The organism is Paenalcaligenes niemegkensis (assembly GCF_022230885.1).
In the GTDB taxonomy this organism is placed as follows: domain Bacteria; phylum Pseudomonadota; class Gammaproteobacteria; order Burkholderiales; family Burkholderiaceae_B; genus Paenalcaligenes; species Paenalcaligenes niemegkensis.
Genome location: NZ_JAKGCT010000002.1, coordinates 229,027 through 344,369, shown reverse-complemented (window position 1 = coordinate 344,369; position 115,343 = coordinate 229,027). Strand labels below are relative to the sequence as shown.

General features: G+C 51.5%; 83 protein-coding genes, 2 tRNA genes, 1 other RNA gene and 26 pseudogenes (1 of these 112 running past the window's edge). 55 read left to right on the top strand and 57 right to left on the bottom strand.

What is annotated here, in order from left to right; all coding sequences use genetic code 11:
* Positions 1-80: 80 nt before the first annotated feature.
* Genes L1889_RS03400 through L1889_RS03380 form a run of 5 tightly spaced genes read right to left on the bottom strand, consistent with a single transcriptional unit; the run spans position 81 to position 4,725 of the window.
* Complete coding sequence (locus tag L1889_RS03400) at positions 81-797, bottom strand: BMP family ABC transporter substrate-binding protein (protein ID WP_238663892.1); 717 nt, start codon at positions 795-797, stop codon at positions 81-83.
* A gap of 41 nt (positions 798-838) precedes the next feature.
* The gene (locus L1889_RS03395) at positions 839-1,165 is read right to left on the bottom strand and encodes a type 1 periplasmic-binding domain-containing protein (protein ID WP_238663868.1); all 327 of its coding nucleotides are present in this window, start codon (positions 1,163-1,165) and stop codon (positions 839-841) included.
* 50 nt (positions 1,166-1,215) lie between these two features.
* Positions 1,216-2,136 carry an ABC transporter permease gene (locus L1889_RS03390; RefSeq protein ID WP_238663867.1) on the bottom strand — a complete coding sequence of 307 codons (921 nt, stop codon included), beginning with the start codon at positions 2,134-2,136 and terminating at the stop codon, positions 1,216-1,218.
* Positions 2,136-3,239: an ABC transporter permease gene (locus tag L1889_RS03385; RefSeq protein WP_238663866.1), complete on the bottom strand. Its 1,104-nt coding sequence runs from the start codon at positions 3,237-3,239 to the stop codon at positions 2,136-2,138. Before L1889_RS03385 ends, L1889_RS03390 begins: the two co-directional genes overlap by 1 nt.
* Entirely contained in the window at positions 3,193-4,725 is a 1,533-nt protein-coding gene (locus L1889_RS03380) for an ABC transporter ATP-binding protein (RefSeq protein ID WP_238663865.1), read from the bottom strand. The genes L1889_RS03385 and L1889_RS03380 overlap by 47 nt, the downstream gene beginning before the upstream one ends.
* 360 nt (positions 4,726-5,085) lie before the next feature.
* Between L1889_RS03380 and L1889_RS03375 the strand changes: the two genes are divergently transcribed.
* Genes L1889_RS03375 through L1889_RS03365 form a run of 4 tightly spaced genes read left to right on the top strand, consistent with a single transcriptional unit; the run spans position 5,086 to position 8,371 of the window.
* A complete protein-coding gene (locus L1889_RS03375) occupies positions 5,086-5,982 on the top strand; it encodes an aromatic ring-hydroxylating oxygenase subunit alpha (protein WP_238663864.1) in 897 nt (298 codons plus the stop codon).
* A gap of 9 nt (positions 5,983-5,991) precedes the next feature.
* A complete protein-coding gene (locus L1889_RS19055; RefSeq protein ID WP_372871097.1) occupies positions 5,992-6,396 on the top strand; it encodes a Rieske 2Fe-2S domain-containing protein in 405 nt (134 codons plus the stop codon).
* Positions 6,345-7,781, top strand: coding sequence for a PDR/VanB family oxidoreductase (locus tag L1889_RS18690; RefSeq protein ID WP_238663863.1), 1,437 nt, complete (start codon positions 6,345-6,347; stop codon positions 7,779-7,781). Before L1889_RS19055 ends, L1889_RS18690 begins: the two co-directional genes overlap by 52 nt.
* An 8-nt stretch (positions 7,782-7,789) precedes the next feature.
* Positions 7,790-8,371 (top strand): glutathione S-transferase family protein, encoded by a 582-nt coding sequence (locus L1889_RS03365; RefSeq protein ID WP_308217587.1) that lies wholly within the window; start codon positions 7,790-7,792, stop codon positions 8,369-8,371.
* Positions 8,372-8,566: 195 nt separating this feature from the next.
* Here the strand turns inward: L1889_RS03365 and L1889_RS03360 are convergent, their stop codons facing one another.
* The 4 genes and pseudogenes from L1889_RS03360 to L1889_RS03345 all read right to left on the bottom strand — a co-directional run bounded on the left by L1889_RS03360 (position 8,567) and on the right by L1889_RS03345 (position 11,098).
* A complete protein-coding gene (locus L1889_RS03360) occupies positions 8,567-8,836 on the bottom strand; it encodes a hypothetical protein (RefSeq protein ID WP_238663862.1) in 270 nt (89 codons plus the stop codon).
* Entirely contained in the window at positions 8,815-9,264 is a 450-nt protein-coding gene (locus L1889_RS03355) for a PilN family protein (protein WP_238663861.1), read from the bottom strand. The genes L1889_RS03360 and L1889_RS03355 overlap by 22 nt, the downstream gene beginning before the upstream one ends.
* Before the next feature lie 86 nt (positions 9,265-9,350).
* Positions 9,351-10,051 (bottom strand): annotated as a pseudogene (murU, locus tag L1889_RS03350) (N-acetylmuramate alpha-1-phosphate uridylyltransferase MurU).
* Positions 10,052-11,098, bottom strand: coding sequence for an aminoglycoside phosphotransferase family protein (locus L1889_RS03345; RefSeq protein ID WP_238663891.1), 1,047 nt, complete (start codon positions 11,096-11,098; stop codon positions 10,052-10,054). It abuts the pseudogene before it with no gap.
* Positions 11,099-11,209: 111 nt separating this feature from the next.
* Here L1889_RS03345 and L1889_RS18685 point away from each other — a divergent pair, with 111 nt between their 5' ends.
* The 4 genes and pseudogenes from L1889_RS18685 (at position 11,210) to rsmA (ending at position 15,988) form a co-directional block, all read left to right on the top strand.
* Entirely contained in the window at positions 11,210-12,568 is a 1,359-nt protein-coding gene (locus L1889_RS18685) for an LPS-assembly protein LptD (RefSeq protein ID WP_308217585.1), read from the top strand.
* On the top strand, positions 12,454-13,635 hold the full coding sequence (locus L1889_RS18680) for an LPS-assembly protein LptD (protein WP_308217584.1): 1,182 nt from the start codon (positions 12,454-12,456) through the stop codon (positions 13,633-13,635). The genes L1889_RS18685 and L1889_RS18680 overlap by 115 nt, the downstream gene beginning before the upstream one ends.
* Positions 13,628-15,084: pseudogene (locus tag L1889_RS03335) on the top strand (peptidylprolyl isomerase). The gene L1889_RS18680 and the pseudogene L1889_RS03335 overlap by 8 nt, the downstream one beginning before the upstream one ends.
* A 109-nt stretch (positions 15,085-15,193) precedes the next feature.
* The gene (gene rsmA, locus L1889_RS03330; RefSeq protein WP_238663860.1) at positions 15,194-15,988 is read left to right on the top strand and encodes a 16S rRNA (adenine(1518)-N(6)/adenine(1519)-N(6))-dimethyltransferase RsmA; all 795 of its coding nucleotides are present in this window, start codon (positions 15,194-15,196) and stop codon (positions 15,986-15,988) included.
* Positions 15,989-16,016: 28 nt separating this feature from the next.
* On the opposite strand, the pseudogene L1889_RS03325 reads toward rsmA, so the two are convergent.
* A pseudogene (locus tag L1889_RS03325) lies at positions 16,017-17,245 on the bottom strand (spore maturation protein).
* A 106-nt stretch (positions 17,246-17,351) separates the two neighbouring features.
* Between L1889_RS03325 and L1889_RS03320 the strand changes: the two are divergent.
* Positions 17,352-19,591 (top strand): annotated as a pseudogene (locus L1889_RS03320) (acyl-CoA dehydrogenase).
* A gap of 115 nt (positions 19,592-19,706) precedes the next feature.
* On the opposite strand, the gene gloA reads toward L1889_RS03320, so the two are convergent.
* From gloA to glyQ, 6 genes and pseudogenes are all read right to left on the bottom strand, one after another.
* Complete coding sequence (gloA, locus tag L1889_RS03315; protein WP_238663859.1) at positions 19,707-20,102, bottom strand: lactoylglutathione lyase; 396 nt, start codon at positions 20,100-20,102, stop codon at positions 19,707-19,709.
* Positions 20,103-20,120: 18 nt separating this feature from the next.
* The gene (locus L1889_RS03310; protein WP_238663858.1) at positions 20,121-20,984 is read right to left on the bottom strand and encodes a M48 family metallopeptidase; all 864 of its coding nucleotides are present in this window, start codon (positions 20,982-20,984) and stop codon (positions 20,121-20,123) included.
* Positions 20,959-21,701, bottom strand: a pseudogene (locus L1889_RS03305) (lysophospholipid acyltransferase family protein). The gene L1889_RS03310 and the pseudogene L1889_RS03305 overlap by 26 nt, the downstream one beginning before the upstream one ends.
* Positions 21,695-22,240 carry a D-glycero-beta-D-manno-heptose 1,7-bisphosphate 7-phosphatase gene (gene gmhB / locus L1889_RS03300; RefSeq protein ID WP_238663890.1) on the bottom strand — a complete coding sequence of 182 codons (546 nt, stop codon included), beginning with the start codon at positions 22,238-22,240 and terminating at the stop codon, positions 21,695-21,697. Before gmhB ends, L1889_RS03305 begins: the two are co-directional and overlap by 7 nt.
* Positions 22,237-24,383: pseudogene (gene glyS / locus L1889_RS03295) on the bottom strand (glycine--tRNA ligase subunit beta). Before glyS ends, gmhB begins: the two are co-directional and overlap by 4 nt.
* Positions 24,384-25,292 carry a glycine--tRNA ligase subunit alpha gene (glyQ, locus tag L1889_RS03290; protein ID WP_238663857.1) on the bottom strand — a complete coding sequence of 303 codons (909 nt, stop codon included), beginning with the start codon at positions 25,290-25,292 and terminating at the stop codon, positions 24,384-24,386. It lies immediately after the preceding pseudogene.
* A 231-nt stretch (positions 25,293-25,523) separates the two neighbouring features.
* Here glyQ and L1889_RS03285 point away from each other — a divergent pair, with 231 nt between their 5' ends.
* Entirely contained in the window at positions 25,524-26,291 is a 768-nt protein-coding gene (locus L1889_RS03285; RefSeq protein ID WP_238663856.1) for a crotonase/enoyl-CoA hydratase family protein, read from the top strand.
* Positions 26,292-26,345: 54 nt separating this feature from the next.
* On the top strand, positions 26,346-27,869 hold the full coding sequence (locus tag L1889_RS03280; protein ID WP_238663855.1) for a fumarate hydratase: 1,524 nt from the start codon (positions 26,346-26,348) through the stop codon (positions 27,867-27,869).
* Between the two features lie 119 nt (positions 27,870-27,988).
* Here L1889_RS03280 and folK read toward each other — a convergent pair.
* From folK to hda, 4 genes and pseudogenes are all read right to left on the bottom strand, one after another.
* A pseudogene (folK, locus tag L1889_RS03275) lies at positions 27,989-28,473 on the bottom strand (2-amino-4-hydroxy-6-hydroxymethyldihydropteridine diphosphokinase).
* A pseudogene (pcnB, locus tag L1889_RS03270) lies at positions 28,470-29,832 on the bottom strand (polynucleotide adenylyltransferase PcnB). The pseudogenes folK and pcnB overlap by 4 nt, the downstream one beginning before the upstream one ends.
* Positions 29,833-29,841: 9 nt before the next feature.
* Complete coding sequence (locus tag L1889_RS03265; protein WP_238663854.1) at positions 29,842-30,546, bottom strand: HAD family hydrolase; 705 nt, start codon at positions 30,544-30,546, stop codon at positions 29,842-29,844.
* Positions 30,547-30,552: 6 nt separating this feature from the next.
* A pseudogene (hda, locus tag L1889_RS03260) lies at positions 30,553-31,244 on the bottom strand (DnaA regulatory inactivator Hda).
* Between the two features lie 54 nt (positions 31,245-31,298).
* On the opposite strand from hda, the gene purM reads away from it, so the two are divergent.
* Positions 31,299-32,348 (top strand): phosphoribosylformylglycinamidine cyclo-ligase, encoded by a 1,050-nt coding sequence (gene purM / locus L1889_RS03255; protein ID WP_238663853.1) that lies wholly within the window; start codon positions 31,299-31,301, stop codon positions 32,346-32,348.
* A 53-nt stretch (positions 32,349-32,401) separates the two neighbouring features.
* Here the strand turns inward: purM and miaA are convergent, their stop codons facing one another.
* The 6 genes and pseudogenes from miaA to L1889_RS03225 all read right to left on the bottom strand — a co-directional run bounded on the left by miaA (position 32,402) and on the right by L1889_RS03225 (position 38,310).
* Positions 32,402-33,343: a tRNA (adenosine(37)-N6)-dimethylallyltransferase MiaA gene (gene miaA / locus L1889_RS03250; RefSeq protein WP_238663852.1), complete on the bottom strand. Its 942-nt coding sequence runs from the start codon at positions 33,341-33,343 to the stop codon at positions 32,402-32,404.
* Positions 33,344-35,223 (bottom strand): annotated as a pseudogene (gene mutL, locus L1889_RS03245) (DNA mismatch repair endonuclease MutL).
* A 322-nt stretch (positions 35,224-35,545) separates the two neighbouring features.
* Positions 35,546-36,904 (bottom strand): N-acetylmuramoyl-L-alanine amidase, encoded by a 1,359-nt coding sequence (locus L1889_RS03240; protein ID WP_238663851.1) that lies wholly within the window; start codon positions 36,902-36,904, stop codon positions 35,546-35,548.
* Positions 36,853-37,398: a tRNA (adenosine(37)-N6)-threonylcarbamoyltransferase complex ATPase subunit type 1 TsaE gene (gene tsaE / locus L1889_RS03235; protein ID WP_238663850.1), complete on the bottom strand. Its 546-nt coding sequence runs from the start codon at positions 37,396-37,398 to the stop codon at positions 36,853-36,855. The genes L1889_RS03240 and tsaE overlap by 52 nt, the downstream gene beginning before the upstream one ends.
* A 13-nt stretch (positions 37,399-37,411) precedes the next feature.
* Positions 37,412-37,756: an AEC family transporter gene (locus tag L1889_RS03230; protein ID WP_238663849.1), complete on the bottom strand. Its 345-nt coding sequence runs from the start codon at positions 37,754-37,756 to the stop codon at positions 37,412-37,414.
* A 2-nt stretch (positions 37,757-37,758) separates the two neighbouring features.
* On the bottom strand, positions 37,759-38,310 hold the full coding sequence (locus L1889_RS03225) for an AEC family transporter (RefSeq protein WP_238663848.1): 552 nt from the start codon (positions 38,308-38,310) through the stop codon (positions 37,759-37,761).
* 113 nt (positions 38,311-38,423) lie between these two features.
* Here L1889_RS03225 and L1889_RS03220 point away from each other — a divergent pair, with 113 nt between their 5' ends.
* The 3 genes from L1889_RS03220 (at position 38,424) to L1889_RS03210 (ending at position 43,579) form a co-directional block, all read left to right on the top strand.
* On the top strand, positions 38,424-38,894 hold the full coding sequence (locus L1889_RS03220; protein WP_238663847.1) for a MarR family winged helix-turn-helix transcriptional regulator: 471 nt from the start codon (positions 38,424-38,426) through the stop codon (positions 38,892-38,894).
* Entirely contained in the window at positions 38,891-40,807 is a 1,917-nt protein-coding gene (locus L1889_RS03215) for an FUSC family protein (RefSeq protein ID WP_238663846.1), read from the top strand. The genes L1889_RS03220 and L1889_RS03215 overlap by 4 nt, the downstream gene beginning before the upstream one ends.
* Before the next feature lie 753 nt (positions 40,808-41,560).
* Positions 41,561-43,579: a sigma-54-dependent Fis family transcriptional regulator gene (locus tag L1889_RS03210; RefSeq protein WP_238663845.1), complete on the top strand. Its 2,019-nt coding sequence runs from the start codon at positions 41,561-41,563 to the stop codon at positions 43,577-43,579.
* A 55-nt stretch (positions 43,580-43,634) separates the two neighbouring features.
* On the opposite strand, the gene L1889_RS03205 is transcribed toward L1889_RS03210, so the two are convergent.
* The gene (locus L1889_RS03205; RefSeq protein ID WP_238663844.1) at positions 43,635-44,606 is read right to left on the bottom strand and encodes an alpha/beta fold hydrolase; all 972 of its coding nucleotides are present in this window, start codon (positions 44,604-44,606) and stop codon (positions 43,635-43,637) included.
* 203 nt (positions 44,607-44,809) lie between these two features.
* Between L1889_RS03205 and pqqA the strand changes: the two genes are divergently transcribed.
* The 5 genes and pseudogenes from pqqA (at position 44,810) to pqqE (ending at position 48,034) form a co-directional block, all read left to right on the top strand.
* On the top strand, positions 44,810-44,884 hold the full coding sequence (gene pqqA, locus L1889_RS19050; RefSeq protein WP_372871111.1) for a pyrroloquinoline quinone precursor peptide PqqA: 75 nt from the start codon (positions 44,810-44,812) through the stop codon (positions 44,882-44,884).
* Positions 44,885-44,936: 52 nt separating this feature from the next.
* Positions 44,937-45,865: pseudogene (gene pqqB, locus L1889_RS03200) on the top strand (pyrroloquinoline quinone biosynthesis protein PqqB).
* Complete coding sequence (gene pqqC / locus L1889_RS03195; protein ID WP_238663843.1) at positions 45,865-46,566, top strand: pyrroloquinoline-quinone synthase PqqC; 702 nt, start codon at positions 45,865-45,867, stop codon at positions 46,564-46,566. The pseudogene pqqB and the gene pqqC overlap by 1 nt, the downstream one beginning before the upstream one ends.
* Positions 46,563-46,835, top strand: coding sequence for a pyrroloquinoline quinone biosynthesis peptide chaperone PqqD (pqqD, locus tag L1889_RS03190; RefSeq protein ID WP_238663842.1), 273 nt, complete (start codon positions 46,563-46,565; stop codon positions 46,833-46,835). Before pqqC ends, pqqD begins: the two co-directional genes overlap by 4 nt.
* Positions 46,836-46,850: 15 nt before the next feature.
* Positions 46,851-48,034, top strand: a pseudogene (gene pqqE, locus L1889_RS03185) (pyrroloquinoline quinone biosynthesis protein PqqE).
* On the opposite strand, the gene L1889_RS03180 reads toward pqqE, so the two are convergent.
* From L1889_RS03180 to L1889_RS03125, 12 genes and pseudogenes are all read right to left on the bottom strand, one after another.
* Positions 48,031-48,999 (bottom strand): VWA domain-containing protein, encoded by a 969-nt coding sequence (locus L1889_RS03180; RefSeq protein ID WP_238663841.1) that lies wholly within the window; start codon positions 48,997-48,999, stop codon positions 48,031-48,033. The pseudogene pqqE and the gene L1889_RS03180 sit on opposite strands and share 4 nt — an antisense overlap.
* Positions 48,996-49,604: a hypothetical protein gene (locus tag L1889_RS03175; RefSeq protein WP_238663840.1), complete on the bottom strand. Its 609-nt coding sequence runs from the start codon at positions 49,602-49,604 to the stop codon at positions 48,996-48,998. Before L1889_RS03175 ends, L1889_RS03180 begins: the two co-directional genes overlap by 4 nt.
* 8 nt (positions 49,605-49,612) lie before the next feature.
* Positions 49,613-50,632, bottom strand: a complete 1,020-nt coding sequence (locus L1889_RS03170) for a vWA domain-containing protein (RefSeq protein WP_238663839.1) — start codon at positions 50,630-50,632, stop codon at positions 49,613-49,615.
* Positions 50,629-51,558 (bottom strand): hypothetical protein, encoded by a 930-nt coding sequence (locus tag L1889_RS03165; RefSeq protein ID WP_238663838.1) that lies wholly within the window; start codon positions 51,556-51,558, stop codon positions 50,629-50,631. The genes L1889_RS03170 and L1889_RS03165 overlap by 4 nt, the downstream gene beginning before the upstream one ends.
* 2 nt (positions 51,559-51,560) lie before the next feature.
* Positions 51,561-51,983, bottom strand: coding sequence for a DUF58 domain-containing protein (locus L1889_RS03160; protein ID WP_444329656.1), 423 nt, complete (start codon positions 51,981-51,983; stop codon positions 51,561-51,563).
* Positions 51,881-52,264, bottom strand: coding sequence for a DUF58 domain-containing protein (locus tag L1889_RS03155; protein WP_238663889.1), 384 nt, complete (start codon positions 52,262-52,264; stop codon positions 51,881-51,883). The genes L1889_RS03160 and L1889_RS03155 overlap by 103 nt, the downstream gene beginning before the upstream one ends.
* Positions 52,265-52,421: 157 nt before the next feature.
* Positions 52,422-53,454 (bottom strand): annotated as a pseudogene (locus L1889_RS03150) (AAA family ATPase).
* 92 nt (positions 53,455-53,546) lie between these two features.
* Complete coding sequence (locus tag L1889_RS03145; protein WP_238663836.1) at positions 53,547-53,855, bottom strand: methanol dehydrogenase [cytochrome c] subunit; 309 nt, start codon at positions 53,853-53,855, stop codon at positions 53,547-53,549.
* A gap of 81 nt (positions 53,856-53,936) precedes the next feature.
* Complete coding sequence (gene moxG / locus L1889_RS03140; protein ID WP_238663835.1) at positions 53,937-54,464, bottom strand: cytochrome c(L), periplasmic; 528 nt, start codon at positions 54,462-54,464, stop codon at positions 53,937-53,939.
* A gap of 36 nt (positions 54,465-54,500) precedes the next feature.
* Positions 54,501-55,370 (bottom strand): methanol oxidation system protein MoxJ, encoded by an 870-nt coding sequence (moxJ, locus tag L1889_RS03135; protein WP_238663834.1) that lies wholly within the window; start codon positions 55,368-55,370, stop codon positions 54,501-54,503.
* 76 nt (positions 55,371-55,446) lie between these two features.
* Positions 55,447-56,316, bottom strand: coding sequence for a PQQ-binding-like beta-propeller repeat protein (locus tag L1889_RS03130; protein WP_238663833.1), 870 nt, complete (start codon positions 56,314-56,316; stop codon positions 55,447-55,449).
* On the bottom strand, positions 56,313-57,299 hold the full coding sequence (locus tag L1889_RS03125) for an outer membrane protein assembly factor BamB family protein (RefSeq protein ID WP_238663832.1): 987 nt from the start codon (positions 57,297-57,299) through the stop codon (positions 56,313-56,315). Before L1889_RS03125 ends, L1889_RS03130 begins: the two co-directional genes overlap by 4 nt.
* 508 nt (positions 57,300-57,807) lie before the next feature.
* Here L1889_RS03125 and L1889_RS03120 point away from each other — a divergent pair.
* Positions 57,808-58,917 carry an S-(hydroxymethyl)glutathione dehydrogenase/class III alcohol dehydrogenase gene (locus tag L1889_RS03120; protein WP_238663831.1) on the top strand — a complete coding sequence of 370 codons (1,110 nt, stop codon included), beginning with the start codon at positions 57,808-57,810 and terminating at the stop codon, positions 58,915-58,917.
* A 77-nt stretch (positions 58,918-58,994) separates the two neighbouring features.
* On the opposite strand, the gene L1889_RS03115 is transcribed toward L1889_RS03120, so the two are convergent.
* Both L1889_RS03115 and xerD read right to left on the bottom strand, forming a co-directional pair.
* Positions 58,995-59,486: an aminoacyl-tRNA deacylase gene (locus L1889_RS03115; RefSeq protein WP_238663830.1), complete on the bottom strand. Its 492-nt coding sequence runs from the start codon at positions 59,484-59,486 to the stop codon at positions 58,995-58,997.
* Between the two features lie 14 nt (positions 59,487-59,500).
* A pseudogene (xerD, locus tag L1889_RS03110) lies at positions 59,501-60,417 on the bottom strand (site-specific tyrosine recombinase XerD).
* Between the two features lie 193 nt (positions 60,418-60,610).
* Between xerD and modA the strand changes: the two are divergent.
* The 3 genes and pseudogenes from modA to L1889_RS03095 all read left to right on the top strand — a co-directional run bounded on the left by modA (position 60,611) and on the right by L1889_RS03095 (position 62,869).
* Positions 60,611-61,384, top strand: coding sequence for a molybdate ABC transporter substrate-binding protein (modA, locus tag L1889_RS03105; protein ID WP_238663829.1), 774 nt, complete (start codon positions 60,611-60,613; stop codon positions 61,382-61,384).
* Between the two features lie 21 nt (positions 61,385-61,405).
* A pseudogene (modB, locus tag L1889_RS03100) lies at positions 61,406-62,082 on the top strand (molybdate ABC transporter permease subunit).
* Positions 62,082-62,869 (top strand): annotated as a pseudogene (locus L1889_RS03095) (sulfate/molybdate ABC transporter ATP-binding protein). The pseudogenes modB and L1889_RS03095 overlap by 1 nt, the downstream one beginning before the upstream one ends.
* Here L1889_RS03095 and L1889_RS03090 read toward each other — a convergent pair.
* Positions 62,821-63,636, bottom strand: a complete 816-nt coding sequence (locus tag L1889_RS03090; protein WP_238663828.1) for a TOBE domain-containing protein — start codon at positions 63,634-63,636, stop codon at positions 62,821-62,823. The pseudogene L1889_RS03095 and the gene L1889_RS03090 overlap by 49 nt on opposite strands.
* 117 nt (positions 63,637-63,753) lie before the next feature.
* On the opposite strand from L1889_RS03090, the gene L1889_RS03085 reads away from it, so the two are divergent.
* The 10 genes and pseudogenes from L1889_RS03085 (at position 63,754) to L1889_RS03045 (ending at position 76,135) form a co-directional block, all read left to right on the top strand.
* Complete coding sequence (locus L1889_RS03085; RefSeq protein ID WP_238663827.1) at positions 63,754-66,408, top strand: PD-(D/E)XK nuclease family protein; 2,655 nt, start codon at positions 63,754-63,756, stop codon at positions 66,406-66,408.
* Positions 66,405-69,787: pseudogene (locus L1889_RS03080) on the top strand (UvrD-helicase domain-containing protein). Before L1889_RS03085 ends, L1889_RS03080 begins: the two are co-directional and overlap by 4 nt.
* 44 nt (positions 69,788-69,831) lie before the next feature.
* Positions 69,832-69,929: signal recognition particle sRNA small type (gene ffs, locus L1889_RS03075), an RNA gene on the top strand.
* Between the two features lie 150 nt (positions 69,930-70,079).
* Complete coding sequence (locus L1889_RS03070; protein ID WP_238663826.1) at positions 70,080-72,398, top strand: DNA polymerase III subunit gamma/tau; 2,319 nt, start codon at positions 70,080-70,082, stop codon at positions 72,396-72,398.
* Positions 72,399-72,443: 45 nt separating this feature from the next.
* A complete protein-coding gene (locus L1889_RS03065) occupies positions 72,444-72,770 on the top strand; it encodes a YbaB/EbfC family nucleoid-associated protein (RefSeq protein WP_238663825.1) in 327 nt (108 codons plus the stop codon).
* Entirely contained in the window at positions 72,770-73,381 is a 612-nt protein-coding gene (recR, locus tag L1889_RS03060) for a recombination mediator RecR (RefSeq protein WP_238663824.1), read from the top strand. The genes L1889_RS03065 and recR overlap by 1 nt, the downstream gene beginning before the upstream one ends.
* 112 nt (positions 73,382-73,493) lie before the next feature.
* Positions 73,494-74,535 (top strand): annotated as a pseudogene (locus L1889_RS03055) (ABC transporter substrate-binding protein).
* Positions 74,426-74,964: pseudogene (locus L1889_RS19045) on the top strand (ATP-binding cassette domain-containing protein); the annotation flags it as partial. The pseudogenes L1889_RS03055 and L1889_RS19045, both read left to right, overlap by 110 nt.
* Positions 74,965-74,967: 3 nt before the next feature.
* Positions 74,968-75,333, top strand: a complete 366-nt coding sequence (locus tag L1889_RS19040; protein ID WP_372871114.1) for a hypothetical protein — start codon at positions 74,968-74,970, stop codon at positions 75,331-75,333.
* Between the two features lies 1 nt (position 75,334).
* Positions 75,335-76,135, top strand: coding sequence for an ABC transporter permease (locus tag L1889_RS03045; RefSeq protein WP_238663823.1), 801 nt, complete (start codon positions 75,335-75,337; stop codon positions 76,133-76,135).
* 90 nt (positions 76,136-76,225) lie between these two features.
* Here L1889_RS03045 and tal read toward each other — a convergent pair.
* Positions 76,226-77,199 (bottom strand): annotated as a pseudogene (tal, locus tag L1889_RS03040) (transaldolase).
* A gap of 165 nt (positions 77,200-77,364) precedes the next feature.
* Between tal and carA the strand changes: the two are divergent.
* Complete coding sequence (gene carA / locus L1889_RS03035) at positions 77,365-78,522, top strand: glutamine-hydrolyzing carbamoyl-phosphate synthase small subunit (protein ID WP_238663822.1); 1,158 nt, start codon at positions 77,365-77,367, stop codon at positions 78,520-78,522.
* A 26-nt stretch (positions 78,523-78,548) separates the two neighbouring features.
* The gene (carB, locus tag L1889_RS03030; protein WP_238663821.1) at positions 78,549-81,782 is read left to right on the top strand and encodes a carbamoyl-phosphate synthase large subunit; all 3,234 of its coding nucleotides are present in this window, start codon (positions 78,549-78,551) and stop codon (positions 81,780-81,782) included.
* A 722-nt stretch (positions 81,783-82,504) separates the two neighbouring features.
* Here carB and L1889_RS03025 read toward each other — a convergent pair.
* The 5 genes and pseudogenes from L1889_RS03025 to L1889_RS03005 all read right to left on the bottom strand — a co-directional run bounded on the left by L1889_RS03025 (position 82,505) and on the right by L1889_RS03005 (position 88,299).
* Positions 82,505-83,158 (bottom strand): histidine phosphatase family protein, encoded by a 654-nt coding sequence (locus L1889_RS03025; protein WP_238663820.1) that lies wholly within the window; start codon positions 83,156-83,158, stop codon positions 82,505-82,507.
* Positions 83,155-84,063, bottom strand: coding sequence for a LysR family transcriptional regulator (locus L1889_RS03020; protein WP_238663819.1), 909 nt, complete (start codon positions 84,061-84,063; stop codon positions 83,155-83,157). The genes L1889_RS03025 and L1889_RS03020 overlap by 4 nt, the downstream gene beginning before the upstream one ends.
* Positions 84,064-84,071: 8 nt before the next feature.
* Positions 84,072-85,165, bottom strand: a pseudogene (locus L1889_RS03015) (ABC transporter ATP-binding protein).
* A gap of 2 nt (positions 85,166-85,167) precedes the next feature.
* Complete coding sequence (locus tag L1889_RS03010; protein ID WP_238663818.1) at positions 85,168-86,874, bottom strand: ABC transporter permease; 1,707 nt, start codon at positions 86,872-86,874, stop codon at positions 85,168-85,170.
* Positions 86,875-86,979: 105 nt separating this feature from the next.
* Positions 86,980-88,299, bottom strand: a complete 1,320-nt coding sequence (locus L1889_RS03005) for an ABC transporter substrate-binding protein (protein ID WP_238663817.1) — start codon at positions 88,297-88,299, stop codon at positions 86,980-86,982.
* A 320-nt stretch (positions 88,300-88,619) separates the two neighbouring features.
* On the opposite strand from L1889_RS03005, the gene L1889_RS03000 reads away from it, so the two are divergent.
* Both L1889_RS03000 and greA read left to right on the top strand, forming a co-directional pair.
* On the top strand, positions 88,620-89,948 hold the full coding sequence (locus L1889_RS03000) for a solute carrier family 23 protein (protein WP_238663816.1): 1,329 nt from the start codon (positions 88,620-88,622) through the stop codon (positions 89,946-89,948).
* Between the two features lie 368 nt (positions 89,949-90,316).
* Positions 90,317-90,793: a transcription elongation factor GreA gene (gene greA / locus L1889_RS02995; RefSeq protein WP_238663815.1), complete on the top strand. Its 477-nt coding sequence runs from the start codon at positions 90,317-90,319 to the stop codon at positions 90,791-90,793.
* A 103-nt stretch (positions 90,794-90,896) separates the two neighbouring features.
* Here the strand turns inward: greA and L1889_RS02990 are convergent, their stop codons facing one another.
* Positions 90,897-91,451 carry a YhbY family RNA-binding protein gene (locus tag L1889_RS02990; RefSeq protein WP_238663814.1) on the bottom strand — a complete coding sequence of 185 codons (555 nt, stop codon included), beginning with the start codon at positions 91,449-91,451 and terminating at the stop codon, positions 90,897-90,899.
* Here L1889_RS02990 and L1889_RS02985 point away from each other — a divergent pair.
* From L1889_RS02985 to L1889_RS02965, 5 genes and pseudogenes are all read left to right on the top strand, one after another.
* Positions 91,435-92,103, top strand: coding sequence for an RlmE family RNA methyltransferase (locus L1889_RS02985; RefSeq protein ID WP_238663813.1), 669 nt, complete (start codon positions 91,435-91,437; stop codon positions 92,101-92,103). The genes L1889_RS02990 and L1889_RS02985 overlap by 17 nt on opposite strands.
* Before the next feature lie 104 nt (positions 92,104-92,207).
* The gene (gene ftsH, locus L1889_RS02980; RefSeq protein WP_308217583.1) at positions 92,208-94,115 is read left to right on the top strand and encodes an ATP-dependent zinc metalloprotease FtsH; all 1,908 of its coding nucleotides are present in this window, start codon (positions 92,208-92,210) and stop codon (positions 94,113-94,115) included.
* A gap of 20 nt (positions 94,116-94,135) precedes the next feature.
* A pseudogene (gene folP / locus L1889_RS02975) lies at positions 94,136-94,974 on the top strand (dihydropteroate synthase).
* Positions 94,971-96,313 (top strand): annotated as a pseudogene (glmM, locus tag L1889_RS02970) (phosphoglucosamine mutase). The pseudogenes folP and glmM overlap by 4 nt, the downstream one beginning before the upstream one ends.
* A 66-nt stretch (positions 96,314-96,379) precedes the next feature.
* A complete protein-coding gene (locus L1889_RS02965; RefSeq protein ID WP_238663812.1) occupies positions 96,380-97,162 on the top strand; it encodes a GNAT family N-acetyltransferase in 783 nt (260 codons plus the stop codon).
* 90 nt (positions 97,163-97,252) lie between these two features.
* Here the strand turns inward: L1889_RS02965 and L1889_RS02960 are convergent, their stop codons facing one another.
* A complete protein-coding gene (locus L1889_RS02960; RefSeq protein ID WP_238663811.1) occupies positions 97,253-98,776 on the bottom strand; it encodes a Ppx/GppA phosphatase family protein in 1,524 nt (507 codons plus the stop codon).
* A 199-nt stretch (positions 98,777-98,975) separates the two neighbouring features.
* Between L1889_RS02960 and ppk1 the strand changes: the two genes are divergently transcribed.
* The 5 genes from ppk1 to pstB all read left to right on the top strand — a co-directional run bounded on the left by ppk1 (position 98,976) and on the right by pstB (position 105,019).
* Positions 98,976-101,051, top strand: a complete 2,076-nt coding sequence (ppk1, locus tag L1889_RS02955) for a polyphosphate kinase 1 (RefSeq protein ID WP_238663810.1) — start codon at positions 98,976-98,978, stop codon at positions 101,049-101,051.
* Positions 101,052-101,159: 108 nt separating this feature from the next.
* The gene (gene pstS / locus L1889_RS02950; protein WP_238663809.1) at positions 101,160-102,203 is read left to right on the top strand and encodes a phosphate ABC transporter substrate-binding protein PstS; all 1,044 of its coding nucleotides are present in this window, start codon (positions 101,160-101,162) and stop codon (positions 102,201-102,203) included.
* Positions 102,204-102,388: 185 nt separating this feature from the next.
* Positions 102,389-103,327: a phosphate ABC transporter permease subunit PstC gene (gene pstC, locus L1889_RS02945; RefSeq protein ID WP_238663808.1), complete on the top strand. Its 939-nt coding sequence runs from the start codon at positions 102,389-102,391 to the stop codon at positions 103,325-103,327.
* Between the two features lie 14 nt (positions 103,328-103,341).
* A complete protein-coding gene (gene pstA / locus L1889_RS02940; protein ID WP_238663807.1) occupies positions 103,342-104,208 on the top strand; it encodes a phosphate ABC transporter permease PstA in 867 nt (288 codons plus the stop codon).
* A gap of 34 nt (positions 104,209-104,242) precedes the next feature.
* Positions 104,243-105,019 (top strand): phosphate ABC transporter ATP-binding protein PstB, encoded by a 777-nt coding sequence (pstB, locus tag L1889_RS02935; protein ID WP_238663887.1) that lies wholly within the window; start codon positions 104,243-104,245, stop codon positions 105,017-105,019.
* A gap of 134 nt (positions 105,020-105,153) precedes the next feature.
* Here pstB and L1889_RS02930 read toward each other — a convergent pair.
* Positions 105,154-105,563 (bottom strand): annotated as a pseudogene (locus tag L1889_RS02930) (DoxX family protein).
* A 151-nt stretch (positions 105,564-105,714) separates the two neighbouring features.
* On the opposite strand from L1889_RS02930, the gene L1889_RS02925 reads away from it, so the two are divergent.
* The 5 genes from L1889_RS02925 (at position 105,715) to L1889_RS02905 (ending at position 109,279) form a co-directional block, all read left to right on the top strand.
* Positions 105,715-106,440 (top strand): ABC transporter substrate-binding protein, encoded by a 726-nt coding sequence (locus tag L1889_RS02925; protein WP_238663806.1) that lies wholly within the window; start codon positions 105,715-105,717, stop codon positions 106,438-106,440.
* Between the two features lie 488 nt (positions 106,441-106,928).
* Positions 106,929-108,332 carry a flavin monoamine oxidase family protein gene (locus L1889_RS02920; protein WP_308217591.1) on the top strand — a complete coding sequence of 468 codons (1,404 nt, stop codon included), beginning with the start codon at positions 106,929-106,931 and terminating at the stop codon, positions 108,330-108,332.
* A 15-nt stretch (positions 108,333-108,347) separates the two neighbouring features.
* Positions 108,348-108,767 carry a c-type cytochrome gene (locus L1889_RS02915; RefSeq protein ID WP_238663805.1) on the top strand — a complete coding sequence of 140 codons (420 nt, stop codon included), beginning with the start codon at positions 108,348-108,350 and terminating at the stop codon, positions 108,765-108,767.
* Between the two features lie 33 nt (positions 108,768-108,800).
* Positions 108,801-109,112 carry a DUF421 domain-containing protein gene (locus tag L1889_RS02910; RefSeq protein ID WP_238663804.1) on the top strand — a complete coding sequence of 104 codons (312 nt, stop codon included), beginning with the start codon at positions 108,801-108,803 and terminating at the stop codon, positions 109,110-109,112.
* Complete coding sequence (locus L1889_RS02905) at positions 109,073-109,279, top strand: YetF domain-containing protein (protein WP_372871078.1); 207 nt, start codon at positions 109,073-109,075, stop codon at positions 109,277-109,279. Before L1889_RS02910 ends, L1889_RS02905 begins: the two co-directional genes overlap by 40 nt.
* Positions 109,280-109,370: 91 nt before the next feature.
* On the opposite strand, the gene L1889_RS02900 is transcribed toward L1889_RS02905, so the two are convergent.
* Together L1889_RS02900 and L1889_RS02895 are read right to left on the bottom strand one after the other, a co-directional pair.
* A tRNA-Pro gene (locus L1889_RS02900) sits at positions 109,371-109,447 on the bottom strand.
* A 54-nt stretch (positions 109,448-109,501) separates the two neighbouring features.
* Positions 109,502-110,803, bottom strand: coding sequence for a phospholipase A (locus L1889_RS02895; protein ID WP_238663802.1), 1,302 nt, complete (start codon positions 110,801-110,803; stop codon positions 109,502-109,504).
* Positions 110,804-111,003: 200 nt separating this feature from the next.
* Between L1889_RS02895 and L1889_RS02890 the strand changes: the two genes are divergently transcribed.
* Both L1889_RS02890 and L1889_RS02885 read left to right on the top strand, forming a co-directional pair.
* Positions 111,004-111,738 carry a polysaccharide deacetylase family protein gene (locus tag L1889_RS02890; RefSeq protein WP_238663801.1) on the top strand — a complete coding sequence of 245 codons (735 nt, stop codon included), beginning with the start codon at positions 111,004-111,006 and terminating at the stop codon, positions 111,736-111,738.
* Between the two features lie 139 nt (positions 111,739-111,877).
* Positions 111,878-111,954 (top strand) — tRNA-Arg (locus L1889_RS02885).
* An 80-nt stretch (positions 111,955-112,034) separates the two neighbouring features.
* Here L1889_RS02885 and paaX read toward each other — a convergent pair.
* From paaX to L1889_RS02865, 4 genes and pseudogenes are all read right to left on the bottom strand, one after another.
* Positions 112,035-112,946, bottom strand: a pseudogene (gene paaX, locus L1889_RS02880) (phenylacetic acid degradation operon negative regulatory protein PaaX); the annotation flags it as partial.
* Positions 112,947-113,144: 198 nt separating this feature from the next.
* Positions 113,145-114,610, bottom strand: a pseudogene (locus L1889_RS02875) (phospholipase D-like domain-containing protein).
* Between the two features lie 6 nt (positions 114,611-114,616).
* Positions 114,617-114,856 (bottom strand): hypothetical protein, encoded by a 240-nt coding sequence (locus L1889_RS02870; protein ID WP_238663800.1) that lies wholly within the window; start codon positions 114,854-114,856, stop codon positions 114,617-114,619.
* 72 nt (positions 114,857-114,928) lie between these two features.
* A protein-coding gene (locus L1889_RS02865; RefSeq protein ID WP_238663799.1) for a sigma 54-interacting transcriptional regulator crosses the window boundary here: on the bottom strand, positions 114,929-115,343 show its 3' portion. Its footprint extends 266 nt past the window's final position; the window shows 415 of its 681 coding nt (coding positions 267-681); its start codon lies off the right edge, out of view; the stop codon is at positions 114,929-114,931.

The window sequence follows — 115,343 nt, the reverse complement described above, 5'->3', positions numbered from 1 at the left end:
TACTTTTGCGAGGCTTTGCAACAGGTAATTCAGGCCGGTGCGGGGCACCCCATACCGGCCTGGTCTATACTGTGGTGGCATTAACTAAGCCGGCCGTTCATGCCTTTAACAAACCAGTTGATCTTTTTAATCTCGTCGTCGTTTAAGCGTTCATCAGCCTGGACCCTTACTTTTCCTGTCTGATCCTGCAGCTCACCATCAAATGGAGACAGCGTGCCTGAAACAATGTCTTGTTCAATCTGTTGAAGTTTTTGTACATTGTCGCTAGATAGCTCCGAATTGAAGGTGGCCATTTTGACTGTGCCTTCGCTTAACCCTTCCCAGCGCGTGGCCGATTCCCAGGTGTTGTCCAGCACATCCTGGACCGCCTGGATATATCGTTTTGACCAGTCAAGGGTATAGGCAGTTAACTGCTTGTCGCGACCGAATTGGCTCATGTCGCTGGCATAACCAACTGACCACACATCACGCTCGCCTGCGACTTGTACGGTTGTCACGGTGTCTGTCATACAGCATAGTACGTCGCAGCCTTGCGAAATCAGACTGCTGGCGGCTTCTTTTTCTTTGCTGGGGTCAAACCACGAGTTCAGGAAGATGGTGGTGCAGCTGATATCCGGATCGATGGATTGGGCACCCAGTAAGAAGCCATTGGCAGCGCTTAGGTTGTCAGGCACAGGGAAAGACGCTACAAAGCCCAGTTTTTTTGTTTTGCTGGCCATGGCGGCTGCCGCGCCTGCAACATAGGTGCCTTCGTGGTATTTTGCTTCGAAAACGCTGAGATTGTTTTGTTGAACAATGCCTGAGCAGTGCTCAAAAGCTACCTTGGGAAATGAACGGGCTACTCGCTGCAGGGGGCGCCGTGAGAAAAGCTGCTAGCAAAAATCAATTGATGCCCTGTGGCGGCAAACTCGCGGAATACGCGTTCAGCATCTTGTGGGATAAAAATGCTGTCCACCACGGATACTTGGATACGATCGCCAAATTTGGCTTTCAGAGCCTCAATGGCCAGAGTGTGTTGATGTACCCAGCCAATGTCTGTTTGTGGAGAGGGGTGTACAACCCCGATTTTTAGTTTCTCCTGCCCAATGGCTATTCTTGGTACAGCCAGGCTTAAGGCTCCGAGAGCAGTGACGCCAACAAAGTCACGGCGAGTAATGTGTTTCATATCAGCTCCGTCTTTTACGCTTTATAGAAATTAGGGCCTTCCCAAACCATTTACTGATTGGGCATATAAGGTTTAGCGAGCGATGCAGGGAAATGAGCCGCAAGCAAGGCACGGTTTCTGGAAATAATGACCAGAACCACAATAGTGGAGATATAGGGAATGGCGGACAAGAGTTCGCTGGGTACGGTCAGACCTAAGGCCTGGCCCTGAAACTGCAGGATCGTCATCCCGCCAAATAGCCACGCCCCTACTACTACCCGCATGGGGCGCCACGTGGAAAACACCACTAAAGCGACTGCGATCCACCCTTTGCCCGCCGTGATGTTCTCAATCCACACCGGGGTGTAGGCCACTGACAGATAGGCCCCGCCCAGACCCGCTAATAAGCCACCAAATAAAATGGCAAAAAATCGAATTTTAATTACTGGATAGCCTATGGCGTGTGCTGTAGCAGGGGACTCCCCGATAACCCGAAGCGTTAAGCCCCAGCGAGTACGATATAAGAACCAGGCGACTACTAGGCTAAGCGCCAAAGCAAAGTACACCAGGATGTCGAACTTAAAAAGTAAAGGGCCAACGACAGGCAGATCGGAAAGCACAGGAAAGTGTAAAGACTTGAGGGTCTCGATTGGCGAGCTGCCAAAGCCCCGCCCGATAAATGCGGAAACGCCTGCACCGAAAATGGCGAGAGCTAGTCCCACCGCATACTGGTTTGCTAAAAAGAACAGGGCGAGTACCGCAAACAGAAATGAAGAGGCGGCGCCTGCCAGTGAAGCCAGCACAATGGCCACAGGCATAGGAAGGCCAGCGTAAATACAATAGAAGGCTACCGAAGCGCCAACCAGCATCATGCCTTCAATGCCAAGATTGATGACTCCCGATTTCTCTACAATTAGCTCGCCCAACGCGGCAAATATCAAAGGGGTGGCGGCAATCAGAGTGCCAGTGAAAATAGCGATAAATAAATTCATTATGCAGCTCCCCGTACGCGCCGTATTCTATACATGGCAAAAAAGTCAGCTGCTAACAAAAAGAAAAGCAGAATACCCTGAAAGATTCGTGTGATAGACGAGGGAATACCCATACTCATCTGTATGCTTTCACCGCCTAGTAACAGCAAGGACATGAGCAAGCCGCCGAGCACGATGCCCCAGGCATTCAGGCGTCCGATAAAGGCAACAATGATGGCAGCAAAACCATAGCCTGGAGATATTTGTGGCGATAACTGACCTAATGGACCTGCGAGTTCCATCATTCCTGCCGCACCCGCTGCGGCGCCGCTAACCAATAAGCCTATCCAGATCGCCGAGGACTGTTTGAAGCCTGCGTAACGCGCTGCCAATGGTGCTGCTCCGCTGACTTTCATTTTGTAGCCCATGTGGCTTTTGTCGATGAATAACCAGGTGGCGACCACCATCAGCATCGTAATAAAGATAGAGGGGGTGAGGCGATACATCATATTGAAAGGTTCGAATAGACCCGCTTCCGGCAACATCGCTGTTTGGGGATAGTTAAAACCCATCGGGTCTCGCCAGGGGCCGTGTACCAGCCATGATAAAAACAGCGCGGCAACGTAGCTAAGCATCAGTGTTACGAGAATTTCACTGGTGTTCATGCGTGCCTTTAAAAAAGCAGCAATGGCAGCCCAGGACATTCCTGCCAGTGCGCCAGCAATCAACATCATGACAATTAGAAAGGGGCTTTCGGGGTTGGGGTAAAACAAACCTACGGCGCCTGCGGCTACAGCACCCATGACAAGCTGGCCTTCAGCGCCAATATTCCATACGTTCGCCCTGAAACCGACAGCTAAGCCACAGGCAATAAGAATTAAGGGTGACGCCTTGAGCAGCCACTCCGACAAGCCATTGATCGTGCTCAGGGGGACAATAAAATAAAGCCTCAATGCATCGATCGGATTATGGGCCAATGACGAGAAAAGCAGGACACCGACCAGTAAGGTGCAAAGAGTAGCAATAAGTGGGGCAGCCAGGCGCAGCTTAAGCGATACTTCGGGACGACGTTCAACCTTAAACAACACGCTCTGCCTCCTTGGTGGAGCTTGAATGACGGCCATTTGTCATTAATAAGCCTATTTCTTCACGGTCAGTTGATGCTTTATTGAGAGGGCCGTGAATTTTTCCCTGACTGATAACCAGCAGGCTGTCGCAGATTTCAAACAACTCATCCAGCTCTTCTGATATGACAAGAATGGCCGTACCCTGACGGCTAAGGTCTATGAGCGTTTGACGTATAAAGGTGGCGGCTCCGATATCCACCCCCCATGTGGGTTGTGCAACCAGAAAGAAAGAAGGACTCAATGCGGTTTCCCGGCCAATGATGAATTTTTGAAGATTCCCGCCGGATAAGCTTTCGGCGGTGGCTTCGGGACCCGTGGCCTTGACTTTAAATTTCGAAATAATTGAATTTGCCAATTCGAAGCTTTTGCTGCGGCTAATGAAGCCATTTTTTACTAAACCTAGTTTGCTCGCCGTTAAAATGCTGTTTTCCCATAAAGAGTGACCGGGAACAGAACCACGGGCAAGGCGTTCTTCAGGTACAAAGGCAAGGCCGTGCTCACGCCGCTCGTGTGCACGTAAATTTCCGACGGCCTTGCCATGAATTCTGATGGCATCTGGAGGGCTGCAGATCGTCTCACCGCTTAGCATGGCGATGAGTTCTGCCTGCCCGTTTCCTGACACACCGGCAATCCCCACGATTTCGCCGCCATGTACATCGAATTTGATGTTTTTCAGGTGTACGCCATGAGGGGTGGGCGAGGGGGCATTTAAATTGTTAACGCTGAAGACGGGAGCAGGGCTGCGGGATGTGGCCGGAATTTCAATTTTTGGCACTTCGGCGCCAACCATCAGTCGCGCTAGTTCTGAGGTGCTACAGGATTTAGGGTTGGCCGTACCCACGACTTTTCCTGAGCGCAGGATGGTGGCGGTATCGCATAGAGCTTGTACCTCGTCCAGTTTATGACTGATGTATAAGATGCTGCAGCCTTCTGCGGCTAATAGCTTCAGCGTTTCAAATAGACTAAGTACAGCTTGGGGTGTCAGAACTGAAGTGGGCTCATCAAGAATGAGCAGTTTGGGCTGCTGCAGTAAACACCGTACTAGTTCAACGCGTTGCCGCTCGCCGACTGACAACTCGTGCACATAGCGGTAGGGATCAATGGGCATCCCGTAACGCTGGGATAGCTCCTGGATTTTCGTGGCCAGCTCTTTGAGGTCAAAACCACGATCAGTCGATAACAAGATGTTTTCGACGACGGTGACGGACTCAAAAAGTGCGAAATGCTGGTAGACCATTTCGATGCCAATTTTTCGTGCGCCTGAAGGCGTGTGCTCGCCAATCAGCTTGCCATCACATTGAATCTGGCCGCTATCGGGACGGGCAGCCCCATAAATGATCTTCATCAAGGTGGATTTACCGGCGCCGTTCTCCCCGAGCACGGCATGAATTTCGCCGGGCATAATCGTCATCGAAACGTCATCGTTGGCGACCACCCCCGGATAACGTTTTGTTATTTGGCTTAACTGCAAACGCGGGATCATAGGACTTCCTTAGCTCGTTAGTAGCGGGTTGAAACTGGCGAGAGAGAGCGAGGAAATCTTTTATTCTGACTGTTTGTGCATACTGTTGTCTCCGAGCTTATAATTTTATTTTGTATATGCATTTTTTGTGTTTCAAGCATTCATTCATGTAATTTACGGATTAATTGGAAAATTCACATTGTACATCCGTGATAAGCGTTATCAGCAGTTTGTTATAATATGAGGTTTTTTTGTGCGCTAATGGAATTCAAACGTGCATAAATTCCCTATGATCACAAACATCTGTACTCAGCGTAAACCGCAGTGACAGCGATTAAAACACAAAGGTTTTGTGCCAATAGAACATTGGAGGATGGCAAAATGAGCCGTACAAACTGTGCAGATCCGCACATTAAAAACTTGTGGCATCCCATCGGAGCCATTGCAGAGGCGGGCAGCAATGTCGTTAAAAGCACCGTTCTTTTGGCTGAAAAACTGTCATTCAAGGTTTTCCCTGATGAGACAGTAAAAGTCTGGTATTCCGACGTATCAAAGACGGCGCCGCAAGAGGAAAGCGATCTGGTAAAGAGCCAGTGCGCTTATGGCTACATCTGGGTCTGTTTGGGAGACGATCCTATTGAGCTCTTTTTGGTCCCCGAATATCAGGAGCCTGATCGCCGTAACCTCAATGCTGCCACAATGGGTGTTCATGTATCGGCTCCGCGAGCCGTTGAGAACTTCCTCGATATGGGGCATTTTCCCTTTGTCCACACTGACATCCTGGGCGTAGAACCGCATACTGAAGTCAAAGACTACGACGTCGAGATCACTGCTGACACCGACGAGATTATCGCGACCAAATGCCGTTTTTATCAGCCCATGGCTGCAGCGACGGCAACGAGCGGAGCTGATGTCGAGTACATCTATCGCGTGCCCCACCCGTACTGTTCTGTGTTGTATAAGTCTAGCCCTGGCTACGATGACCGCCTGGACGTGATTGCGTTGTTTTTGCAGCCCGTAGACGAGGAGCGTGTCCGTGCCCATATGATGCTGAGCCTGTTGGACAATACCAATGAAGACAAGATGATTCGTCTTTTCCAGCAGACTATTTTCGGCCAGGATAAACCTATTCTTGAAAATCAGAATCCTAAGCGCTTACCGCTGGATCCTCGCGCCGAAGTACCTATTCGTGCTGACAAGACGGCAATTGCTTATCGGCGTTGGCTGCGGGAAAAAGGCATCACTTACGGTGTAATCGTCGCTGAAGAGTTAGTGTAAAGTTAAGGAATGCTGATGCAATCACAAATGATGGCGGGAGCGCAAGACTCCTGTTGGTACCCCATCGCCTCTTCTAATGACTTGCCTCTGCGCCATGTTTATCATGCGCAGTTGCTTGGTCACGAATATGCGTTGTGGCGCGCCGATGATGGGCATGTAAATCTGTGGGAAAATCGCTGTCTGCACCGAGGAGTGAGACTTAGTATTGGTATTAACGATGGCCGTGAACTTAAGTGCCAGTATCACGGCTGGCGTTATTCTAACCGCACGGGGGATGTACCTATATTCCTGCACATCCTGCCGATGCGCCCGCGCGTACCGTCAATATCAAGACTTATCATTCGATTGAACGTTATGGACTGGTGTGGGCGGCTCCTGCAGATATTCAGGATGATGTACACATCTCAGGCCTGAACGAAGGCGATTTGTTGACGCTGCGCCCCATTCCGGTCAATGCACCAGCCGATGTAGTGCTGGAGCGCCTTAAAAGCTATCGTTTTGCACCGGTTTTCGAAGCGAATGTCGCCCAGAGCGAGGTCAGACTGATAGAGGCCGACCAGCGTAGTCTGCGCTTTTTATCCAGCTATGAAAATGATAGCGCCGAAGTGCTTTTATTTGTGCAGCCAGTTTCCGAGGGGCGGTGCGTAGTGCGCGGCATTGTCAGCAGCGTCAAGTGCCAGCAAGAGCGCATGGCTATTTTGCGCCAGCATAACTGGTTGCTAAGCGAGGCAAGGAACAGTATTGAAGCTGAGCTTGGTTCGCCACTGACTCCGCCGGTAGAGGTCGCACCCAAAATAGTTCAGTTTCACGCGCGGCCTGATTCCGTTGCACGTACGGAAAGCTCGGGGGCGGTTACGGCATTGCGCGTCAGCGTCAAACGAAAATGGTCAGAATGCGACGATGTAATGGCTTTTGAGCTGGTTCCTCTGGAAGGGGCATTGCCAACAGCCCAGCCCGGCTCCCATATTGATGTGCGTCTGCCCAATGGCTTGACCCGCCAGTACTCTATTGTTAACGGACCAGGTGAAGGCAGCAGTTACCAGATTGGTGTTAAACGCGAACTGGATTCCCGTGGTGGCTCCGAATGCTTGCACGAGGTTGTACGCGAGGGTGATTTGCTGGCTATTTCTGCGCCGCGCAATAACTTTCCATTGCGCCGTGATGCGGAAAAAACAATACTGATTGCCGGAGGCATTGGTGTAACGCCGATTTGCGCTATGGCGCAGGCATTGCATCATCAGGGCTTGGCTTACGAGCTGCACCATTTTGCGCGGACAGCTAGCCACATAGCTTTTGCAAGGCGTCTGTCTCAGGCAGGCGTAAACCATAGGCAGCATCTTGGCCTTGATGCTGCGGCAACAGCAAAAATGCTGCATGACGTGCTGGCTAAGTATGAGCCCAGTCAACAGGTGTATGTATGTGGGCCGGGTCCCATGTTGACAGCGGCACGGCAGATCGCTCAGGAAAACGGATGGCCGGAGTCGGCGGTGCATTTCGAATATTTTGCCAACGATACCCTCATCGACGATAGTTCAAGCTTTGAAGTGTCTCTGGCCAGATCGAACCTTAGCTTAACAGTAGGGGCGGGCGAAACGATCCTCGAGGTGTTACGTCGAAATGGCGTGGATATGCCTTCCTCTTGTGAACAGGGAGCCTGTGGGACCTGTATGGTTTCTGTACTTGAAGGCGAGCCTTTTCATCAGGATGTGTATCTCAATAATGATGAAAAGAAACAGGGCAAAAAAATCATGACGTGTGTCTCACGTGCGCTGGGTAAACGCTTGGTACTGGATATATAGGTGGCAAAATGATTACGTTATATAACTATGAGCTATCGGGAAACTGTTACAAGATCAGATTGTTTCTGACTATGTTGAACGTTCCTTTCCATACCGCTGCAGTAGCTTTCTACCCTGAAGCTGAGCATAAACAGCCAGCATTTTTACGTATCAACCCCTTAGGTCAGTTGCCCGTCATTGAAGACGACGGCTTTTACCTTCGTGACGCTCAGGCGATTCTGGTTTACCTGGCCAGTCAGTATGATGCTAGCGGCTTATGGTATCCGCGGGATAATCCTAAACGGTTAGGTGAAATCTCCCAGTGGCTGGCTTTCGCTGATGCGATTACAGCTACGGCGTCTGCCGCTCGTTTGCATGATGGTTTGCTTTACGATCTGGATATTCAGGCAGCACGCGACGGAGCTCATCGCCTTTTCAGGGTGCTGGATGAGCACCTTTGGATGGCCGAGCAAGAGGGCAGGTCGTGGATTTGTTCTGAAGAGCATCCGACAATCGCCGATATTGCCTGTTTTCCATATATTATGCTGGCAGAAGAGGGGGCGTTTACCGGCAGGACTACCCAGCTATCCGGCGGTGGACTGATCGTGTAAAACGAATTCCTGGCTTTACGGTGATGTCGGGAATCTTCCCCGCAGGCCCTGAGGAGCCAAGCCTTGCCTGTCAAGACTCAGTTGAGGACTGTACGGCAGTGAGCTGAGTTCTGTTTAGATGATACGGGGTATTCGGCCTTTAGCAGTGGTGCCAGCAATAGGCTCACTCTCACTGCTAAAGGCTTTTTAACGAGTTTAGCGTGGCACGTTGATGATGCGCGTGGCTCGCTGCTTTTGAGTGCCGTCGTCGAAGATCTGAATGGTAACCTGACGCGGACTGAAACCGTCAGGCATAGAGGATTCTCCTGAGACGTGGTTGTAGCGTTCCAGTTCTATATCTGAAGGATCAACTTCAATGTGCCCGGTGCGGCCGTTGGTATAGCGCCCCATGACGGAAAGCTTCATCTGGCCTTTGAAGGCACTTTCGTGATCAGGGTTTTGCATCACGAGAATATTGTGATGCAACGTTCCATCCTGAAAGCTAAAGCTGGCTGCCCGTATTCCGGGGAGGTGCCACGGGGATCCGCCGGCATGGCGTCGGCAAACAGTTTGATATCACGCTCAAGTGCTGTTACCACGCTGTCGTGATTTTCAACTTTAGAACGTTGGCTTTCAAGTGCGATCTGGGTGTCGTCGAGCTCGCGGGTGACCTGTCCCAACTGTGATTGCAGACGCTGGTTTTCAGAGTTTGCGCTATTGAGATCAAAGTGCAGTTGCTCGGATTGTTCTACTGTGAGGCGGGTGGGCCCATAGCTGGTTTGGATAAACAGCAAGCCACCTACGCCGATAACGACACCAGTAAGCATAAGAACGAGCCATCGGGGTATGCGGCGCTTTCTGCGTGAGTGGCCATAAGCGGTGGGTTTAAAGGCGGGGCGTTTGGAACCAAGCATTAGACAGATTGTTCCTGTGGTTGAGGGTTAACGGCAGCCCTGCGCACAGAGGCATGCAAAAACAGTAAAGATAAATCATAACGTGGCTAGCTACTGCCGCCAAGCTGTAGCTTAAGTTGATGTAGGCGTTCAGGGGTCCCTACGTCTGTCCAGGTAGCTAACATTAATTCTGCGCTAACCAGCCCTTTGCGAATGTGCTGACGTAGCAAGGGGCCTAGGGGCACTGCTGCATTTTCTGGAACCTCATCGAAAAAACGCGGATGGTAATAGCCAATGCCACTATAGGTATAGGATGTAGAGCCTGGGTCCGGTGCGTGCTCTATGAGCTTCGCACTATGTTCATCAAGATAAAAATCACCCTTCGCATTGTGGCCGGGATTGGTTACGAGTAGCAGGTGGGCCAGCGCTGACGATGGAGAAAGTTCCTTTGTTTCCAGTGAGGGAGTGGGTGTCCAGCTGGTATGAACATCGCCATTAAGCACTAGAAAAGGTTCGGAGCCGAGCAGGGGAAGCGCTTTTTGATGCCGCCGGCTGTTTCCAGGGCTGTATGTTCGGCACTGTACTGAATCGACACGCCATAGCGAGCGCCATCGCCCAGATAGTCTTGTATTTGCTCACCAAGCCAGGCGTGGTTAATGACGACGTCAACGACGCCTGCGGCAGCCAGCTTCAACAGGTGCCATTCAATCAGTGCTTTGCCGCCAACGCGTAAAAGTGGTTTGGGCGTATGGTCGGTAAGTGGCCGCATGCGCTCGCCGCGGCCTGCAGCTAGGATAATGGCTTTCATTTATAGGGTGACGCCAAGAACGGTCTGCCGACCTTCAAGACGGTCCAAAAGCTTACGGATAGGACTGAGCTCTTCGTAGCGGCTGACGATAAGGCGAAGGTAGGCGCAAACCCGAGGGATATGTGCAAGATACTGGTCTTTGTTGTCGCGGATGGAAAGTCGGGAAAACACACCTAGTATGCGCAGGTTGCGCTGCACGCTCATCCATTCATAGGCTCGATGGAACTCGGCAAAGTCGGTGCTGACGGGTAACTTCGCATGAATCGCAGCCTGCCAGTAACGAATGGCCCAGTCCAGCTGCTGTTCTTCTGACCACGTGTGGCGGGCGTCCATGACCATTGAGGCAAGGTCATAGGTGATAGGGCCAGCAACGGCGTCTTGGTAATCAATGATGCCGGGTTTCAAGCTGCTATCGATAGGCATCATCAAGTTAGGCGAGTGGAAGTCGCGGTGTACCAATACTTGGGCCACGCTTACGTTGTCGGCAACAAGGACTGCGAAGCATTGTGCAAGCGAGCTGCGTTCTTGTTCGCTGAGCGTGGTGTTGCAATGCTGATTGACATACCAAAGCTCAAATAATGATAGTTCATCTAGCATGCGTTCTGCGTCGTAGACTTCAAGGCCTTGGTGGTCGGCTCCTTGCAGCGTGACCAGGCTATCGATGGCATTTCTATATAATGCCTGCAGTTCGGCATCTTCCAGGCCGGCCTGGATGGCGTTGTAGTAGTTGGTTTTGCCTAAATCGCTTAGCAGCATGAATCCAAGTTCAAGGTTCGACGCTACAATAACAGGCACATTAAGCTTTACTGCGGCCAAGCGTGCGGTAATATCTGCAAAAGCTGCATTGTTTTCTTTGCTTGGCGGTGCATCCATTACGATAAGCGTGTCATCCCCTTTTCTAAGACGGTAATAGTGCCTGAAACTGGCGTCACTTGATGCCGGTGTAATGGTACTAAACTGAAGATCGTCAGCTATAGCTAGGCTTTTCAACCATTCGAGCATTAATGTGTAGCGGCTATTCTCAGCCGTAGTAGGGGTGGCATCCATGGGTAAAAACTGTGTCCGTAAGAAAATGAAGCGATTACGCTGCCGCATTAGTGCTAGCTTCTCTATAATAACGGCTCGCGGCCACAATCGTTGGCCAGGCGTGTAAATTTAATGCGTATTTTTCCAGAGGGCGCAAATCCGGTGCGAGCTGTTTGGTGTTCATATTTTTTACTAGTCGCTTGTGTACCAGTGGCGGTCTTGCCGACTCGTGCTGTTGCTAACGAGGTGGCTACACCCTCTTTGCAAACGGCGCCTCATTTACGTCTGCACCAAGTCAATGAAGACGATATGGCAGTGTACTTGGCCGGTGACAAAATGGAAGTCAACGACGAAGGCGAGCTAGTAATCACGGGCGATGCCCAGGTTCGGCGCATCGACTCGGTAAGCAAGGGCGATCAAATCCGCTATAGAAAAGAAACCGGTGATGTTAAGGTGCGCGGAAACGGCATGTTGATGCGTGACGGCAGTATCGTACGTAGCCCCGTCATTGATTACAATCTCGACTCGGAAACGGGCGAGATGTCGGAGCCCCAGTTCTGGATGAACTCGGGAGGCTCAGGAACAGCGGAGCATGGTACGGCGCTTAGCCGCCAGCATCTGCGCTTGAAAACGGTCAATTACAGCGCGTGTCCTTGTCCCGCACCGTCGTGGTTCATCAAGGCGCCTACTGTTGATCTGCATTTCGATGACAACGAAGGTATTGCCAGGCACGGTGTGCTGTATTTCAAAGACGTGCCTATTCTGTATTCGCCCTACTTTAGCTTTCCTTTACGCGAAGAGCGCAAGTCGGGTTTCCTGACACCTACCTATGGTTACTCTAGTAATAGCGGCTTCGAGTTCGGCTTGCCCTATTATTTTAATTTGGCACCCAATTACGATGCGACGCTTACCCCTCGTTATTATTCCAAGCGGGGCACGCAGCTAGAGGGCGAGTTCCGGTATTTGGGGCGTAGCTACGAGGGCCAGTTGGCCGGTACCTATCTAGGCAACGACAAGCAGGTTGACGATAAGCGCTGGCTGTTCGCCGCCGAGCACCGCGAGTCGCTGGGTAATGGTTTTGGCGCTTCGTATCGCTATAACCGCGTCTCTGATGATAATTACTTTCGTGACTTCTCTACTTTCGATATCAACAATTCTACTGTTACCGAACTGGCCAGTACGGGTGCCTTGACCTGGTCAGGCGCAAAATACTTTAATAGTGCATTGTCGGTTACGCGTTATCAGACCTTGCAGGACGAAACCACCGGATATAGACGCCCGGAATACAACCGTATGCCGGAGCTCAGTGTGCGGGGGCGCGATACAACTGGAATGGTTTTGATCTGGTGTCAGAAAACTCGGCTACGCGTTTCGAAATGCCGTTTTATTCGGGTTCTATTTCTAAGTTTTATGGCGGCGGTGGCTTACCAGACTATAGAAGAACGCGGCTGGCTCCGGATGGCGCCCGTTATTCATCCTACACCACGTTAAGCTATCCTATGGTCAAGGCCGCAGGATACGTGACTCCCCAGGTGGGTTTGCATCTGAGCCAATATAATACCGAGTGGGATCGCATGCCCAATGACACTCGTAACCGGCCCAGAAGTGAAAGCCGGGTAGTGCCAATATACTCCATTGACTCGGGCTTAACTTTCGAGCGCGACGCTACGCTGTTTGGAAACGCGGCGCTGCAGACACTTGAGCCGCGTTTGTATTATTTATATGTGCCATATCGTGATCAAAGCACGTTGCCGATCTTCGATACGTCGATCACCAGCTTTAATTTTGCCCAGGCATTTAGTGAAAACATCTACAGTGGCGGATGGGACCGCATCGCCAATGCCAACCAATTAACCTTCGGTCTGACATCCCGCTGGCTGGACGCTGATACAGGCTTCGAGCGCCTTATGCTGCAAGCAGCACAGCGCCTCTACTTTGATGATCAAAAGGTGTTTCTGGGAAATAACCCCAGTAACGAGTATCCTGAAAGCCGCCGTCGCTCTGATTATCTGGTTGGGGCCTACGCTGCGCTGACCAATACGCTGGGCGTGCGTTTTGATGCACAACTCAATCCCGATACCCGTGATCGTAATCGTATGAGCGCAGGTTTCAGGTGGCAGCCTAAACGGCTGGCAACGCTTTCAGCATCGTATCGTTACGAACGAGACCCCAGAGCTTTCGATAATCCAGGTTTATTCCGTGATAATAGAGAGGCAGACAATTCTAAAGAGCGTGTCTCTGTGACTACGCAGTGGCCACTTAGCAATCGGTTTTATGCCTTGGGCCGCGTTGATTACTCTTTACAAGAGAAGCGTAGTACACAGACAATACTCGGTCTGGAGTACAAAGGTGATTGTTGCTGGACCGGGCGCTTTGTGATGCAACGTTATGCAGTATCTGCCAGAGAAAGTAACTCGGCAGTGTTTTTCCAGCTTGAACTCTCGGGATTAGGCTCATTAGGTACTGACCCCATGAACCTGCTTCGAGAACGTATTGTCGGCTACGAGTCAGTTACCCCGCCAATACCAGAGACCACCACCTTCGAGAGGTATGAATAACATGCAGGTACGTCGTTCGAAACAAGCGGTAGCGAGTGGTATCGTCGCCGTCTCAGCCTTATTTTCGTCAGGGCTGGCTTGGGCACAAACACAAGAGGCCCCGGCGGAGCAAGCATCTGAGCGATCAGGGCAGTTTGTTGACGGTATTGCTGCTGTGGTGGAAACCCAGGTTATCACCCTCAGGCAGGTAGATGTAGAAGCCCAGCGCGTGGGCAAGCAATTAAAAGCGCAGAATATTCCTGCTCCGGATCAGCAAGTATTGCGCCTGCAGGTATTGCAGCGCTTAATTGATGAAACCTTACAAGAGCAGGAGGGCGATCGGCTCGGAATCACGATCAGTGATGCTGAAATCAGCGATGCGGTTGAGCTTATTGCCGGGCGGAATCAGTTGACGTCTGAACAGCTGCAACTCGAGATACAGAAAACGGGTATCGAGTGGAGCGATTACCTGAAAAGCCTACGGCACGATTTACTGCTGGATCAGCTACGTCAGCGTATGGTTGATGGACGCATCAATATCAGTGATTCGGAAATCGACTCCTTCTTGAGAAGCCAGGGTATAGATCCTGATCAGCCGGAGTCTGTTAGCCCCGTGACGGATGGCCCGGTATATTTTGAGCTTGCCCAAATCTTGGTGCGCGTGCCTGAAAATGCCGATACAGCTACTGAAGCCGGCTTACGTACCAAGGCTGAAGGTCTATTGGCTCAAGTGCGCAGCGGAGCCGATTTCGCTGGCATAGCGGCAGCCTCTTCCGATGGCTCCGAAGCACTAGAGGGCGGGGCACTGGGTACTCGGCCTGCCGAAGGGTGGCCTGACTTGTTTTTACAAGCAATACAAAGTTTGCAAGCAGGCCAGGTTACTGACCTCGTGCGCAGCGGTGTGGGTTATCACATCTTGAAAGTGGTAAATCGCGGTACGCCCGACGAGGCTCAAGACTTGTCACCCCGGGCAGGCGGGGCAGCCGCTGCTCTTGATAGTGGTGAGATGCTCGTGACCCAAACGCATGCGCGCCATATACTGGTCAAGCTTTCTCAAATTCGTAGTGATGAGCAGGCACTGGAACGAATCACCCAGCTGCAGGGCCGCCTCAGCCACGGTGAGTCTTTTGAAGAAATCGCTCGCAACTATTCCGAAGACTCTTCCGCTCCGCAAGGGGAGATCTGGGCTGGTTAACACCAGGCGAGACCGTCCCTGCGTTCGAGCAGGCAATGGATGCATTAACAGTAGGACAAGTCAGTGCCCCTGTACGCTCTCAGTTTGGATGGCATTTGATTCGTGTCGAAGAGCGACGTACTAAAAATATGGAAAGCGAGTTCCGCCGCATGCAGGCCAGACAGTACTTGTTTCAGCAGCGTGTTGAGCCCGCTTTCGACGACTGGTTAAGTCAACTTCGCACGAGTGCTTATGTTGATAACCGGCTGGAAAAAGCATTGTCTGCTGAAGAGTAGGCGTTAAGAGCTGGTACGTTGTTGATGCCTTAAGGTGGTTTCATCGTCACTTTAAGGCATTGTTATTTATTGCAGTGCGCGCAGTTTTAGCGTAATTATTGAGTGAAGTATGGCGCAACATCAGGCACGTAAGCGTTTTGGACAGAACTTTTTGCATGACGAGTCGGTCATCGAGGAAATTATTCGTGGTATTGATCCACGTCCTGACGACAATCTCGTTGAAATCGGTCCGGGTCTGGCTGCCTTAACCCGCCCTCTAAGCAAATGCCTTAATCGTTTGACCGTGATCGAGCTGGATCGCGACTTGGTGACGCGGCTTCAAAACAGCTTTAGCACCAAGACGCTCAATGTGATTGAAGCCGATGCGCTGAAAGTTGATTTCTCTACGCTGGGGCCTAATTTGCGCGTCGTCGGAAATTTGCCCTACAACATTTCCAGTCCTATGCTGTTTCATTTAATGCAGTTTGCTGACGGCATTCTGGATCAGCACTTTATGCTTCAGCGCGAAGTCATTGAGCGCATGGTCGCGAAACCGGGCGATTCCGATTACAGCCGCCTATCGGTGATGCTGCAGGCGCGTTACCGAATGTTCAAGCTTTTCGATGTGGCCCCTGAGGCCTTCGATCCTGCTCCCAAGGTGGTCTCGGCCATTGTGCGGATGCGACCTCTGCCAGCTGACCGTCCACAAGCTAAAAATACGCGCGCTTTCGAAAAGGTAGTAGCTCAAGCTTTTACACAGCGTAGGAAAATGCTGCGCGGCAGCTTAAGTCAGTGGACCAAAGCACTTAACTGGGATGCACTGGCCATTGATCCCACCAGTCGCCCCGGTGATTTAAGTGTGGAGCAGTTTATTGCACTCGCCGATGCCATATATGAATCGGGTGTGATGGGCGATATAAGCTAAACAGAACCTACCAGCTGTCTATTTGCGGCTAGCCGAAAAACCAGTAGCAAATGGCGATGGCAGCGAGCACACCAGCCAGGTCCGACAATAAAGCACAACCTACAGCATGTCGGGCGCGGGTGATGCCCACCGATCCAAAATATACAGCCAATACATAAAAGGTGGTCTCGGTGCTGCCTTGTATCGTGGCCGCCAATAACGCCGGAAAGCTGTCGACGCCGTGGTGGCTCATGGTTTCAATAAGCATTGCACGAGCCGCTCCCCCGAGAAGGGTTTGACGATGGCAGTGGGTAAGGCATCGACAAAGCGAGTGTCCCATGCCATGGCTGCACTTGCCCAACGGATACCATCCAGCACGAAATCCAGAGCACCAGAGGCTCGTAACACCCCTATCGCACACAGCATGGCTACTAGATAGGGAAGCAGGTCTCGGGCTACTTCGAATCCGCCCTTGGCACCTTCAACAAAACAGTCATAGAGGGCGATTTTCTTTCGTGCGCCGACAATTAAAAAAAGCAAAATTATACCGAGCAGGCTTAAATTGCCCATTAGCGACGACACGGCATTGAGTGCGGCAGCGCTTAAGGTAGCCAGTGTTGCCATAAACAAAGCCAAGCCGCCGACCAGACCGCCCAGCCATACCAAGACAACGGGATCATGGAGCTTTAAACGCTGCATGAATGCAACGCTTAGCAAACCAAACAATGACGATACCGTGGTTGCCAGCAAAATGGGTAAAAAAATCAGAGTGGGATCTGCAGCGCCTTGTTGAGCCCTATACATGAAGATGCTCACAGGAAGTATGGTCAGCGAGGATGCATTCAATACTAAAAACAGAATCTGCGCATTAGTGGCGGTTTGCGGGTTGGGGTTAAGGGACTGCAGCTCACGCATGGCTCGCAAGCCTATAGGGGTGGCGGCGTTATCAAGTCCCAGGCCATTAGCTGCGAAGTTCAGGGTAATGAGCCCCAAAGCGGGGTGGCCGCTAGGCACTTCAGGCATCAGCCGTTTAAAGAGCGGAGCCAGGAGCCTTCCCAAACCATCTATTAACCCAGCTTTTTCGGCAATTTTCAGAAAGCCCAGCCATAGTGTCAGGGTTCCAAACAGCAGCAACATTAACTGTACCGACAGTGCGGCCATTTCGAACAGGCTTTGCACCATCCGGGCAAATACTTCTGCATCGCCTAACCACAACCACTGAAAGGCGCTGGAAACCGCAGCAACGATAAAAAAAGCGAGCCAAAGAATATTAAGCATGAAGCCAAATCAAAAAGTCTGTCGGTAGTAAGCGGTCTATTGTCGCAGACTCTGAAAATTAAGTGGATAATGAAACGGACTCTTAACATTGCTTAAGGAGAATATGATGGATTGGCTGTCCTGGCGAAGAAAATGGCTAACTGCGCCGATCTTCAATCTGGCTCGTAAAGCACTTCCTGCGATGTCTGCCACCGAACAAGAAGCGATTGATGCTGGCGATGTCTGGTGGGAGGCCGAACTGTTCTCTGGGTCTCCAGACTGGAATCAGTTGCTGGATATTCCAGCTGTTTCTTTAAGTGCTGAAGAGCAGGCATTTATAGATGGCCCTTTGCATGAGCTAAATCTCATGCTTGATGAGTGGGAGATCACGCAAGAGCGCGGAGACTTATCACCAGAGGTCTGGAACCACTTAAAGCGCGAAGGCTTCTTCGGAATGATTATTCCCAAAGAATACGGAGGTTTAGGCTTTTCTGCCTATGCCCATTCGCAGGTGGTCAAATTGCTCTCATTGCGTTCAATCACGGCAGCAGTGACGGTCATGGTTCCGAACTCATTGGGGCCGGGTGAGTTATTAATGCAGTTCGGCACTCCAGAGCAGCGCCAGCACTGGCTACCACTTTTAGCCTCAGGGGCGGAAGTACCGTGTTTTGGCTTAACCAGTCCTGAAGCCGGCTCAGATGCTGCCGCCATGACTGATACGGGTATCGTGTGTACTCGTATCATTGATGGCGAAAGTGTTCTGGGTATACGTCTTAACTTTAACAAACGCTACATCACCTTAAGCCCTGTTGCTACCGTGCTGGGTCTGGCCTTTAAGCTTTACGACCCAGACCACTTGCTTGGCGATGTCAGCGAGATTGGTATCACGGTGGCTCTGGTGCCTGCAAACACCGCAGGCGTCACAACCGGAAGGCGCCACCTGCCCGCCATGCAGGTTTTCCAAAACGGGCCAATGCAAGGTGAAGACGTTTTTGTTCCCATTGATGCCATCATTGGCGGGGCCCCGATGGCAGGCCGGGGCTGGCAGATGTTAATGAGTGCATTGTCGGCTGGACGCGGTATTTCTTTGCCTTCCTTGTCTGCGGCTGCTTGTGCATTTTCGGCTCACACAGCTGGGGCTTATGCACGGGTGCGAACTCAGTTCGGCATTCCAGTGGGCAATTTTGAGGGGGTGCAAGAGAAGCTCGCGCACCTCGCCTCTAATGCTTATGTGGTAGAGGCGGCCCGACGTTTCACATGCGACGGCCTGGCACTGGGCATTAAGCCTTCTGTTGTGTCAGCCATCATGAAATTGCATGCTACTGAAAAAATGCGTGAATCGGTTAACGACGCGATGGATATCCATGCAGGCAAAGGCGTCATTGATGGCCCCAATAATTATCTTAGTAATTTGTACCGGGCGGTGCCCGTCGCGATTACCGTAGAAGGGGCCAACATCCTCACCCGAAGTTTAATTGTTTTTGGCCAGGGGGCTATTCGCTCTCATCCCTGGCTAATGGATGAAATGGCCGCTCTGAGTAATACGGACCCTAAGGCAGGGAGGGATGAGTTCGATGCGGTGGTGTGGCGGCATGCGGGCCAAAGCATAGGAAATCTCTTTCGTGCTGCCGTTTTTTCCTGGACAAACGCGGCTTTTGTATCTGCCCCCGCCGTGCCGGAGCCAGCGCAACCTATTTTAAGCGTTTAACCCGGTGCTCTGCTGTGTTTGCTGTTGTCGCCGAGGCGTGCCTGTTCAGTATGGGCGGCCAGCTTAAACGCAAAGAAATGCTCTCGGCACGGCTGGGCGATATGCTGTCTGAGTTGTTTTTAATGTCTGCAGTGTTAAAGCGCTGGCATGATGAAGACAAGCAGCCATCTGATTTGCCTGTAGTGCATGTGGCAATGCAGCTGGGTTTTTATCGATTTGATGAACGCCTGAAAGAAGTGCTGGATAACATGCCCTCTCGCCCATTAGCGTGGTTGCTAAGGCCGCTGCTGCGTCCTTTAGGTATGTCGGCGCGCAAGCCTGACGACATGGCATTGGTCGAGGCCGCCGAGCTGCTGTTAAGCCCGTCACCTGCCCATGACAGGTTGACAGGAACGCCATGGGATACGCATGAGCACACTGGCCTGGAAGATCTGGAAAAAGCCTTCGCTCTGGTCGTTCCTGCCCAGGCGCTGTTGCATCGCCTTCGCAAAGAGGGCAATAAAGACTGGCGGGTGCTGGTCGAACAAGGTGAGCTCAGTGAAGCTGAGCAAAAGTTGCTGCATGACTATCACGCTTTAGAACAAAAGGTGATTGCTGTGGATGATTTTGCGTTTGAGGCATTTGCCAAGCGGGCAGGTCAATCAAACGTTGAGCTCTAGCGTCCAGAGCTGCAATTCACAAGTGAAAGCACCGCCATTTCAATGAAAAGTGCCGACTATACAATATAGTCGGCACTTAGCCTTCGGAAAAAGCACTGTCGCGCTTAACGCAAGGTTAGTCTTCCCGGCCTGCTTTCTGTATCAACTCAATTTTATAGCCATCAGGATCTTCAACAAAAGCGATGACTGTTGTACCGTGCATCATGGGGCCGGCCTTACGAACGACTTTCCCACCTTTTTCTTTGATGCTGGCACAGGTGGCGTAGGCATCGTCGACTTCAAGTGCAATGTGACCGTAACCGTCACCCAGATCGTAGCGCTCGGTGTCCCAGTTGTGTGTCAGCTCCAATACTGCGCCTTCGCTTTCATCGTGGTAGCCCACAAAAGCCAAGGTGAACTTGCCGTCCGGATAGTCTTTTTGACGCAAGAGTTTCATGCCTAATACCTGAGTGTAGAAATCGAGTGACTGTTTAAGATTTCCGACACGTAGCATAGTGTGCAAAATTCGCATTGTTTTCTCCAGTTTGAGTTAGAGCAGCGGTAAGCTGCCCGGATCATGATTCTTAAGTTGCTGTCGTGCAGCAGCGAAGTCGGGCATCAGGCGCTCAACCTCCTGCCAGAAGGCACGGCTATGATTCATTTCTTTCAGATGGGCCACTTCGTGGGCGATCACATAGTCGATGATAGGCTTGGGAAAGTGAATAAGCCGCCAATTCAACATGATTGTGCCGTCGCTGGTGCACGAACCCCAGCGTTTCGCCGGCCCGGCTAACCGCCAGCGTTTCAGTGGTTTGGGACTGCTGAGAACGAAGTGTCCGAGTCTTTCTTCAAAATACCACGTGGCTTGCTGTTGTAGCCAGGCGTGAGTGTGATCCTGAACGCGATCGCTGTCGGCCTCGGGCGTTAAAGGTAGCGTCAGGACAGCGTTGGAGACCGGTGCTTTAAGATCTCCTCCAAAAGTGCTTTGACGTTCCTGGGGATTAAGGTTAAGCGTAATTTGAATACCCAGGTAGGGGATGCGTCCGCCCTGGCACCATTGTGACTGACCAATTGCCAGCTGGGATTTACGCGTTTCCCACTCGGTGAGCTTTTTCAAGATCCAGTTGGCTTTACTATCGATGGCCTTATCAATTTGTGCCAGACTTACCCATGGCGGAGCAGTAATACGCAGGCCGTTTTCGCTAACTGACAGACCCACTGACTTTCTACGTGATCTCATCAATACATACCCAATATTGATACCGGAGACCTCGCAGTGGCGCCACTGCGCGCCACAGGGTAAATTAGCCGGTCGCGGGGTATTTACCGTACTGAGTTTTGCTGGGCGCCGTGCTGATTTTGCTGGCGCTTCGGCATGTGGTGCTGAATTATGAAATAGAGGAAGTTGAGGCATTGTATCGTTCTGGGTTAAGGACTCGCATCTCGCCTTCAATCCAGTCTTGAACCAATTGATTTAACTCTTCGGCTGTGCGCCCTTCGGAGCTGATGGGGGGCCAATCGAGACGGTAATCATGCCAGGTGTTTTAATAAAAGCCTTTCGGGGCCAGCGTTCGCCCGCGTTGTGCGCAATGGGCACGACTACCGACTTGGTCCTGACAGCCAATGAAGCGCCGCCTATTTTATAGCGACCTGCCTTGCCCGCCGCGATACGCGTGCCTTCAGGAAAGAGTATGGGCCATCGGCCTTCATCCAGGCGTTGTTGCCCCATGCTTACCACCTGGGCAAAGGCATCCTTGCCCTTGGCGCGATCAATGGGAATCATGCGCAGCAAGGCTAAGCCCCATCCGAAAAATGGTACGCGATGCAGTTCGCGCTTGTAGACAAAACAGACCTCGCGCGGCATATAGGCCGGGAAAAACATGGTTTCCCAGGCTGACTGGTGTTTGGATAGCAAAATGGCGGGGCCATCAGGCAGGTTCTCCCAGCCTTTTACTTGCCATTTGATGCCCAGAAAGTGTTTGGCACCCCAGACGGCTAAACGTGGCCATCCTGCTGTGAGTCTATAGCGCCAATGCAAGGGTAAGGGCGACCATAAAATACAGGCAAAAGCGTATGGAATAACAGTGACAAGCAAAAAAATCTGATAGAAAACTGCTCGAATTACTAACATGCTGAAAATCCTAGCCAGTCGTCAACGACTGCCGCTAAATTGGGGCGCACGTGACATCCCTTTGGGAGAGCTCCGGAGTCCAGAGTGCGTTGACCATTTCCTGTTAATACCAGCCAGGTTTTGCAACCCATTGAATAGGCTGCCTGTATGTCACGTAGCGAGTCACCTACTGCCACCACACCCTTTAAACTGATGTCGTAGCGTTTGGCGATATCCTGAAAAAGTCCAGGCAACGGTTTACGGCACAGACAGCTATCGTCTGGCCCATGTGGACAGATAAAGATTGCATCGATATGTCCGCCCAGGGCAGCAAGCTCTTTTCTCATTTTTGCGTGAATGGCATTCAGCGTTTGCATGGTAAATAGCCCACGGGCCAGCCCCGACTGATTGGTTGCAACGACAACCTTCCAGCCGGCTTGGCTGAGTTTGGCTATGGCCTCTAAGCTGCCGGGAAGGGCACGCCACTCGTCGGGGTGCTTGATGAACGCGTCCGAGTCGTAGTTGATGACCCCATCCCTGTCTAAAATGGCCAGCATCAGGCTACCAGCCGCGATAAATCGGCTACTTGATTCATGGTCTGATGAAGTTTTCCAAGCAGTGCAAGGCGATTGGCCCGTATCGCAGGGTCGTCGGCCATCACCATGACTTCGTTAAAGAACCTGTCCACAGCTTCTTTGGCACGAGCCAGGGTTGCCAGGCTTGCACTGAACTCTCCCCTGGCAAACTGGGCGCTAGCCTCAGGGCTTAACTCGCGAATAACTCGATCAAGTTCAAGTTCAGCCGGCTCGGTCAACAGTGCACTGTTGAGTTCACCTGATTGTGTGTCAGCACGTCGTAGCAGGTTGCTGATGCGTTTGTTGGCGCTTGCCAGGCTTTCGGCCTCAGGCAGCGAGGCAAACGATGCGCAGGCTTCGATGCGTGCTTGTACTTGCTGTAGCGGAGGCTGCAGAGCCAACACGGCCTCGACGACGTTCCGCTCATGGCCGGAGACGAGTTGATTGCGATAGCGCTCGTAAATAAAGATACGTACGGCATTGAGAGTGTCGTCGTTGACAACGCCAGCCTCGAAGGTTTGAGCAGCAATGGAAAGCAGTTCTGAAAGCTGAAGTTTGCTTTCACCGGCATCGCCCAGATAGTTGCCTGCGCCTAGCTGTTCAAAGGCACTGATCACCCCTAATGCCGCTCGACGCAGCGCATAGGGGTCGCGTTCGCCCGTAGGAGCCAGGCCAATAGCCCAAATGCCAACCAGGGTTTCGGCGCGCTCTGCTAAAAACAGTAAAGCCGTGACCAGGGTATCGCTGTTAACAGGGGTTTGCAGACGGTGTTGGTATTGTTCGCGTAACGCTCGTGCTACAGAAGGATCTTCACCATCTGCCTGCGCATAGTAAGCGCCCATCACACCTTGCAGTTCGGGGAATTCACCCACCATATTGGTGTTCAGATCGGCTTTGGCTAAAAGAGCCGCGCGATCAGCCAGTTCTATGTTGGCACCTAGTCTTTCGGCCAGCGCCCTGATGATCTTGCGTATGCGCTCTACGCGTTCTCGTTGTGAGCCCAGCTTGTTGTGATAGACACTGCTTTCGAGGCTAGCCACGCGGTCTTCCAGCGTGGTTTTGCGATCGGTATCGAAGAAAAAACGGGCATCAGCCAGACGTGGCAAGATGACGCGCTGATTACCTTCAATAATATCGCTGGGATCGTCAACCTGCATATTGCTGACAATCAGGAATTTATTGCTGAGGCTGTACGTTTCTGGATTAAACAGCGGGAAATAACGCTGGTTTAAGCGCATGGTCAGGATCAGGCACTCGGAAGGAATCTGGAGGAAATCGCTATCGAATTCGCCCACGTATACGGTAGGGTGTTCAACTAGGGCGGTGACCTCATCAAGCAACTCAGGGACTTCAGGATCATTGCCCAGGCCGGCGTTCAAGGCCTGGCATTGTGCAGCAAGCTGCTTTGAAATGAGTTCCCGGCGTTTGTCGAACGAGGCAATAACCTTACCCTCAGTTTCCAGCTGCTCTACGTAGCTGTCTGCAGAGCGAATGCTTAGCGGGGCATCACACATAAAACGGTGACCGGTGCTTTGTCTGCCTGATGTTAAGCCCAGGGCTTGCAGAGCAATAACATCACGACCCCATAAGGCAGTAAGGCCATGGGCAGGGCGTACAAACCGTACGCTGGTTTGACCATCCGCTAACTGGTAGCGCATTAGCTTTGGTATGGGCAGATGCGTTAGTGCGTAGTCAAGGGCTTCTTGTAGCGCTGCAGGCAATAAAGCGCCAGTGGCCATACCTTTGGCATACAGGTAATCTTGCTTGCCGTCGGACTCAACGTGCAGCTCATTCGCAGTCAAGTGGGCCAGGCCCTTGCTCTCAAGGCGTTTTGCCAGGGCTGGGCTAATGTTTCCGTTAGCGTCAAAACCGATTTTTGCAGGCATCAGCTTATCGCTGAAAGCCTGGTCTTCAGCCTGTGCCTTTACGTCATCAATGTATACGGCTAAGCGGCGGGGTGTGGCATAGGCCACCGGAGAGCTTTGGCCGTTTACCAGGTGTTGTTCGCTAAGGATCTTGAAAATACCCTCTGCAAAGGCCTGCCCCATTTTTTCCAGGGCTTTTGGGGGAGCTCTTCGGTTTGAAGCTCAACCAGTAAAGGGCGGGTATCTTGAGTAAGTGTTGTCATTTATTTGGTCTCCGTCGCGTCGGAGCTTTGCAGCATGGGGAAGCCGAGACGTTCGCGAGACTCGTAATAAGCTTGTGCCACTGCGCGGGATAGATTGCGAATACGACCAATGTAGGCTGCACGTTCAGTAACGCTAATGGCACCTCGTGCGTCAAGCAGGTTGAACGTGTGAGCTGCTTTTAAGGTCTGCTCGTAGGCCGGAAGCGCTACAGAAGCTTCGACCAGGCGCTTGGCTTCGCTTTCATAATCAATAAAGTGCTGGAACAGGATATCGGCATTCGACAGTTCGAAGTTATAGGTAGACTGTTCGACTTCATTTTGATGATAGATGTCGCGGTAATACACAGAGCGGCCTTTGCCGTCGGTAGTCCAAACCAGATCATAGACACTTTCTACACCTTGTATGTACATCGCCAGGCGTTCAAGGCCATATGTGATCTCGCCGGTGGCTGGCACGCAATCCAGGCCGCCGACTTGCTGGAAATAGGTAAATTGCGTAACTTCCATGCCATTTAACCAGACTTCCCAGCCCAATCCCCAGGCGCCCAGCGTGGGGTTCTCCCAATCGTCTTCTACGAAGCGGATATCATGCTGCTTGGGGTTGATGCCCAGGGCTTTTAGGGAGCCGATATACAGATCAACAATATTCTCTGGCGCAGGTTTCAGAACAACCTGGTATTGATAATAGTGCTGCAAACGGTTCGGATTATCGCCATAACGGCCATCGCCAGGCCGGCGCGACGGCTGCACGTAAGCTGCACGCCAAGGCTCTGGCCCGATAGCGCGTAAAAATGTAGCTGTGTGCGAGGTGCCGGCTCCGACTTCTAAGTCGATGGGTTGGAGCAAAGCGCAGCCTTGTTCGTCCCAATAGTGCTGGAGTGTGAGTATTAACTGCTGAAAAGTGAGCATGGTCAAAGGGCCAGTAAATCGAGGTGCCGCAAAATTTTTCTATTTTAGCTGTTTCTGCCGATTAGCTTATGTTGCAGCGTAAAAAATCAAAGGCTGCGCTGCGGACAAACGTCGCAGGGGCAGCAGAAATGGCACAAATTAGTCGTATGATAGAAATCTAAAGATGTCTTATTGTATAGAACCTGAGTCGTTACAGACCAGGATTAACACGCTTTCTTAGGAACTCGCAAAATGTCAGAGTTAGTGCTAAGTGAAATCATTGATCATATTATGATTATTACCCTCAATCGTCCTGAAGCGCGAAACGCTGTTAACTACGAAACAGCGGTGCAATTAGCCAAGGCGCTGGATGAGCTGGATGCCAGCCCTGACATTCGAGTGGGTATTCTAACCGGTGCGGCCCAGACTTTTAGTGCAGGGATGGATTTAAAAGCCTTTGCCAAAGATGGGCAACGCCCCTATATAGAGAACCGCGGTTTTGGTGGTATGTGCGAGCGGCCTCCGCGCAAGCCTGTTATCGCTGCCGTCGAAGGCTACGCATTAGCCGGCGGGTTCGAGCTCGCCTTAGCCTGCGATTTGATTGTGGCGTCCGAAGAAGCCAAATTTGGCTTGCCTGAGGTTAAGCGGGGCATTGTTCCAGGGGCAGGGGGCATGTTGCGGTTGCCTGTGCGAATTCCCTACCATTTGGCGATGGAAATCGTGCTTACAGGAGACATGTTTGATGCCAGGCGGGCCCATGGGCTAGGTTTGGTTAACGAGTTGACCCCGAAGGGCCAGGCTCTTGAGCAGGCGCTTGCCTTGGCACGACGTATTATCAACAACGGACCACTGGCCGTTCAGGTCGCCAAACAGGTTATCAGCCAGTCTCGAGACTGGCCTCAAGACCAGATGTTCGATTTGCAGCGTCCCATCACGGCGCCGGTTTTTGCATCCGCCGATGCAAAGGAAGGCGCTACTGCCTTTGCCGAGAAGCGCCCACCTGTATGGCAAGGCAAGTAAACTCCTCCTTACTGTTATGTTTCGTTAAATTTCTACTTTATAAAAGCACACATCATGACCACGATCATCAATGAGCAGGACTTTATTCAGTCTATAGCTGATGCCGTCCAGTTTATTAGTTATTACCACCCCGCTGATTACATTCAACACTTGGCTCGCGCTTATGAGCGTGAGGAAAATCCGGCTGCTAAAGATGCTATTGCACAAATCCTGACGAATTCACGCATGTGCGCCGAGGGACATCGTCCCATCTGCCAAGACACTGGTGTAGTCAATGTGTTTTTAAAAGTAGGAATGAATGTACGTTTTGAGACCACACTCAGCCTGCAAGAGCTCTGCGACGAAGGGGTGCGCCAAGGCTACCTGAACCCGGATAACCCGCTGCGCGCATCCATTCTGACTGATCCGCTGTTTAGCCGAAAAAACACGCGCGACAATACGCCCTGTATTGTCAGTGTCGAGCTGGTACCAGGCGACACTGTAGACATTCAAATTGCAGCAAAAGGCGGTGGTTCCGAGAACAAGGCCAAGTTTGCCATGCTGAACCCTGGCGATTCGCTGGTCGATTGGGTCATGCGTACCGTGCCCGAAATGGGGGCTGGCTGGTGTCCTCCCGGGATGCTTGGTATTGGCGTTGGTGGCACAGCCGAAAAAGCCATGCTAATGGCCAAGGAGTCGCTGATGGGCGACATCGATATGTACGAGCTTTTGCAGCGTGGGCCACAGAACAAGATAGAAGAACTGCGTATCGAGCTTTATGAAAAAGTGAACTCGTTGGGCATCGGAGCTCAAGGCCTCGGCGGCTTAACCACTGTTCTCGATGTGAAAATAAACACCTTCCCGACGCATGCTGCTTCTAAACCTGTTGCCATGATCCCTAACTGTGCGGCGACACGTCACGCACACTTCGTGCTGGACGGTAGCGGTCCGGCTCATCTGTCCCCTCCCAGCCTCGACTTATGGCCCGATGTGCATTGGGCTCCCGATTACAACAAGTCTCGTCAAGTTGATTTGAATTCGCTTAGCAAGGAAGACGTGGCAAGCTGGCAGCCAGGCGAAACCCTATTGCTTTCGGGCAAAATGTTTACCGGTCGGGATGCGGCTCATAAGCGCATTCAAGAGTTGCTGAGCAAAGGCGAGCCTTTACCCGTAGACTTAACTAATCGCGTTATTTATTACGTAGGGCCGGTTGATCCGGTGCGCGACGAGGCTGTTGGTCCTGCAGGGCCCACCACCGCTACGCGTATGGACGGATTCACTGAAATGATGCTGTCGCAAACCGGTTTGATTTCCATGATCGGGAAAGCCGAGCGCGGTCCAGTAGCCATCGAGGCCATTCGCAAACATGGTTCAGCTTATTTAATGGCTGTTGGCGGTTCGGCCTATTTGGTCTCTAAAGCGATACAAGCCTCAAAGGTAGTGGCTTTCGAAGATTTGGGCATGGAGGCGATCTATGAGTTTGAAGTCAAGGATATGCCGGTAACGGTTGCTGTCGATTCCACCGGAACATCCGTCCATACCACTGGACCTGCTACGTGGCGCAAGCGTATTGCCGAAATTCCGCTAGTCGCCATCTAGAAGACGGGTGCGTGGCGCTTGTAGCTAAAGCGCTATCGCCTGGGCCAATAAAAAACCCTCTGCTTTCTCTATGCTGTAAAAAAACAGAGAAGCCAGAGGGCTTTTATTGATAAGGTCTTTTACTCGTCATCAAGAGCATGAATCTCTTGGTCTGCAACCGTGCTTAGCAATTGGCTTATAGGGCCTTGGGCAAGTTGCAATGAAGGTGCAAGCTCAGCCAGGGGTGTAGTACAAAGGCGCGCAGATGCATGCGTGGGTGGGGAACCGTTAGCATCTCTGCGTTGATGCTTTCGTCTCCAAATAACAGCAGATCAAGGTCAAGAGTACGGGGCGCATTGCGCTCGGATCGCTCTCGCCCATGGTCCAGTTCGATACGCTGCAGGTGACTGAATAAGTCAACGGCGCTTAACGTCGTTTGCAGGGACACCACAGCATTGATGTAGTCGGGGCCGTCCGCATCAACGGGCTTTGTGCGGTAGAAGCCGGAACTCTGTAATTGTGAAACCTGGGGAAGCTCCCGGAGATCGTCGATGGCTTCAAGTAAAGTGCCGATGGGGTCACCCAGGTTCGCACCCAGTGCAATGTATACGATAGTAGGTTTCATTCTGGAGCTGATGCCTTGTGCGTGGCGGTTTTAGCAGCGGGGCGTTTGGTACGGACGCGCCGGCGCCGGGTGGTTTTTTCACTGCGTGGGGTCGTACGTTCAGTGATCATGGTAGAACGAGTTTCGTCGCTGCCTGCATCAGCCAGGTCCATCCACCACTGGGCCAGTACGCTGTCAACTTCTTTGGCTTCGGCGCGTAATTGCATGAAGTCGACGGCTGCCCTGAAGCGGGGCTGCTCGATCATGCGCCAGATGGCTCGGTTGTTGACGCGTTCAAAACGGGTTTGCATAAACCAGATTTCGCGCATATCTGTTTGGAAGCGGCGCTGAATGGCCAGCGTTTTAGCCTGATGATTGATGACGATGTCACTGGCATCAACCAAAGACTGTACAGGAGGATTTCCTGCTGCAATAAGTTTTTCCCACTCGCCCAGTACCGGTTTCCACAATAGGGTAGCGAATAAAAAGCTGGGGCTGACGCTGCGCCCAGCTCGTACTCGGCTATCCGTGCGGGCCAGAGCCATTTCCAGAAAGTCCAGTTCTTCGGAGCTGTCGAGGCTGTTTTCCAGAAAGGGCAGCATATGCTGATGCAGGTTTTCGGCCCGCAGCTGTCGCAGGCAATCCATGGCATGGCCGCAACTGAGCAGCTTCAACAGTTCGTCGAATAAGCGTGATTCGGGTACGTTAGCGATTAACGGCGAAAGCGTCTGTAGAGGCGCGTGGGTATTGGGTTCTATTGTGCCACCCAGCTTCGCGGCGAAACGTACGGCTCGCAGCATGCGAACCGGATCTTCACGGTAGCGAACTGCGGGATCGCCAATAATGCGTACAACACGATTTTTCAAATCGGTGACGCCCTGATGGTAATCAATGACTTCTTCGGTGCTGGGGTCGTAGTAAAGTGCATTCAGCGTAAAATCGCGCCGGTTGGCGTCGTCGATAAGCTCGCCGTACTGATTATCGTGCAAGATGCGGCCATGGGCATCGGTTTGCTGAGCTTCGGTGTCGACTGCCCTGAAGGTAGAGGTTTCGATGATTTCTCGACCGAACACCACATGGACCAGCTTGAAGCGACGGCCAATAATGCGGGCACGTCTGAATAAGGGCCGTATTTGCTCTGGGGTGGCATTGGTTGCCACATCAAAGTCTTTGGGCTCAAGGCCTGCAATTAAATCGCGTACTGCCCCCCACAATGTAGGCCTGGTAGCCGTGCTGTTGCAGGACTTCGCAAACTTTAATGGCATGGCGGGAGACCAGACGACGGTCAATGCCATGTTGGCCAGGACCGAAATGTTCCGGTCCTTTGGTAGGCGCAGTGAACAAGCGCGCCACAAAGGTTTTTATTGTGCGTTTCAACATGGGGTTATTTTATGACTTTGCATCCATCATGTCTGCGAAGATATCAAGTATCACCCAATTTCGTTCTGTAGCGGTGCGGCGCAGGCTGTCACTGGGGTTTGTGGCGATGGGATCCGATACTTGTTCCATTAGCGGTAAGTCATTGGGCGAGTCGCTGTAGAACCATACACGTTCAAACTGTTCGCGACGCAGGCCCAAATCGTGCAGCCATTGGTCGACACGCGTGATTTTTCCTTCCTTGAAGCTGGGCACACCGTGTATTTTTCCGGTGTAGAGTCCATCAATTTCTTCGGGAATAGTCGCGATTAAGTGTTCGATGCCAAAGGCTTTCGCCACAGGAGTGGTCACGAACTCGTTAGTGGCAGTGACAATGGCGCAAAGATCACCTTGCTGTTGATGCTTCTTGATTAAATCCAGAGCACAAGGATGAATGGCCGGATTAATAATTTCTTTCATGAATTCGGCATGCCACTCAGCCAGTTCCTGGCGACTGCTGGCTTTGCGTAATAATCCCAGCATGAACTGGGCAGATTCCTCTGCAGTCAGCTTGCCTTCGTTGTAGCGGTTCATGAGTTCTTCATTCAGACGTCGTGCCTCGATGGGGTCGCCAGTACGGCCAGTGCGAGCAAGAAAATCAGCCCATTGGTAATCACTGTCGAGTGGGAGCAACGTATGGTCCAGATCAAAAAGGGCTAAATTGGTGGGGATATTCATGGGTACTCAGGTAGGGAGGTGGCCTTCGGCCAGTAAATCTCTAAGCAAGGGCAGGGTAATATGCCGCTTGCGCGTAAGTGAATAATGATCCAGGGCGTCGATTAATGCGATTAGACGGCTCATGTCGCGCTCGTAGTGAGTCAGCACCCAGTTCATGACTTCAGGACTTAAGTGCAGACCACGATCGCTGGCCCTGGATCGTATGGCTTCGGCACGCTCTTCATCGGACAGCAGGCGTAGCCGGAAAACCAGATCCCAGCCCAAACGCGTGCGCAAGTCTTCACGAACCTGGGTGCCCAGTGGAGCTCGTTCGCCAGAAAGCAACAAAACAAAAGCATTTTTTGTGGAAGCGACTTCGCGCCATCGATTGTATAAAGCGAACACAGCAGCTTGTCCAGCCTGCTTGAGCTTATCAACATCGTCGATCGCAATGAGCGGTAAATTAATGATATCGGCAGCAGCGACGCTTTTAAGCTGTGCAATTGGGCTGCAAGCATTAAAATAGCGGCCATGCCATTGCTCTGCCATCGCCTGAAGCAGATGGGTACGGCCAACACCCGGGGGCCATATAGGTAAATGGCGCGACCGGGTTTACACTGGACCAGTGCATTTAGCACTTCCTGATTAGAGCCGATAACAAAGTTATCGAGCGATGGTGGCGGTGCTGGAGAAATATCCAGAATCAGTTGTTGGTTCATGTGTCGTACAATTCCATCCAACTTGAAATTCTTACATATCCCACGGCTTTTCTCATGACAAACAATCAATCCGTATCGCTAACCTATCGTGACGCAGGGGTCGATATAGAGGCAGGCGATGCGCTCGTCGATCGCATCAAACCTTTAGCCGCTAAAACCATGCGTCCAGGCGTTATGGCAGGCATCGGTGGTTTTGGAGCGCTCTTTGAGCTACCCAAGAACCTTAACGAGCCTGTCCTCGTGTCAGGTACTGACGGCGTAGGCACCAAACTTCGTTTAGCCTTTGAGTGGCAACGTCATAATACCGTTGGTATAGACTTAGTTGCCATGAGCGTCAATGATATTCTGGTTCAAGGCGCAGAGCCATTGTATTTCCTAGATTACTTTGCGTGTGGAACTTTATCAGTCGATACCGCCGCAGAAGTGGTTGAAGGTATCGCCAAGGGATGTGAGCTATCCGGCTGCGCCCTGATTGGTGGAGAAACGGCTGAAATGCCCGGAATGTATCCCGATGGCGAATACGATCTGGCAGGTTTTGCTGTAGGTGTGGTCGAAAAAGCCAAAATCATCTCCGGGCAAACGATCGCAGCGGGCGACGTGATACTGGGTCTGGCCTCCAGCGGCGCGCATTCAAACGGGTATTCGCTAATCCGTAGCATTCTTAAACATGCCAATGCGCGGCCCAACGACGAGCTCGACGGACGCCCTCTGGCAGACGTTGTAATGGAGCCTACCCGCATTTACGTAAAATCGGTGTTGGCGGCGTTGCAGGCACACGGAGACGATATCAAAGGCCTAGTTCATATTACAGGCGGTGGTTTAACTGAAAACATACCTCGTGTGCTGCCTAAAAACGTAGCGGCAAAAATCAAGCGCGATGCATGGGCACTTCCGGCGCTGTTTCAGTGGCTGCAAGAAAATGGCGGAGTCGCCGATGAGGAAATGTGGCGTGTTTTCAACTGCGGCATCGGCATGATCGTGGTGGTACCCCAAGAGCAGGCCGAGGCTATTTCCGCTACCCTGACTGAACAGGGCGAGACGGTATATCGCCTGGGTGATATCGTAGACCGTCAGGGTGATGAGACCTCTGTGCAAATGATCTAACTGAACTAAAACATCCTGCATTCATAAATAAAGGTAGCCGCGGCTACCTTTATTTACGTTAGCGGCCAGTGCTGTGAAACGCTCTGAACCACTTTGGCTGCTCGATGTTCATCCAGGCAATCAATAACCTCACGCTGAGCATCGCTGCGTAACCACGTAAGCTGTCGTTTTGCTAACTGGCGGGTGGCAATAATCGCTTTTTCTATAGCCTCGTCCAGCGAGCACGAGCCTTCCAGGTAGTCCCAGATTTGCCTGTACCCTACACACCGTATAGAAGGCATGGTGATCCCGAGGTCGCCCCGTTCATACAGCGCGTCAACTTCGCCGAGCAGACCCTGCTCAATCATCGTTTGATAGCGAGCGGCAATGCGCGCATGCAGCACCTGACGTTGAGAAGGCTCCAGACTGACGGTGTGATAGTGGAGGCTGGCTCCCTTGGGGGCAGGTTTAGCGTCGAGAATCCAGGACGATAGCGGTCGGCCGCTGATTCGATAAACCTCAAGCGCACGCTGAATGCGTTGACTATCATTAGGAGCCAGACGAGCAGCAGTGACCGGATCCACGTGTGCTAATTGCGCGTGCATGGCTGGCCAGCCTTGAAGCAAGGCTTCGTGATCCAGTTGCGCTCTGATATCTGGCCGGGATTCCGGCAGATCGCTAAGGCCTTCACGCAAGGCTTTGTAGTAAAGCAGGGTCCCACCACATAACAGCGGGTAATTGCCGCGCTTGAAAATGGCATCTATCAGAGTCTGCGCATCGCTTACGAAGGCGGCGGCAGAGTAACTTTCTGCGGGGTCTCGTATGTCGAGCAGATGGTGTGGAATCGAGGCTTGTTCTTCAGCGCTGGGCTTGGCCGTACCAATATCCATCTGGCGGTAAATCGTGGCCGAATCCATGACAATGATTTCTACAGGCCATTCAGCCGCGATGGCATGGGTAGCGGCACTTTTACCGGCGGCGGTAGGACCGGTTAGACAGATAACGGTTTTTTGCATTTATTGACCGCGTAAAAACAGCTTGTCGAGTTCTTGTATTGACCAATATACCCACGTAGGACGTCCATGGTTACACAAATCGGCGCGGTCAGTCTGTTCCATTTTTCGCAACAGAGCGTTCATTTCGTCGAGGGTGAGTCGACGGTTGGCACGAATGGCGCCATGGCAGGCCATTGTTGACAGTAGCTCGTTCCGCTGGCGTGCCAAATGCTCAGAGCCGCCAATGGCCTGCAGGTCGGCCAGGACGCTGCGTGCCAAAGACTCGATATCACCGCGAGCCAGCAGGGCCGGGACCGCCCGGACAGCCAGCGAAGCAGGCCCAGCGGCGCTTAGCGTCAGGCCTAGCTCTTGTAGGGTGTCATGGTGCTCATCAACCAGGGCAACTTCAGTTTCAGTGACTTGAAACACGACAGGCACAAGGAGTTCCTGACATGGCAGGTCGCGCTTGTCCATGGCCTGTTTAAGCTGCTCATACATAACGCGTTCGTGGGCCGCATGCATGTCGATCAAAATTAAGCCTTGTCGTGTTTGCGAGAGGATATAAATGCCGTGCAGTTGGGCAATGGCCATTCCCATAGGTAGATCATTCAGCCCATCGTGAGCCCCTGTGGGCTGCTGGGCGGGTGTGATAGGGCTGGGCTCACTCAGAGCAGGTGTGTCAGTGAGGGAGCGTACAGCTTTTGCCAGTTCGCTTCGTGCTGTGCCACCGATTGAGGGCTTGTGCCAAAGCTTTGCTGACGCCCATAGCCTGACCCAAAACTAGAACTAAACGTGCCACGATTTAGGGTAGGCTCTGCGAGGGAGCCAGAGGCCGTGCCCGTGTGGCCGGGTATCACCTGTTGTTCAGCGGTGCCGGCAGTGATGATGCTTTCGTCTGCAGAGACTGCGCCAGCCTGGCTTTCGGCCAAGGCAGCCGTCAGGGTGCGAACTACAAACTGATAGACGGCTCCCGAGTCGCGAAAACGAACTTCATGTTTAGCGGGATGCACGTTTACGTCAACGGTGGTTGGGTCAATATTCAAGTACAGCACATAGGCTGGCTGCCTATCACCATGCAGCACGTCAGAGTACGCCTGACGAATAGCGTGTGAGACTGTGCGATCACGAATAAAACGGCCATTAACAAATAGAAATTGAAGATCACTGCGTCCACGGGCAAAGGCAGGCCGGATAACCAGACCGTGCAAGGAAATAAGCCCTTGCTCTTGTTCCACACTGATACTGTGGCTGACGAACTCTTCGCCCAGCACATCGAGAATGCGTTGTCCGATGCTTCCTGCTCGCCAGTGGCGTGTGGCTTTGTCGTTGTGAAACAGCCTGAAGGCGATGTCGGGTTTGGACAGGGCAATGCGTTCCAGTGCGGTCACGCAATGCCCGTACTCGGTGTTTTCAGTACGTAGAAACTTTCGTCGCGCAGGGATGCTGTCAAATAACTGACGCACGTCGACGGTGGTGCCCTGGGTACCGCTGGCAGCCTCAGGTGCAAGGCCAAGGCCTTCGATCTGCCAGGCATGGGCTTCGTCGGCAGTGCGAGAGCGTAACGTAGTACGCGCCACGGATGCGATAGACGCGAGGGCTTCGCCACGAAACCCCATTGAAGCGACTGACTCCAACTCTGATAATGAATGAATTTTGCTGGTGGCGTGTCGTGTGAAAGCCAACGCTAACTCATCATGGGCAATGCCGTGTCCGTCGTCGCTGACGGCAATCCGACGTATACCGCCGCCATCCAGGCGGATTTCAATGCTGCTGGCTCCGGCGTCAATGGCATTTTCGAGCAGCTCCTTCAGCACAGAGGCGGGCCGCTCGATGACTTCCCCGGCGGCGATCTGGCTAACCAGCAGGTCGGGTAAGGCGGCGATGGAACGACGTGGGGTCATATTTAATAAATCTCGTTTTGACAAGACAAGTCAGGGTAGAAGCTGTGATGTGTCTTTATTTGGCAGCGCACTAATTTTTAAATCTATCTATGATTTTACATATCGATCAGACTCTGGGGCTATGGCTTGAGCAATATGGTGTGTTTTGGAAAATTGTTAAAGGGTGTGCTGCCACAAGCGCCGGTAAATAAGTGTGCTGGCAGGTAAAAACAAAAAAAGCCTGCCGTTCTGAGTCCCCAAAAAACACCAGATTACTACTTGGTTTTTTGGACGGAATCAGCCATGCAGGCTTCGATCTATATAATCAGTGCTGAAAGACGCACTAGCTGCGATTTGCCAGGGCAACACCTGAACTGAAATAGTTGTTGATGCCCGACAGCAGGGCACGAGCGATCTTGTCTTGGTGGGCGGGGCTTTTTAGCAGCCGCTCTTCGGTCGGGTTGCTGATGAAGGCTGTTTCAACCAAAATAGACGGGATGTCGGGTGCTTTAAGCACAGCAAAGCCCGCGCGCTCTACCTGGCGTTTGTGTAGCCGGTTGATTTTGCCAATTTCCGACAGCACGCCCGAACCAACTCGTACCGAGTCATTAATCTGAGCCGCTGTAGAGAGATCCAGCAGAACTTGAGCAACTTGCTTGTTGTGCGTAGCAATATTGACCCCGCCCACCAAATCAGCTTGGTTTTCTTTGTTGGCGAGCCATCGTGCTGCGGTACTCGTAGCCCCATTTTGCGATAGCGCATAGACGGAGGACCCACGCGCAGTGGGTTTAATCCAGGCATCGGCGTGGATAGAAATAAACAAATCGGCTTTGACACGCCGGGCCTTTTGCACCCGAACCTGAAGAGGGACAAAAAAATCGTTATCGCGAGTCAGGTAGGTGCGCATATTGGGCTGCGCATCGATCAGTTTGCGAAGGCGTCGGGCAATTTGCAAAACCACATCTTTTTCCCGGGTGCCGCCAGGGCCAATGGCCCCGGAATCTTCACCACCGTGACCCGGGTCTAGCGCTACCAGAATGGGCCTTCCCTTGCCCGGAGCCGGACTGATTTGAGGCACAGGAGATTCGGGTGGCGGAGCAGGCTTGGCAATACGGGGTACTTCTTGCCCCTTGACGGATGGAACCGGTACGGCAGGTTGGGATTTAGCCAGGCTTTCCAGCACATCAGCCAATGGATCGTTGTCATCGAACTGTTGAAGCGCGAGCAATGGATCTTGAGCCATGCGCGGGTACAGGTCGAGTACCAGGCGATACTTATACTCGCCCACGGGCTTGAGCGTGAAGATTTGCGGAGCGATGGGCTGCTTGAGATCAAGCACCAGGCGCACCACATTAGGCCGGTTCTGGCCCACTCGAACCGACGAAATATAGGGATCGTTGGCACGCACTTTTGAGACAAGCTCGTTGAGGGTGCTATTAATGGTCAGCCCTTCGATATCCACCACCATGCGGTGGGGGTTCTCGAGAGTGAAGTGCTCGGCTTTGAGCTCGCTATCCATTTCGAGCGTGACACGAGTGTACTCATCAGCGGGCCAGGTACGTACAGCGACGATGGAGTTTGCATGCGCGACGCGAGGGAAAACAGGCAACAGCATTAAAGTTGTTGCTGAGGCTACAAGGCGACGACGCGCTAATCCTGTAGTGGAAATTCCCTGAGCAGAGGTTTGAGTGTTGTTAGCCATTCTTTTCCTTTTTTGCTGTATGCCGCAAGTTGTATTTGCCTGCCGGGTTCGCAATAGTCGAGCTTGATTGTTAAATCGGCCAGGGGTAATAACTTGCCCGCCTTCTCTGGCCACTCGATTAGCACAACAGCGTTTTCCTGCAGAATATCACGAAAACCAGCGTCTAGCCATTCTCGGCTGTCGCTAAATCTATAAAAATCAAGGTGATAGGCATTTAAGCTAGAAAGATTATAGCTTTCAATCAGGGCATAGCTAGGGCTTTTAATTCGTTCTGTGACCCCAGCTTTGCGCAAAAAAGCCCTCGTAAAGCTTGTTTTACCTGCTCCGAGGTCGCCTTCGAGGTGTATATGCCCACCAGCTTTGAAATTTTCCGGTCGCTGAAGGGCATCTTTCCCACAAACGATGGGGGACAGTAGTTCTGCCAAATGTTGTGTTACTGCTTCATCGGCCGCATATAGCTGCAGTGTTGCCAGCGGCTCGCGCGTCGTTGACATGGCGCTGTCCTAATTAAATAAACAAATAACGGATGCATAAAGTTAAGCTTAATGCTGCTACTAAGGTTCCTGTCGACATGGTGGTGGCTACCAGTTGTGCGTCTCCACCCATACGACCCGCCAGCACGTGGGCAGATGAAGCCGTAGGAACCGCAGCAAATAAAATCAGCATATTGGTTTCTAGGGGCGGTAGCCCCATAAAATGGGCAATCGCCAGCGCACTGAGAGGCAACACCAGCAGTTTACTGGCAACCATCCATACCACTAGTTTTTTTGCTCCATCTAAAGCACGCAGGGAAATGGTAGCCCCGACGCACAGCAGGCCTATGGGCAATGCACAGCTTCCCAGGCGGGACAAGCTTAAGTCCACGGGTTTAGGGAGGGGAGCTGCAAAAGGTTCCAGCACAGACCCAACAGGGTAGCCATAATCAAGGGGTTCGTGACGAGTTCAACAGCAATTTTGCGTTGGCGTCCTCTGGCTAAGGCATGAACCGCCAGAATATTCACCAAGGGCACTGCCAGGCCAACCATGACAGACATGAGCCCTAGCCCTTCCTTACCTCCAAGCTCAGTAGCGAGCGACAGCGCTAAATAAGTATTGAAGCGAAAAGCACATTGCACTACCGAGGCATGCTTAAGCGGGTCGGCAGGAACAAAGAGCAGGGCGAGCCATCCGGCCACGACGCCTGTGGCGATGACCCCGCTGATTGCGATGAACAAGCTCAAGGTCTGACCACCTGCCAGCGAGGTGTGGGAAATAGAGTAAAAAAGCAAAGAGGGGAAAAGCAGGTAATAAACAAGCTTTTCGGTATAGCGGAAAAACTCGGCGCTGTAGCCTAAAAAATGACGCAGGACCGCCCCCAGAGCAATCAGCATAAAGTCGGGCAGGATCAAAAGCACAGTCACAAGCATTAGGCGGAGTCGTCCAAGAGAAGCGGGCAGGAAGATACAAGGGCCAAGTGTAATAGACAGCACAACATTTTTTTTAGTATAATTAGGATCCTAATTATTTTAATCAGAATCAAGTGGCTTCTCATAATTCTTTTTCTGCACGCGAACGCTTTGGTGTTCAGTTCGTTGAGCTTGCCCGTCGCTGGCGCCGTGCGCTGGATCACAGCCTGGCGCAAACGGGTCTGACAGATGCCACCTGGGCACCTTTGATACGGCTGCACGAGCTTGGGGATGGAGTACAGCAGAAAGAGCTGGCCTTGCGGGTGGGTCTGCGAGAGTCTAGCCTGGTCAGGCTTTTGGATATTCTTGAGCAAGGCGCTTTGATTGAACGACGCGCTGACGAGGCAGATCGACGGGCCAAACTGATCTTCATCACACCTGCAGGTCGAAACTCGGTGGCAAAAATTCGCAAAGTTCTGGCTCACGTCGAGACGGATATTCTGGTTGATCTTAGTGATCAGGAGATTGAGTCCATGCTGCAAGCCTTCGCCAACATTGGCAAACGCATTCAACCTATTCTGGACGATAGTGAGCAACGGTCATGACTTGTTCAGAATGGCTGTCCCGTTTGGGCTTTGATGCGACTCGTCTGCGGTTCACCTTACGTACTGCGTTAGCATGTTGCGTTGCTGTGCTGCTCGCATGGCTATTAGGCTTAGAGCACCCCCATTGGTCAGGAATGACAGTTTGGGCCGCGTCCCTGCCCATACGCGATCATATGGTCGAAAGAAGTTTCTTCCGTATTATGGGAACGGTGTCCGGGACGCTTGTGGGTGTACTCCTGGTTTACGTGGCTGGTACTCAACCTTTCTGGCTGGTTACAGGAATGGCCATCTGGTTAGCCTTGTGTGTGGGTATAGGTAATTTACAGCGTAATTTCGTGTCGTATGGCACGATGCTCGCCGGTTATTCAGCGGTGATGGTAGCCATGCTGGGCATACCGCATCCAGATCATATTCTCAGTCTTGGCGTTGATCGGCTGTTAACAGCCTTGCTAGGCGTAGTGTCCGCTTTGGCTATAGGCTGGTGGTTTGCTGGCCGTCAGACGCAAGAAACGGTTACCCAACAGCTACGCCGCCTGACTGGGAAAATTCTGAATCATATGGCACAACGGGTACGGGGCGAGCCCGCGCAGCCAAATAGTGTCATTGAAGCCTTGCTCTCGGAAATCGCTGAAATCGATGAGCAGCTCGATTTATTAGGAACGGGCTCATTACAGTCGCATCGTTCAATCCGTCCTCTGCGTGCACTACTGTCAGCTCAGGTTTCTGCTTTGCTGTGGTTACAGCGTGGGTTGACGGTGGCTCCAAATCAAGCCGTAGCCCTGCAACTGGAGCAGATGGCAACGGCGTTGGCAGAATCTTCTGAAACTCAGCACGTGTGGCTGGCTCTTGAGCACACCACCTCCTATCCTGCGTTGGATGCAGTGCTGCTGCGAATGCAGGCGGCTCTGGCCGATTTAGGGGCCGGACCTGACAACGGGTCTGAACAGGGATCGGAAATCCAAGCTGCGGAGATTCATCTCGACTGGGTTGGTGCTCGACAAGCCATGGTCCGGGCTGGTGTCACTATGTTCTTTGTGGGCTTGATCTGGGTATTTACCGGTTGGCGAGGCGGGCCCTACATGATGATAGGCACGGCAGTCATGTTGTCGATTTTTTCGGCATTTGATAGCCCGGCCACAATTATGGGCAGGGTGATTTTCTGGGGGCAGTTGTTGGGTGTCATTGCTGCTCTGATCTGTCGGTGGGTAGTTTGGCCCTTTGCCTCAAGTGAGCTGGAGTTGGTCTTGTTAATGATGCCGTTTATCGTGCTCGGAGGATTGGTGGCTGCTTACCGTAGAACGATGGCCTGTAGCTACGATTTCAATATGATGATGCTTATATTGTTGCAGCCGGCCTATCCACTGACGATTCCGTTTAGCGATTCCTTGATCTATGGTTTCGCCGTGATATTGGCTCCCTTTAGTGCTTATATAGCGTTTCGTCTGATTTATCCTTCCACTCCGCAAAGCAGAATGAAGACTTTAATCGGAATGATGGTGCAAGAAGTTCAGGACCTTGCAGCGAAACCATCCCCCATTGTCCGCCATCCGATCCGGCATGCGCGGCTTTATCACCGCTTGGTTAAACTGGTACGCTGGATAGACAAAACAGGCGAGAAAGGAATGTCGGCCTTGGGCGGCGGTCTGGCTCTGCAATGTCTGGGGACTGTCACGCTGAGTATGCAAGAAATGTTGCAAGAGCCAGAAATTAAAGACAGTACAGCACGCCGGCTTCAGACAGTGCTTAACCGGGTACACAACATTCGGCAAGAACCCGAACGTGTTATTTCGGCATTAGAGCTTGCAGCGAAGCGATTGGCTAGTGAGTCTCGCGCCGAGGCCGAATTACTGCACGAGGCGGCACGCTTAATGAGCGATAACGCGCTGTTCTTTGAGAATTTAAAAAAGACCTGAGGTAAACGAAACAGCTTGAAGGCGTGCCCAGAGATAGCGAGTGATATATAATAGTGTCCGACGAGTTCATGGAATTTAGCTCAACGCCTTTATTTATGGGGGTCTACTCCACTATAAAAAGGTTCTAAGGGGTTCCATATAATAAGTCACGGCCCCATAGTTAAATGGATATAACTTTCCCCTCCTGAAAAATTGGGCACTCAGCACGAAAGGGCTGATGTGAATGCGCTTAAATTCGGTGAAGCCCCTGTGTAGATCACGAGGTAATACCGAGCGAAGCCCGGCAGCGGGAACGTGTAGAGACTCGACAGGTGCAGCCTACGGCAAGAGCTACGGCTAAGATAGAGTCCAGACTACAAACTTGTGCAAAGCAAGGCAGCGAAAGCTGTAGTGGTATGAAGGGAAGATTGTAGGTTCGATTCCTGCTGGGGCCGCCACTACACAACTCACAGAAGCCTAAGAGCTTCTGTTTTTACGTCTAAAATCAATGTATTGGCTTAATTCGGTGCCTGCTAGGGTTAACCGCTGCTTAGCTGTGCCCACGGTTATGGCAAATAAGGGTTTGACGGATTGAAGACCATAAACAGTGGCGCACCCAGCTGGGACTAAGGTTGAAGGGTAAAGTGAAAATTGCGGGTTTGTTTGAATTTGCTTTGTAAGGATGCCGAGGCCATAATCTATTCATAGACATAAGCAGGCTCTGCGTAAGCAGGTCCCATTTACTGAAAACACTATAAAGCAGGAGACAGGTAAATGGTTCTTGATGGTGCGCATCATGCGCGTAGAATCCGGCAAATACTAGAGAAAGGGCAGTTTTCCCCCAGTGATGTCAGCGACGTGGTGCTGAATTCCTGGCGGCGCTGCATGGAGGACTATGGCTTAAACCCTGAGCATAGCCAAGCCCCTCCAGTGTTAACTCGCTCAGAGTTTCTCGAGCGTCAGGATCACGCTGCTCAACTGCTGTATGAGGCAAGTCAGGAAATGGAATTGCTCTACCATCAATTGGCAGACAGCCAATTGGTGGTGGTGCTCGTGGATCGTGAAGGCACAATTTTGCATTTGGTGGCTTCGCCAGATTTACGTGCAGAGCTAGAGACAATGAGCCTCTGCCGCGGTGCAGTGTGGAGTGAACGCTTCGCTGGCAGCAATGGGATGGGGACGTGCTTAGCAACGTTGTCTCCAACGCTGATTCAGACCACAGATCATTTTTTCCCAGAACACACAGTATTAACTTGTACTGCTGTGCCTATTTTCGCGCCTCAAGGTGAACTGATTGCGGCGTTGAATGTGACTGCCAGATCGGGTCTGATGCCACATTCGTCGATGGTGCTGATGAATTTAGCGGCTCGCATGATTGAAAACAGGCTGATGGAAGCATTTTGTGGCGATGCGTTCTCGTTGTATTTTCATGTTCAGCCTGAAAGCGTCAACATTGTGTATGGCGGAAAGCTGATGGTCAGCGCCCAGGATGGCAGCATAATTGCCGCGAATCGCAGTGCATTGTTATTGCTTGGCCTGCAACATACTTCAGAACTGTGTGGCCGGTCGGTCGAGAGCGTATTTCAATCAACTTTCGAAACCCTGTTGCAAAGAAGCATAGAGCATTCTTTTCAACCTATTCCTGTATATGGCTGTGGACTGGGAAATCGTTTTTTTGCTGTAGCTCAGTACTCTAGAAAAAAACTGTCCCAGTTGGTGGCAAGTGGGGGCCAGATTTTTTGCTCGGCATACAAACAAGATTTATACAAGTCTTCGGAATCACTGCCTCCTCGTAACAGGATGACAAGGCTGGAGGTAGAGTTTGGCGATGTACAGATACAGGCGAGCTTTCAGCAGGCATTAAAAGTCGCGAAATACCAAGTGCCCATTTTATTACAAGGAGAAGTTGGCACCGGTAAAGAACACTTTGCCAGGGCGCTACATCACCAAGGTGAGCGATCACAGAGTGCTTTTGTAATCTTGGACTGCATGGTGTTTCGTCAGACTCGACATACAGATGAAAACGCCCTGGGCGAAACAGCTTCTGATATCGAGCAAGATATGGCTGCACAGGTGGAGCAGGCCGGGCAAGGCATATTGTTTTTGGACAAAGTGGAAGAGTTGTCGGCTTCAGCGCAGGCACAGCTACTGAGCATTTTGGATAAGCAGGACACGAGGGGCCATGAGCAGCAGGTGTTGATTGTTGCATCAAGTACTGAGCCCTTGTTGGAGCGAGTTGCAGATGGCCGTTTTCGTGCCGATTTGTACTATAGGATTGGCGGGCTGGAGTTAACACTAGCTCCTTTTAGAGAGCGTTCGCACAGAAGCGATTTGTTCCGGGCTATCTTGCGACAGGAAGACCACTGCGAATATATGAGTGATGAAGCCGAAAAATGGCTGCTTGCCTATCAATGGCCTGGTAACGTTCGGCAGTTACGTCATGTTTTAAGAGCGATGGTGGCGCAGGTTGACGACGGACACCAGTTACAGGAAGGGCATGTACCTATGCACCTTTTACGTGCAACGCCCCCATCGGTGTCATCATTAAGGTTAGGGCCGGCCACAGAGATCGGGGAGCGTTTGCAGGTGAGCAGCAGCGAGGCTGTGCAATCTACAACGCCCGAGCCTATAGCCGGTTTAAACCCCTTGGAGCAAACAGAACGCATCACCTTGCTACAGCTGTTGGAAGGCAACCGTTGGAACATCAGTAGTGTCTCCAAACAGTTGAAGTTGAGCCGTAACACCCTATACAGAAAACTGAACCGCTTACAGATTCCTTTACGTTCAGAGTAGGGCGTAGTTGCTACTATTTAACAAATGAAGTGGTCTAGTCGAGGAGCTTTGCTCGTTATAGCTTGAGCAGAGCTTCTTTAAGGGCTTGATAAATGGCGGGCTCGTGAGCTAAATGTTGCGCATCCACTAGCCGAGTTTGCATATTCGGCATGTGCCTCTGTAACCATTGCAGGTTGGTAGGCGGACATAAAGGATCATGTTTTCCATGTATGGCCACACCGCCAATGCCATGTTCATGAGCCCGCTTTGCCTGTTCCGCCAGGTGGGAGGCAGACATAAAGCAGCGATTTAATAAATAGTGACTTTGAATGTGGTACTTGGCCCGCAAAGCCCGTGCATTGGCGGCAGAAATATTTTGATGCCGCGGTGGTTTCCAAGGCATGAGCAGTGCGCGCTCCAGATCACTATAAGCTTGCGCAGTACGTACCGCTTTTAAGGTGGGCTGTTTAAATTGTTGATTGATAGCGTTTAAAAGTTGCGTGGCGGCAGAGGCATCAGCTGCGTGATAAAGCTTTTGCCACGCTCTGGGACGGCGATACCGCGTTCGATAGAGCAGGTTGTGGATCTCATGCTGGGTCGCCAGAAACAAACTGCGTAATATTAAGCTTTGTACCACTTCTGGATACGTGCCTGCATAAGCCAATGCCAGGGTTGCTCCCCAGGATCCTCCGTATACGTGCCAGCGCTGAATCTGAAGATGCCGACGTACGCTTTCCATATCGTCGATTAGCCATGACGTGGTATTTTGGCGCAGGCAGCCCAAGGGACGCGAACGACCGCATCCCCGCTGGTCAATCATGACGAGAAGGAAACGATTAAGGTCAAAAGGTGCTGCCAGACTGTCGTGGCAGCTTGATCCCGGCCCGCCATGAACAATGACTACAGGCTGCCCGCGTCCCTGTCCTAATAAACGAACAAATAGTTGCTGCCCGCCTGTTATGCGCAGCAGAAACTGTTGCGAAATACGCTGATCAGGGATTTCCCTGTGGTGCTTAGATAGTGAGTTGTTTTTTACACAGACTGTCATGGTTATGGATCACTTTGTGCCGAATGCAGTACGTATTATGTGCGGCAGTGTTTCTTCTAAATTATTGATTTTAAAAGGTGTCTTGTTTTCTTTTTTTGCGTTGCTAGACTGATTTTGCGTGCCCAAGTGTATGCACTCTCGTCCTAATGTACCTTAGTTCTACCCTTAAGTTTTTATCGTGTATGTAATTCTGGGAGGTCAAAATGAAGTGGAGTAAACCAGCCTATGTGGATTACCGATTTGGCTTTGAAATTACGATGTATATCGCCAATCGCTAAGCACTTTCAATGAGGGTATCCGGCAGCAATGCTGCTGGATAACAAACTGTGCATGAAAATAAAAATATTGGGTTCTGCTGCCGGAGGTGGTTTTCCGCAGTGGAATTGTAATTGTCCAAATTGCAAAGGCTTGCGTGAGGGAACTATTCAGGCTCAGGCAAGAACACAATCGTCCATTGCGATCAGTACGAACGGGCAGGATTGGTTGTTGATCAATGCGTCGCCCGATTTACTTAAACAAATTCGTGATAATCCTGAACTGCAGCCGGCCAGAAACATAAGAGATACTGGGATTGCTGCTGTTTTGTTAACGGACGCACAAGTTGACCATGTAACAGGTCTGCTGATGTTGCGTGAATATGCGCGCCCGTGGCCGTTATATACCAGTCCATCGGTGTGGGAGGACTTGTCGACGGGATTCCCTATCGTCTCCATACTTAGCCATTATTGTGGGGTTGAGCATCGTGCACTTGGGCTGGACGGTCAGCCCATTGACGGCCTGGAGTTTCTCTCAGATGTGCGTATGACGGCGGTTCCATTAAAGAGTAAAGCCCCACCGTACTCGCCAAACCGTGACAAGCCCGCAGTGGGCGATAACATAGGCTTGTGGATGGAGAACCTCAATAGTGGCCGGAGTTTTTTTATGCACCAGGCCTGGGAGATCCCGAAGAGCACGTCACCCGATATATGCGTAAAGCGGATGTGGTGTTGGTGGATGGCACGCTGTGGGAAGAAGATGAAATGATCCGCTTGGGTCTGTCCGCCAAAAAATCTTCCCAAATGGGGCACCTTGCCCTTTCTGGTCAAGGGGGCATGATCGAATTGCTTAATAGTCTCGACTCTTCTGAGCATGTACCACGCAAAGTATTGGTACATATCAATAACAGTAACCCCATTTTGCGAGAAGACTCTGCCGAGCGTGCTGTGCTGGCGCAGAGCGGGATAGAGGTGGGGTATGACGGTATGGTTTTTGAGGTGTAATGATGGCGGACAATGAGCAAGCATGGAGCCCTGCTGAATTCGAGGCAAAACTACGCGCATTAGAAAAGTACTACCATATTCACCACCCTTTCAACATCAAAATGAATAGTGGGCAATGTACACCGGGCCAAATACGTGGCTGGGTGGCTAATCGATTTTATTACCAGATTAGCATTCCCATGAAAGATGCTGCGATTATGGCTAACTGTACTGATCGTGAAACGCGGCGACGGTGGGTCTTACGTATACTCGATCATGACGGTTGGGAGGATAATCCTGGTGGCATTGAAGCCTGGGCGTTTTTAGGCGAGGCTGTAGGCTTAACACGAGACGAACTGTGGTCCCTGGAACATGTGCTGCCTGGGGTGCGTTTTGCGGTGGATGCCTATGTGAACTTTGCGCGTCGTGCGCCATGGTATGAAGCAGTATGTTCATCCTTGACGGAAATGTTCGCGCCTCAGATTCACCAAGATCGTTTAGCCGCCTGGCCCCAGCATTATGCGTGGATAGAACCACAAGGCTTACAGTATTTTCGTTCCCGGGTTCCACTGGCAAAGCGTGACGTGGAGCACGGTTTGGCAGTAACTCTAGAGCATTTCAGAACGCGTGCCCAGCAGGAGCAAGCAGTAGAGATTTTGCGCTTTAAGCTGGATGTGCTTTGGAGCATGATGGATGCTATGGAAAGAGGTCTGCCCGCATGAGTACTCTAGCCCTGGACAGCCGCCCAGCTTTGAAGCCATTGTTTAGAATGCAGTGGGAAGCAGCGCAAAATGCTTACGTGCTGTTGTATCCGGAAGGCATGGTGCGACTGAACGACAGTGCCGCAGAGATTTTGAAGCATTGCACGGGAACAAGCTCAGTGCTGCAGATGTGTACAGAGCTGGAGCAGCAATTCGGGGTGGACGAAATACAGGAGGATGTATTGCAGTTTTTAAATCATGCTATAGAGCGTGGCTGGCTGCATATTTAACTCAGGGAGGCTCCTATGAGCATGTCTACAGCTACCTCAACAGGCCCTTGCTTCTGGTTGTTGGCAGAATTGAGCTATCGTTGCCCTTTGCATTGCGCCTTCTGCTATAACCCTGTTGACTACAGCGGGATGGGGGCTGAGCTTGACACGGCAGCTTGGCTTTCAGTTCTAGACCAGGCACGCGAAATGGGAGCGGTACAGCTAGGTTTGTCTGGCGGCGAGCCGCTGCTGCGTCCCGACTTAGAGAAAATTGTGGCTCATGCTCATAAGTTGGGTTTTTACATCAACTTGTTGACATCCGGTGTGGGCTTGACTGAAGCGCGGCTGGCAGCATTGAAAGAGGCTGGCCTGGACCACATTCAGCTGTCTTTTCAAGACTCTACGCGAGAATTGAATGATTTCTTATCGAATACCCGTACTTTCGAATTAAAGCAGAAAGTAGCGCATCTGATTAAGCAGGCGGGCTACCCGATGGTCATGAACTGTGTCATGCACCGTTATAACTTGCCCCATATCGAGCAGATTATCGATATGGCGGTGGAGATGAAGGCAGAATACTTAGAGTTGGCGAATACACAGTATTACGGCTGGGCCTTACGTAATCGGCATCAGTTGTTACCTACGGCGGAGCAGCTTGGGGAGGCGGAAGCAATTGTGCGCCGTAAGCGCGAAGAAATCGGTACCGCCTGTCAAATTCTATTTGTCGTGCCGGATTATTTTGAAGAGAGACCTAAGCGATGCATGAATGGCTGGGGAAACGTATTCCTGGTTGTAAGCCCTGATGGGGTTGCCCTGCCTTGTCATGCAGCCAGGGATATCCCCGGCATGACGTTTCCCAATGTGCAGCAGGAGTCCTTGCATAGTATTTGGTACGACAGCCCCTCGTTTAATGCCTATCGGGGGACGGACTGGATGAAAGAACCCTGTCGTAGCTGTCCCGAAAAAGAAAAAGACTTAGGTGGCTGTCGGTGTCAGGCCCTGATGCTGACGGGTGATGCCCGTAACGCTGATCCGGTTTGTAGTAAATCCCCCACCATCATGTGATTACTACTGCTGTGCAGCAGGCAAGGGCAAACGGCAACGCAGGGCGAGAAAAAGAGCAAGCTATTGTTTTTAGGACCAATCCAGCGAGTGTGCGGGCGGCGCCGAGCGAGGCGCACGCGGACGAACCTAAGGAACACTCTCGCCTGACTACTTAAGGGCGCTGTTCCCTGCGAGTCAGGAGGGCGCTCAGGTAATACAGAATAAGACTTAGCAGCGTTATACCTAGCCAGATAGAGCGTGTGTTGTATGGGCTGCTCTGCAGGGTGGCGCGTAAATGGGTAGCAAACAAGGGTAGTAACTGATCAGCCGTATCTAAATCGGCGTAATCTAAGTTCGTGGCAAGTGCCAGCTCTTGTAAGTAGCTCTGCTTGACTGACGATAAGTGTTCCGTACCACGCGCACTTGCTGCGCCAAAGGGGGCGTTGCGGGGATGCCATCCCTCGCTTTCCTCTGCGCTTGTAGGGGGAAGCCCCAGGCGATTCTCCTGATCTACCTCGTCCTCACTGAAAAAACCGATTTCATTGCCCTCTTCATCATGTTTTGGAATAGGGGATAAAGCCAAGCCGCCAGCCCCCAGCACGAAGCCTTGAGGGGCAGATTGTTCGTCCGATGTCCCATCGTAGTCGGGACGACCGTGGTGAGGCAGCGGAGGAGCTTCCTGCCCGTCACTGATAAACAGCAGATCACTATTTAATGAATGAGCGAGGTCTACAGCGCTATATAAGCCTCGTGCGATGTGACTGTCGCCTTCCCAGGCCATACGCCAATTGAGCATCGAAATAGCCTGGCTTAGAGGGCTATAGTTGCTGCAAACCTCCATGTTTTCCAAAAGCAGGAAACTGCGTCGTTCGGTAAAAATGGCAAGGCCAACCTGAGAGCCGCAAGGCAGCTGTTGCAGTAACTCCAGCATTACCTGCTTGCTGCGCTCTAAACGGCTTTGTGGGTGCCCTCTGTCGGTATAGTCCCGTACGTTCATGCTTCCAGTAATATCGACTGTAAACAGGAGCTTGTACGTTGCTTGCTCACGTTGCCAAGTAGGCTGCCATAGAGCGATTGCGACGCCGATCAGTGAAATCAGCAGTAGCAATCGGCGTAGCCGATGCAATGATGTAGAGCTCATGGCAGGCCTCGGACTATGCCGGGAATTTCGCTCCACAACTCTTCGGGGTTTTTGACCTCCGTGATTTCGTCATCTTCGCTGATGGGGTGCCGAGGTAGCTGGCGGGCCATCCGGGCGGTAATATCAAGGTTATAACGCGCAGACCAGTGATCAGGAACCAACATCAAAGTGCGGGTGTAGTAGTCGCGAGCAAGGTTGAGTGACTGCCCGGCACGATCCAGGCGACCTTGTTCCAGCCATTCAATGCCTTGTCGCAATCGCGCATTAGCCAGATTGTAAAGAGAATCACTGGCTAATATCTGCTCTTCGGCCGTGCTTGCGCGGCTTGCTAAGATCTCAGTCAATAGAGTGGCATCGTCGAACTGTTCGCGGTAGCTTAGGTAATGAGCCTTGGCAAAAAGCAGGACGAGACTATCGCTGTCTGGATCAACATTTTCGTTGTAGCCTTGCGCGAGGCGCTCAATGCGTTGTGAGTCTTGATGGGTATTGAATAACAGGTGTAGCTGATAGGCCAGAAGGCCCGCCACAACCAGCAGCACGACCCAAAGCAGCAGGGGGTAGAAAGAACGATGGCGAGATGTTGACCGTGTAGTGGCATTAAGCATGGTAGCCCCTAGGAACGAGAGTGAGAGGCAAAGGTAAATGATCTTTCCAGCAAGTGGGCAATCATTAAAAGCAATAGACAGCACATCGCCAGCATAGTGGCGTACTTACCCAGATCTGTACGCGCGATGTCCTCTGTGTATTTCAAGGGGTGTTGCTCTTGTTCGTCTATTTTTTCCAGCGCTTGAGACACTTCTGCCGGGGACTCGGCTTCAAATGCTAAGTATGGAATACCCAGCGATTCAAAAAATAGATGCAGGTGACGTTCGGGCATGGCTTGCGGCGTGTCTTTCCGTCTGTCAGATGGGCGTTCATAGATACTTGGAGTACCCGTGCTGCGGATAAACAGCCAGTAAAGCTGTACAGGTTGACGCAACAGGCTGGTACGAATTTGCTCCTGTACCTGCCGGTTAATAACCCCCGCACCATCGGAGACAAGCACAACTGCACGTGAGGTTAGCGGATCAGGGTCGGTTTGCAGCATATTTAGCGAGACTAACAAGGCACGTCCAATATCGGTATGACTTAGTCCTGGATGATCAATCGCATTGATGGCTGCATTGATGGCTTCAGGTTGTGCGGTGAGAGGGAGGATTGGCATAGGTGCAGTTGAAAACGCCACAACTCCGATTTGGTCTTTATCCCGTTGTTCGGCAAAGTTTCGCAAAAGTAATTTGGCCGCCACCGCTTTGGACAAATCGGTATTGGAACCAAAGGAGCCAAAAGACTCATTCATGCTTGTGCTGCGATCAATCAGCAGCACTAAATGCGCCCCTTGAGCGATTTTTTCCTCTTGTCCGCCAGGTATATGCAGTCCCGCTAAGGCGACACTCAGGGCGAGTATGGTAATACTGCCTATCAGTCTTAACCCTTTATCGAAGATGTACGAGACACGGTCATCAGGCAACGCAGCAATATACGGAGAAAGAGAGGCTTGACGTGGTTGGAACAGCCAAGGCAAAACCATCAGTACGATGCCTGGGAGTAGCACAACAGGATAATCCAGAGCGATTGGGATCCAGGCTATCATGGCCGATCCCTTCTTTCAGTGAGCGATAGCGCTTTGCTCAAGTCAGCTAGCTGTTGCCAGGCTGCGTAAAGCTCGGCTTCAGAGGGTGGGTGTGCACCAAAGAATAATTGTTGAGATGCCTGAAAAAACTGCTGTAGCTGAGGTAGTAGAGGAGCATAGCTGGGGTACTGCACGACAAAAGTGGACAGATCCTCGTATAACAGTGTGCGCTGCTGGTTATGCTGATTTAATGCCGTATGCAAGCGACGTTGAGCCTGCTGATAATGAATAAGTGACGCTTGCTTTTTTAGGCGGTGGATTTGATCCCGGGCCTGGGCGAACGGCCGCGCCGCCCGGTGGGCAAAGGGCCACAGCGCATAATAGCGCAGTACGAGTGCGCCAATAATCAACAGACTGGCAAATAGCCATCCAGCGGTGGTTGCGACGAGCTGTAGCGGAGGAAGGCCGGGAGAAATGTCCTCCTGCAGAACAGGTAGAGATGCAGAGCTTGTTAATGTCACGGGCCGTAACGGTGACATCGTGAACGACCAAGAGGGGATGTTCAGTACGGCCGGAGACGAGGTATTGTCTTCAGCGAAGCTCAAGCTAAAAGCAGGAATTTGCCTGATATTAACATCCAGAGGCACATAGAAACTTTGATACTCCAGAGTGAGCACATAGTGGTTTCGGGATTGGCGTTTTGTACGGTTCAGATCGACAGAGCGAAGGTGTAGCCAATAGTTCAGCGGCCCCACGGCAGGCAGGGAGGCGGGTAGCAAGGGCTGCTCTGCAGGGGACTCCAGCTCGATGCGGTGTGTGATCACATCTCCCGTCATCCAGCCTACGGCGCGCGGTGTTTGCCACTGTAGAATTTCCGGCGCTGCCTGTAGAGAGCCCAGGTAAAAGCAAAGTAAGCATCCGAATAAAACCCGCGCTACACGTGCCATGGTTAACGCTCCATCAAATGACGTGCTAAGGCCGGCGCCCGAAATTGTTCGCCCGGCCTAAACGGAGAAAGGCCATAACGTTGGAGAAGGGTTGTTAGTGCCTTCTGCTGCTGGGCTTGCCGTGTCTGCCATTGCTTTAATAGTGAGGGGCGCATAAACAGCATTTTTTTCTGTCCGGATTCAGCATCATGCCAAAAGGTCAGGCCCCACGCGGGGAGTCTCCCCAGGTTTTGCGTATCGAGAACAATGGGAATGACATCATGGGGGCGTAGAGGCTCAAGAATTTGACGGCACTGTTCCAATGTGAACATGAAGTCAGAAATCAGGAATACCAAGCTGCGACGGCGTCTGAGGCGCTGTGCTGCTGCGACCAAAGCTTGTGCGCTGTGCGCCTGAGCCGATGTCTGCTGTAACCAGGTGCGGATGGCCCGGGCACTATTGGCTCGCGCGCGCTGGTTGGGGGAGCATACTGGTATTCGATGGTTGAGCCGCAGGCAAAAAAGCTTAAGGCATCACCATTGCGATAAGCAGCCTGGGCAACTAAAGCACAGATGTCGGCTACCTGATCGATCTGTCGCTGATGACTGCCTGTCTGCATAGAGGCTGAGACGTCGACAAGTAAGTGAATCTGCACTGGCGCGCGGGGCTCATAATCTTTAACGTACCACTGACCAAATGGGTCTCGTAAACTACGCCGTAGATCCAGGCGACGGATGTCAGGGTGACGAATAAAGGGTTGAAACCCCTGAAATGGCCACTGTCGCTGTGTCCGATTGCCCGATGGCTACCATATAGAATGCTGCTGACCCGCCATCTTAACGGGTAGGCCAGGTCTATTGAAAGGATGTCCCGGTCTTGTTCCATCATGGAGTCGCAATATGCTGGAAGATGGTGTCACATAAGGCAGGCAGTAAATATTCCTGCTGCATGGCATACAAAGGATCAAGAAGTATCCGATGGGCGACTGTCTCATAAAATACAGCCCGTATGTCATCAGGAAGCACCATATCACGGCCTTCCAGCCAAGCGCGCACTTTTGCCGCTCGAACTAGCATGGCCATACCCCGAGGACTGACCCCCCTATGATTAATGAAGACATGTTTATGTCGTCCAGAACTATTCCCGATTCATGAGGATAGCGAACAGCATTCCAGAGCTGCAAAACGTAATCCTCCAGGACTGGACTAACGTGTATGCTTTGTTGGATCTGGGCGGCAATTTGGCCGAGCATTTGGTAATCGATAATGCCAGGGGGCACGGCCTGAATGAGTTGGTCCACATCATGGAAGCGAGTATTGAATATGAGCTGCTTTCGAACCTCGTTATCGTGCGGAGGCTCAACGCGGATCTCCATGAAAAAACGATCCCGGGCCGCAGCAGGCAATTCAAATGTTTCTTCTTTTTCTACTTGGTTGCGATCGGCAAAAACCTGTAAATGGGGAAAAAGTAGTCTTGATTGAAGGCGTTCAGGCTACGCTCAGCCATAAGGCGTAGTAACAAAGCGTGAACCTGTGGGCGAGCGCGGTTTATTTCGTTGAAAAAGAAGATAGATAGCTGATCATCATGTTGCAAAATAGGGCCCGGTTTGATTCCGGGCTGGCCTTTTTCGTCCAGGTAGGTGTAGTACACCAGATCGGCAGGCATCAGATCAATTGTGCCTTCCACGCGGCTGTATGCTCCACCCAACGCCTGGGCAACGGTGCGAAGCAATAGCGTTTTGCCCAGGCCCACATCACCTTCCAGCAGCACATGGCCTCGGGCAAAAATGGCAATGCAGAGCAGGCGGATGACACGCTCCTGTCCTAACACAACATTGGCAAGCTGCTGTTCCAGTGTGATGGCTTGCTGCCGCCAATGTTCAAGTTGATCAAGGTTTGTGCTGATGCCTTGTTCCATGGGGCAGTCTCCTGGAAGATAGAGAAAATCAGTTAAGCAGGCGTAAAACTGGAGAGTAATACGCCCGGGGGCCGTCTATATGGGTATGAAGATTAAGATGCAGGGATTTTTTTAACGTCGTAAATGAACTCCCCCGTTTTTTTGAAATGCTCAACCCGCTGTTTGTTACGTGTTTCCATGGCTTGAATGCTTTCCTGTTGCTTGGCCACCTCTTTAGGGTCGTGCTTGGGGTCATACTTGCTGCCCGCGATTTGATCAGGGTAACCAGGTTTGGGCTGCCAGCAGTTGCCAGGTTCTTTACATTCAGTGCCCGTATAGGCGCTGACCGACCCGGATGCCAGAGCAAAAGCGGAAACGGCGAGCAATGTTCCGAAGCTCCGTCGTATCGTTGTTATCATCATGATGCTTCCTCCTTTGGTGTCCACATATTGGAACGTTTAGGCGCCACTAAGGGCACAGAACTGGTGTAAAACAAGGTGCTACTATTTAGAAGGCGCTTCCTCATAAGGTTGAAAAGAGCTGCGTTGTTCCTCTGTTAACCAGGTTGCGTCATCTGGGTCGCCGGTATACAGGTGGCGCACCCAAGCCATGACATGCAGAATTTCGTCCTGCGTCAGGAATTCATTTTGAGGGCCCATTTGGCGGTCGGCCCCATCAAAAATGACCTCAAACAAGCCTTTGTCTGTTTCCAGTTCATAATGCCAACCATCATGGTTTAGCGCAGGACCAATCTTTCCTTCGCCCAGATGGCCGTGACAACCTGAACAGGCGGTGTTGAACAAGGACTCACCTTTAGGTAGTGCCTGTGGATCCTCGTTATACGGATTTTGCATTGTTTGTAGAAACTCTTTGACAGCAGGGGTGTCGCGTTCTTCTTCACGACCAGCATCCAGATCCAGAGGTTGCCCTGTGACGGCGTTGATAAACATCTGTGCCGAAGCAGGCGCGACGGCGACACCACACGCAATCACCAGACCACTGAGCATGAACTTCCATCCCTTTAACTTCATAATGTGATTCCTGTTAGCGATTCCAGAGGTTGGGGGTTAAGAGTCTAGTTCTAGCAAGGGAATGCCTTCATCTTGCAGAATCTCGTTGATTTTGGTTTGCGCCTTGGGCAGAGCCTGATTCAAAGCCTCTAACAGTGCGGTATCGTCTTTTCTTACTGCCATAGACTCGGAATAGACAAACCCGATGGTTTGGTTGTTGTGATCGGGTACGGTGTCAGGAGGCAAAATCGCCATGTCCAAAGGAACGCTGGAGGTTTTGACATAGCGGGCAACCTCACTGCCAAAGGCCAGCGCTGCGTCTGCTTTGTTCTGCACCACGTCATTGATCATACGTGCAGGGTCAACACGCACATACTGATTGCGGGGTTGTTTGAAATCAATCAACGAGTACATGTAGTTCATGTTGTTCTCATACTTGCCGATGGCCTTGAGCATCTCTACAGGCGGAGAATTCAACGGCACGGCAATATTCGTTAATTTGGCAAGGTTGTCATCGTTCCAGTCTTTGAGCGTGATGTTTTTGTCTTTACGAGTGACGATGACGTAACTGGTGCGATAGTAAGGGTTAGTTGTAAGAACCCGTGGATCACCTTGATCCAGGCCCATCACGACGTCGCAGAGGTTTTGATCCAGATAGTCGCGTACCAGATAAATCCCCGGCCGCTCGCTATAAATAAAAACCGGCTTGCGTTCCATTGCCTCAGCGATGGCAACGGCGATGCGATTTTCAAAGCCCTGGCCATCAGTTTGCGAAAAAGGCGCCTCGTTTGATGCACATATGCGAAGTTCTTGCGAATTATTCGCATAGGCCGCGGAGGATAAGCCGGCCATCAGTAGCGATAAGGTGATAGATGACAGTTTTCCCCATTTTTTAGACGTGGGGAGGGCAGAGTGTTTACTCGTCATAGTTCATTCCATACATAGTTGCACCACCGCGCAGTGCTCGACTGCGCAGTAGTGTTGTACTGAGAGTGTGATCTATCTAGCTGTCTGGGTATTCACCAAAATTAATGTCCTCGGTGTACGGTGACTTGCCGTCCAGTGAGAACACCATGACACCACCGCCCATTTGGGTGTAGTGCTGAATGTTCTTAAAGGCACCCACAGAGCCTAAGCCGGCTGTTGGGTCATCGAGGTCAAAAACCAGACCTACACCTGGCCATCCGCCTACACCATAGAATATGGCAACGTATTGAACACCGTCATGTTCAAAAGTCATCGGGTGGCCAATAGCACCGGAAGGTATGCGGTATTTCCAGACCAGGTCACCGGTGTCGGAGTTACGTGCTTTGAGAAAGCCGTCCAAAGTGCCGTAAAACACTAAACCACCAGCAGTGGCCATCGTGCCGCCCCAAACCGAGAAACGTTCCATTTTTTCCCAGCTAAAGTCGCCTGTGATGGCGTCGTAGGCTTTTATCTGTCCTAGACCAACGTGGTTCTGGCGGTCGCCTTTAGGGCCCGGGTACATGGATAGCGTTGCGCCGACGAAGAATTGTCCGGCGCGGTAAGGCAGCATGAAGGGTTCCCAGTCCATGCAGATATGGTTCAGGCCCATGAAGAATTTTTGTCGTTCGGGGTCGTAGGAATCATGTCCCTGGTTATGGTATCCCATGGCGCCAGGACAAATATCACGCGCTTTATGGTCCATGCGTGTGCCGTATTCAGGATCGCGCAGCGGCAGGCCGGTTTCCAGGTCTACATGCTTGACCCAGTTTACGGTGTCGTCCATTTTGTCGGCAGAGACTAGCTCACCACTTTCGCGGTCCAGGGTATAGATGATGCCGTTGCGATCCGGGTGGGTTAGCAGTTTGCGCATATTGCCATCTTTGTCTTTCTGCTCACTGAGCATCATGACGTTGACGCCTGCATAGTCCCATTCATCGTGCGGGGTTTTTGGTAGGCAAATTTGGCTTGGCCTGTGTCTACATCCCGGCCCCAGATTGCCATGGTCCATTTGTTATCACCCGGGCGCATGGTCTCGTTCCAGGGGGCAGGGTTACCGCTGCCGAAATAGATCATATTGGTAGAAGGATCATAGGCGTACCAGCCCCAGTTGGTGCCACCCCCAATTTTCCAGGCGTCGCCTTCCCAGGTTGAGACTCCAAGACCTCTTTGGCCATAGTGTGGCGTGCGATCGTTGAAATCATCGGCGAGCAGAATGTCTTCGTCGGGTCCGGTGGCATAGGCGCGCCAGACTTGTTCGCCAGTGTGGACGTTGTAAGCCGTAACGTAGCCGCGCACGCCTAGTTCTGCACCAGAGGAGCCGACAATCACCAGATCTTTAACAACAAGGGGAGCAATGGTCAGCGTGGAGCCGACACGGTAGTCTGAGTTTTCGATCTTCCAGACTTCCTCGCCGGACTTTGCGTCCAGAGCAACAACGTGGCCGTCTAGCAGGGTTTTGAGAATGCGTGGTTCGGTTTGCTCATCACCAGGCCAGTAACCTAATCCTCGGTTAACAACGTCGCAGCAGGCTACAGAGCGAGCGGCAGCACTTTGTTTGGGCTTATGCGTCCAGAGTATTTTGCCTGGCTCGTTCAGGTCCAGGGCGTAGGTATTGTTGGGAAAGGGAGAGTGTAGGTACATTACGCCGTCTACAACGAGAGGCGTTCCTTCATGACCATTGAGCAGGCCGGTGGAAAAAGTCCACGATGGGCGTAACGTTTTGACGTTATCGAGGTTGATCTGATCCATGGGGCTATAGTTGGTAGCGCTATAGTCCTTGCCTGGTAGTACCCAGTTACTGTTGGATTCCGATAATTGAACCAGTTTGTCGTTGGCATGGGCTGAAAGCACACCAGCCCCTAGGACGACAGCGAGCACAAGACGCTTCATCAGGTTGTCTCCGTTATGGTTTTATGACAAGTCTTTAGGCAGTAGGCAGGACAATATACCGTCCAGCCACAGCGTACGTGCTCTTGTGAATTTTCCCGCGTCCTTGAAATCTATTATCTACTGCAAATTTTTATTATGCAACCCGATAAAATTGCCTGGTTTTAGCAGATAGTGCCCGCTATTGCGTGGAATTTGACGATATAAAAACAAATGAAATAAATTGTAATTGTGCTGACGTGTCGAAAAACAGCTAGTTTGCCATGCAGGTGGTACAAGGTGATACGGAAGTGGGACAGGGTGCGCAGACGACAGATACCATTTCCTGTTTATGGGGATAGCGCAGCAGTGGCAAGCGCCTTGTATTAACGGGTTTGTCATCTTAGACTTTGATGCGGCATCTGCTACATAGCAGGGTGGAGATGCAGATATCCATAGGTTCGTTACAACGTAAAAGCAGTCATAGCAGACAGCGTAAACACCATAAAAACTCTATAAGAGGAGTATCGCGATGTTAAAAACCAGAGCCGCAATAGCCTGGAAGGCCGGAGAGCCACTCACTGTTGAAGAAGTCACCCTGGAAGGTCCGAAAGCGGGGGAAGTGCTCGTCGAAATTAAAGCTACGGGTATTTGTCACACGGATTACTACACCTTGTCTGGAGCAGACCCTGAAGGGCTGTTCCCCGCTATATTGGGACACGAAGGTGCGGGTATAGTGCTGGAAACCGGCCCAGGAGTGACATCGCTTAAGGCGGGTGATCATGTGGTGCCGCTGTATACCCCTGAGTGTCGTCAGTGCAAGTCTTGTCTATCGCAGAAAACCAATCTATGTACCGCTATTCGTGCTACTCAAGGTCAAGGTTTGATGCCGGATGGAACCTCTCGTTTCAGCATCGATGGTAAGGCGATTCATCACTACATGGGTACCTCCACCTTTGCGAACCACATTGTGGTACCGGAGATTGCATTAGCCAAAATTCGCAATGATGCCCCCTTTGATAAGGTGTGTTATATCGGTTGTGGGGTGACGACAGGGGTAGGGGCAGTACTGTACACCGCCAATGTGGAAGCGGGTGCGAATGTGGTGGTGTTTGGCTTGGGTGGCATAGGCCTGAACGTAATTCAAGGTGCCAAAATGGTGGGCGCCGATAAAATTATTGGTGTGGATCTAAACCCTGAACGTGAAGCGATGGCCCGTCGGTTTGGTATGACCCACTTTGTTAACCCTAAAGACGTAGAAAATGTGGTGGATCACATTATTCAGTTAACCGACGGCGGCGCGGATTACTCGTTTGAGTGCATCGGCAATACTAAGGTAATGCGACAGGCGCTCGAGTGCTGCCATCGGGGTTGGGGGCAGTCCATTATTATCGGTGTAGCTGAAGCAGGGGCCGAGATTGCTACGCGTCCTTTCCAGTTAGTCACTGGCCGTGTATGGAAAGGGTCTGCATTCGGGGGCGCCCGAGGGCGAACAGACGTCCCTAAATTGGTAGACTGGTATATGGAAGGCAAGTTGAATATCGATGACCTGATTACCCATACACTCTCACTGGACCAGATAAATGAAGGGTTTGAGCTAATGAAGCGTGGCGAATCTATTCGTTCCGTCGTTGTCTATTAAGCTAGCGTTTTCACGCGGAACGCTTAGGCTGGTCATTTCATCGCTGTTAACTTTTTAGCATCGCTTCCCAAGCGATGCTATGCCGCTATGCCTACGTTTACGGCGATAGCGTTTAGCGCTTCTGCGGCTGCCGTTGGGCTAACAGCAATCAAATAGCCTCTGCGTCCGCCATTTATGTAAATAACAGCCTCGTTAAGAAGCTCGGCTTCTATATACACCGGCAGTGGTTTTCGCGTACCAAATGGCGAGGTCCCGCCTACCTGATAAGCCGTATGACGTTGCGCTACGTCTGGCTTGCACGGTGTGATCTTCTTTACCCCAATTTGGCGTGCCAGGTTTTTGGTCGATACTTCACAGTCACCGCGCATGATAATAATTAACGGCTTGGTGTTTTCATCTTCCATGATCAAGGTCTTTGCCACTGCATGAGGCGGTAACTGCAATTGTCGGGCCGCCTCCAGTGCACCCCCGTGGTCAATGTAGGCGTAAGTGTGCTCGGTAAAAACAATATTGTTCCGGCGTAGCCAAAGTGTGGCAGGGGTTTCACTGACATGTTTTGCTTTTGTCATGGTTCGTATAAAGGTCAGGCGCGTGGATGGTGAGCATGATGCAACGCTTTTAGACGCTCGCGAGCAACATGAGTATAAATCTGGGTGGTAGAGATGTCTGCATGACCGAGCAATAACTGCACCACCCGCAAGTCGGCACCGTGATTCAACAGGTGCGTAGCAAAGGCATGACGCAACACGTGAGGCGAAAGCGGTGTATGAATGTCAGCAATAGCCGCATACTTCTTTACGATCAGCCAGAACGACTGCCGCGTCATGTTTTTACCTCTTGCGGTTACAAACAGATAGTCGCTGCGGTTTGATCCCAGTATGTCGGCGCGGGCGTAGCTTAAGTAATCAGTCAGGCTATCAAGCGCTTCGGCGCCTATAGGTACCAGCCTGTCTTTTCCACCTTTGCCCATGCTGACCCTGATAACGCCATCATTCAGACTGAGGTGTTGCAGTTGCAGGTCCGTGAGCTCGCTGACTCGCAGACCAGTGGCATAGAGTGTCTCTAGCATGCTGCGATCTCGCTGACCCAGAGAGGTATCCATGTCGGGAGCCATAAGCAAAGCTTCGACCTGCGCCTCGCTTAGGGTACTGGGAACGCGGGGAGCTTGCCTGGCGGTGCTGAGGCCCTGGCACGGATCTACGGAAATCCATTCATTACGTAAAGCCCAAAGATAAAACTTTCTCAGCGTTGCCAGGCGGCGATTGGCTGTTGTCGCTTTTAACTGGGCGCTTTCGTCTGCACGCCACTCCTGGAGCTTTTCTTGGGTTGCAGACAATAAACCGCCTTTGTCATGCAGGCTTAACCAATCAGAAAAAGGCGCAGATCGCGCTGGTAAGCAGCCAGCGTGTTTTTTGCCAGACCGTCTTCGAGCCAGCAATACTGTATGAACTCATCGATGAGCTCAGCTGCGCTTGTTGGTGTGGAGTGGGGCTTTCTCATGGATGTCTGATCATAATCTGGCAGTGGGTTTTGTTGACAGCACTTGGCGATCGAGATTCTTGATTGAATTGTAGCGGTAAGTTGCTGTTTTGTTTTTCAGTGCTATTGTCCGAGATTGCGGTATCTATGTACCTATATATATAATAAGCTGATTTAATCCTTACAAATAATCACTGTTCCGGGGAGCTTCTCAATGAAAGACCACGCTTACACGCGTTTAAAATTAGTTCTTGGTTCTGCTTTACTTACATTAAGTACGGTTTCTGTAAATGCGGTAGCTGCTGACGTGATGGTATCGGCAGCAGCAAGCTTAACCAATGCTTTTAAGGAAGTTGGTGAGGCTTTTGAAAAGCACCATAGCGACTCCAAGGTAGTAAACAGCTTTGCGGCGTCCGATGTTTTACTGCAGCAAATTATCAATGGTGCTCCGGTAGATGTCTTTGCCTCAGCGGATCAAAAGGCCATGGATAAAGCCGAAGAGGCGGATGCGGTTGATGCGGGTACACGCAAGGATTTTGTCCAGAACGAGGTGGTGTTGATCGTACCGTCTGATAACCCCCAGCAGATATCGGGGCTGGCCTCATTAAACTCTCCTGAGGTCACTCGCGTCGCTTTTGGTAATCCCGCTTCGGTGCCGGTGGGTCGCTATACTCAGGGAGCGCTGGAGAAGTCAGGCTACTGGGAAGCGGTTGAGCAGCGTCAAATTCTGGGCCAGAACGTACGTCAGGTTCTAGATTACGTTAGCCGGGGCGAAGTTGATGCGGGCTTCGTGTTTGCAACGGACGCCGCGATCATGAAAGATAAGGTGAAAGTCATAGAGACACTGGAAACAGTGACTCCTGTCACTTATCCCATCGCTATCGTAAATCGCGATGAGCGCAGTGCTCAGGCACAGGCCTATGTTGATTTTGTGCTGTCGGATGAAGGCCAGGAAATCCTGGCAAAATATGGTTTTGCCAAACCTTAATAATTCAGGTAGCTGTAATTAATGACCGGACTGTGGATACCGCTGCTTCTCTCACTCAAGGTGGCCGGCTGGGCAACCCTTTTTGCCACGTTGCTAGGAGTAGGCGTTGCTTATTTGATGTCTCGCTGGCAATCATCCTGGTGCAATGTCGTTGATTCCATATTGACCTTGCCCATGGTGTTGCCGCCTACTGTGATCGGTTACTACCTGCTGGTTTTATTGGGCCGCCGAGGAGTCATTGGGCAGTGGCTTTCGCAGTGGGGCATCGAGCTGGTGTTTACATGGCAAGGCGCTGTGGTGGCCGCTACCGTTGTGGCCTTTCCTATGGTCCTCAAAGCTTCCAGGGCTGCATTTGAGGACGTAGACTTTCGTTTGGTTAATGCCTCAAAGATTTTGGGTGTGTCAAACGGAGCTACCTTTTTCGGATAACCCTGCCTTTAGCCCTGCGTGGCATTATGGCGGGGGTGCTGCTTGCGTTTGCCAGGGCATTGGGCGAGTTCGGCGCAACCCTGATGATTGCCGGCAGCATTCCCGGGCGCACTCAAACCTTATCTATTGCTATTTACGAAGCGGTTCAAGCCGGTGACGACCAGCTATCACTGATATTGGTGTTAATTACCTCTGTCACTTGTGTATCGATTTTATGGGTGGCAGGCCACATAACGCCTGCCCATACCCGTCGTCAGGGGGCAAAGTAATGTCGATTAGCATTGATATACAACGAACCGTAGGCGCGGAGAACCGTCGTTTTATTCTGGACGTTCAGCTTAATACACAAGCCAGGCGTATTGCATTATTCGGCCCCTCTGGGTCTGGCAAAACATTGACGGTACAAGCTGTCTCAGGCCTGCTTCGTCCAGACTCAGGACAAATTGTTGTGGGGGGCGTGTATTCTACTGTTCAAAAGGCAAGATATTCATGCCTGCGCAAAAAAGGCGTTTGGCTTATTTGCTGCAAGACTATGGTTTGTTTCCCCATTTGACCGTAGCTCAGAACATAACATTCGGCTTGAAATCAGGTTGGCTCAACCCGCGTTGGAAGACCTTGCCCAAAGCGGCTCAGCGTTGGGTCGATGCTTTCGAGCTGGGTCCTATACTTGATAACTATCCTGCTGAAATATCCGGCGGCCAAAAGCAGCGTACTGCCATAGCCCGGGCACTAGCCGTCAAGCCTGAACTGCTGATGCTCGACGAGCCATTAGCGGCATTAGATGTAACACTACGCGTGAAAATGCGCGCCGAGCTGGCAGAGCTTCAGCAGCAGCTGGATATTCCGTCCATTATTATTACTCATGACCCAGAAGACGCCCTGGCCCTGGCCGACGAGGTTTTTCGTATCAGCCACGGGAAGATTGTCGGGCGGTCAACCCCGGAGGAACTGATGCATTGGGCAAAACAGGCCTCTGCCGAAGAGTCAGGCCATGACACAAAAAACCATCAGTCTATAGTGCCAAGCAGCACACTGGGTGCTTTAAAAATAGCGTAAGCGTCCTGGTTTAGCGCCAAGCCCAAAAGCTCCATGCTTTTAGCCGTGATGGTTGCCGTTATACGGTGGCCGCTGGGCAGTTCCAGCCCTACGTCTGCCCCTGTCTTTTCGCTTTCAAGCTGCACAATCTTGCCCCGCAGTACATTGCGGGCCGACAGGGTTATGCCATCCAGATCAGTACCAATCAGAATAGATGAGGCTTTAATAAAAGCGAGAGCCCGTACCCCTTTGCCAAGACCAAGGGTTTCTGCGCTTTCTCTTGTAATGGAAGAAATGATTTGAAATTGCTCACCTATATTCAGTGTGACTTCGGCACTGATTTCCGAGAAAGCTATGCTTTGAACCTTGCCGATAAAGTTGTTTCTTGCAGAGGTCTGTACCATCATGTTTTGCAGTACACGCATCGTTTGATCTGAGCCTGGCCTGGCACGCGCCAGCCGTTTCATGAATCGCTGATGCACTTCGTCAAGATGTTCGTAAAGCTCAAGGATTTCAATGGCCTTGTCGGTCAGCTCTGCACCGCCGCCACGTTGGCCTCCGGTAGTGCGGAGCACCAAAGGGGCGTCAGAGAGGTTGTTGATGGTATCGATTGCATCCCAGGCTGCTTTGTAACTCAGACCGATGCTGCGGGCTGCAGCCGATATGGAACCATGCTCTCGGATAGCAGCCAATAATGCCATACGGCGCGGGTTTCCCCAATTTTGGGTGCCCGACTTAAACCAGATAGAGCCGGCAAGTTCAAAATCAGGTAACGAAGAGGAAGGCATAATAGGGCAATGCTTAAGAATGATAAAACAGGGATGAGGGCCAGCTGTTAAAAACAGGCAAGGCTAAGCGGTAGAATAGTGGAACTATATTAACAGGGCTGATTATAAGGCTTAAGTATGCAAGATTTTCCTTTAGTGGAACTAGACGAAATTGAATCATTTGACAGTACCCGAACCTTAATCCTGACTGTTAATAATCGCTATGCCCGCCGTATTCTCTCCTCCTTGCATGAACAGTTAAGCAAAGAACGCCGAACAGTGGCTGTACCCGACATTATTCCCATGGGGGCATGGCTACGGGGTATTGCTGATGAACTATGCTTTAGTGAGGAGTTTCAACCGGCTTCGCATCTTCTGGACAGTTTTGGCACCATTCAGCTTTGGGAGCAGGCCATTCACGAGGTCGAGTCTGAAGAACGCGTTCTGCTGGATGTACGACAGGCAGCCATGCTGGCCTGCGAAGCAGATAACTTGCTCGACGAATGGGAAATACAGGTGGTGGCTGGGGAAGAGTCTCCTGATTACCTCCAGTTCCTGCACTGGCGCGAGAACTATCATGAGAAGTTAATTCATTTCGACCTTGATGACGCTAACCGTTCAAATCAGCGGGTACGTTTGGCTTGTGAGGCCGGAGTCTATAAGCCCCAGTTTACGACTTTGGTGCTGGCTGGTTTTCACGAGACCTCACCGCGATTCACCGCTATATTGCATGCGCTGCAAAGTGTAGGAGTGGATGTTTTGCGCTTGTCGCCGATGCTTTCTGTTCCTCGCAAGATGGATGTGATGGCAGCCGATGATGCTGACCACGAGTGGCGCTTGGCAGCACGATGGGCTGTAACGCAGCTGCGTCAGAATCCAAATTCTCGCGTGGCCATTATTGCCGCTCAGCTTGAAGCGAACGTTCCCTATGTACACCGAGTGATGGCAAAAGCCTGTGCAGCGACCGAGAATGAAAGCGCCTTGTCATGGAACGTCGCAGTCGGTCGTTCATTATCTGAATGGCACCTGGTGCGCGCTGCCCTGGCGTGGTTGAAAGCTTTAGCCTTGATGAACCGCCATAAGTCAGTCGAGCCTGAGATACTCGGCTCCGCGCTGCTGGCAGGCTCGTGCGCGGGGAGTCTCAGCGAAGAAAATGCCCGCGCTGTCATCGATGTGGCATGGCGTCGGAATGCTGAGCTCTCTGTTAAGCAGGATGACTTTCAACTCCTGTTACAAGCTCAGGCACCTCTGCTTGCTGGTGGCTGGCGCTCGGCCCTGGAGTATGTCCAGGCATTGCCCGGCCGTCAATCGCCAACGGCATGGGCGCAATCGTTACGTCAGGTTTTACAGTTGATGGGCTTTCCCGGCCAGGAAAGTCTGGATAGCCACGCTTATCAGGTCATGGAAGCCTTCGATGCTCGCCTGGCACAGTTTGCACGACAAACCCCGGTTCTTCGTAGCATCAGCTTTTTGCAAGCTCACGGTCTATTGACTCGCTTACTGAGGGAAACCCTTTTTCAGCCGCAGCGTGACCCGCGTTCCCGGCTGGATGTCCTGGGATTCCTTGAGGCCGAAGGCGGGCACTGGGATGCAGTCTGGATGCTGGGCTTGAGCGATGAAGTACTCCCCGCTGCGGTGAAACCCAACCCCTTGCTTCCTCATAGTGCTCTGCGCAGAGCCAACGCTCCCAGAGCGACACCTGAGCGTGAGCTGCAATGGGCCGGGCAGCTTTTCCAAGCGCTCTCCAGCAGTGCTCCTGTTATACGGCTTAGTTATCCACAGTATCAAGGCGAGCAGCTCTTGCGCGCCAGCCCCTTATTGCGCGAATACCAGTGCGCAGAACCTTCACCAGATTTGGCGACTGTATTGCCGTCTGACATTGAGTTTATTGATGACTCAATGGGTCCGCCCGTTGCCGCGAACGAAATAATACGCGGTGGGGTAGGTGTCCTGGACACGCAGGCACGCTCGCCCCTCTGGGCGTTTGTGAAGTATCGCCTGGCAGCCAGTGACCTTCCCGAGTATGCGTCAATGAGCGATTTAAACGCCCGTGGTCTGTTTCTGCACCGCGCAATGGAACTGCTCTGGAAGGAATGCCCCTCTAAAAATAGTGAAGGACTACGGACTTGGCTTGATGAGGCAGGAGTCGAGCAAGTCTTGTCAGATCTGATTGAGCAAGCAGCCGAGGTCGAGCTGGTTGAGTACAGTGGCCGTCTACGTGAACTGGAATGCGAGCGGGCGGTCTCTGTGCTGAAAAACTGGCTGTCTTTCGAATTCGAGCGCGAGCCATTTTCAGTGATTGAACTGGAGTCCGAGTTGCAGTTCACTTATCAGCATCTGTCCCTGGGGATGCGGCTCGACAGGCTGGATCAGCTGTCAGACGGACGTTATGTTGTATTTGATTATAAAACATCGCTAAACCGCAGTGAGCCGCTTGGCGACTGGATCCGTCATCGGCCTATTAATTTACAGCTGCCTTTATATGCGGCGCACTTACTTGGGCAGGGACAGCAAGTTGCTGCGATTGCCTTGGCGTGGCTTAATGCACGCAGCCCGGGGGTAACGGGTTATTCCGATACCAATGTGCTGCTGGGCGATACTAAAAATCGCGATATTGAGAAGCGTCATGTGCTGCCAACGTGGGATGAGCAGCTTCAACAGTGGAACAGTGATATTCAAGCGCTTGCTGATGAGTTCTCCCAAGGCCTGGCCAGTAATAGAATCTGGGATCCCAACGATTTGCTGTATTGCGATGTGCTTGCCTTCTTGCGCTTGAACGAGGAACAGTTATGACGACCAGACAGCCCAGCGACAGCCACATAAGAAGCAGAGCTATTGATCCCTCTCGTTCATTTCTGGTTCAAGCGCCTGCAGGGTCGGGAAAAACAGAGCTACTGACCGATAGGATTCTTGCTCTGCTGGCAACGGTAAGTCGGCCTGAAGAAGTGGTCGCTATTACGTTTACAAAAAAAGCCGCTGCAGAAATGCATGCGCGCGTCCTGGAAAAGCTGCAGGCGGCGAACGACCCGAGGCCAGCCGAAGCTTACCGGTTAAGAAGCTGGGAGCTTGCCCAGGCAGCCATGCAGCGCAATGACGAAATGGGATGGGAGTTGCTGGCCTATCCAGCCCGCCTGAGCATTAGAACCATTGATTCGCTGTGCGCCCATTTAGTGCGCGCGATGCCCTGGGTCAGTGGGCTGGGTGGCGTACCTGCGGTCGTTGAAGATGCGCGTGAGCATTATTTACAGGCGGCTTTTGATACCTTGGCAATGGCCGATGAGTATGATGAGGTTGCGCAATTGTTGGCTCACGTGGATGTGCACTTGTCTACAGCCCAAAGTCTTATTGCACAAATGCTGGCTAGCCGCGATCAGTGGCAGCCTGTTTTGGGTAATGCTGAAAGCGTTGCACAAATCGAGATAAATCTGGAATCTATTGTTGAAGCTGAGCTGGCAACCTTGTCGGGCGCCATGCCTTTAGGCTGGGCCAGTGATCTTGCTCCCTTGCTACGCTTTGCCGCGGATGAGTGTCAGCGGCAGACAGGCTCTGGAGTACCCGACATCCAGGCCTTGCTTGATTGGGACGGGAGCCCGTTTGAAGCCAGTACAGACTATCTTCCCTTGTGGCAGGCGCTTGCCAATGCCTTGCTGACCAACGACGGAAAGCTGCGCAAGCGTATCACCGTTAAGCAGGGGTTTCCTGCAAAAACGGTGCAGAAACAAGGCATCGAGGCATGGATCAACAATGCTGACGAAGGGGCCTGGTGGGTTTCAGCACTGGCCCGGGCCCGTAACTTACCGCAGGGCTACGATGCTCAGCAAATTGATGTCTTAAGCAGCTTTGTCAAAGTGCTTTGGATAGCGAGCGCGCAATTACGTCTGCGTTTTGCCGAGCAAAGCGAAGTCGACTTTATTGAAATTTCACAGCGAGCTTTACAAGCACTCGGAAGTTCTGATCAGCCGAGTGAACTACTGCTTAAAGTCGATCGATCCATGCGGCATTTACTGGTGGATGAGTTTCAGGACACCAGTCACACCCAGATTGAACTTCTGGAGCGCTTAAGTTCCGGCTGGGAGCAGGGCGACGGCCGCACGCTATTTCTCGTTGGCGATCCGATGCAGTCTATTTATCGGTTTCGCAAAGCTGAGGTCGGATTGTTCATTCAGGTGAAAAATCAGCGACGTCTGGGGAAGTCGAACTGGAGCCGTTGGCGTTAACCAATAATTTTCGTTCTCAGGCTGCCTTGGTTAACTGGGTCAACCAGGCGGGGGCGTACCTCTTTCCTGATTATGATGATACTGAACTCGGGGCGGTAAGTTATAACGCCTCCGATGCTTTTCAGTCTGATGCAGCTCAACCGGCGTTTAGTTTTCACCCCATTTGCTCAATGCCTGATGCTGAACTCAGCGATGAACAGCTTCAGCAGCAAGTCGATGAATGTTCTCAATCAAAAGTGGTGGCCCTGTGTGCTGACGCATTGGAAACCTATCCAGAAAGCAAGCATCCCGTGGCCATTCTCGTGCGGGCCCGTAGCCATTTGAAAAAAGTGGTGCGCGAACTCTCCCTGCGCGACATACCGTGCCGCGCCGTGGAGCTTGAGCCTCTGGAGGCTCGTCCGGCTGTACGCGACCTGGTACAGGTTGTACGAGCTCTTAGTCACGCAGGTGACCGTCTGGCATGGTTGTCGATATTGCGTAGTCCTTTGGTGGGCTTGCGGTTAGCCACTTTGCACAAATTGTGTGCGCCAAGTACGCGCCAGAGTATTCCCGGTTTATTGCGACAGCGACTGGATGATCCCCATGGTTATGATGATCTCGAGCCTGATGAGGCCAAGCGTATGCAGCAGGCAACCCGGCTCTTGCTCGACCGTACCAACCGCAGTGGCATGTTGCCATTTGCCGCGTGGGTCGAACGAGTTTGGCAGGGATTGGGCGGGCCTAAGGTCTACGCTCATCCTGGTGATCAGGCCGATGCGGAGCGCGTTTTGCGACTACTGGAGGAGACTGCCCCCTATAAGGGATTGGTGGTTTCAGAGTTCGAACGCAAAATAGAACGCCTGTACGCCGCCCCACGTAGTGCGGGTACAGCAGTTGAAGTCATGACTATCCATAAATCCAAAGGCCTTGAGTTCGAGTCTGTCATCTTATATGGCTTAGAGCGTAGACCCATGGCTGACCAGGCGCCTCTGATTCGTTTGGAGCATGCCGATGGCAGGTTGTTGCTGGGGCCAGTAAAGCCACGCGCGTCTGACGAACACGATCCGGTATCGCGATTTTTAGCAGCGCGTGACAAGCAGCGGGCTGATTTTGAAAGTAATCGCTTGCTTTACGTGGCATTGACCCGAGCCCGTACACAGTTGCATATTGTGGCTGAGATTCAGATGGATTCAGAAAAGCAGCCCAAGGCACCGGGTGCCGGAAGCCTGCTGGGGCGCTTGTGGCCGTGCGTCGTGTTGCCCGAACTCAGCTTCAGCGAGGGCCTCGCTCCGAGACAGCACACAGCAGACGCTCGTCTATTAAAACGGATAAAGCACATGCAGGCGGGGCAGGCCGAGTGGCACTGGCCCAGTCTCAGCCAGAACGAGTGGCACTGGCCGGTATCCAGTGCTGATGAAAGTGCAATGGGTACAGTGGCTCACGCATGGCTGGAGCGCATCGGAAGTGAGGGCTTGTCCCATTGGACAGCGCCGCGGCTAGAAGCCAGCCATGCAGCCATGCGTAAGCAGCTTTTACGGGCGGGTATTGCTCAAGAGCGAGTCGAGAACGCACTCTCCGAGCTACAGCAAACTCTCATTGCTACCATAGAAAGTGAACGTGGCCAGTGGCTGCTTGGTGTTGCTCGTGCCTATCGCGAATGGTCGTTATTGGACATTACGGGCAGGGTCTCAATTATCGATCTGGCTATTTCTCAGGAAGACCACTGGCTGGTTGTCGATTACAAAACGGGTTCACCATACGAGAATGAAACGCTGACGGCCTTTACTGAGCGGATGAAAGCCCGTTACGCAGAGCAGATGCTGCGTTACAGCGAACAGGTACATGCGCTGGATGGGCGGGAAGCCAAGGCTGCCTTGTACTTTCCGCGGGTTAATTTATGGATCGAATACGAAAGCCTGGTTCCGGCAAATGTAGCCCCTTCTCAACTGGCGTTTGAGCAGGCTTCGCTGTTTTGATGATGCTTATGCAGACTCGGCGCAATAGTGTTAAACTTCTTCTTGGCGGGTCCCTTCGCATGGTTCAACAGTCAACCTGGTCAGGTCGGGAACGAAGCAGCCACAGCTGTCTCGAATCAGTGCCGAAGTCAGGCTCGCCACCTTCAATTGCTTTTACAGCGCCCATCACATCCCTTCTGTTTGTACCTGCTTTGGCCACATTGCTGCCCAAGTGCGCTTTAATTCGGTACACTTTTTACTTTCGATGGCAGGTATCTCGCATCGCCATTTTATCTTTTAGCTTTCTATCAGCATGACGTATCTAGTTCTTGCACGAAAATGGCGTCCTCGTTCCTTTGAAACCTTAATTGGTCAGGACCACGTTGTACGTGCGTTAACCCACGCCTTATCGACTCAGCGCCTTCATCATGCATGGCTGTTTACAGGTACCCGAGGGGTAGGCAAGACGACGCTGTCCCGGATATTGGCCAAGGCGTTAAATTGTGAAACCGGTATTACTGCGACCCCCTGCGGTACATGCCAGGCCTGTACCGAAATCGATGCCGGTCGCTTTGTAGACTATGTCGAGCTGGACGCTGCTTCTAATCGGGGTGTAGATGAAATGACCCAGCTCCTTGAGCAGGCCGTGTATGCGCCTGGCTCAGGCCGCTATAAAGTCTACATGATTGATGAAGTCCACATGCTCACTGGCCATGCGTTTAATGCCATGCTTAAAACGCTGGAAGAACCTCCACCGCATGTGAAGTTCATTCTGGCCACGACAGATCCGCAAAAAATACCCGTTACGGTGCTGTCGCGTTGCCTGCAGTTTAATCTTAAGCAAATGACAGTTCCGGCAATTGTTGAACACCTTGATGGTGTGCTGGGCCAGGAAAACATACCGTTTGAACTTCCCGGGTTGCGGTTGATAGCGCAGGCGGCCGCCGGCTCGATGCGTGACGCGCTGTCCCTGACAGACCAGGCAATTGCCTATAGTGCTGGCAGCCTTAGTACGGAAGCTGTCCAGGGTATGCTGGGGACCATTGATCAAGGTCATTTATGCCAGTTGCTCACAGCTTTAAGCATGAAAGATGCCTCGGCTATTTTGCAGGTCGCTGACGACCTGGCCTCGCGTGGCTTGTCGTACTCGGCAGCACTGGCCGACCTGGCGGTGTTGCTATCGCACATCGCCATCGAGCAGCGTTTGCCAGGCGCTACGCCGCCCGAGAACCCGCTGCAGGCAGATATACAGCGGCTGGCGGCCAGCCTGGGCCCTGATTTCGTGCAGCTGTTCTACTCGGTGGCGGTGCATAGCCGTAGCGAATTAAGCCTGGCTCCCGATGAATATGCAGGCTTTGTCATGGCGTGCTTGCGTATGTTGGCTTTGATGCCAGAAGGTACTGCGCCCGCCCAGCCTCCGGTGAACCCACCGTCAGGCTCTGCCAGGCCCGTAGTGGCCCGTCCTGCTGAGAGTGCTGCCGCAGCCGAGAGCAACGCCAATGTCGTGCCTGCAGCTACTACGTCGGTGCCTGAGGCGGCGGTTCAGCCTGTACCTGAACCAAAGACCCCTTCAGCAGCGCTAAGTTCGGGCCTTGTTCCGGATCAGCCCGAGCGACCGTCGCAGATAGAAGAACAGCGTGCGCCGTCACCGCTTCCTTCTGAGGCCTCTCCGCCTGTGGTCATGGTTGGCGGCACAGCGCTAAATACGACACAGGCTGAGCCTGAGTCAAAAAAGTCGTCTTCTGCTTCTTCGGTGCCGGCCATACCAGCCGCACCCGCAACATCGGTCTCACCTGCAGGACCAGCTAGAATAGCCTCGTCTGCTACACCAGCTACGACCAATAGAGCTGAAGCGCTGCCTGCTCAGTCTCAAGCCGATGACATTCCGGCTTGGGAAGAGTTGCCTGCCGATCAGAGTCGGGCTGCTGCCGAAGTATTGCCGCCTGCTGTCCGGTCTTCTGAAGCCATTCTCGCTGAACCAGACCGATCTATGGCAGACGTGGCTATTTCTGATGAGCAGAATTCCGAGACAACACAATTTTCGGATGGTCCCCCCGTCGATTTTGATAACATTCCATTTGACGATCAAATTCATGATGGCGACAGTGATTATGAGCAGAGCTTCGACGATGAGCTTGTTCAGGCAGCTCCCGAGGTTAACCCGGCAGAACTCAGTGCTGTCTTGGGGGCGGCAACTCACGACGGCTCTGCTCAGCAGCATAAGCCCATAAAACTGGGGCGTATGCAGCCTAAAGACTGGCCTGCTGTTGCGGCCTCTTTACCTCTTAGCGGATGGGCCGGACAATTGGCCAGGCAAAGCGAATGGGTGGGGGTGGCTGATCAGCAAATTACCTTGCGGGTCGAGATCCGCTCTGCTGACGATAGTCATGCCAAGGCCAGACTAACGACGGTATTAGCCGAGTATTTCACTGAGGTCTTACGTCTACATATTGAATATGGCAGCACCGGGTCGGAAACGGCTCATGCTGTAGAGCAGGCAGAAAGGGCAGAGCGCCAACAGCAGGCCGAGCACGATGCCCAGGTCGATCCCTTTATTGTGGCTTTAATCAACGAGTTTGATGCCCGGCTGCTACCAGGGTCGGTGCGGGCCAACCACCACAAAGCAGCTTAGCTGCAAACTAGACCCACGGGTCATTAACGTTTAGGAACTATCCTTATGATGAAAGGACAAATTGCTGGATTAATGCGCCAAGCCCAGCAAATGCAAGAAAACATGAAAAAGGCCCAAGAGGCCCTGGCGAATATCGAGGTTGAAGGCGCATCGGGCGGTGGCTTGGTAAAAGTTACGATGACATGCCGTAACGATGTGCGTCGCGTGGCTATCGATCCCAGCCTGCTGGAAGAAGATAAAGACATGCTGGAAGACCTGGTCGCAGCTGCCTTTAACGATGCCTTGCGCAAAGCCGAAGCCAAGTCCCAGGAAGAAATGGCATCGGTCACCGCCGGTCTGCCGTTGCCGCCCGGGATGTCTCTGCCTTTCTGATGTCCGACCCACAGTTGCCAGAGCCCGAACCATTACGGGCTCTAATCGATGCATTGCGTCGCCTGCCCGGAGTAGGCGAACGCACCGCTCGGCGTATGGCTTATCATTTGTTGCAGCACGATCTGGCCGGGGCTTCGCAGCTTGGGGTGGCCTTAGAACGTGCTTCCAAAATGCTGTTGCATTGCGAAAGCTGTAATAGCTTTAGCGAGACAGCGTTATGCCAGATTTGTGCCAGCAGCCGACGTGATCCGTCGCTGCTTTGCATAGTAGAAACACCGGCCGACCAAAACATGGTTGAGTCCAGTCATGGGTATCGTGGCTTGTATTATGTCTTGATGGGGCGCCTGGCGCCCATCGAGGGTGTAGGGCCCAACGAGCTACAATTCGAACGCCTGATAAAGCGAGTTTCCGACGAGCACGTGCGCGAGGTTATTCTCGCAACGAATTTCACCGCCGAAGGTGAAACGACGGCTCATTACCTGGCAGAGATACTACGAAATCGAGATATTAAAGTAACGCGTCTGGCTAGGGGTGTTCCCGCAGGCAGCGAACTGGAATACGTCGATGCAAGTACTATTGCTTGGGCATTGCAAGAACGTCGTGATACGTAGTTCTCGGTTGTCGCTATGCTGAATTGCTTCGGAATTCAGTAAAGAATGTAATTAAAAACGGCGCTGCGCCTACGCGTTAGCACTAGATATAAACCTAAAAAAGGGGCCTTACATGACAGTCTCTCGTCGCCAATTATTGAAACTAGCAGGGGTTGCTGGCGGTGTTGCAGCGTTCCCATCCTTGGTGTCCGCACAACCCGCTATCGAAAAAAAGATGTCTCCATTGCTGTGGGTGGAAAAGCACTAATTTATTACCTGCCACTGTCCATTGCTGAAGTTAATGGCTATTTTGAGGACGAAGGCCTGAACGTACGTGTAATCGACTTTGCAGGAGGCTCGCGTGCATTACAAGCCGTGGTAGGTGGAAGTGCTGATGTAGTCTCTGGCGCTTTTGAGCACACTATTAATTTGCAGTCCAAAGGTCAGGACTATCGTGCATTTGTGCAGCAAGGCAAGACTCCGGCGATTGTGCTGGCGGTTTCTAAAAAACCATGTCCGACTACCAGTCTCCAGCTGATCTTAAAGGCAAGAAAATTGGCGTGACAGCGCCGGGCTCGTCAACCAACATGATGGTCAGCTTTTTCCTTGAACAAAATGGCCTGAAGGCTTCAGATGTTTCCTTCGTTGGCGTAGGTGCCGGTGCGGGCGCCATTACGGCATTACGTACTGGTCAAATTGATGCCATCGCTAATCTCGACCCCGTTATTGGCACATTGCAGCAAGACGATGAGATTCAAATTATCGCCGACGCACGTACGGTTGCCGATACCAAAAAGATTTTTGGAGGCAGTATGCCTTCGGGCTGTCTGTATGCCTCACAGGCGTTTCTGGATAAAAACCCTGGCACAGCGCAGGCCTTGGCGAATGCCATTGTTCGCGCTGATAAATGGATTCAGGAGTCTACTGTAGAAGAAATCGCGGCTGCAGTTCCAGAAACTTATTTGCTAGGTAATCCCGAGCTATATAAGCAATGCTTGACGGACAATAAAGAGTCCTTGTCGCCAGATGGAATGGTAGACGAAGACGGTCCTGAAACAGCGTTAAATGCCTTGGCTGCTTTTGTTCCTAACTTCGATGCGACTGAGATCGACGTCAGCAAAATCTGGACAAATGAATTTGTTATCAACGCAAACAAGAAGTTATCCAATGCCTGAAGCTGCACTAAGTCTAGATAATGTAAGTTGCGTATTTGCCGACAGAGACGGTAAGGGTGAGTACGTTGCAGTAAAAGATGCCACCTTAACGGTCGCCCCTGGCGAGTTTGTCTCAGTGGTCGGGCCTACCGGTTGCGGAAAGTCTACGCTGCTGAACGTGGGGGCAGGGTTGCTGGCCCCTTCGTCTGGCAGTGTCAAAGTGTTTGGCAAGCCGCTCCAGGGCATCAATCATCGAGCTGGCTATATGTTTCAGGGCGAAGCATTATTTCCCTGGCGCAGTGCCTTGTCCAACGTGATGGCTGGCTTGGAGTTCGAGGGCAAGCCCAAGGCCGAGTCCGAAGCGCTGGCCCGGGAATGGATGAAGCGGGTAGGCTTGGGGGCTTTGAAGACCGATACCCTCATCAGATGTCAGGTGGCATGCGCAAGCGTGCCATGCTGGCACAAACCTTGATTCGTGACCCGGACATCATCCTGATGGATGAGCCATTTTCTGCACTGGATATTCAAACGCGTCAGCTGATGGAGAACGAAGTATTGGAAATCTGGATGGCGAGTCGCAAGGCAGTGTTGTTTATCACACACGACCTGGATGAAGCCATCGCCATGAGCGATCGAGTGATCGTGCTGTCAGCGGGTCCGGGCACTCATCCCATCGGAGAGTTCCATATCGATTTGCCTCGTCCCAGGGATGTGGCAGAGGTGCGTAGTAATCCCCGATTTGTTGAATTACATTCAGCGATCTGGGACGTGTTACGTGAAGAAGTACTGAAGGGCTACGCCCAGCAAAAGCGGGCTTAATATGGCTAAACATCAATCAATTAGACTTTCGACCCTACAACTGCGTTTTTGGCAGATCTTGCTGCTGGTTATTGTATTGACAGCGTGGCATTTTGCCGCTCAGGACCGAAACTTTGCTTTCTTTTTTGGGCAGCCTGTCGAGGTGGCGAAAGTTATCTGGGCCTGGTTTGTTACCAATGCCGATATCTATCACCATCTGGGTATCACCTTATCCGAAACCATGCTGGCCTTCGTTATAGGTACTGTGGCCGGCCTGGCTTTTGGTTTATGGCTCGGGCTCTCGCCTGGCGCCAGTGCGTTGCTTGATCCGTACATCACCGCCGCCAACTCTATGCCACGTGTCATTTTGGCACCTATTTTCGGTATGTGGTTTGGGCTGGGGATCTGGTCCAAGGTGGCGTTAGCTGTAACCCTGGTGTTTTTCATCGTGTTCTTTAACGTTTACCAAGGGGTGCGTGAAGTCAGCAATACACTGCTGGATAACGCCAGAATGCTGGGCGCGAATCGCAAGCAGTTGCTAAGGCATGTTTACATCCCTTCGGCTACCAGCTGGGTGTTTTCCAGCCTGCACACTTCTGTGGGTCTGGCCTTTGTCGGTGCTGTAGTGGGCGAGTACCTGGGATCTGCGGCCGGCGTAGGCTACCTGATCTTGCAGGCCGAAGGTACGCTAGATGTGAATACGGTGTTTGCCGGAATTATCGTTCTGACCTTATTTGCGTTAATTCTTGATCTGATGGTGTCAGTCTTCGAGAATCGCATGCTGGCCTGGCGACCCAAAGCGGGTGAAACAGCGAAAATGTAAGCGCGAATTCAAGCAGTCTATAAAGAATGCCGGGCAAAGCCCGGCATTTTTTTGCGCTGTTTTTTTACAGGCCAGCGAGGCTGGCTACTATTAAATTCCAGGATGCAGCTCTTGCTTGTATTTAGCCAAAAGCTTGTCCAGGGCGACGGCATCGGCTGTAAACAGGCGTATACCTTCAGCCAGTTTTTCGGTGGCCATGGCATTTTCATTAAGCCGTGTGCGGAAGTTGACCTCGTTGTTGGCCCGCCATTCGGGTGCCACATCTTTGGCCTGCTCAGCGTCAAGCATACGTGGTGCCTGTCCCATTGTTTGCTGCAGTTCGGCCAACAGGGCGGGGCTTATCGTAAGCAGATCACAGCCTGAAAGCGCCAGAACTTGTCCTGTATTCCTAAAGCTTGCACCCATGATCTCTGTTTTGATGCCATAAGTCTTGTAATAGTTAAAAATGGCAGTAACGGATTTCACGCCCGGATCGTTCTCGTTGGCATGATCGCTTTCTACCCAGGCATCGCCCATGTCTTTTTTATGCCAATCGTAAATACGGCCAACAAAGGGGAGATCAAGGTGACCTTGGCCTGCGAACAAGCAATTGCTTGAGTCAGAGAGAATAAAAGCGTTAAATTACAATGAATGCCTTCAGTTTCAAGCTGTTTGGCGGCCTGTATACCTTCCCAGGTAGACGCAAGCTTAATTAATACACGCTGGCGATTGATGCCGGCGGTTTCGTAAAGCTCAATGATATTACGGGCGCGTTCGATGCTGGCCTGAGTGTCAAATGACAGGCGGGCGTCGACTTCAGTTGATACGCGGCCTGGCACTATACGTAGAATTTCAGTGCCAAAGGCAACCAGAAGCCTGTCTACCAGCTCGCTGGCAGTCGCATTCGGAGCGTCTTTCACTGTCTTTTCAAGTAAATGTCTATAGGCCTCTTGCTGCACGGCCTTAAGAATCAATGAAGGATTGGTCGTGGCATCGGTGGGGCGAAACACTTTCATGGTTTCGAAATCACCAGTGTCAGCCACGACTGTGGTATGTTGCCGCAAGGATTCAAGCAAGGTTGTCATAACTACATCACCATTAAATACCTAACCGATACAAGCTTGATACTGTAGACCATTTTGTCTAAAACATAGAATACAAAAGTTTATGACAGCTAGTCTTTCTGATGTGGCCGAAGTCAGAGTATAATCGGAAGGTTTATTTGTAAATTTCTGAACCGGGGTTTAAACGTGCTGCCGTCTCTCTTTCCTGAAGAGTCTCATGCTACATCAAGTGCAATCCTGGCCCTGGCTGATGGAACGCTGTTCGAAGGCGTATCCATAGGTGCTGAGGGCCATGCTGTTGCTGAAATAGTTTTTAATACAGCCATGACGGGCTATCAGGAAATTCTCACTGATCCAAGTTACAGAGGTCAGATCGTCACACTTACTTATCCACACATTGGCAATACGGGTGTAAACCCCGAAGACGCTGAATCAAAACAGATTCAAGCGGCTGGCCTGGTGGTGCGTGATTGTGCCTTGAGGGTTTCCAATTTCCGTTCTGTGCAATCGTTACCCGACTACCTTAAACAAGAGGGTATTGTCGCGATTGCAGGTATTGATACCAGAAAACTCACTCGTATATTACGAGAAAAAGGTGCCCAGGGGGCATGTATCTTAGTTGGCGATGACGCCGAACGGGCCATTCAACTGGCCCGTTCTTTTGCAGGCATGTCGGGGGTTGACTTGGCCAAAGAGGTCTCCACGACTGAAGTTAATTCTTGGGTGCAAGGCTCTTGGGGCCTGGGGGTCGGCTTTGCCGAACCCGACACCACACAATACAACGTAGCCGCTTACGATTTTGGCGTTAAAGCCAACATTCTGCGTTTATTGGCCGATCGAGGTTGCAACGTCACCGTGTATCCTGCGCAAACGCCTATTGCTGACGTCCTGGCTACCAATCCTGATGGTGTGTTCTTATCCAACGGCCCAGGTGATCCCGAAGCGTGCTCCTACGCGGTCGAGGCAAGCAAAGCCGTGCTCGACAAAAAAATACCGCTGTTTGGTATTTGCTTGGGACATCAGGTTATGGGGCTGGCCGCCGGGGCTAATACGGTCAAAATGAAAACCGGCCATCACGGTGCTAATCACCCCGTGCAAGAAGTCAGTAGTGGCCGAGTCTTCATCACCAGCCAGAATCATAATTTTGCCGTTGATGCGACTACCTTACCCGCCAACACACGTGTAACCCACGTGTCGTTATTTGATGGCAGCCTGCAAGGCTTTGAGTTTACCGATCGTCCGGCGTTTTGTTTTCAGGGCCACCCTGAAGCAACCCCAGGGCCACGAGATATCGCCTCGTTATTCGATCAATTCATTAGCCTGATGGCTGCGAAACAGGCTTAATTGCCCTCGCAAGAAAATATTGCATTATGCCTAAGCGTACAGACATTAAAAGTATTCTCATTATTGGTGCGGGCCCCATTATTATTGGGCAGGCTTGCGAGTTCGATTATTCGGGCGCGCAAGCATGTAAGGCTCTTAAGGCCGAAGGTTACCGCACCATACTAGTTAACAGTAACCCGGCCACGATCATGACTGATCCTGACACCGCTGACGTTACTTACATCGAGCCCATTACGTGGCAAGTGGTCGAGAAAATCATCGAGCGGGAACGCCCTGATGCCTTACTGCCTACGATGGGCGGGCAAACCGCACTTAACTGCGCCTTAGATCTGGCCGCACACGGCGTACTCGAAAAATACAACGTGGAAATGATCGGCGCCAATGCCGAGGCCATCGACAAAGCCGAAGATCGTCTGAAGTTTAAAGACGCCATGACTTCCATTGGTCTGGAGTCTGCCAAATCAGGCGTGGCCCACACCATGGATGAGGCTTGGACAGTACAGCGAGCCATTGCCAAAGAAATTGGCACCGCAGGTTTTCCTGTCGTTATACGACCCAGCTTTACCCTGGGTGGCACAGGCGGGGGTATTGCCTATAACCCCGAAGAGTTTGAAACCATCTGCCGCCGGGGCCTCGAGGCGTCTCCTACCAGCGAGCTTCTTATCGAAGAGTCGTTGCTGGGATGGAAAGAGTACGAGATGGAAGTGGTGCGCGATAGCGCCGATAATTGCATTATTGTTTGCTCTATCGAAAACCTCGATCCAATGGGCGTACACACCGGCGATTCCATCACCGTAGCGCCAGCGCAAACATTAACGGATCGCGAATACCAGATCATGCGTAATGCATCGATTGCGGTGCTACGTGAAATCGGTGTAGACACCGGTGGCTCAAACGTACAGTTTGCAGTCAACCCTGAAAACGGTCGCATGATCGTTATCGAGATGAACCCGCGTGTGTCCCGTTCGTCAGCACTGGCCTCCAAAGCAACAGGATTCCCTATCGCCAAAATAGCAGCGCGTCTGGCGGTAGGTTACACCCTCGACGAATTGCAGAACGAAATCACTGGCGGTGCAACACCAGCCTCATTCGAGCCCACCATCGATTATGTCGTTACCAAAATCCCGCGTTTTGCTTTCGAAAAGTTCCCTCAGGCCGACTCTCGCTTAACCACGCAAATGAAGTCGGTGGGCGAGGTTATGGCCATAGGACGTACTTTCCAGGAATCCTTTCAAAAAGCGTTGCGTGGCCTCGAAGTGGGTGTCGATGGTTTAAACCAGATGACGACCGACCGTGAAAAATTGCAGGTCGAGCTGGGCGAACCTGGTCCAGAGCGTATCTGGTACGTTGGAGATGCTTTTGCACAGGGTTTGACGCTGGAGGAAGTTCACAATATCACCAAGATTGATCCTTGGTTCTTGGCTCAAATTAAAGATATTGTTGATATTGAGCTCGCGCTTGAGCAAAAAACGCTATCTGATCTTAACCGCGATACCCTGTATGGCCTGAAGCGTCGCGGTTTTTCCGATCGCCGTCTGGCCTTTTTGCTGGACACTGCCGAGTCTGAAGTGCGCAAGGTTCGTCATCAGCATGATGTACGCCCGGTGTTTAAGCGGGTAGATACGTGCGCGGCCGAGTTCGCCACTGATACGGCTTACCTGTACTCCACCTACGAGCAAGAGTGCGAAGCCAGACCGACTGACCGTAAGAAAATCATTGTATTGGGCGGTGGGCCTAATCGTATAGGTCAGGGTATTGAGTTTGATTATTGCTGCGTACATGCAGCCGTCGCGCTGCGTGAGCAGGGCTACGAAACCATCATGATCAACTGCAATCCTGAGACGGTCTCTACCGATTTCGATACCTCTGATCGTTTATATTTCGAGTCGCTGACACTTGAAGACGTACTTGAAATCGTACACATCGAGAAACCGGTCGGCATGATTGTTCAGTACGGCGGTCAAACACCGCTAAAACTGGCTCGTGCCCTTGAGGCCAACGGCGTGCCCATTATTGGAACCAGTCCCGAATCCATCGACGTTGCCGAAGACCGTGAGCGCTTCCAGAAGCTTCTGACCAAGCTGGGCCTGCGTCAGCCGCCTAACCGCACAGCGCGTACCGAAAGCGAAGCGATTGCCCTTGCTGCTGAAATTGGCTATCCGCTGGTGGTTCGCCCCAGCTATGTGCTGGGCGGCCGCGCCATGGAGATCGTACACGAGCAAAAGGATCTGGAGCGCTACATGCGTGAGGCCGTTAAGGTTTCCAACGATTCGCCGGTCTTGCTGGATCACTTCCTTAATAACGCCACCGAGGTCGACGTCGATTGCCTTTGCGACGGAGTCGATGTTTTTGTAGGCGGGGTTATGGAGCATATCGAGCAAGCGGGTGTGCACTCTGGCGACTCGGCCTGCAGCTTGCCTCCTTACTCCTTGTCTGAAGAGGTGGTTGAAGAAATTCGTCGCCAAACAGCTCTGATGGCCAAAGCCTTGAACGTTAAAGGGTTAATGAACGTTCAGTTCGCCATTCAAAATGGAGACGTGTATGTGCTTGAGGTTAACCCTCGTGCTTCCCGTACCGTGCCTTTTGTTTCTAAAGCTACAGGCCTGCAGTTGGCGAAGCTTGCGGCTCGCGTCATGGCGGGCGAAATGCTCAAAGACCTTGATCTAGAACCGGTTGTCAACGAAGGGTATTTTGCGGTTAAAGAAGCCGTTTTCCCGTTTGTTAAGTTTCCTGGTGTAGATACCATTCTTGGTCCTGAAATGAAGTCGACAGGCGAAGTCATGGGTGTGGGCCGCAGTTTTGGCGAAGCCTTTATAAAATCGCAGATGGCTGCAAGCGTTAATCTACCTGAGTCAGGTTTGGTTTTTATCAGTGTTCGTGATGCCGATAAAGCCGAGGCTGTCGAGGTGGCACAAGGCCTAATCGAATTAGGTTTCGATATTGTGGCAACGCGTGGCACAGCTGCAGCGATCAAGCAGGCGGGTTTAAAAGTGACTGTTGTGAACAAGGTCACCGAAGGGCGCCCTCATATCGTCGATATGGTTAAAAATGGCGAGATTGCGTTGGTGATCAATACCGTCGAAGAGAGGCGTAATGCCATCGTCGATTCGCGCACCATTCGTACCCATGCGCTGGCAGCCAACTTGGCCTACTACACCACTATAGCCGGTGCGCTGGCTGCCGTAGAGGGTCTGCAGTATATGCGCAATGGCGACGGTCTGCGTGTTTATTCCTTGCAAGAGATGCACACTCCTGCGTAAGCAGGTGCTAGCGGTAACCATGGCTTTCTATAGGCTATAACTGCGGCGGCGTGCAGTGGAAAAAGACTGAATCCAGCAGCATCGGATTCAGTCTTTTTGTTTTTTATTGTTGTTTAACTGTGGTGTGAATGTAGCACTGTGGCGTTAAAAATACGCTGCGCAAGAAAAGATGCCTTTAACGTTAAATTTTTACAGGCATAAACGGCGGATTATGGTTTTACGAATTTTCGTTAAAGCCTATGCTGTTTGACGCTAAAGCCTTGCATCTTAACGCTTCTGACGATGCGCCAGGTTAAAACGCTTGTACGATGTTTTCTTCAGTAAGCAGGAGCTTATGGCATAAGCCCTTGATTTTAATGTATTAGAAAAAACAATAGTATTAACCATAATCAAACACTCACATTTTGTAGGCGTAGAATATAACAGTGCTGTAGTCAGAAACCCAATACAAAGCTTAAAGTATCAAGTAATTGATCTTCTCGACTTGCTGTGGCAAGTAGATAGTTGAACTACAAGTGGTGGTTTGACTCAGAAGCAATATTCAAATTGTATTTTGATACAACAATAAAAAAATAACCGCTTGCCCAGCGGTATTTCGTTCAGTTGCTGGCGCAACAGCAGCTGCTCACCTAAGACCCCGCCTAGTGCGGGGTTTATTTTTTCTTGCATAGCATAAAGTGTGGACGGCAGCCTTGGTGTGTCTTGCAAGCGGGAAGGACGAGTTAACCTATATCGTCCAACGCTTTTTCTACGTGTTGAGTCTGAGCCCAGTTACGCACCCGCCATTCGTAGCTGTTACTCAGCGCGTGAAGGCTGAAGTGATTGATGCTCGCATTCAGTATGCGTTCAGTACGTGGGGTGTTCAGATCCACGTTATGAAGCTTACGCCAAACCATATCGATGACCCCGCCGTGAGCAAACACGATGATATTTTGCTCGGGAGACTTGCGCGCTAATGCCTCAAAACTGCCAATGACACGATCTTGAAACTTACGTATGGATTCTGCTCCTTCAACTGCATGATCCAGGTCTTGCGTGTTGGCCCCAGGCTGATCCGGGCCGGTTTCGCCAAAGCTATCCCAACTTCTGCCTTCCCAGATGCCGAAGCCCCGCTCTCGTAGTCCGGGTTCGAGAATTAAATCCAGGCCCATATGGGCACACGCAATTTCTGCTGTTTGTGAAGCGCGTTTCAAGTCGCTGGATACTAATAGATCGAAGGTGATATCAAGCGGATTAGAAGCTAAGTAAGCAGCCAGCTCATTTGCTTGTGCAATACCGACCTCGTTGAGAGGGATATCTTGCCAGCCTTGCAGCCTGCGCTCTGCGTTCCACGAGGTTTCTCCGTGTCGAATAAGCCAAAAATTAGTTATGGTCATGAGCTTTGTGTATTTAATGTCGAATCCAGGTGCCAAATTTCTTTAAGCATGGAAATAAGGGCGACGGTTAAGGGGGACTCCACGTTTTCCAAAGGCGTTATAAAACCTAGAGAGGCCTCTGCCTTAACATGCCCCCAAATTGAAAAGTGTCCTTGCTTGACGCCATTTAAGGCTATCTCTTCGCGCAGCAGAGCGCAACCGGCGCCAGCTCTAACCAGAGCATCCATATGCGCCTGATCTGCGCTATGCATCACGATACGTGGGCTCAGGCCTCTTTTTTCGAAAATCTCTCGTAATAACAGATGGCTGTGGCTTCCCAGGGCTCCGTCCAGCCAAGGCAGCATGGCAAGCTCAGCCCATCCACCAAGTCCGACCTCTTCAGCGAGGGCGTTCGGCAAAACCAAGCGATAACTGATGCTACGCAGGCGTAACCAGTTTACATCTCGGGGAGGGTAGGCTGAAATGCTGAATGCTGCTGTCAGGCGACTGGTGCTTACGTATTCGCCAAGCTGTATTGCTGGCATGATTTGAGTCTGCAGTTCGATGAGTGGCAGGCTTTGCGTAATGCGATTGACTAATGGACCCAAACGTAAGAAATCCAGGTGCTCGCTGGGTAGGCCCAGCAGTACCTCGCCGCTAAGCTCGCCCTGCAGCTGTTTAGCCTCAAACTTAAGTTGTCTGGCTTGGCTTAGCAAAAGCTCGGCGGTGGGGAGCAAGCGTGTTCCTGCCTTAGACAAACTTAAGCGTCCTGCTGACCGCTCAAACAGCGACACCCCCAAGCTCTGCTCCAAGGCTTTTATCTGGGCGCTGACCGCAGGTTGAGTCAAATTCAGGGCTTCTGCTGCACGGGTTAGGTGGGCTAACCGTGCGACGGTGACAAAAGCCCTGATTTGGTAGATTTCCATCGCTACGATCAGGCTGGTAACAAACGAATTTGTGTGGGTTCTACGCCCACGGATACGGGAGCACCAGGCAGAAACTGAGGTAAGCCGGAATAATGTGACTGATCCGCTACGATGTGTTGTTCTCCTACCTTGACCCCATACCGGGTAGAGTCGCCTAAAAATTCGCTACGTTCGACAACTCCCGGTATCCATAGAAAGCGGGCATCACCATTTTTACCGGCGTTACCGCTTTCCAGCTGCACGGTGTGAGGCCGGAAGCTCGCTGCCAGGCGAGGGGCAGCAGGCGTGTCGTCGTGAATGATTGGCACTATCATGTCGCCAATGCCTTGTACGCTTAGTGTAATCGTTGACGGCGTGCGCTCTTTGACCAGGCCTTCCAGCACGTTCATTGTGCCGACGAAGTTGGCTACAAAACGGTTGCACGGAAAATCGAATAAATTCGATGGACTGCCCACCTGTTGTACTATGCCTTGATCCATAACAGCCATCCGATCTGCTGTTGTCATGGCTTCTTCCTGGTCGTGAGTGACGAAAATCGTGGTGATGCCCAGTCTACGCTGCAGGGAAAGCAAATCCTGTCGCATCTGCACCCGTAGTTTTTGATCCAGGTTTGACAGCGGCTCATCAAGTAGCAGTACCTGGGGTTCAATAACGATGGTGCGCGCTAGTGCAACTCGCTGTTGCTGCCCGCCTGAAAGCTGGTTTGGACGACGTTTCCCAAAATCGCCCAAGCCGACCAGATCAAGGGCGGCAGCGACTTTTTCTTGATCTCTGCGGCCGGTACACGACGCTCTACCAGGCCGAAGGCCACGTTGTCCCACACCGTCATGTGCGGCCACAAGGCGTAGCTTTGAAAAACCATCCCTATGTTGCGCTTATGGGTGGGGACGCTACTAATGTCTTTGCCATCAACCAGCAATTGCCCGGAACTCTGCTGATTAAAGCCCGCTACTAGACGCAATAACGTTGATTTTCCCGATCCTGAGGGACCTAGCAAAGCGAAAAACTCGCCGGGTTCAATGGTAAGGCTAATATCCTTTAGCACTTCGTTTTTGCCATAGGACAGCCGGATATTACGGCACTCAACACTAACTTTTTTCATGGCTATTCCTGATTCCCTTTTACTGGGCGCTGGCGGGCTGATGCACGCTCGACTATGACGTGTGAAACGTAGGTACCAATAGCGACTGCAACCACGGCCAGTACACCTAAGGCTGCGCCTGGACCACGTCCTGAAGCGCTTTGCATGTATAGGTAAATGCCATAGCTCATCGGGGCATCGCTATCCCGGGTGACCAGCATAATAGTGGCCGATAACTCAACAGCCGCGGTCACGAAGCTGGTGACAAAGCCAGCTAAAATTCCGCCTCCCATCAAGGGGATCACAACCCTGCGTATCGTACTGACGCGATTGGCACCCACTGAGGCAGCCGCCTCTTCTAGCGAGATGCTGATTTGCTGCAGGGCTGCGACGCAAGAGCGCAACGCATAAGGTAGCCGGCGCACGGAATACGCGATCATGATTAATACCCATGTAGAGGTAATCCCCACGTTGCTGAACGGTACGTTCACGTCTCTGAAGGTTCGCATAAAGCCAATGGCCAGCACAATGCCAGGCACAGCCAGGGCAGCAGAAGCAATCCAGTCCAGCCATTGACGGCCAGGAATCTTGGTGCGCAGCATGATGTAGGCGATAGCAGTGCCTAAAATAACGTCAATACCCGCGGCTAAACCGCAATACAGCAGGGTGTTGCTGATCATACCCTGCGACTCCTGAAACACCGAGGCGTAATGCGCGAGGGTGTAGCCGTCGGGTAAGGGAGCATAGCTCCACACAGTCGCCAGAGACAGTAGAAGCACGCCCATATGTGGAGATAACACCAGCATCAAGATCAGGCCGATCCAGATATAGGCCAGCCATGTTTGTGTTTTGGTCAGAGTGCGCTGCTGTAAAGATGAGCCGCCTTTCTGAATGGTGGAGTATTCCCGGCCTTTGAGGGCAGAGGCGGAAAGCCACAATGCCAAAATCGAGAAGGCAATCATAATTACGCTGATCACGTAGCCTAAGGGATCATCAATACCTACTTGAGTGATACGTAAATAGGCCTGTGGCGCAAGCATATTGGTAATACCCAATACCAGCGGTGTACCCAGGTCATCAAATACCTTGACGAAGACGAGTGACGCCCCGGCTACATAGCCTGGCAATGCCAAAGGGAATATGATGCGTCTGAACAAACGCCAGCCTTTAGAACCCAGGTTAACAGCCGCTTCCTCCATCGCACCGTCGATGTTGCGTAGCGCCACCGTCAGATTGAGAAGAATAAAGGGGAAGTAATGGATTGACTCGACAAATATGATGCCATTCAGGCCGTCCATGATCGGCAAGGTGATGCCAAACCAGTCGTCCAGCATGAGGTTTAGCGAACCTGAGCGTCCAAAGATCAGCTGCATTGCGACAGCGCCCACAAAAGGGGGCATGATCAGGGGCAAAATACCCAAGGTCTGAATAATAAGTGCGCCGCGAAAACGAAAACGTACTGTGAGGTAGGCCAGCGGAATCGCAATCAGCGAAGCAAAGAATGTAGAAGCCAAGGCAACGTAAAGGCTGTTTACAAAAGATTCTTTCAGCAGGGTCTGATGGAAGAAAGATCCGAAATGGCCTAGCGTAAAGCTACCGTCGGCATTAACGAAAGCGGTATAAAAGACGGTCCCCACAGGAACCACCAGAAACAGAATTAAAAATGACAGCACGATGAGTGCGGCCAGTATTACCCCAGTCGGGTAACGGGATGAAAATGATTGGGCCATGAAGACTCCGCGACGTTTGACCACATAAGGCCGCCCACGCAGTTAAACCTAAAATTCCTCCCCGCTCAGCTTAAGGAGCAGGGAGGGTGCTGTTGTGTGCGTTATTTAAAGGGCAGCTGCTTGTCTGGCAAGACGGATGGCTTTGTCATAGTTGGTTTTGGATTGAGTATTCCAGTCACCTTGCAGTTTTGACAGCTGCTGGCTGACCTGCGAATCCTTTTTGTCGCTGGCAAATAACTCTGCCAGAGCTTTGTCCTGAACTTGCTCTGCACTAAGCAAGGGTGACCAGGCCAGCTTTTTCGCTTCACTAAGCAGATCGGCGGCTTCACCCTGTGGGTTGGCACCTAACTTGGCTTCGGCGTCGAGAATGGCCTTGCTGGCAGCCTGCAGGTCTTTGTGACGGAAGGTGATGGTCTGATCAAACAGAGACTGCACGATATAGTAGCGGCTTTGCGATATGTTCACATCGAACTGAACCGTACTGCGTTTGGCAATTTCCTGTGGGTCAGGGTAGTTTTCAGGAATATTATCCATTTTGTCGTAGGGCAACACAGGCAAGCGCGAGATTTGGGGCTCAAGCAGCAAGGCCTGGCCTTCTTTGCTCAACGCAAACTGTATGAATTTCTTGCCTTCATCTGCGTTTGACGCACCAGCAATTAGACCAATATTTGCCGGAACAATGGCGGTTTCTTCCGGATAGACGAATTCGACAGGAAATTTGGAGTATTTGCTTGAAAGACCGAAGAAGTCAATAACAGGGCCGGCTCCAAACTGGCCGTTATTTACGCCATCGGGAACACCAAATGAGCGGTCAGTTAGCGCAGCGCTGTTACCGGCCATGCGCAGCAAGGTCTCCCAGCCTTTTTCCCAACCTTCGCCCTGGAGAATAGTCTCTACGGTCAGGTGCATTGTGCCAGAGCGCGAAGGCGATGTGATTCCCACGTTGTTGTACCACTCGGCTGTGAGTAAGTCAGCCCATGACTGAGGTTCAGTCAGCTTCTTGGCTTTGACTAGGCGGGTGTTGTACATGATGCCGTAGCCGGCCAGCGCCTGGCCTAAAAACAGGCCTTGGGGATCATTGATAGGGAAGCTGCCAATCGTATCGGGTACGTCCGGATTAGCGATGTCCGCAATGTTGCTTAGCAGGTTTTCTTGAGAAAGAACTTCAAATGCATCAGGGGCGCTCGCCCAGAACACTTCTGGCCTGCGGCCTTCAGCGGTTTCCCGCACGTAGGCAATGCCCGACACTGTGTTTTTATTTAATACTTCTATCTTGATGTCCGGATTGGCCTTTTCAAATGCTGCTTTATAGGCTTGGGTCAGCTCTTTAGGAAAAGACGTGATGACGGTGACGGTGCCGGCCAAGGCCGGGACGCTGGTAGCCAGCATGAGAGCAGCTAGAAGGGGCTTAATGCGTTGTTTCATTATTTTAGTCTCCCTGGAGATTACGATGCCTGCAACGATGAGGCTCGCAGCCAAGATAGGGAAAGCTACAGATTACGTCCAATAAAAATATTTGATGTCAGTCATAAGCCCTAGGGCACTATCGGTTTTGATTAGGGTTAACGACTAAGAGCAGCGGCCGGAATCGAGCCGTGTCGTGTAGATGATGCAGTTCAACAGATATTAGCTCTTGTGCCTTATTAAATGGCGTTAAATGTGCAGGAAATCGCCTTATAGCTTGCCCCGGCCTGATAGCAGCCGTACACTTTCGCCTCAGATCTGTCTACTTAAATGTACCCTTTATGTCTCAATCTTATTTTCCGCGCTGGCGTCAGGTTTCAACTACCACGCCAGAAGCTGTTGTGCAGCCTGACGAGTGCTTGGCCTGGCCGCAGAATATTGCGATGGCTGCTCAGCACGTGGTGGCCATGTTTGGATCGACAATACTAGCACCTTTGTTGATGGGGTTTGACCCCAATCTCGCTATTCTCATGTCGGGCATAGGTACACTCATATTTTTTGTTTTTGTGGGTGGACGCGTTCCCAGTTACCTCGGCTCAAGCTTTGCCTTTATCGGTGGTGTCATTGCGGTGACTGGTTACGCCGGCTCAGGAGCCAACCTCAATATAGGGGTGGCACTGGGCGCCATTGTTATGTGTGGCCTTGCTTATACCGTGATTGGTCTGCTGGTGTGGGCCGTCGATGCGAGATCGGGCGGTGCAGCGGCCCTGATCAATAAAATGATGCCGCCGGTAGTAACAGGGTCCATCGTGGCGGTGATTGGTCTGAATCTGGCTCCTATTGCTGCAAAAGGGGCCATGGGTTCAGGCACCTTTGATTCGATGATGGCTCTCATGACGGTGCTTTGCGTGGGCGGTGTCGCGGTATACACGCGAGGTCTTGTGCAACGCTTGCTGATTCTGGTCGGCTTGATTATCGCCTGCCTGATCTATGCCGTCTTCACCAATGGGCTGGGCTACGGTACACCTATAGACACTAGCGGCCTTGCTGCGGCTGCATGGTTCGGGCTTCCCACTTTTTCCGCGCCTGTCTTTGAAGTTCACGCCATGAGCGTCATTGTGCCGGTGGCGATTATTCTGGTTGCCGAAAACCTGGGGCATATTAAGGCCGTATCGGCCATGACCGGCCAAAACCTTGATCGTTACCTGGGCCGGGCTTTTGTGGGTGATGGTGTAGCTACGATGTTGTCCGGTTCCGTGGGTGGTACCGGAGTGACAACCTATGCTGAAAATATCGGGGTGATGGCTGCAACCCGCATCTACTCGTCAATTGTCTTTGCCGTGGCAGCGCTCATTGCCATATTCCTTGGTTTTTCGCCAAAGTTTGGGGCCGTCATCCAAATGATTCCCGACCCGGTGCTGGGCGGTATGTCCATCGTGGTTTTTGGTTTGATCGCCATTGCCGGTGCCCGAATCTGGGTAGTGAATCAAGTTGACTTCGGTAAAAGCCAGAACTTGCTGGTGGCCGCTGTGACCTTAATTCTAGGGGCGGGTAATTTCTCCCTGGAGTTCGGAATATTCCGCTTGGATGGTATTGGTACAGCGACCTTCGGAGCCATAATTCTGCATGCACTGTTAACGCGTCGTAATGTTAAAGCAGTAAGGCAATAGTGGCTTGGTCGCCTATGTATACAGCTGTCAGGCAAAGCCAGTAAGGCACTCTCCGTAGTGCCGGAATTGCCAGCTATTGTTTGTAGACCTGTACTGGCATTGAACTGGCCTATGGTTTTCCCGATGTATAAGCGCTTGCAATTTAAGTGTTATTTGTCGACAATATAGACATCTGCCCCGAATTTGTTTGGGGCTTTCTTTTCGGCTATGATTTTAGCCAAAGACAAGAATAAACATAAGTCTGGTCAGGTTGCGAGATCAGGCTTGGTTCTCATAATGCAGGGTTTAAACCCTGCGTCCCCCTTTTAGTTGTTGCGCTCCTCGTGAAATTTTTCAGGAGCGTTTTTTACTTGTATATCAGGAAGAGTATGTCCGCGATCCCGTTGACTACGCAGGGCGCTGAGCGCCTGCAGGTAGAGTTACATCGTTTAAAAACCGTTGAGCGTCCTGACGTTATCAATGCGATTGCCGAGGCGCGTGCGCAAGGTGATCTCTCTGAAAACGCCGAGTACGATGCTGCTCGCGAGCGCCAGGCTTTTGTGGAAGGGCGTATCCGGGAGCTCGAAGGCACGCTCTCCAATGCGCAAGTCATCGATCCATCGTCGCTGGACAGTGATGGCCGAATTGTATTCGGGGCTACAGTTCAAATTGAAGACCTGGAGTCCGGCGACCAGGTGACTTACCAAATCGTAGGTGACGTCGAGGCTGATATCCGCTCGCAGCGTATTTCAGTATCCAGCCCAGTGGCTCGCGCACTCATTGGCAAGCACGAAGGCGATGTCGTCGAGGTAAGGGCACCAGGCGGTGTGCGCGAATACGAAATCATATCGATTTCTTACGTTTAATCGCCCTTGCTTGCAGTACTATAGAAAAAGCCCATGCTGTATTGAGCATGGGCTTTATAATTTGCGCTGGCCACAGGTTATAAACCAGTTGGCAAATTAAGGTCTAGCGGCCGCGACGAGCACCAGCGCGTAGCGATAATGCACTGCCCGTAGTACGGCGCTGTGCAGCCGAACGTTTGGCTGCGGTGGGTTTTGCGGGTGCAGGGCGGCTAGGCGTTGTGGCAGGCCGCGGCTTGAATTCTTCGTCAGGTGAGCTACGTGGCGAACCGCGCTTGCCTTTGCTAATACCTGCTGCAGCGAGCTTTTTAGGTGTATAGGGTTCGTTAGGTTTGCGAGTAGCCCGTGTGGCGGGTTCTGGTGCTGTAATTACAGGTTGCCGAGCGTCATTACGTCGATAAATGGTTAATACCTTCCCAATGTGATGAATGGGTTCGGCATTAAGCCGCTCGCACATTTCTTTGAAGATGGCGAGGCGATGTTCGCGGTCATCACCGGAGACACGAACTTTTATTAATTGATGTGCGTCAAGGTGCACTTCGATTTCTTTAAATACGGCATCCGACAGCCCTTTGTCGCCAATTTGAACAACGGGACGTAGGGCATGGGCCGCGGCGCGCAATTCATTGCGCTGCTGGATAGTAATGTTTAATGTGGGCATAACGAGATTGTACGGGAATGGGCAAGAAAAAACTTCAAAAGCATGGGTTCAGCAGCATATTAATGACCCTTACGTCAAAATGGCGCAACAAAAAGGGTATCGCGCTCGCGCTGCATTTAAATTGATCGAAATATTGGACAACGAAAACCTGTTGCGGCCTGGCAACGTTGTCGTTGATCTCGGTGCCGCACCTGGAAGCTGGTCTCAAGTCGCACGTGAACGCATGCTCGGGGCAGGTGGTGTTATTAACGGCCGGGTCATCTCATTAGATTTGCTTGAAATGGAACCTATTGAAGGCGTAGAGTTCATACAAGGAGACTTTCGTGAAGATGATGTCTTGCAAAAATTGGAAAAATTACTGGATGGAAGAAAAGTAGATCTTGTAATTTCAGACATGGCCCCCAATTTATCAGGTGTGGCAGCTGCCGATTCGGCGCGCATGACGCACGTTTGTGAACTGGCGCTCGAGTTCTCGCTTAAGCATTTGCGTCCCGAAGGTGCGCTTATAGTTAAAGCGTTCCACGGTAGTGGTTTTTCTCAAATCGTTAAGTCTTTTAAAGGTCATTTTCATCGTGTTGCCACGCGCAAGCCCAAAGCTTCACGGGATCGGTCCGCAGAGACTTTTTTAGTAGCACGTGATTTAAAGGCTTAGTTTAGCAAAGTAGGCTTTTAAATCAGGTAGAATGGCGGATACGGCTTCTGTTCAGGAACATGTAAGTTAAACCGAACAGTTAAAGAAACAGCAGGAGGTTGGCGTTGAACAACTCATTTTCAAAAGTCGCAATCTGGATGGTTATTGCGCTTGTCCTGTTCACTGTTTTCAAACAGTTTGACGGGCAACCAGCAGCATCCGATAGCGTAACCTATACGCAGTTCATGAACGACTCCCGTGCGGGTCGCGTGAGCAAGGTCGATATTCAAGGTGACACCTTATACGTGACACCCGATTCCGGCCGTACCTACACCCTAACCTCACCAGGCGATCTCTGGATGGTACCCGAGCTTGTCAAGTCAGGTGTTCAGGTGTCAGGCAAGGCTCGCGAAGAACCTTCATTTTTAGCCAGCATATTTGTTTCCTGGTTTCCCATGTTGCTCCTGATTGGTGTGTGGATTTTCTTCATGCGTCAAATGCAGGGTGGTGGCAAGGGCGGGGCTTTCAGCTTCGGAAAATCACGGGCTCGCATGCTCGATGAAAACACCAATCCGGTAACCTTCGCAGATGTAGCCGGGTGTGACGAAGCCAAAGAAGACGTTCAGGAATTGGTCGACTTCTTGCGCGACCCCACACGCTTCCAGCGTTTGGGTGGACGTATTCCTCGCGGCGTGCTGATGGTGGGTTCACCAGGTACGGGTAAAACCTTGCTGGCCCGTGCTATTGCCGGCGAGGCCAAAGTGCCATTTTTTAGCATTTCCGGTTCTGACTTTGTAGAGATGTTTGTAGGTGTGGGTGCCGCACGTGTTCGAGATATGTTCGAGAACGCTAAAAAGCACGCTCCTTGCATTATCTTTATTGACGAGATCGATGCTGTCGGTCGTCAGCGTGGTGCCGGGCTGGGTGGTGGTAACGACGAGCGCGAACAAACGCTTAACCAGTTACTGGTCGAGATGGATGGTTTCGAAACCGGCCAGGGTGTATTGGTAGTGGCTGCCACTAACCGTCCCGACGTGCTCGATCCGGCTTTATTGCGCCCAGGACGCTTTGACCGTCAGGTTGTGGTCGGCCTGCCCGATATTCGCGGCCGCGAGCAAATTCTTCATGTACACATGCGCAAAGTGCCTTTGGCTGGCAATGTGGACGCTAAAGTCCTGGCTCGTGGTACACCAGGGTTTTCCGGTGCTGATCTGGCCAACCTGGTTAACGAGGCTGCTTTGTTTGCGGCGCGCCGTAATGGCCGCACCGTTGATATGCAAGACTTTGAAAAGGCAAAAGACAAGATCATCATGGGCGCAGAGCGTCGCACCATGATCATGCCTGAAGAAGAACGTAAGAACACCGCTTACCACGAGTCTGGTCATGCGCTGGTCGCTCGTTTGCTACCCAAAACCGATCCGGTTCACAAAGTCACGATCATTCCGCGTGGCCGGGCCTTGGGTGTCACGATGCAGCTACCCGAGCAGGATCGTTACAGTATGGATAAAAACCACCTGCTGAACATGATAGCCGTACTATTTGGTGGCCGTATCGCCGAAGAAGTCTTCATGGATCAAATGACAACGGGTGCATCTAACGACTTTGAACGTGCAACACAAATTGCTCGCGATATCGTTACCCGCTACGGTATGACTGACTCTTTAGGTCCAGTTGTCTATGCGGAAAACGAGGGTGAAGTCTTCTTGGGCCGCAGCGTTACCAAAACGACGAACCTGTCCGAAGCAACCATGCAGAAAGTTGATCTGGAAATTCGTAAGATCATCGACGAGCAATACAACATTGCGCGCAAGCTTATCGAGGACAACACCGATAAAATGCATGCGATGGCCAGTGCGCTACTCGAATGGGAAACCATCGACGCCGACCAGATCGAAGACATCATGCAGGGACGCGAGCCTCGTCCGCCTAAAGATCTTAGCGACAAAGGCAGTAGTGGAAAGTCTGATAATACGCCGCCTGCGGCAGGTCTTACTCCAACCGGTGACGGCTCTACTGCAACCACCCCTGTTTAACTTTTTATAGCTACAACTCCATGAGTAAAACGTGGCAGTGCGGGCGCTTCGAGCTAAGTCTCGAGCGCCCGTTATTGATGGGTATTGTCAATGTGACACCCGACTCTTTTTCAGACGGCAATCAGCATTTTTCGCATGAGCAGGCATTGGTCCATGCGCGGCGACTCATTGCTGACGGTGCTGATATTCTTGACATAGGCGGAGAGTCCACGCGCCCCGGAGCCGAGCCGGTCAGCATCGCCGAAGAACTGCGTCGGATCCTGCCGTTAATCGAGGCGTTGCGCGCTGATAACGTGCCGCTGTCAATCGACACCTTCAAGCCCGAAGTCATGGTCGAAGTCATTAAGGCCGGTGCCGATATTATTAATGACATTGCAGGCTTTCGCAGTGAGGCCGCAGTGCAGGCGGTTGCAGACGCGAACGTCGGTCTGTGTGTCATGCACATGCAGGGCGAGCCTAAAACCATGCAGCAGGCTCCGGCTTACAACGATGTTGTTACTGAAGTTCGAGACTTCCTTACGCACCACATAGCCCGTCTAAGAAAGGCAGGCGTAGATCCACGTCGAATCATGCTTGATCCCGGCTTGGGATTTGGTAAAACCGTGGCTCAAAATTACAGCTTGTTACGTGGCTTGTCCCAATTGCGTATAGAGTCTTATCCTTGGTTGATTGGTTTATCGCGCAAGTCCATGATTGCTCACCTAGTGAATCGACCACCCCTGAACGTGTTGCAGGCAGTCTTGCCGGCATGCTGGCAGCAGTGCATCACGGGGCCAGTGTCCTCAGGGTTCACGATGTAGCGCAATCTGCAGACGCCTTGCGCATATGGATGGCGGTTGAATACGGAGTATCCGAATGAATAAGCGTAAATATTTTGGTACCGATGGGGTACGTGGCGAGGTAGGTGGGGCAACCATCAATGCAGAGTTTGCATTACGTTTGGGTTACGCTGCCGGTAGAGTTTTAAGCAAAGACACTCGCGGGGCCAATCGTCCAACAGTTGTCATTGGTAAAGATACGCGTATCTCCGGTTATATGCTCGAGTCCGCGCTTGAGGCCGGTTTGTCAGCAGCAGGTGTCGATGTGCTGCTGGCCGGGCCTGTACCTACTCCCGCCGTAGCCTACCTCACACGCACCTTGCGCCTGACCGCAGGTATTGTCATCAGTGCCTCGCATAACCCCTATCAAGACAACGGCATCAAGTTTTTTCGGCCCAGGGCATGAAGCTGCCTGATGAGGTCGAGCTTGCAATCGAGCAAGCCATCGAGCTTCCTCTTGATTGTGTGCCCTCCGATAAGCTTGGCCGTGCACGTCGCCTCCAGGATTCCGCGGGGCGATATATAGAATTTTGTAAAAGCACCTTTCCCAACGAACTGGATCTCTCCGGTCTAAAAATTGTGGTCGATGCGGCGCACGGGGCTGCTTACCACATTGCTCCCCATGTGTTTCGAGAGTTGGGGGCCGAAGTCTATGCCATAGGCTGCGAGCCCGACGGATTCAATATTAATGATGGTGTAGGTGCCATGTACCCCGAACACCTGCTAGAGGTGGTACAAAAGCGTGGGGCCGATCTGGGAATAGCCCTTGATGGTGATGCAGACCGCCTGCAAATGGTCGACAGTTCAGGTAAGTTGTACAACGGCGACGAACTGCTCTATATGATCGTACGTGACCGCATGCAGTCTCGTCACGTCAAGGGTGTAGTCGGCACGCTGATGACTAACTATGGTCTCGAAAAGCGCCTGACCCAGCTAGGGGTGTCCTTTGCGCGTGCCAATGTCGGCGATCGCTATGTGCTTGAACAGATGCTGCAGCGAGGCTGGTCTTTCGGCGGCGAAAGCTCGGGCCACCTGTTGTGTCTGGACTGGCACACAACAGGCGATGGAATTATTGCCGCGCTGCAGATACTTACCGCTTTGCGTCATGGAAACTGTCAGCTGGGTGACCTGGTGTCCGACCTTAAAATGTACCCGCAAACCATGGTTAACGTGGCCTGGGAGCCGGGCAAAGACTGGCGCACGCATGCTGGCCTTAGCAAGGCAAAAGCCGCCGTTGAAGCCAAGCTGGGCGATCGCGGACGAGTGCTGATTCGGGCCTCTGGCACCGAGCCTAAGCTACGGCTGATGGTAGAAGCCGAAACTCAAGAGCTCACCGATGAAGGTATGCAGCAGTTACAGGCCGTAGACGTCACAAAATAGTCATGTGGGGATCAAAAACTTGTAACATCAAAGTGGCATGATGTGTAAAAGTTTTTGGAGGCCACAATGCTACAACTCAGGTCCACAATTGTTAATGAAAAACCGCAGTCCGTTTGGCATAGTCCAGTTGCCACCGGGCTGCAGCTACGTTTGGTGCAAAACAAGAAAGAGTTAAAAGCGGTACAACGTCTACGGTTCAAGATCTTTTCTGACGAAATGAATGCCGTATTTCCAGACAGCCAGTCCGGTATAGACGCTGATCGTTTTGATGCCTGGTGTGAGCACTTTATGGTCGTAGACCAAGCCAAAGATAAGGTGGTGGGCACCTACAGGTTCTTAAGCCCTGAAAACGCCAGGCTTGCTAATGGGTATTATTCAGACTCCGAGTTCGACCTCAGCCCTTTGGCAGGAATTCGAGACAATCTTGTGGAAGTGGGGCGCTCATGTATACATTCCAAGTATAGAAGTGGCGGCGTCATCATGCTGCTCTGGACTGGTATTGCACATTTAATGCGCCAAGGGGGCTACCGCTATCTGCTAGGCTGTGCCAGCGTTAGTTTGCGTGACGATGGCGTAACTGCCGCCAAGGTTTGGCGTGAGGCACAACAGTCCATCGTGCGAGCTCCGGATATGCCGCGATTAACGCCTTTGCACCGCTATCCGGTCGACAAGTTAAACAGTACTTTGCCGGCCAAGATTCCACCGTTGATTAAAGGCTATCTTAATTTAGGCGCTAATATTTGTGGCGAACCTGCCTGGGATCCCGACTTCAATACTGCAGATTTTCCCGTGTTATTGGATTTGCAGCAGCTTGATTCCCGCTATAGGCGCCACTTCGGTTTTGAGTAGACAAAATTAAAGACAGGTGGTTGTAGCACCCAGGTTGATAAGCCCGGGCAATAAATATATTGCCCGGGTTTTTCTCGTGCTGTTGCGTCTTTATAGCGGGCTCTCCGCGTGTGCCGCAAGAAGATCTACGCCTTTAAGCTTCAATTCGAAGTGGGCTTTCAGCCATTGCTGCTGCTCAGTCCGGAGCGTATATTCTGACAACGGACGAGATGAAAACCATACTTTGTCGTTCTCGATGATGACTTTCTTATCGCTGTTGTGCAGTTGGATTGGAAGGGCGGGCAAGTCTTCACGGCGTCGCATTAACATCACCGCAAGACGCAAACACAGTAATGTCAGCCATTCGTTACGTTCAGCATGATGATTTTCAAATTTGGCCAGCTTTCCTTGGTGGCCCAGGGTTAAGAAAGCTAATAACGACTGATCATCTTTAGAAAAACCAGGCATGTCTGCATGTTCTAAAACATAGGCAGTATGTTTATGGTAGTCGTTGTGTGCAATGCTTAAACCTACTTCATGCAGATCAGCAGCCCAGCCAAGAGCACGTTCAAGCTCTTGATTTTCCGGAGTGTCTGGCAGTGCCAGCTGCTTGAAGAATTGCAAGGCTGCCGTTTTAACCCGTATGGCCTGTCGAGTATCAAGCTGATATCGCTTACTTAATTGCAAAGCCGTTTCTTCGCGCTTATCGCGTTCTGAGTCACGGCCCAGCAAGTCGTAAAGCACCCCAACGCGCAAAGCACCTTCGCCGGGAAGCATCAGACTAATCTTAAGTTCCTGGAAGGCAGCAATCATAATCGCCAGTCCTGCGGCAAGCACAGGCGCCCGGTGGGATTTGATTCCGGTCAGGTTTGTGACGTTTACGTTTTTGTCTCGTACGAGCTTGGCTTTGAGACGCTCCATCCCGTCCAGGGTAATACCACGCTTCGACATGCCGTTGGCTTGTAAAATTGCAATAATACCTTTAGCCGTACCAGAAGATCCGTAGGCTTCTTGCCAGCCTGTTTTTCGATACTGCCTTGCAATACCCTCAAGTTCGCTACGCGCTGCCAAGATGGCTTTTTGCATACGGCTTTCTGTTATTAAACCATCAGCAAAAAAACGATCCGTATAGCTGACACAACCCATATATAGCGATGACAGCAACTGGGGCTGAAAGCCACGGCCAATAATGACTTCGGTTGAGCCGCCACCAATATCAATCATTAGTCGCCGGTTTTGGGAGGGCGGCAGCTCGTTGCTGATACCCGAGTAAATTAATCTGGCTTCTTCGTAGCCGGAAATGATTTCAATAGGGAAACCTAGTGCGGCTTCGGCAGCCTCAAGTAATTCTTCCTGATTGTTTGCTACCCTGAAGGTGTTGGTCGCCACGGCTCGAACACGGTTGGGGTGAAAGCCTTCAATACGTTCGTTAAAGCGCTTGAGCACATCGACGGCACGTTGCATTGCTTCGGTGCTTATGCGTTTATCAGGACCCATTCCTGTGGCCAATCGTACAGATTGATTCAGGCGGTCAATGGCATATATTTGTGCATGACCGTTATGTTGTTCTACGCGTCCGATGGAAAGTCGGAAACTGTTTGAGCCTAAGTCTACCGCTGCTAGTAGTTGTTCCATTGTGGCTGTTATTTAATGATTGTCATGTGATTATACGGTCAAGCGCCAAGACATGTTTTGTTCAGTAACGAATTTCCTGACCGCCAAGTTTATACATGTCCTTATTTCTATTTTTTTACCATCGCCTGCTTTTTTCACAATATAGTCAAATTAACAGTGTAAAAGTCTACCGATACTGACGACGGATATTAATTTAACTATGCTCCCATCTGCTGACGCTCTATTTGTTAACCGCGAGCTATCGCTATTGAAATTTAACGAACGGGTACTGGCCATGGCTGAAAATGACGCGGTGCCACTGCTTGAGCGTTTGCGCTATCTATGCATCGTTAGTTCCAACCTGGACGAGTTTTTTGAGATTCGTGTTTCCAGCCTTAAAGAGCAAATGCTCCAAAATCCAGGCGCGGTGGGTGACGATGGCTATACACCTGAACAAGCATTCCAGAAAGCCCAGGAAGCCACTCAAAAACTGGTAGCCAAGCAAAATAAGCTGCTGGTAAACGATGTCTTGCCCCGACTCATGGAAGAGGGCATAGGTCTCTTGTTGCCTCGTTACTGGAACGATGATTTACGGGCTTGGGCGTATGAGACCTTTTTGCGCGAGATCTTGCCATTGCTTACGCCTATAGGGCTGGATCCTGCACACCCTTTTCCGCGTGTCTACAATAAAAGCTTGAATTTTATTATTGAAATGGCTGGCACTGATGCTTTTGGGCGAGCAGGATCAATTGCCATTGTGCAGGCTCCTCGTGCGCTACCCAGACTCATGAAGGTACCTGCTGATATCGGGGGTGTGCCAAACGGCTATGTGTTGCTCACTGCACTGATTAGCGAGTTTGTTAACGATCTCTTTCCTGGCATGCAGGTCAAAGGGGTCTACCAGTGGCGAGTAACGCGTAATAGTGACCTGTTTGTCGACGAAGAAGAAGTCACCAATTTACGGCAAGCACTTCAGGGCGAACTTTCTCAACGCAACTTCGGTGCAGCAGTACGCTTGGAAATTGACCTTTCAACTCCGGCGCATCTCGCTGATTTCCTGCAACGCGAGTTTCATCTGGGTGAAGTCGATACTTATCGGGTTCTGGGTCCGGTAAATCTTTCAAGGCTGTCCCGGCTTTGTGATACACCTGATCGGCCGGATCTTTTGTTTCCAGAATACAGGGCGCCTATTCCTGCGCCCTTTGACTCGCTGATGGAACAGCCGGCTCGCCTGTTTGCAGCAATCGCAAAATCCGACCAGCTTCTGCATCATCCATACGAGTCCTTTCAGCCAGTACTCAGTTTTTTGCGTGCTGCCGCTGCTGATCCAAATGTGGTGGCAATCAAGCAAACTATTTATCGTACCGGTGAAGACTCCGAGCTGATGAGTATTTTGCTGATGGCCGCACGCGCTGGCAAAGAAGTTACTGTAGTGGTCGAGCTCATGGCTCGTTTCGACGAGCAGACCAACATCAACTGGGCGGCTCGCCTGGAAGAGGTCGGCGCTCATGTCAGCTACGGCGTGGTGGGCCATAAGACACACGCCAAAATGGCGTTGATTCTTCGTCGTGAGCATGGCGAGATCCGCCGATATGGCCATGTGGGCACGGGCAACTATCACCCTCGTACTGCCAGGCTTTATGAAGACTTTGGCCTTATCACTGCAGACCGGGGCATCTGTGACGACATGGATCAAGTCTTTGCACAGCTCACCGGGCTTGGGGCTCTCCGGCATTTAAAATTGTTGCTGCAGTCGCCTTTTACTTTGCATGACACCATGATTGCTCGAATCCGCACAGAGCAAATGAATGCTGAAGCGGGGAAAAAAGCCAGAATTATGGCAAAAATGAATTCCCTGCTTGAGCCGCAAGTTATACGCGCCCTATACGAGGCGAGTCGGGCCGGCGTAAAAATAAGCTTAATTGTCCGGGGGATTTGCGCCCTGAGGGCAGGGGTACCCGGCCTTTCTGAGAATATTCAGGTGCGTTCTATTGTTGGACGTTTTCTCGAACACTCCCGGGTATTTTACTTTTATAACGATGGCGAAGAAAACGTTTATCTTTCTTCGGCCGACTGGATGGATCGTAACTTTTTCAGGCGGGTAGAGCTTGGAATCCCGGTGCTGAACCGTCGCCTGAAAAGGCGAGTCATTGTCGAGTCCTTCAGTTATGCGATGCGGGATAACCAGTTGGCCTGGCGCGCTTTACCTGATGGAAGCTATGTCAAGGTGCAAGGGCGCGGAAAACCCGTCAATTTGCATAAGCTGATGATGCAAAGACTCGGCTCGGCGACGTAAATATTGAAAAAAGTCATGAGTGTCACGAACATGTAATATTTGACCTTTACTATAGCGTCACATACAGGAAACCACCTGTTTTCCGAATCTCATATTGAGGGTGTCTCGATGCTGAAACGCGTTTTATCTAAATTTACTGTCGGTATCGCATTTAGCGCTGCCGCTCTGTCCGTGCAAGCCGTTAATATTACTGGCGCAGGGGCTTCTTTCCCTTACCCTATTTATGCTAAATGGGCAGCTACATTCCACGAAGAAACCGGTAAGCAAGTTAACTATCAGTCCATTGGTTCTGGTGGCGGTCAGCAACAGATCATTGCCAAAACCGTTGATTTTGGTGCATCTGATGACCCCATGACAGGCGAGGCACTTGATAAGGACAGCCTCATTCAGTTCCCCGCTATTATTGGTGGCACAGTACCTGTTGTAAACATCGACGGTATCAAGCCAGGCGAACTCCGTCTTTCCGGTGAAGTTCTGGCCAATATCTATTTGTCCAAGATCACCAAATGGGACGACGAGGCTATCAAGGCGCTTAATCCCGACCTTAACCTGTCATCCAGCTCAATCGTAGTTGTACACCGCTCTGACGGCTCAGGTACCACCTTTGGCTGGACAAACTACCTGTCCAAAGTATCGCCCGACTGGAAAGAGACTGTTGGCGAAGGTAAAGCAGTACGCTGGCCTACAGGTCAGGGCGGTAAAGGTAACGAAGGGGTAGCAGCTTACGTACGTCAGCTTAAAGACTCCATCGGTTACGTTGAATACGCCTACGCAAAACAAAACAATCTGTCCTGGACACAGCTGCGCAATAAAGATGGCCAGTTTGTGCAGCCTTCACAAGCCAGCTTTGCAGCCGCAGCCGCCAACGCTGATTGGGATAGCGCACCAGGTATGGGTGTTATCCTTACCGAAGAGCCAGGTGCTGATTCATGGCCTGTTACTTCAGCCTCCTTTATCTTGATGCACAAAACTCAAGATAAGCCTGAGAACGCACTAGCTGCACTTAACTTCTTTAACTGGGCATTCGAAAATGGTGCTAAACAAGCTGAAGAGCTTGACTACGTAGCACTGCCTAAAGAAGTTACAGACAAAATCAAGGCGGCATGGGCCTCTGAGATCAAAGCTACAGACGGTTCAGCGATCTGGAAGTAAGCGGGTTGCATAGTAAAATAAGTTTATGCTTGAACAGGGTTTAACCACCCTGCAGCACAGGACGGTTCCATCAAGCTAGGTGGTTCCGTCCTTGTTGTGTGACAATTACGGTTTTGTAATTTTAGAGCGCCTAACAATATGCTCAAAATCCACGCTGAATTAGGTTCATTGCCCAAGACGCTGTTATGAAACAAACCCAGAATGTCTTCTTAGACGTCATCTTCAAGAACGTGACTCGCGGTTTTGCGTTCTTCGTCTTCCTGTTATTGGCTGCAATCACGATATCGCTACTTTATGGTAGCCGCGAATCCATTGTCGGTAATGGATTCGCTTTTTTGTGGACCAATGACTGGGATCCGGTTCGTAACAACTATGGGGCATTGGTACCCATTTTTGGTACCTTGATAACCTCACTTATTGCCTTGGCTATCGCCGTGCCGGTTTCCTTTGGCATTGCCATGTTCTTAACTGAACTATCGCCTGTCTGGCTCCGTAGACCACTGGGCACCGCCATCGAAATGCTGGCCGCGATCCCCTCTATTATTTACGGTATGTGGGGGCTGTTCGTATTTGTGCCCATATTTCAGCGTTATGTACAGCCTAATGCGATCTCGTTTTTCGAAGGGGTCCCCATACTCGAACAAGTGTTTGCGGGGCCTCCCTTTGGTATTGGGGTATTTACTGCAGGCTTAATTCTTTCGATCATGGTCATTCCGTTTATTACAGCGGTAATGCGTGACGTATTCGAGCTGGTCCCTCCGCTGCTAAAAGAGTCGGCCTATGGCCTGGGCAGCACTACATGGGAAGTCACCTGGAAGGTTGTATTGCCTTTTACCAAAAATGGCGTCATTGGCGGCATTATGCTGGGGTTGGGCCGTGCTTTAGGTGAAACCATGGCAGTTACCTTTGTCATCGGTAATGCATTCAACCTGCCGAATTCTATTTTCGCTCCATCAAACTCTATTGCATCTGCGCTTGCAAACGAATTTAACGAAGCGGGCGGTATGCAAAAAGCCGCGTTGCTCGAGCTGGGCCTGATTCTGTTCCTGATCACCACTGTGGTGCTTGCAATATCTAAACTTTTGCTGCTTCGTTTATCCAAGAGCGAAGGTACTAAAACTTAAGGCGAGCAACCACCATGACTGAAACTAAATCATCTGTACTGAATGCCAATAACGCTGTTTACAAGCGCCGTAACTCAATCAATCGCCTGATGCTTACCTTGTCGTCAATCGCACTGATTTTTGGGTTGTTCTGGCTTTTCTGGATTATTCTGACCCTACTTATAAAAGGGGCGGCAGCCTTATCTTTTGACTTGTTTTTCCACGCCACCCCTCCGCCTGGCGGCGATGGTGGCTTGCTGAATGCCATCTTAGGCAGCTTCATGATGGCTGGGGTCGGTACACTGATTGGGACGCCTATCGGGGTGTTGGCAGGTACTTATCTGGCCGAGTATGGGCAGCGTGGCTGGTTGGCTCCCGCTACCCGATTCCTGAACGACGTGCTGCTTTCAGCGCCCTCCATTGTTATTGGTTTGTTTATCTATGCCGTCTATGTGGCTCAAGTTGGTCATTACTCCGGGTGGGCGGGCTCATTTGCATTGGCGATTCTGGTGATTCCAGTGGTTGTACGCTCTACCGACAATATGCTGCAGCTTGTACCCAATAGTCTGCGCGAAGCAGCAGCAGCCTTGGGGTGCCCGCAGTGGCGCATCATAATGAGCATCAGTTATCGCGCTGCTCTCTCTGGAATTATCACAGGCATCTTATTGGCTGTCGCGCGAATAGCAGGCGAAACTGCACCTTTATTATTTACCGCCTTGAATAACCAGTTCATGTCGTTGAACATGAATGCGCCTATGGCGAACTTGCCAGTGGTTATTTTCCAGTATGCGGCTAGCCCCTTTGAAGATTGGAACCGTCTGGCGTGGGCCGGCGCTGTGCTGATTACCCTGTTTGTGCTGGGGATCAATATTATTGCCCGCACGCTGTTCCGCAATAAATAAATACGGAGTCCTCATGCCTGGATTAGACAATACAATGCAAACTATAGCTGTGCCTGAGCGCGTTAAGCTCGAGGTAAAAGACTTAAATTTCTATTACGGTGGTTTTCACGCTTTAAAAAACGTGAATATGTCGATTAAAGAAAACAAAGTAACCGCTTTTATCGGGCCTTCTGGCTGTGGTAAGTCCACCTTGTTACGTACCTTTAATCGTATGTTCGAACTGTACCCCGGACAGCGTGCCGAGGGTCAGATTCTGCTCGATAACGAAGACGTCCTGACTTCTAAGCTCGATATTTCGTTAATTCGCGCCAAGATTGGTATGGTTTTTCAAAAACCCACTCCTTTCCCCATGAGCATTTATGACAACATTGCTTTTGGCGTGCGCCTCTTCGAGAAGTTAAGCAAAGGCGAAATGGATGAACGCATAGAGTGGGCCCTGACCAAGGCAGCACTTTGGAATGAAGTCAAAGATAAGCTTAATCAAAGTGGAAACAGCTTGTCCGGCGGCCAGCAGCAACGTCTGTGCATAGCTCGAGGTGTGGCAATCAAGCCCGAGGTTTTACTTCTCGATGAGCCTTGCTCTGCGCTTGACCCTATCTCTACCGCAAAAATCGAAGAACTGATTACCGAGTTAAAAGCCGATTACACCGTGGTTATTGTGACTCATAATATGCAACAAGCAGCGCGCTGTTCTGACTACACTGCCTATATGTACCTGGGCGAGCTCATGGAGTATGGCGAAACAGATCAGATTTTCGTCAAGCCTGCTCGTAAAGAAACCGAAGACTACATTACCGGCCGCTTTGGCTAATTAGAAAACAAGCCTTTATTCAGGCTTAGCTACGCCCCACAAGCTGGAGTATTTGTCCGGTCTGTGGGGTGTTTTTTTGTTTCCGGTTTTCTCAGGGAAACCAGAAACTGTTGGCTGCCTAAGTTTATGAACGACTAATTCCACCTTCCGCCAGAGCCACTTAGGCTATATCTTCCGGCTCCGAGCAGCGTAATGCACAAGCCGCCGAACAAGAATAAGGCTTGCAGCTCGATCTGAGATCCACCAGCGCTGTTAAGTTTGTAGAGTTGATGGCTATGTACAAGCCAAATGGCGGTCATCATGTTCAGGGTTACCAGCAAGCCTCCTAAACGAGTGTAGGCACCGATCAGTATAAGCAGTGGAGCGGCAACTTCGCCTAGGTAAACGCCCCAGGCCAGATACTGGGGAAGCCTTTGGCGATAATCAGGCTTTCAATTCCACTGACTCCGTGTGAAAGTTTTTGAATTCCATGTAATAGTAGTAATGCACCAATGCTTAGGCGCAGTATTAATTTACCGAGATCATCGAGGGTAGCAGCAGACACAGACTTCCTTGGTTAAATGTACCGGGCGACAGAAGCCCTATTTTAGCGAAATGATTAGCGTTTTATTATAAGTGGCTGCGGCATTGACGGAAGCTTGCCTGATGCGGCATGGTTTAGTCACCTCTTTATTTTAAGTAGCAGGAGTATTGTGATGGCTGATTTTTCGAATGTACTAAATGATCTGGCTCCAGGCGGCGAACTGCGTGTAGCAATAAACTACGGGAATCCGGTGCTGGCGCAGCGTAATGCCAGCGATGGTGCTCCTGCAGGGATATCTGCCGACTTAGCCCGAGAGGCCGCACGCAGGCTGGGAGTTGTACCTCGTTTTATCAGTTACGATGCCGCAGGCAAGGTGTTTGATGGTCTAAGTGCAAACTCCTGGGACCTGGCCTTTATGGCTGTTGATCCGATACGCGCTGAAAAAATTAATTTTACCGATCCCTATGTACTCATTGAGGGGACGTATTTAGTCAGCGAGAGTTCACCGTATAAGAGCGTTGAGGATCTGGATAAGCCGGGAGTGCGTATTGCAGTGGGTAAAGGCGCCGCCTATGATCTATTTTTAAGCCGCCACTTGCAGCATGCGACGATTGAGCGGGCTGCTACCTCCGCCAGTGCCATCAGTCTTTATATAGATAAGAAGCTGGAGGCCGCTGCGGGTGTCCGCCAGCCTTTGATTGCCTATGCGCAGTCTAATGCCGGTTTACGGGTACTGGATGATCATTTCACTGCCATTCAACAGGCCATAGCTATACCTAAAAGCCGAGATGTAGCGCATCAGTGGTTCAACGATTTTATTCAAGAGATGAAGGCTAGCGGTTTTGTGCAAGAGTCGCTGGCGCGTAGTAATCAGTCTCTGGATACGGCCGCGCCTTAGCGCTAACGCGTTAATCTTAAATAGCTGATGGGCCGCGCCTAAGTTTCGCGGCTTTTTTACGTCTGTTAAATCGGGCAGAGACTTAAGTTTTGTAACCTTCTTTAAATTGCTCATTGCCATTAATTATCGGGGCTGTGCTAGTGTGTAGAATCCTGCGGTAAATTTTTTAGTCTTAAAAGCTTATATTCTCTTGGAGAATATTGCGCTCCAGCAGTTGTAGTCGAGCCAATGTGCGCGTTTGCATCTCTAAGAAAAGTGCTTTGTCTAGCAATCGTTTTTTGGAAGAGGTGAATAATGCAAGACCTACTTAGAAGCGGTGGTTTTACTCGGCGCAAGTTCCTTTCGATGGTCGGATACGCGGCAGGAGGAGCTGCTATGTATCAGGCAATGACGAGTTTGGGACATGCTGCTGAAAGTGATTTTAAAGGGCCATTTAAACTGGAAGGGCAGGCTAAGGAGGGGGCTTCAGTCTTGATCCTTGGCGGGGGCTGGCCGGGCTGGTAGCTGCCTTCGAACTACGTAACGCAGGTTATAAGGTAAAAATCCTGGAGTTTAATGATCGGGCTGGTGGGCGTAACTGGACGATTCATGGCGGGGACACCTACACCGAACTAGGTGGGTTCAAGCAAGACTGCACTTTTGATAAAGACAATTATATTAATCCGGGGCCATGGCGGATTCCTTTCCATCATCACGCGCTTCTGGATTACTGTAGGCGCTTAAAGGTGATGCTTGAGCCTTTTATCCAGTATGACTACAACGCTTTTTTGCACAGTGCCGACTATTTCGACGGTAAACCGCAGCGCCTGCGCCATATTCGTTCAGATTACTATGGCCACACTTCTGAGTTGCTCGCCAAGGCCGTCAACGCGAATCATCTGGACGATGCGTTATCTAAAGAAGATCAGGAAATCATGCTTGAGTCTTTGCGTACGCTGGGAGCCTTAAATAAGGATCTTAAGTACGAGAAGGGGGCATCAGCTTCGGCCTTCAGAGGCTTTGACGTGGATCCTGGAGGCGGCTTGCAGCCGCTGGCTGAGGACTCCACGCCCATAGGATTAAAAGAGGTTTTGAATTCGCGCTTATGGTCAAACATGGGGATTCATAATATGTATGAATTCCAGCAAACCATGTTTCAACCGGTGGGAGGAATGGGGAAAATCGGCGAAGCCTTCGGTAAAGAGTTGGGTGACGTGATTCGTTATCATTCCCAGGTCATGGCCGTTGACCAGAACGATGAAGGCGTGACCGTCCATTTCGAAGACACGGAGTCAGGCGAGAAGCTCACTGAAACAGCAGATTGGTGCGTATGTACTATTCCGCTTTCTATCCTGAGTCAGCTGGATGTCAAGGTTGGCAAGTCTTTGAAGGGGGCTATTGATGCGGTGCCCTATGCACCTTCAGTGAAGGTCGGGGGAGAGTTCAAGCGGCGATTCTGGGAAGAAGATGACTCAATTTTCGGAGGGATTTCTTATACCGATATGCCGATTACTCAGATTTCTTACCCCAGTTCCAATTATTTTGATAAAGGGCCTGGCGTATTGCTGATGGCCTATATGTTTGGTCCGGATGCCGTGGAAATCAGCTCGATGGAGCCTCAGGAACGAGTGAAAATGGCGGTCGAGCTCGGAAGCAAGATTCATCCTCAATACGCTGAAGAGTTTAAAAGTGGCATTAGTGTTGCCTGGCACCGAGTACCGTGGGTATTAGGTTGCTATGGCATGTGGACAGAAAGTCGACGTAAGGAGCATTACGAGAATCTCTGCGCAATCGACGGCCGTGTTGTTCTGGCTGGAGAGCACGCCTCTTATATTAATGCATGGCAAGAAGGCGCGATTTTATCCTCTCTGGATGCGATCACGCGTTTGCATGCGCATGCCACCAAAGCTTAATAGGGAGAGAACACTATGTTTAAGCGCTATGCTGCATTGGCTGTGTTGTCTGCTTGTATCTCAGTGACCTGGGCTGACACCGCCGTGGTCAGTACGGGCGAGGTGCATTTCACGCAGCGTGATGGTAAAGAATTGTATGACTCGGTCTGTTTAAGCTGTCATATGGCTGAAGGCAAGGGGGCGGTGGGGGCCGGCGCCATCTATCCCCCGTTGGACGATAATCCGAAATTGGCGGCTTCCGCCTATCCTCTTTATATGGTGATGTACGGCACGCGCGGCATGCCCGGCTTTGGTGGAGTGATGGACGACGAGCAGATTGCTAACGTTGTGAATTATATTCGTACGCATTTTGGCAATGACTATTCGGATGCTATTGCAGAGAAAGATGCAAAGGCACTGCGCCAAGAGGGCTATGAGTATTTTGACCTGAACTAACTCGTAATCGGCTGGGGGAAGGGGTGTATGTTCATGGAGATTTTTGAGTTTGAACTGGGCCCCTTCGAGATGGCGCTTCGTGGTTCTATTATTTACTGGTTTTTGTTTTTTATCGCCCGGGTCATTGGACGTCGGGAGCTTAGTTCGGTAAGTGTGGCCGATTTGCTGATTGTGGTGTTAGTGGCTGATGCGGCTGGCGACGCCATGTCAGGGGGATCTGAGTCGTTGAGCGATGGCTTGGTGGTGGTGTCAACCATACTTTTTTGGGGGCCGCCATTGATCGTCTCAGCTATTTCTTCCCACGGATGGAGAGAGTCCTGTCCCCTCCCAAGCGATGCATTATAAAAAATGGGAAGTTACAGCGACGCATTATGCGCGAGCAGTTTATTACGCTTGATGAGCTCAGAAGCGAAATGCGTCTTAAAGACATCGAGCATTTAAGCGAGGTCGAAAATGCATACGTCGAGCCGTCAGGAGAGCTGAGTTTTTTCAGGAAAGAGAAGCAGGACTAGCCAAATCTGCCGGGCAAAGAAAAAGGGCTTACGCGTAATTTCGCATAAACCCTTGATTCTGTCTTGATTCTGTTACTGCTTCTTTTCTTTTTGGTCGGGGCGATAGGATTCGAACCTACGACCCTCTGGTCCCAAACCAGATGCGCTACCAGGCTGCGCTACGCCCCGAACAAAGAAAAGATAATAGCATGTATTGTTTGGCAATAGCAAGCTTTTTTGTTCTTAGGGAACAAATGCCAGACCGAAACGGATATGTGGGTCGCTTTTGTGGTTGTAGCCCAAGAGGGTTTCGCCGTAGCCACGGAAATACTGCACATATAAATAGCCATTCATATTGAGCGGAGTGCGGCGTAAAGGCCAGGAGACATCAAACTGCTTACTGTCTCGTCCTTCCTTTCCACGCCGGTACAAGGCTCCTAGTTGCAGTCCATTGTCCTGTGCCCAGCTTAGACGCCAATCAACATTGCCCGCATAATCCCGGTAATCTGGATTGTCGCTGGTACTGAAATATTGTTTATAGCGCGGCGCAAATTTCAGGGTGCTGCCACCAACGAGACGATAATTGAATTCGGGTTGAATATAGACATCGTTCAACGAGCGTGAGTCATTATCACCTTTGCCGTTGGACGCGTGTTCAACACCTATATCCAGGCCGAAAAACTTTCGATAATCGTCAGATCTAAATAAAGCATCTTTGCGCCAAAACACGCTGGGGTTATAGGTGGTGTCTATAAAAGGCGACGAATCGGAGCTTAAGTCCCATATTGCTGTTTGCGTGTAACCCATATACAGGTGATTCCAGAACCGTGTGTTTGCGTCGTCGGCGGGGGTAGCAAGCCGATACTTGAAGCTAATCTGGAATCTGGCGTTTTTCTCGGGGCGGTTGCCGACAATGAAATACACCGCATCGTGTGACGAGATGGCATTACGGAAATTCTCGAAGGCAGTGGGTGCAGGGGTGACCGAGGGGGCTTGGCCTACTGCAGGTCCATAACTGGGTGTGGCTCCCAGAGCCAGCACTTTGTCATCGCTTAAAACGGGGTCTTCGTTCTCGTTAGGTCCGGCCGCGCCGGCGTCAACAATAGGGGCGGTGACTATGGACGATGCCAGCAGACTGTGTGAGTCGCTGCTAACGTCAAGCGCAAATAAATCCGGTGCGCCTTCTATGCTTACCGCCTGCACACCGTCCAACGCAGTAGGGACGGTGGCTTTCCAGTTGAAGATGACAAAGTTATTGACTGGAACGCTGACCGACTGGCCACTTCCGTCAAGCTGAGCCAGGCTGCGTAAAGCCCCACCGTTGACGTTGCGCCACTGCATAACCAGATCGTTGGGTGGCGACCACGTTAGCTCGTTGCTTCCATCGTTGAATAAAATGGCGCGGACCGTAACGGTTTCGCCCGCTGCCGCCTGATTCTCTACTAACGAATAGCTAATGCCAGCGTAGCTCTGTACGCTAAAACCAAGGCTAAACCCCAATAACGTCTGACCTAAGGTTTTGCTAATACTATGGGTTTTGCTCATTGACGCGCTCTCGTGGCCTAAGGTTGAAGGATCATTAGGGACTGTAGCACTTGAACTCAGGTAGGCCTTAGCTACGTCTGCTTTTACCGCTGATATGTTGCATCTTAGCCATACATAGCTACAATGCGGGGCTTCGCTCAGTATGAGCTTAATCGCCGCTGGTTGGCCGTGCTCCATCTTGTTGCAAGCAGGAAGACTTTATGATCCCTATTCTGATGTATCACTTAATCGATATTCCGCCTGCCAAAGGCGCATATCTTCGAGGGGCCAGCGTCCACCCGGCACGCTTTGAGAGTCAAATGAAGTGGCTGCACCGTTTCGGCTATCGCGGCCTCAGCATGCGGGATCTGCTGCCGTACTTGCGGGGAGAGAAGCGGGGGAAGGTGGTTGGTCTTACTTTCGACGATGGCTACGTCAACGTGATGCAAAATGCGCTGCCCGTTCTGAATCAAATGGGTTTTACCGCGACGAATTACATCGTGACGGGCGAACTGGGAGGAGCCAATTATTGGGCGCAGCCTAAAGGCGCTATGCATGCTGATTTGATGACAATAGATCATGTACGGCAATGGCATGCGGCGGGCCACGAAATAGGCTCACATACGGTAGAGCACGTATACATGGATCGAGTCAGCGAGATTGACGCTTTACGGCAGTTGACCGAGTCGAAAAACGTATTGGAATCCCTGATTCAGGCAGAGGTAGAATCTTTCTGTTACCCCTTTGGGGCTGAAGCACCGGGTGTCAGGAAGCTCGTTCAGCAAGCAGGCTATAGCAACGCTACAGCTACATTTACCGGGCTGGCTAACAAGACAGACGACTTCTTTGCCTTACCCAGAATCAGCATTATTCGCTCTACACACCCTGTGCGATTTATGCAAAAATGTTTTACTCAGCTCGAGGAAAATAAGCGCCGCAAGCTCGTGAAGTATTAAATGCCACGTGCTTTGCTATTCGGTTTTGGAAAGAGCCAAGAGGCTGGGACCTGATTTAGGGCAAGATTGCTTTCACCTAATTATTTTCTACGCGCTATAATGGCAAGCTTTCCGGAATCGCCTTTCTGTGCGTTTCTGTGCGTCCATAGCTCAGCTGGATAGAGCACTCGCCTTCTAAGCGAGCGGCCGCAGGTTCGAATCCTGCTGGACGCGCCACTTTTCTTATGCCTATGCCAGGCCTTGCCAAGGCGCTCAGCACGCTGTTTACGCTTTACTCTCCAGCCCCCAAAACGCTCATAAAAGAAGTCGGCTGCTTCAGGCGTGTTGGCATCCTCAGCGTTCAGAGTCTCTACTATATAGCGTTGAGATGCGGCATGGCAGTGCTGGTAGATGTAGCGGCATAGCTCGTAGGCTGTTTTTCCTTCCCAATTGTCTGGAAGCAGATCAAGCGGAAATTGCGGGTCATGTAAATGCACGCGCCGATATTCATGTATGACCAAGCTTCGTATGATGAAGGCCAATTCAGGGTCATGCAGTGGCTCTTGCTTCAGAGCTGCGGCCACAACGTTAAACCGATCAATAAATTGTTGGTAGCTGGTTTGAGTGTGGCTGAGGTCCCAGCACTGCTCAACTAGTTCGTTAAGTGTCTTGGTTCCTCTTAACTCGGCATCTTCTACACGGCTGACATAAACAGCTCCTGCGCAGCGGCTATGCAGCAGGATATCTCTCAGGATGGCTTGATGCGGATTGGGATGTATAAAGGCACTGGGCGCAAGGGCAGCAAAGCCTTCCCATAATAATTCCTTGCGCAAGTCGGCTCGCTGCTTGGCGCTCAGCTCACCGGCTAATGTGAAGACCAGCGTCCACTGACCATCCCATGCCAGGTAGGTAGGAGCGTAGATGCGGTTGTAGGCATGTTGGAAGCGTTGCAGGGCTTCAGGTTGCAGGGTGTACTGGCTACGCCTGCCTTCACGCTGTGCGCTAAGCCAGCCTTCTTCTGCAAGTCTGTATACGCTGGTTCTTACTAGTCTGTCGCTGATCCCGAAGGGAGCCAGTAACCGGATCAGGCTGCCTAGCCATAATTGTCCGCCATGAGGACGTATGACATCGCCGAAAAGTGTCATAACCAGTGATTTGGCTCTGGGAGGCTGATCGGCGATTAATGTTTCTGCCCAATGATGCAATGAGTTAGCAGCGAGTATAGACATAGGCCTAGGATGAAATAGACTGCCAGGGAGCCGGCCAGGCAGCTTCAAGGCTGGTTCCAGCTGTAACGTTAATAGAGGCCGTCGGGATTAATCGCAGTTGTTTAAGCTGAGACGACTCTCTTCCGACTATATATCATACATATTTTAAATATGAGTGCATTATTCTGTGTCGTTTTATAGATAACAGCTAAGCATCCACTACAAATAGGGGCTGGCCAGCCAGATGATGCGATTGCGCAAGCGTTTTCTAAAAGGGATGCTTGCGAGTTCATCCAGATTGACTGCCTCGGCGTGTTCAATTTCCTGATCGATCAGGTTGGCGACCGTGCGCGAGGTCTCACGGCAGTAAATTTCGATATCCAGCTCGAAGTTCAGCCTAAGGCTACGCGGATCCATATTTGATGAGCCTACATAGCTCCACGCGCCGTCAATAGTAATAAGCTTTGAGTGGTTGAAATTGCCAGTAGCGCGCCACACTCGGCAGCCGCTTCGTATTACCTGATCAATTTGGGCTGTCATCGCATAGTCTACCAGCCGGAGATTGTTTTTTTCGGTATGACGATATCTACTTGTATGCCCCTGCGCGCCGCGGTGTTGATGGCCCCCATCAACACTTGGTCGGGCAGGAAGTAGGGCGACTGAATGCGGATATGACGTCTGGCGACGGCAAATGCGCCCTGAAGCATATGATGATTACTGCCTACAAAACGGTCAGGCCCTGAGCGTATGCAGCGGACAGGAACATGCGGCAACGGCGGATTCCATTCTTTGGCGCACCATTGTTCAAACGGAAGGGCCTCTTTGGTGGTGAATTCCCAGTCGTGGGCGAAAGCCGAAAACAGTTGTAATACGGCAGGCCCCTCAACGCTGAAATGGGTATCCTTAGCCGTGCGGCCTAGCCCGAACTCGTTGGTGAAGCTTTGACGAATATTCATGCCCCCCGTGAATCCGTACAGGCCATCTACTATCAACATTTTACGGTGGCTTCGCAAGTTGGCATACGGCATGCGTATACCAAAGGGATTGGTCATGAAAAGGGCATGGGTAATTTTGTGCTTACGTAGCAGACGGACGATTGAAGGATGTGAGTATTTGGCACCTATGGCGTCAATCAACACCCGAATCTCTACGCCCCGCTCCTTGGCTTTGGCCAGTGCCTCTACAAATCGCAAGCCCACCTTATCGTTATCAAAGATATACGATTGGAGGGCGATGTTTTTGGTGGCTTTCTCTATGGCCAGGAGCATGGCCGGGTAGCAATGATCGCCACCAGGCAGTACTTTTATATGATTGCCGCCCCGTAGCTGAAAGCGGCTAACGCGGTCACCCAGAATGTGCAGTGAACGAAACTGGGCACCGGCGATGTCTTTGACATCAGAGATAGGCGGTTCAGGGTAGTTGGCGAATTGTTTGAATGTTTTGTCGCGAAGCTCGGTGATGTGGCTGCGCCTGACGCGGTTGACACCGGCGATGAGATACAACACAGGCCCTAACAGCGGGGACATCATGATGATGCCTACCCAGCCGATGGCAGCACGCACATCATTTTTGGTCATGGCTGCATGGATAGCAGCAGAGGCACCCACCAAGATGCTGACCGCCAGGGCAATATGAGGCCAATACTGGTTGAAGATAGAATGAAGAAGCAGTATATGTTCGTGCATGAGGCGTTATTGCGCCTTGGCAGAACGAGTTGTGTCTTGCGGGCGCTGGCACAGACTTTCGTGCCATAGCGGGTTGGGTGAGCCTTGCTGCGCAAAAAGCTGGTTACGTGAGTTCGAGCGCCAGACACCCCCGCCAACGCCTATAACAGGGACAGTACAGTACCAGTACCACTTGCCATCGGCATCTTGTGCCGCCCAGTTCCAGTTCTCGGGTGCCCGATCCCAGTCTAGCGTGTCCTCGCCCATAAATTCTAGTGCCTATTTTAAAATTGTTTGCCTGCTTAGATTAAAAGAAAGTGTGAGTTAAAGCTAGGCCACTTAGCTCACGTTTGGCTTGGGGTAGACATTAAAACTGGCAATACCAATTGTACTTCCGTCAGTTAAAACGTAGGCTCTGCTGACTTCGTTACGCAATTGCCGAATATTTCCTGGCCACTGTTGAGTCTGAAGGTACGATATTGCCTCTGCTGTTAGCTGTTTGTATTCGCCTAATTCTTCAGCCAAGGCAGTTAAAAAACAGTCTGCCAGAATCGGGATGTCTTCAATGCGTTCTCGCAGAGCGGGAATATATAAGGGTAGGACTGCTAATCTGTAATACAGATCGAGGCGTAGCTTCCCTTCTTTTAGTGCCTCTTCCGGCTCAACATTCGTGGCCGCTATAACCCTGGCCCTGGTAAGCAGCTTTTGGGTCCCGCCCACTCGATAGTACTCGCCTGTTTCCAATACTCGAAGC

Excerpts from the sequence above, each read along its gene's own strand:
- L1889_RS03395 (WP_238663868.1), bottom strand. The coding sequence starts at position 1,165 with ATGAAACACATTACTCGCCGTGACTTTGTTGGCGTCACTGCTCTCGGA.
- L1889_RS03390 (WP_238663867.1), bottom strand. The coding sequence starts at position 2,136 with ATGAATTTATTTATCGCTATTTTCACTGGCACTCTGATTGCCGCCACC.
- L1889_RS03385 (WP_238663866.1), bottom strand. The coding sequence starts at position 3,239 with ATGGCCGTCATTCAAGCTCCACCAAGGAGGCAGAGCGTGTTGTTTAAG.
- L1889_RS03380 (WP_238663865.1), bottom strand. The coding sequence starts at position 4,725 with ATGATCCCGCGTTTGCAGTTAAGCCAAATAACAAAACGTTATCCGGGG.
- L1889_RS03375 (WP_238663864.1), top strand. The coding sequence starts at position 5,086 with ATGAGCCGTACAAACTGTGCAGATCCGCACATTAAAAACTTGTGGCAT.
- L1889_RS19055 (WP_372871097.1), top strand. The coding sequence starts at position 5,992 with ATGCTGATGCAATCACAAATGATGGCGGGAGCGCAAGACTCCTGTTGG.
- L1889_RS03365 (WP_308217587.1), top strand. The coding sequence starts at position 7,790 with ATGATTACGTTATATAACTATGAGCTATCGGGAAACTGTTACAAGATC.
- L1889_RS03355 (WP_238663861.1), bottom strand. The coding sequence starts at position 9,264 with ATGCTTGGTTCCAAACGCCCCGCCTTTAAACCCACCGCTTATGGCCAC.
- L1889_RS03345 (WP_238663891.1), bottom strand. The coding sequence starts at position 11,098 with ATGGATGCCACCCCTACTACGGCTGAGAATAGCCGCTACACATTAATG.
- L1889_RS18685 (WP_308217585.1), top strand. The coding sequence starts at position 11,210 with ATGCGTATTTTTCCAGAGGGCGCAAATCCGGTGCGAGCTGTTTGGTGT.
- L1889_RS18680 (WP_308217584.1), top strand. The coding sequence starts at position 12,454 with ATGCCGTTTTATTCGGGTTCTATTTCTAAGTTTTATGGCGGCGGTGGC.
- rsmA (WP_238663860.1), top strand. The coding sequence starts at position 15,194 with ATGGCGCAACATCAGGCACGTAAGCGTTTTGGACAGAACTTTTTGCAT.
- gloA (WP_238663859.1), bottom strand. The coding sequence starts at position 20,102 with ATGCGAATTTTGCACACTATGCTACGTGTCGGAAATCTTAAACAGTCA.
- L1889_RS03310 (WP_238663858.1), bottom strand. The coding sequence starts at position 20,984 with ATGCCTCAACTTCCTCTATTTCATAATTCAGCACCACATGCCGAAGCG.
- glyQ (WP_238663857.1), bottom strand. The coding sequence starts at position 25,292 with ATGCTCACTTTTCAGCAGTTAATACTCACACTCCAGCACTATTGGGAC.
- L1889_RS03285 (WP_238663856.1), top strand. The coding sequence starts at position 25,524 with ATGTCAGAGTTAGTGCTAAGTGAAATCATTGATCATATTATGATTATT.
- L1889_RS03280 (WP_238663855.1), top strand. The coding sequence starts at position 26,346 with ATGACCACGATCATCAATGAGCAGGACTTTATTCAGTCTATAGCTGAT.
- L1889_RS03265 (WP_238663854.1), bottom strand. The coding sequence starts at position 30,546 with ATGAATATCCCCACCAATTTAGCCCTTTTTGATCTGGACCATACGTTG.
- purM (WP_238663853.1), top strand. The coding sequence starts at position 31,299 with ATGACAAACAATCAATCCGTATCGCTAACCTATCGTGACGCAGGGGTC.
- miaA (WP_238663852.1), bottom strand. The coding sequence starts at position 33,343 with ATGCAAAAAACCGTTATCTGTCTAACCGGTCCTACCGCCGCCGGTAAA.
- L1889_RS03240 (WP_238663851.1), bottom strand. The coding sequence starts at position 36,904 with ATGGCTAACAACACTCAAACCTCTGCTCAGGGAATTTCCACTACAGGA.
- tsaE (WP_238663850.1), bottom strand. The coding sequence starts at position 37,398 with ATGTCAACGACGCGCGAGCCGCTGGCAACACTGCAGCTATATGCGGCC.
- L1889_RS03225 (WP_238663848.1), bottom strand. The coding sequence starts at position 38,310 with ATGCTTGTGACTGTGCTTTTGATCCTGCCCGACTTTATGCTGATTGCT.
- L1889_RS03215 (WP_238663846.1), top strand. The coding sequence starts at position 38,891 with ATGACTTGTTCAGAATGGCTGTCCCGTTTGGGCTTTGATGCGACTCGT.
- L1889_RS03210 (WP_238663845.1), top strand. The coding sequence starts at position 41,561 with ATGGTTCTTGATGGTGCGCATCATGCGCGTAGAATCCGGCAAATACTA.
- L1889_RS03205 (WP_238663844.1), bottom strand. The coding sequence starts at position 44,606 with ATGACAGTCTGTGTAAAAAACAACTCACTATCTAAGCACCACAGGGAA.
- pqqC (WP_238663843.1), top strand. The coding sequence starts at position 45,865 with ATGATGGCGGACAATGAGCAAGCATGGAGCCCTGCTGAATTCGAGGCA.
- pqqD (WP_238663842.1), top strand. The coding sequence starts at position 46,563 with ATGAGTACTCTAGCCCTGGACAGCCGCCCAGCTTTGAAGCCATTGTTT.
- L1889_RS03180 (WP_238663841.1), bottom strand. The coding sequence starts at position 48,999 with ATGAGCTCTACATCATTGCATCGGCTACGCCGATTGCTACTGCTGATT.
- L1889_RS03175 (WP_238663840.1), bottom strand. The coding sequence starts at position 49,604 with ATGCTTAATGCCACTACACGGTCAACATCTCGCCATCGTTCTTTCTAC.
- L1889_RS03170 (WP_238663839.1), bottom strand. The coding sequence starts at position 50,632 with ATGATAGCCTGGATCCCAATCGCTCTGGATTATCCTGTTGTGCTACTC.
- L1889_RS03165 (WP_238663838.1), bottom strand. The coding sequence starts at position 51,558 with ATGGCACGTGTAGCGCGGGTTTTATTCGGATGCTTACTTTGCTTTTAC.
- L1889_RS03145 (WP_238663836.1), bottom strand. The coding sequence starts at position 53,855 with ATGATGATAACAACGATACGACGGAGCTTCGGAACATTGCTCGCCGTT.
- moxG (WP_238663835.1), bottom strand. The coding sequence starts at position 54,464 with ATGAAGTTAAAGGGATGGAAGTTCATGCTCAGTGGTCTGGTGATTGCG.
- moxJ (WP_238663834.1), bottom strand. The coding sequence starts at position 55,370 with ATGACGAGTAAACACTCTGCCCTCCCCACGTCTAAAAAATGGGGAAAA.
- L1889_RS03130 (WP_238663833.1), bottom strand. The coding sequence starts at position 56,316 with ATGATGCTCAGTGAGCAGAAAGACAAAGATGGCAATATGCGCAAACTG.
- L1889_RS03125 (WP_238663832.1), bottom strand. The coding sequence starts at position 57,299 with ATGAAGCGTCTTGTGCTCGCTGTCGTCCTAGGGGCTGGTGTGCTTTCA.
- L1889_RS03120 (WP_238663831.1), top strand. The coding sequence starts at position 57,808 with ATGTTAAAAACCAGAGCCGCAATAGCCTGGAAGGCCGGAGAGCCACTC.
- L1889_RS03115 (WP_238663830.1), bottom strand. The coding sequence starts at position 59,486 with ATGACAAAAGCAAAACATGTCAGTGAAACCCCTGCCACACTTTGGCTA.
- modA (WP_238663829.1), top strand. The coding sequence starts at position 60,611 with ATGAAAGACCACGCTTACACGCGTTTAAAATTAGTTCTTGGTTCTGCT.
- L1889_RS03090 (WP_238663828.1), bottom strand. The coding sequence starts at position 63,636 with ATGCCTTCCTCTTCGTTACCTGATTTTGAACTTGCCGGCTCTATCTGG.
- L1889_RS03085 (WP_238663827.1), top strand. The coding sequence starts at position 63,754 with ATGCAAGATTTTCCTTTAGTGGAACTAGACGAAATTGAATCATTTGAC.
- L1889_RS03070 (WP_238663826.1), top strand. The coding sequence starts at position 70,080 with ATGACGTATCTAGTTCTTGCACGAAAATGGCGTCCTCGTTCCTTTGAA.
- L1889_RS03065 (WP_238663825.1), top strand. The coding sequence starts at position 72,444 with ATGATGAAAGGACAAATTGCTGGATTAATGCGCCAAGCCCAGCAAATG.
- recR (WP_238663824.1), top strand. The coding sequence starts at position 72,770 with ATGTCCGACCCACAGTTGCCAGAGCCCGAACCATTACGGGCTCTAATC.
- L1889_RS19040 (WP_372871114.1), top strand. The coding sequence starts at position 74,968 with ATGCTGGCACAAACCTTGATTCGTGACCCGGACATCATCCTGATGGAT.
- L1889_RS03045 (WP_238663823.1), top strand. The coding sequence starts at position 75,335 with ATGGCTAAACATCAATCAATTAGACTTTCGACCCTACAACTGCGTTTT.
- carB (WP_238663821.1), top strand. The coding sequence starts at position 78,549 with ATGCCTAAGCGTACAGACATTAAAAGTATTCTCATTATTGGTGCGGGC.
- L1889_RS03025 (WP_238663820.1), bottom strand. The coding sequence starts at position 83,158 with ATGACCATAACTAATTTTTGGCTTATTCGACACGGAGAAACCTCGTGG.
- L1889_RS03020 (WP_238663819.1), bottom strand. The coding sequence starts at position 84,063 with ATGGAAATCTACCAAATCAGGGCTTTTGTCACCGTCGCACGGTTAGCC.
- L1889_RS03010 (WP_238663818.1), bottom strand. The coding sequence starts at position 86,874 with ATGGCCCAATCATTTTCATCCCGTTACCCGACTGGGGTAATACTGGCC.
- L1889_RS03005 (WP_238663817.1), bottom strand. The coding sequence starts at position 88,299 with ATGAAACAACGCATTAAGCCCCTTCTAGCTGCTCTCATGCTGGCTACC.
- L1889_RS03000 (WP_238663816.1), top strand. The coding sequence starts at position 88,620 with ATGTCTCAATCTTATTTTCCGCGCTGGCGTCAGGTTTCAACTACCACG.
- greA (WP_238663815.1), top strand. The coding sequence starts at position 90,317 with ATGTCCGCGATCCCGTTGACTACGCAGGGCGCTGAGCGCCTGCAGGTA.
- L1889_RS02985 (WP_238663813.1), top strand. The coding sequence starts at position 91,435 with ATGTTTAATGTGGGCATAACGAGATTGTACGGGAATGGGCAAGAAAAA.
- L1889_RS02990 (WP_238663814.1), bottom strand. The coding sequence starts at position 91,451 with ATGCCCACATTAAACATTACTATCCAGCAGCGCAATGAATTGCGCGCC.
- L1889_RS02965 (WP_238663812.1), top strand. The coding sequence starts at position 96,380 with ATGCTACAACTCAGGTCCACAATTGTTAATGAAAAACCGCAGTCCGTT.
- L1889_RS02960 (WP_238663811.1), bottom strand. The coding sequence starts at position 98,776 with ATGGAACAACTACTAGCAGCGGTAGACTTAGGCTCAAACAGTTTCCGA.
- ppk1 (WP_238663810.1), top strand. The coding sequence starts at position 98,976 with ATGCTCCCATCTGCTGACGCTCTATTTGTTAACCGCGAGCTATCGCTA.
- pstS (WP_238663809.1), top strand. The coding sequence starts at position 101,160 with ATGCTGAAACGCGTTTTATCTAAATTTACTGTCGGTATCGCATTTAGC.
- pstC (WP_238663808.1), top strand. The coding sequence starts at position 102,389 with ATGAAACAAACCCAGAATGTCTTCTTAGACGTCATCTTCAAGAACGTG.
- pstA (WP_238663807.1), top strand. The coding sequence starts at position 103,342 with ATGACTGAAACTAAATCATCTGTACTGAATGCCAATAACGCTGTTTAC.
- pstB (WP_238663887.1), top strand. The coding sequence starts at position 104,243 with ATGCAAACTATAGCTGTGCCTGAGCGCGTTAAGCTCGAGGTAAAAGAC.
- L1889_RS02925 (WP_238663806.1), top strand. The coding sequence starts at position 105,715 with ATGGCTGATTTTTCGAATGTACTAAATGATCTGGCTCCAGGCGGCGAA.
- L1889_RS02915 (WP_238663805.1), top strand. The coding sequence starts at position 108,348 with ATGTTTAAGCGCTATGCTGCATTGGCTGTGTTGTCTGCTTGTATCTCA.
- L1889_RS02910 (WP_238663804.1), top strand. The coding sequence starts at position 108,801 with ATGGAGATTTTTGAGTTTGAACTGGGCCCCTTCGAGATGGCGCTTCGT.
- L1889_RS02905 (WP_372871078.1), top strand. The coding sequence starts at position 109,073 with ATGGAGAGAGTCCTGTCCCCTCCCAAGCGATGCATTATAAAAAATGGG.
- L1889_RS02895 (WP_238663802.1), bottom strand. The coding sequence starts at position 110,803 with ATGAGCAAAACCCATAGTATTAGCAAAACCTTAGGTCAGACGTTATTG.
- L1889_RS02890 (WP_238663801.1), top strand. The coding sequence starts at position 111,004 with ATGATCCCTATTCTGATGTATCACTTAATCGATATTCCGCCTGCCAAA.
- L1889_RS02870 (WP_238663800.1), bottom strand. The coding sequence starts at position 114,856 with ATGGGCGAGGACACGCTAGACTGGGATCGGGCACCCGAGAACTGGAAC.